Annotated in this window: 108 protein-coding genes, 3 tRNA genes and 1 pseudogene; 38 read left to right on the top strand and 74 right to left on the bottom strand. The window is 70.0% G+C overall.

All coding sequences use genetic code 11. The annotated features are described in order from the left end of the window. Positions 1–119 precede the first annotated feature (119 nt). Positions 120–593, top strand: coding sequence for a MarR family winged helix-turn-helix transcriptional regulator (locus DY023_RS11550; RefSeq protein WP_181905830.1), 474 nt, complete (start codon positions 120–122; stop codon positions 591–593). A 67-nt stretch (positions 594–660) separates the two neighbouring features. Here the strand turns inward: DY023_RS11550 and DY023_RS11555 are convergent. The 8 genes from DY023_RS11555 to DY023_RS11590 all read right to left on the bottom strand — a co-directional run bounded on the left by DY023_RS11555 (position 661) and on the right by DY023_RS11590 (position 8,523). After that, positions 661–734 (bottom strand) — tRNA-Met (locus DY023_RS11555). Positions 735–761: 27 nt separating this feature from the next. Further along, positions 762–833: transfer RNA gene (locus DY023_RS11560), tRNA-Thr, on the bottom strand. A gap of 51 nt (positions 834–884) precedes the next feature. Next, entirely contained in the window at positions 885–2,540 is a 1,656-nt protein-coding gene (locus DY023_RS11565) for a M23 family metallopeptidase (protein WP_147303302.1), read from the bottom strand. A gap of 294 nt (positions 2,541–2,834) precedes the next feature. After that, positions 2,835–3,623, bottom strand: a complete 789-nt coding sequence (locus DY023_RS11570; protein ID WP_116242497.1) for an inositol monophosphatase family protein — start codon at positions 3,621–3,623, stop codon at positions 2,835–2,837. Between the two features lie 133 nt (positions 3,624–3,756). Continuing rightward, on the bottom strand, positions 3,757–4,554 hold the full coding sequence (locus DY023_RS11575) for an enoyl-CoA hydratase/isomerase family protein (protein WP_116242498.1): 798 nt from the start codon (positions 4,552–4,554) through the stop codon (positions 3,757–3,759). 70 nt (positions 4,555–4,624) lie between these two features. Next, a complete protein-coding gene (locus tag DY023_RS11580) occupies positions 4,625–5,113 on the bottom strand; it encodes an FBP domain-containing protein (RefSeq protein ID WP_116242499.1) in 489 nt (162 codons plus the stop codon). Between the two features lie 39 nt (positions 5,114–5,152). Then, entirely contained in the window at positions 5,153–7,741 is a 2,589-nt protein-coding gene (locus DY023_RS11585; RefSeq protein WP_116242500.1) for a multicopper oxidase domain-containing protein, read from the bottom strand. A 122-nt stretch (positions 7,742–7,863) separates the two neighbouring features. Then, positions 7,864–8,523, bottom strand: a complete 660-nt coding sequence (locus DY023_RS11590; protein WP_116242501.1) for a helix-turn-helix transcriptional regulator — start codon at positions 8,521–8,523, stop codon at positions 7,864–7,866. 60 nt (positions 8,524–8,583) lie between these two features. On the opposite strand from DY023_RS11590, the gene DY023_RS11595 reads away from it, so the two are divergent. The 3 genes from DY023_RS11595 to DY023_RS11605 all read left to right on the top strand — a co-directional run bounded on the left by DY023_RS11595 (position 8,584) and on the right by DY023_RS11605 (position 9,486). Next, a complete protein-coding gene (locus DY023_RS11595) occupies positions 8,584–8,898 on the top strand; it encodes a DUF2249 domain-containing protein (protein ID WP_116242502.1) in 315 nt (104 codons plus the stop codon). Between the two features lie 123 nt (positions 8,899–9,021). Further along, the gene (locus DY023_RS11600; protein WP_116242503.1) at positions 9,022–9,309 is read left to right on the top strand and encodes a response regulator; all 288 of its coding nucleotides are present in this window, start codon (positions 9,022–9,024) and stop codon (positions 9,307–9,309) included. Positions 9,310–9,404: 95 nt separating this feature from the next. Beyond that, positions 9,405–9,486: transfer RNA gene (locus tag DY023_RS11605), tRNA-Tyr, on the top strand. Between the two features lie 49 nt (positions 9,487–9,535). Here DY023_RS11605 and DY023_RS11610 read toward each other — a convergent pair. After that, the gene (locus DY023_RS11610) at positions 9,536–10,465 is read right to left on the bottom strand and encodes a carbohydrate kinase family protein (RefSeq protein ID WP_116242504.1); all 930 of its coding nucleotides are present in this window, start codon (positions 10,463–10,465) and stop codon (positions 9,536–9,538) included. Between the two features lie 82 nt (positions 10,466–10,547). Here DY023_RS11610 and DY023_RS11615 point away from each other — a divergent pair, with 82 nt between their 5' ends. Further along, positions 10,548–11,144: a hypothetical protein gene (locus DY023_RS11615; RefSeq protein WP_116242505.1), complete on the top strand. Its 597-nt coding sequence runs from the start codon at positions 10,548–10,550 to the stop codon at positions 11,142–11,144. A gap of 143 nt (positions 11,145–11,287) precedes the next feature. Here the strand turns inward: DY023_RS11615 and rpoC are convergent, their stop codons facing one another. Together rpoC and rpoB are read right to left on the bottom strand one after the other, a co-directional pair. Beyond that, complete coding sequence (gene rpoC, locus DY023_RS11620; protein ID WP_116242506.1) at positions 11,288–15,163, bottom strand: DNA-directed RNA polymerase subunit beta'; 3,876 nt, start codon at positions 15,161–15,163, stop codon at positions 11,288–11,290. 55 nt (positions 15,164–15,218) lie between these two features. Beyond that, a complete protein-coding gene (gene rpoB, locus DY023_RS11625; protein WP_116242507.1) occupies positions 15,219–18,722 on the bottom strand; it encodes a DNA-directed RNA polymerase subunit beta in 3,504 nt (1,167 codons plus the stop codon). Positions 18,723–18,922: 200 nt separating this feature from the next. Here rpoB and DY023_RS11630 point away from each other — a divergent pair, with 200 nt between their 5' ends. Beyond that, positions 18,923–19,783: a spermidine synthase gene (locus tag DY023_RS11630; RefSeq protein ID WP_116242508.1), complete on the top strand. Its 861-nt coding sequence runs from the start codon at positions 18,923–18,925 to the stop codon at positions 19,781–19,783. A gap of 15 nt (positions 19,784–19,798) precedes the next feature. Here the strand turns inward: DY023_RS11630 and DY023_RS11635 are convergent, their stop codons facing one another. Continuing rightward, complete coding sequence (locus tag DY023_RS11635; protein WP_116242509.1) at positions 19,799–21,616, bottom strand: glycosyl hydrolase family 18 protein; 1,818 nt, start codon at positions 21,614–21,616, stop codon at positions 19,799–19,801. A gap of 203 nt (positions 21,617–21,819) precedes the next feature. Between DY023_RS11635 and DY023_RS11640 the strand changes: the two genes are divergently transcribed. Both DY023_RS11640 and DY023_RS11645 read left to right on the top strand, forming a co-directional pair. Then, positions 21,820–22,347 carry a hypothetical protein gene (locus DY023_RS11640; RefSeq protein WP_116242510.1) on the top strand — a complete coding sequence of 176 codons (528 nt, stop codon included), beginning with the start codon at positions 21,820–21,822 and terminating at the stop codon, positions 22,345–22,347. A gap of 46 nt (positions 22,348–22,393) precedes the next feature. After that, the gene (locus tag DY023_RS11645; RefSeq protein ID WP_116242511.1) at positions 22,394–22,882 is read left to right on the top strand and encodes a SprT-like domain-containing protein; all 489 of its coding nucleotides are present in this window, start codon (positions 22,394–22,396) and stop codon (positions 22,880–22,882) included. Positions 22,883–22,919: 37 nt separating this feature from the next. Here DY023_RS11645 and DY023_RS11650 read toward each other — a convergent pair whose 3' ends face one another. The 9 genes from DY023_RS11650 to DY023_RS11690 all read right to left on the bottom strand — a co-directional run bounded on the left by DY023_RS11650 (position 22,920) and on the right by DY023_RS11690 (position 31,311). After that, a complete protein-coding gene (locus DY023_RS11650) occupies positions 22,920–23,291 on the bottom strand; it encodes a DUF3054 domain-containing protein (protein WP_116242512.1) in 372 nt (123 codons plus the stop codon). Positions 23,292–23,381: 90 nt separating this feature from the next. After that, positions 23,382–24,044 (bottom strand): 2-phosphosulfolactate phosphatase, encoded by a 663-nt coding sequence (locus DY023_RS11655; RefSeq protein WP_116242513.1) that lies wholly within the window; start codon positions 24,042–24,044, stop codon positions 23,382–23,384. Positions 24,045–24,087: 43 nt separating this feature from the next. After that, positions 24,088–25,557: an ABC transporter permease gene (locus tag DY023_RS11660; RefSeq protein ID WP_116242514.1), complete on the bottom strand. Its 1,470-nt coding sequence runs from the start codon at positions 25,555–25,557 to the stop codon at positions 24,088–24,090. Continuing rightward, the gene (locus tag DY023_RS11665; RefSeq protein WP_116242515.1) at positions 25,554–26,327 is read right to left on the bottom strand and encodes an ABC transporter ATP-binding protein; all 774 of its coding nucleotides are present in this window, start codon (positions 26,325–26,327) and stop codon (positions 25,554–25,556) included. Before DY023_RS11665 ends, DY023_RS11660 begins: the two co-directional genes overlap by 4 nt. 191 nt (positions 26,328–26,518) lie before the next feature. Then, complete coding sequence (locus tag DY023_RS11670) at positions 26,519–27,154, bottom strand: response regulator (RefSeq protein ID WP_116242516.1); 636 nt, start codon at positions 27,152–27,154, stop codon at positions 26,519–26,521. Then, on the bottom strand, positions 27,151–28,362 hold the full coding sequence (locus DY023_RS11675) for a sensor histidine kinase (RefSeq protein WP_116242517.1): 1,212 nt from the start codon (positions 28,360–28,362) through the stop codon (positions 27,151–27,153). The genes DY023_RS11670 and DY023_RS11675 overlap by 4 nt, the downstream gene beginning before the upstream one ends. A 56-nt stretch (positions 28,363–28,418) precedes the next feature. Next, positions 28,419–29,210 carry a class I SAM-dependent methyltransferase gene (locus DY023_RS11680; protein ID WP_116242518.1) on the bottom strand — a complete coding sequence of 264 codons (792 nt, stop codon included), beginning with the start codon at positions 29,208–29,210 and terminating at the stop codon, positions 28,419–28,421. 41 nt (positions 29,211–29,251) lie between these two features. Then, on the bottom strand, positions 29,252–30,367 hold the full coding sequence (locus DY023_RS11685) for an AMP-binding protein (RefSeq protein ID WP_116242519.1): 1,116 nt from the start codon (positions 30,365–30,367) through the stop codon (positions 29,252–29,254). 20 nt (positions 30,368–30,387) lie between these two features. Then, complete coding sequence (locus DY023_RS11690; protein ID WP_116242520.1) at positions 30,388–31,311, bottom strand: 1,4-dihydroxy-2-naphthoyl-CoA synthase; 924 nt, start codon at positions 31,309–31,311, stop codon at positions 30,388–30,390. Between the two features lie 77 nt (positions 31,312–31,388). Here DY023_RS11690 and DY023_RS11695 point away from each other — a divergent pair, with 77 nt between their 5' ends. Next, on the top strand, positions 31,389–32,084 hold the full coding sequence (locus DY023_RS11695; protein ID WP_116242521.1) for a peptidylprolyl isomerase: 696 nt from the start codon (positions 31,389–31,391) through the stop codon (positions 32,082–32,084). Between the two features lie 72 nt (positions 32,085–32,156). Here DY023_RS11695 and DY023_RS11700 read toward each other — a convergent pair whose 3' ends face one another. From DY023_RS11700 to DY023_RS11710, 3 genes are read right to left on the bottom strand one after another with little or no spacing between them, the layout of a single operon-like run. Next, on the bottom strand, positions 32,157–32,819 hold the full coding sequence (locus DY023_RS11700; RefSeq protein ID WP_116242522.1) for a DNA alkylation repair protein: 663 nt from the start codon (positions 32,817–32,819) through the stop codon (positions 32,157–32,159). A gap of 33 nt (positions 32,820–32,852) precedes the next feature. Next, positions 32,853–33,803 (bottom strand): permease prefix domain 1-containing protein, encoded by a 951-nt coding sequence (locus DY023_RS11705; protein ID WP_116242523.1) that lies wholly within the window; start codon positions 33,801–33,803, stop codon positions 32,853–32,855. Position 33,804: 1 nt separating this feature from the next. Then, positions 33,805–34,140: a PadR family transcriptional regulator gene (locus tag DY023_RS11710; RefSeq protein ID WP_116242524.1), complete on the bottom strand. Its 336-nt coding sequence runs from the start codon at positions 34,138–34,140 to the stop codon at positions 33,805–33,807. A gap of 78 nt (positions 34,141–34,218) precedes the next feature. Here DY023_RS11710 and DY023_RS11715 point away from each other — a divergent pair, with 78 nt between their 5' ends. Both DY023_RS11715 and DY023_RS11720 read left to right on the top strand, forming a co-directional pair. Beyond that, entirely contained in the window at positions 34,219–35,229 is a 1,011-nt protein-coding gene (locus DY023_RS11715; protein WP_116242525.1) for a GNAT family N-acetyltransferase, read from the top strand. A 116-nt stretch (positions 35,230–35,345) separates the two neighbouring features. Beyond that, positions 35,346–36,329 (top strand): o-succinylbenzoate synthase, encoded by a 984-nt coding sequence (locus DY023_RS11720; RefSeq protein WP_116242526.1) that lies wholly within the window; start codon positions 35,346–35,348, stop codon positions 36,327–36,329. Between the two features lie 82 nt (positions 36,330–36,411). On the opposite strand, the gene DY023_RS11725 is transcribed toward DY023_RS11720, so the two are convergent. Next, entirely contained in the window at positions 36,412–37,053 is a 642-nt protein-coding gene (locus tag DY023_RS11725) for a TetR/AcrR family transcriptional regulator (protein WP_116242527.1), read from the bottom strand. 150 nt (positions 37,054–37,203) lie between these two features. Here DY023_RS11725 and DY023_RS11730 point away from each other — a divergent pair, with 150 nt between their 5' ends. From DY023_RS11730 to DY023_RS11740, 3 genes are all read left to right on the top strand, one after another. Then, complete coding sequence (locus DY023_RS11730) at positions 37,204–40,005, top strand: MMPL family transporter (RefSeq protein WP_116242528.1); 2,802 nt, start codon at positions 37,204–37,206, stop codon at positions 40,003–40,005. After that, the gene (locus DY023_RS11735) at positions 40,002–42,083 is read left to right on the top strand and encodes a YhgE/Pip domain-containing protein (RefSeq protein WP_116242529.1); all 2,082 of its coding nucleotides are present in this window, start codon (positions 40,002–40,004) and stop codon (positions 42,081–42,083) included. The genes DY023_RS11730 and DY023_RS11735 overlap by 4 nt, the downstream gene beginning before the upstream one ends. Positions 42,084–42,303: 220 nt before the next feature. After that, positions 42,304–42,936: a 2'-5' RNA ligase family protein gene (locus DY023_RS11740; protein WP_245958676.1), complete on the top strand. Its 633-nt coding sequence runs from the start codon at positions 42,304–42,306 to the stop codon at positions 42,934–42,936. Here the strand turns inward: DY023_RS11740 and DY023_RS11745 are convergent. From DY023_RS11745 to DY023_RS11775, 7 genes are all read right to left on the bottom strand, one after another. Further along, the gene (locus DY023_RS11745) at positions 42,920–44,434 is read right to left on the bottom strand and encodes a leucyl aminopeptidase family protein (protein WP_116242530.1); all 1,515 of its coding nucleotides are present in this window, start codon (positions 44,432–44,434) and stop codon (positions 42,920–42,922) included. The genes DY023_RS11740 and DY023_RS11745 overlap by 17 nt on opposite strands. Positions 44,435–44,513: 79 nt before the next feature. Next, a complete protein-coding gene (locus DY023_RS11750; protein ID WP_116242531.1) occupies positions 44,514–44,900 on the bottom strand; it encodes a phage holin family protein in 387 nt (128 codons plus the stop codon). Between the two features lie 40 nt (positions 44,901–44,940). After that, on the bottom strand, positions 44,941–45,936 hold the full coding sequence (gene ccsB / locus DY023_RS11755; protein WP_116242532.1) for a c-type cytochrome biogenesis protein CcsB: 996 nt from the start codon (positions 45,934–45,936) through the stop codon (positions 44,941–44,943). Between the two features lies 1 nt (position 45,937). Beyond that, complete coding sequence (resB, locus tag DY023_RS11760) at positions 45,938–47,689, bottom strand: cytochrome c biogenesis protein ResB (RefSeq protein ID WP_116242533.1); 1,752 nt, start codon at positions 47,687–47,689, stop codon at positions 45,938–45,940. Then, the gene (locus DY023_RS11765; protein WP_181905831.1) at positions 47,670–48,485 is read right to left on the bottom strand and encodes a cytochrome c biogenesis CcdA family protein; all 816 of its coding nucleotides are present in this window, start codon (positions 48,483–48,485) and stop codon (positions 47,670–47,672) included. Before DY023_RS11765 ends, resB begins: the two co-directional genes overlap by 20 nt. Beyond that, positions 48,482–49,084, bottom strand: a complete 603-nt coding sequence (locus tag DY023_RS11770; RefSeq protein WP_342770999.1) for a TlpA family protein disulfide reductase — start codon at positions 49,082–49,084, stop codon at positions 48,482–48,484. The genes DY023_RS11765 and DY023_RS11770 overlap by 4 nt, the downstream gene beginning before the upstream one ends. 23 nt (positions 49,085–49,107) lie before the next feature. Continuing rightward, entirely contained in the window at positions 49,108–49,539 is a 432-nt protein-coding gene (locus tag DY023_RS11775) for a MerR family transcriptional regulator (protein WP_116242534.1), read from the bottom strand. Positions 49,540–49,597: 58 nt separating this feature from the next. On the opposite strand from DY023_RS11775, the gene DY023_RS11780 reads away from it, so the two are divergent. After that, entirely contained in the window at positions 49,598–50,497 is a 900-nt protein-coding gene (locus tag DY023_RS11780; RefSeq protein ID WP_116242535.1) for an NAD(P)/FAD-dependent oxidoreductase, read from the top strand. 22 nt (positions 50,498–50,519) lie between these two features. Here the strand turns inward: DY023_RS11780 and DY023_RS11785 are convergent, their stop codons facing one another. Then, a complete protein-coding gene (locus tag DY023_RS11785; RefSeq protein WP_116242536.1) occupies positions 50,520–51,143 on the bottom strand; it encodes a histidine phosphatase family protein in 624 nt (207 codons plus the stop codon). Between the two features lie 91 nt (positions 51,144–51,234). On the opposite strand from DY023_RS11785, the gene aspS reads away from it, so the two are divergent. The 4 genes from aspS to DY023_RS11805 all read left to right on the top strand — a co-directional run bounded on the left by aspS (position 51,235) and on the right by DY023_RS11805 (position 54,791). Further along, positions 51,235–53,034: an aspartate--tRNA ligase gene (gene aspS, locus DY023_RS11790; protein WP_116242537.1), complete on the top strand. Its 1,800-nt coding sequence runs from the start codon at positions 51,235–51,237 to the stop codon at positions 53,032–53,034. Positions 53,035–53,125: 91 nt separating this feature from the next. Next, on the top strand, positions 53,126–53,638 hold the full coding sequence (locus tag DY023_RS11795) for a GNAT family N-acetyltransferase (protein WP_116242538.1): 513 nt from the start codon (positions 53,126–53,128) through the stop codon (positions 53,636–53,638). Between the two features lie 90 nt (positions 53,639–53,728). Then, complete coding sequence (locus DY023_RS11800; RefSeq protein WP_116242539.1) at positions 53,729–53,911, top strand: YegP family protein; 183 nt, start codon at positions 53,729–53,731, stop codon at positions 53,909–53,911. Positions 53,912–54,221: 310 nt separating this feature from the next. Further along, positions 54,222–54,791 carry a hypothetical protein gene (locus DY023_RS11805; RefSeq protein WP_116242540.1) on the top strand — a complete coding sequence of 190 codons (570 nt, stop codon included), beginning with the start codon at positions 54,222–54,224 and terminating at the stop codon, positions 54,789–54,791. Positions 54,792–54,800: 9 nt separating this feature from the next. Here DY023_RS11805 and DY023_RS11810 read toward each other — a convergent pair whose 3' ends face one another. The 11 genes from DY023_RS11810 to DY023_RS11860 all read right to left on the bottom strand — a co-directional run bounded on the left by DY023_RS11810 (position 54,801) and on the right by DY023_RS11860 (position 61,134). Then, the gene (locus DY023_RS11810) at positions 54,801–55,478 is read right to left on the bottom strand and encodes a response regulator transcription factor (protein ID WP_181905833.1); all 678 of its coding nucleotides are present in this window, start codon (positions 55,476–55,478) and stop codon (positions 54,801–54,803) included. A gap of 91 nt (positions 55,479–55,569) precedes the next feature. Next, positions 55,570–56,325, bottom strand: a complete 756-nt coding sequence (locus DY023_RS11815; RefSeq protein WP_116242542.1) for an amino acid ABC transporter ATP-binding protein — start codon at positions 56,323–56,325, stop codon at positions 55,570–55,572. Continuing rightward, entirely contained in the window at positions 56,322–57,113 is a 792-nt protein-coding gene (locus DY023_RS11820) for an amino acid ABC transporter permease (RefSeq protein WP_116242543.1), read from the bottom strand. Before DY023_RS11820 ends, DY023_RS11815 begins: the two co-directional genes overlap by 4 nt. 10 nt (positions 57,114–57,123) lie before the next feature. Next, on the bottom strand, positions 57,124–57,945 hold the full coding sequence (locus DY023_RS11825; protein ID WP_116242544.1) for a transporter substrate-binding domain-containing protein: 822 nt from the start codon (positions 57,943–57,945) through the stop codon (positions 57,124–57,126). A gap of 112 nt (positions 57,946–58,057) precedes the next feature. Beyond that, on the bottom strand, positions 58,058–58,357 hold the full coding sequence (locus tag DY023_RS11830) for a Dabb family protein (RefSeq protein ID WP_245958677.1): 300 nt from the start codon (positions 58,355–58,357) through the stop codon (positions 58,058–58,060). Between the two features lie 6 nt (positions 58,358–58,363). Next, positions 58,364–58,648 (bottom strand): glutaredoxin family protein, encoded by a 285-nt coding sequence (locus tag DY023_RS11835; protein ID WP_116242545.1) that lies wholly within the window; start codon positions 58,646–58,648, stop codon positions 58,364–58,366. After that, positions 58,645–58,941: a rhodanese-like domain-containing protein gene (locus tag DY023_RS11840; RefSeq protein WP_116242546.1), complete on the bottom strand. Its 297-nt coding sequence runs from the start codon at positions 58,939–58,941 to the stop codon at positions 58,645–58,647. The genes DY023_RS11835 and DY023_RS11840 overlap by 4 nt, the downstream gene beginning before the upstream one ends. Positions 58,942–59,013: 72 nt before the next feature. Continuing rightward, positions 59,014–59,112 carry a 30S ribosomal protein bS22 gene (locus tag DY023_RS11845; RefSeq protein WP_003792170.1) on the bottom strand — a complete coding sequence of 33 codons (99 nt, stop codon included), beginning with the start codon at positions 59,110–59,112 and terminating at the stop codon, positions 59,014–59,016. Between the two features lie 112 nt (positions 59,113–59,224). After that, on the bottom strand, positions 59,225–59,710 hold the full coding sequence (locus DY023_RS11850) for a hypothetical protein (RefSeq protein WP_116242547.1): 486 nt from the start codon (positions 59,708–59,710) through the stop codon (positions 59,225–59,227). A 14-nt stretch (positions 59,711–59,724) separates the two neighbouring features. Further along, positions 59,725–59,916 (bottom strand): helix-turn-helix domain-containing protein, encoded by a 192-nt coding sequence (locus DY023_RS11855; RefSeq protein WP_116242548.1) that lies wholly within the window; start codon positions 59,914–59,916, stop codon positions 59,725–59,727. A 288-nt stretch (positions 59,917–60,204) separates the two neighbouring features. After that, a complete protein-coding gene (locus DY023_RS11860) occupies positions 60,205–61,134 on the bottom strand; it encodes a TetR/AcrR family transcriptional regulator (RefSeq protein ID WP_116242549.1) in 930 nt (309 codons plus the stop codon). An 84-nt stretch (positions 61,135–61,218) separates the two neighbouring features. On the opposite strand from DY023_RS11860, the gene DY023_RS11865 reads away from it, so the two are divergent. Together DY023_RS11865 and DY023_RS11870 are read left to right on the top strand one after the other, a co-directional pair. Next, positions 61,219–62,115 (top strand): ATP-binding cassette domain-containing protein, encoded by an 897-nt coding sequence (locus DY023_RS11865; protein ID WP_116242550.1) that lies wholly within the window; start codon positions 61,219–61,221, stop codon positions 62,113–62,115. Continuing rightward, positions 62,112–62,912: an ABC transporter permease gene (locus tag DY023_RS11870; RefSeq protein ID WP_116242551.1), complete on the top strand. Its 801-nt coding sequence runs from the start codon at positions 62,112–62,114 to the stop codon at positions 62,910–62,912. Before DY023_RS11865 ends, DY023_RS11870 begins: the two co-directional genes overlap by 4 nt. 3 nt (positions 62,913–62,915) lie before the next feature. Here DY023_RS11870 and DY023_RS11875 read toward each other — a convergent pair whose 3' ends face one another. Next, a complete protein-coding gene (locus tag DY023_RS11875) occupies positions 62,916–63,326 on the bottom strand; it encodes an ArsR/SmtB family transcription factor (protein ID WP_116242552.1) in 411 nt (136 codons plus the stop codon). Positions 63,327–63,451: 125 nt separating this feature from the next. Between DY023_RS11875 and DY023_RS11880 the strand changes: the two genes are divergently transcribed. Beyond that, positions 63,452–64,882, top strand: coding sequence for a TrkH family potassium uptake protein (locus DY023_RS11880; RefSeq protein WP_116242553.1), 1,431 nt, complete (start codon positions 63,452–63,454; stop codon positions 64,880–64,882). Between the two features lies 1 nt (position 64,883). Next, positions 64,884–65,546 (top strand): potassium channel family protein, encoded by a 663-nt coding sequence (locus tag DY023_RS11885; RefSeq protein WP_425453462.1) that lies wholly within the window; start codon positions 64,884–64,886, stop codon positions 65,544–65,546. 3 nt (positions 65,547–65,549) lie between these two features. Here the strand turns inward: DY023_RS11885 and proC are convergent, their stop codons facing one another. Further along, positions 65,550–66,386 (bottom strand): pyrroline-5-carboxylate reductase, encoded by an 837-nt coding sequence (gene proC, locus DY023_RS11890; protein WP_116242643.1) that lies wholly within the window; start codon positions 66,384–66,386, stop codon positions 65,550–65,552. A gap of 40 nt (positions 66,387–66,426) precedes the next feature. On the opposite strand from proC, the gene DY023_RS11895 reads away from it, so the two are divergent. Beyond that, positions 66,427–67,398 carry a cation diffusion facilitator family transporter gene (locus DY023_RS11895; RefSeq protein ID WP_116242555.1) on the top strand — a complete coding sequence of 324 codons (972 nt, stop codon included), beginning with the start codon at positions 66,427–66,429 and terminating at the stop codon, positions 67,396–67,398. 14 nt (positions 67,399–67,412) lie between these two features. Here the strand turns inward: DY023_RS11895 and tadA are convergent, their stop codons facing one another. Then, complete coding sequence (gene tadA / locus DY023_RS11900) at positions 67,413–67,868, bottom strand: tRNA adenosine(34) deaminase TadA (RefSeq protein ID WP_116242644.1); 456 nt, start codon at positions 67,866–67,868, stop codon at positions 67,413–67,415. 55 nt (positions 67,869–67,923) lie between these two features. Between tadA and upp the strand changes: the two genes are divergently transcribed. Together upp and DY023_RS11910 are read left to right on the top strand one after the other, a co-directional pair. Further along, positions 67,924–68,556, top strand: a complete 633-nt coding sequence (upp, locus tag DY023_RS11905; RefSeq protein WP_116242556.1) for a uracil phosphoribosyltransferase — start codon at positions 67,924–67,926, stop codon at positions 68,554–68,556. 127 nt (positions 68,557–68,683) lie between these two features. After that, the gene (locus tag DY023_RS11910; protein ID WP_116242557.1) at positions 68,684–69,205 is read left to right on the top strand and encodes an NUDIX domain-containing protein; all 522 of its coding nucleotides are present in this window, start codon (positions 68,684–68,686) and stop codon (positions 69,203–69,205) included. 66 nt (positions 69,206–69,271) lie between these two features. Here DY023_RS11910 and DY023_RS11915 read toward each other — a convergent pair whose 3' ends face one another. From DY023_RS11915 to nadE, 3 genes are all read right to left on the bottom strand, one after another. Next, a complete protein-coding gene (locus tag DY023_RS11915; RefSeq protein WP_116242645.1) occupies positions 69,272–70,039 on the bottom strand; it encodes a GNAT family N-acetyltransferase in 768 nt (255 codons plus the stop codon). A 16-nt stretch (positions 70,040–70,055) separates the two neighbouring features. Next, positions 70,056–73,574, bottom strand: coding sequence for a TM0106 family RecB-like putative nuclease (locus DY023_RS11920; protein WP_116242558.1), 3,519 nt, complete (start codon positions 73,572–73,574; stop codon positions 70,056–70,058). An 86-nt stretch (positions 73,575–73,660) separates the two neighbouring features. After that, the gene (gene nadE / locus DY023_RS11925) at positions 73,661–74,473 is read right to left on the bottom strand and encodes an ammonia-dependent NAD(+) synthetase (RefSeq protein ID WP_425453463.1); all 813 of its coding nucleotides are present in this window, start codon (positions 74,471–74,473) and stop codon (positions 73,661–73,663) included. A 58-nt stretch (positions 74,474–74,531) separates the two neighbouring features. On the opposite strand from nadE, the gene DY023_RS11930 reads away from it, so the two are divergent. Further along, positions 74,532–75,089 (top strand): phosphorylase family protein, encoded by a 558-nt coding sequence (locus DY023_RS11930; protein WP_116242560.1) that lies wholly within the window; start codon positions 74,532–74,534, stop codon positions 75,087–75,089. Here DY023_RS11930 and DY023_RS11935 read toward each other — a convergent pair. The 3 genes from DY023_RS11935 to DY023_RS11945 all read right to left on the bottom strand — a co-directional run bounded on the left by DY023_RS11935 (position 75,086) and on the right by DY023_RS11945 (position 79,680). Continuing rightward, positions 75,086–78,226, bottom strand: coding sequence for an AAA family ATPase (locus DY023_RS11935; RefSeq protein ID WP_116242561.1), 3,141 nt, complete (start codon positions 78,224–78,226; stop codon positions 75,086–75,088). The two genes, DY023_RS11930 and DY023_RS11935, sit on opposite strands and share 4 nt — an antisense overlap. After that, positions 78,223–79,377, bottom strand: a complete 1,155-nt coding sequence (locus DY023_RS11940) for an exonuclease SbcCD subunit D (protein ID WP_116242562.1) — start codon at positions 79,375–79,377, stop codon at positions 78,223–78,225. The genes DY023_RS11935 and DY023_RS11940 overlap by 4 nt, the downstream gene beginning before the upstream one ends. 63 nt (positions 79,378–79,440) lie before the next feature. Then, a complete protein-coding gene (locus tag DY023_RS11945) occupies positions 79,441–79,680 on the bottom strand; it encodes a GNAT family N-acetyltransferase (RefSeq protein ID WP_116242646.1) in 240 nt (79 codons plus the stop codon). Positions 79,681–80,137: 457 nt separating this feature from the next. Between DY023_RS11945 and DY023_RS11950 the strand changes: the two genes are divergently transcribed. From DY023_RS11950 to DY023_RS11960, 3 genes are all read left to right on the top strand, one after another. Further along, on the top strand, positions 80,138–80,827 hold the full coding sequence (locus DY023_RS11950; RefSeq protein ID WP_116242563.1) for a winged helix-turn-helix domain-containing protein: 690 nt from the start codon (positions 80,138–80,140) through the stop codon (positions 80,825–80,827). 379 nt (positions 80,828–81,206) lie between these two features. Further along, positions 81,207–82,157 (top strand): DNA-3-methyladenine glycosylase family protein, encoded by a 951-nt coding sequence (locus DY023_RS11955; RefSeq protein WP_116242564.1) that lies wholly within the window; start codon positions 81,207–81,209, stop codon positions 82,155–82,157. Between the two features lie 10 nt (positions 82,158–82,167). Continuing rightward, positions 82,168–82,374, top strand: coding sequence for a hypothetical protein (locus DY023_RS11960; protein ID WP_116242565.1), 207 nt, complete (start codon positions 82,168–82,170; stop codon positions 82,372–82,374). On the opposite strand, the gene DY023_RS11965 is transcribed toward DY023_RS11960, so the two are convergent. The 4 genes from DY023_RS11965 to DY023_RS11980 are packed head-to-tail and all read right to left on the bottom strand — an operon-like array spanning position 82,371 to position 86,199. Continuing rightward, complete coding sequence (locus DY023_RS11965) at positions 82,371–83,132, bottom strand: iron ABC transporter ATP-binding protein (protein WP_116242566.1); 762 nt, start codon at positions 83,130–83,132, stop codon at positions 82,371–82,373. The two genes, DY023_RS11960 and DY023_RS11965, sit on opposite strands and share 4 nt — an antisense overlap. After that, positions 83,129–84,139 carry an iron chelate uptake ABC transporter family permease subunit gene (locus tag DY023_RS11970; RefSeq protein ID WP_116242567.1) on the bottom strand — a complete coding sequence of 337 codons (1,011 nt, stop codon included), beginning with the start codon at positions 84,137–84,139 and terminating at the stop codon, positions 83,129–83,131. The genes DY023_RS11965 and DY023_RS11970 overlap by 4 nt, the downstream gene beginning before the upstream one ends. Before the next feature lie 22 nt (positions 84,140–84,161). After that, positions 84,162–85,151 carry an ABC transporter permease gene (locus tag DY023_RS11975; RefSeq protein ID WP_116242568.1) on the bottom strand — a complete coding sequence of 330 codons (990 nt, stop codon included), beginning with the start codon at positions 85,149–85,151 and terminating at the stop codon, positions 84,162–84,164. 55 nt (positions 85,152–85,206) lie between these two features. After that, positions 85,207–86,199, bottom strand: a complete 993-nt coding sequence (locus DY023_RS11980; RefSeq protein WP_116242569.1) for a siderophore ABC transporter substrate-binding protein — start codon at positions 86,197–86,199, stop codon at positions 85,207–85,209. A gap of 110 nt (positions 86,200–86,309) precedes the next feature. Between DY023_RS11980 and DY023_RS11985 the strand changes: the two genes are divergently transcribed. The 4 genes from DY023_RS11985 to DY023_RS12000 all read left to right on the top strand — a co-directional run bounded on the left by DY023_RS11985 (position 86,310) and on the right by DY023_RS12000 (position 89,381). Continuing rightward, the gene (locus DY023_RS11985; RefSeq protein ID WP_116242570.1) at positions 86,310–87,086 is read left to right on the top strand and encodes a siderophore-interacting protein; all 777 of its coding nucleotides are present in this window, start codon (positions 86,310–86,312) and stop codon (positions 87,084–87,086) included. Between the two features lie 25 nt (positions 87,087–87,111). Next, complete coding sequence (locus DY023_RS11990) at positions 87,112–87,921, top strand: acyl-CoA thioester hydrolase/BAAT C-terminal domain-containing protein (protein ID WP_220347302.1); 810 nt, start codon at positions 87,112–87,114, stop codon at positions 87,919–87,921. A 214-nt stretch (positions 87,922–88,135) separates the two neighbouring features. Further along, positions 88,136–88,882 (top strand): 23S ribosomal RNA methyltransferase Erm, encoded by a 747-nt coding sequence (gene erm, locus DY023_RS11995; RefSeq protein ID WP_116242571.1) that lies wholly within the window; start codon positions 88,136–88,138, stop codon positions 88,880–88,882. 82 nt (positions 88,883–88,964) lie between these two features. After that, entirely contained in the window at positions 88,965–89,381 is a 417-nt protein-coding gene (locus tag DY023_RS12000; RefSeq protein ID WP_116242572.1) for a VOC family protein, read from the top strand. Here DY023_RS12000 and DY023_RS12005 read toward each other — a convergent pair whose 3' ends face one another. Next, positions 89,382–90,062: an HAD family hydrolase gene (locus DY023_RS12005; RefSeq protein ID WP_116242573.1), complete on the bottom strand. Its 681-nt coding sequence runs from the start codon at positions 90,060–90,062 to the stop codon at positions 89,382–89,384. 53 nt (positions 90,063–90,115) lie between these two features. Between DY023_RS12005 and DY023_RS12010 the strand changes: the two genes are divergently transcribed. From DY023_RS12010 to DY023_RS12020, 3 genes and pseudogenes are all read left to right on the top strand, one after another. Beyond that, positions 90,116–90,523, top strand: a complete 408-nt coding sequence (locus DY023_RS12010; protein ID WP_116242648.1) for a VOC family protein — start codon at positions 90,116–90,118, stop codon at positions 90,521–90,523. 36 nt (positions 90,524–90,559) lie between these two features. After that, a complete protein-coding gene (locus DY023_RS12015) occupies positions 90,560–90,967 on the top strand; it encodes a VOC family protein (RefSeq protein WP_116242574.1) in 408 nt (135 codons plus the stop codon). Positions 90,968–91,242: 275 nt separating this feature from the next. Next, a pseudogene (locus tag DY023_RS12020) lies at positions 91,243–92,411 on the top strand (RtcB family protein). Positions 92,412–92,427: 16 nt separating this feature from the next. On the opposite strand, the gene DY023_RS12025 reads toward DY023_RS12020, so the two are convergent. The 10 genes from DY023_RS12025 to folE all read right to left on the bottom strand — a co-directional run bounded on the left by DY023_RS12025 (position 92,428) and on the right by folE (position 102,794). Further along, on the bottom strand, positions 92,428–93,900 hold the full coding sequence (locus tag DY023_RS12025; RefSeq protein ID WP_116242575.1) for an MFS transporter: 1,473 nt from the start codon (positions 93,898–93,900) through the stop codon (positions 92,428–92,430). A gap of 42 nt (positions 93,901–93,942) precedes the next feature. Next, positions 93,943–95,283 carry a M20/M25/M40 family metallo-hydrolase gene (locus tag DY023_RS12030; protein WP_116242576.1) on the bottom strand — a complete coding sequence of 447 codons (1,341 nt, stop codon included), beginning with the start codon at positions 95,281–95,283 and terminating at the stop codon, positions 93,943–93,945. 32 nt (positions 95,284–95,315) lie between these two features. Beyond that, positions 95,316–95,594 carry a metal-sensitive transcriptional regulator gene (locus DY023_RS12035; protein WP_116242577.1) on the bottom strand — a complete coding sequence of 93 codons (279 nt, stop codon included), beginning with the start codon at positions 95,592–95,594 and terminating at the stop codon, positions 95,316–95,318. Then, entirely contained in the window at positions 95,591–97,264 is a 1,674-nt protein-coding gene (locus DY023_RS12040) for an FAD-dependent oxidoreductase (protein ID WP_116242578.1), read from the bottom strand. The genes DY023_RS12035 and DY023_RS12040 overlap by 4 nt, the downstream gene beginning before the upstream one ends. A 1-nt stretch (position 97,265) precedes the next feature. Beyond that, positions 97,266–97,433, bottom strand: coding sequence for a hypothetical protein (locus DY023_RS18065; protein ID WP_181905834.1), 168 nt, complete (start codon positions 97,431–97,433; stop codon positions 97,266–97,268). 204 nt (positions 97,434–97,637) lie between these two features. Then, a complete protein-coding gene (gene thrC / locus DY023_RS12050) occupies positions 97,638–99,041 on the bottom strand; it encodes a threonine synthase (protein ID WP_116242580.1) in 1,404 nt (467 codons plus the stop codon). A gap of 244 nt (positions 99,042–99,285) precedes the next feature. Beyond that, entirely contained in the window at positions 99,286–100,008 is a 723-nt protein-coding gene (locus DY023_RS12055) for a pyrimidine reductase family protein (RefSeq protein WP_116242581.1), read from the bottom strand. Between the two features lie 118 nt (positions 100,009–100,126). Continuing rightward, complete coding sequence (gene folP, locus DY023_RS12060; protein WP_116242649.1) at positions 100,127–100,951, bottom strand: dihydropteroate synthase; 825 nt, start codon at positions 100,949–100,951, stop codon at positions 100,127–100,129. A 71-nt stretch (positions 100,952–101,022) separates the two neighbouring features. After that, a complete protein-coding gene (locus DY023_RS12065; protein WP_116242582.1) occupies positions 101,023–102,144 on the bottom strand; it encodes an NAD(P)/FAD-dependent oxidoreductase in 1,122 nt (373 codons plus the stop codon). Continuing rightward, complete coding sequence (gene folE / locus DY023_RS12070; protein WP_116242583.1) at positions 102,141–102,794, bottom strand: GTP cyclohydrolase I FolE; 654 nt, start codon at positions 102,792–102,794, stop codon at positions 102,141–102,143. Before folE ends, DY023_RS12065 begins: the two co-directional genes overlap by 4 nt. A gap of 151 nt (positions 102,795–102,945) precedes the next feature. On the opposite strand from folE, the gene DY023_RS12075 reads away from it, so the two are divergent. Continuing rightward, positions 102,946–105,045, top strand: a complete 2,100-nt coding sequence (locus DY023_RS12075) for an MMPL family transporter (RefSeq protein ID WP_116242584.1) — start codon at positions 102,946–102,948, stop codon at positions 105,043–105,045. A 32-nt stretch (positions 105,046–105,077) separates the two neighbouring features. On the opposite strand, the gene DY023_RS12080 is transcribed toward DY023_RS12075, so the two are convergent. The 6 genes from DY023_RS12080 to DY023_RS12105 all read right to left on the bottom strand — a co-directional run bounded on the left by DY023_RS12080 (position 105,078) and on the right by DY023_RS12105 (position 113,516). Beyond that, positions 105,078–106,421 (bottom strand): hypothetical protein, encoded by a 1,344-nt coding sequence (locus tag DY023_RS12080; protein WP_116242585.1) that lies wholly within the window; start codon positions 106,419–106,421, stop codon positions 105,078–105,080. A 403-nt stretch (positions 106,422–106,824) separates the two neighbouring features. Then, positions 106,825–107,610, bottom strand: a complete 786-nt coding sequence (locus DY023_RS12085) for a TIGR03943 family putative permease subunit (RefSeq protein ID WP_245958679.1) — start codon at positions 107,608–107,610, stop codon at positions 106,825–106,827. Further along, positions 107,603–108,625: a permease gene (locus tag DY023_RS12090; protein WP_116242586.1), complete on the bottom strand. Its 1,023-nt coding sequence runs from the start codon at positions 108,623–108,625 to the stop codon at positions 107,603–107,605. The genes DY023_RS12085 and DY023_RS12090 overlap by 8 nt, the downstream gene beginning before the upstream one ends. A 58-nt stretch (positions 108,626–108,683) precedes the next feature. Next, positions 108,684–109,529, bottom strand: coding sequence for a helix-turn-helix transcriptional regulator (locus DY023_RS12095; protein ID WP_116242587.1), 846 nt, complete (start codon positions 109,527–109,529; stop codon positions 108,684–108,686). A 160-nt stretch (positions 109,530–109,689) separates the two neighbouring features. Further along, positions 109,690–112,269: a helix-turn-helix transcriptional regulator gene (locus DY023_RS18145; RefSeq protein WP_220347305.1), complete on the bottom strand. Its 2,580-nt coding sequence runs from the start codon at positions 112,267–112,269 to the stop codon at positions 109,690–109,692. A gap of 113 nt (positions 112,270–112,382) precedes the next feature. After that, positions 112,383–113,516 (bottom strand): glycine-rich domain-containing protein, encoded by a 1,134-nt coding sequence (locus DY023_RS12105; RefSeq protein ID WP_116242588.1) that lies wholly within the window; start codon positions 113,514–113,516, stop codon positions 112,383–112,385. Between the last annotated feature and the right edge of the window lie 44 nt (positions 113,517–113,560).

Raw genomic sequence — 113,560 nt, forward strand, 5'->3', positions numbered from 1 at the left:
CGGAACTCACGGGGATAGGGCTTGGGCATGATGACATCCTCCCAGCGGCACCAGTCGGCACCACAGATCAGGTGTCACCTATCCGTGCAGCAGACCCGACATGCTGGGAAGATGAGACCGTGCCCGATTCCGTGCCCGACATCAACAACGGCGACTCCGCGACCTGGCGCGTCCTCGACCGCTACCGCGAGCTGGAGCTGCAGCTGGCGATCCTCGGGCATCATCTCAGTGCCCAGGTCGGGCTACGACCGGTCGACCTGCAGTGCTTCAACCTGGTGCACCGTCACGGCCCAGTCACGATCGGCGACCTGTCACGAATGCTCGCCCTTCGGCCGGCGACCACGACCGGCATCGTCGATCGCCTGGCGGAGCAGGGCTGGGTGACACGGGAACGCTCCGACGCCGATCGGCGGACGGTGTACGTTCGCGCGCTTCCCGATCACCTTCCGCGGCTGTTCGGCCTGCTCTCTCCTCTCGGCGAGGACCTGAGCACGGCTTTCACCGGGCTTGACGAGGACGCGCTCCGCATCATCGCAGACTTCCTCGACCACGCCGCCACGGCTACGCGACGGGCGAACGAACGACCCGCCTGAGGCGCCACGCCGATAACACCGGTCGGCGAAAAAGAAAAAAGCCCCCGGGTGGAGCCGGGGGCTTTCGTAGCAGGAGCGGGGCTTGAACCCGCGACCTCACGATTATGAGTCGTGCGCTCTCACCAACTGAGCTACCCTGCCACGGGCACTCGGATTCCGAGTGCTGCGAGCCCCGAGTCAGGATTGAACTGACGACCCCTTCCTTACCATGGAAGTGCTCTGCCACTGAGCTATCGGGGCATGTTTCCCGTCTCCGGGCAACCAGGAAAGCCTAACATCCCGGAGGCCTGATCAGGAAATCGGACCGACCCCTTCGTGTCGTCCTGCGTTCGACTTCAGCCAGGGCAGCGGGTCGAAGGTCGATCCGTTGCGGAGAAGCTCGAAGTGAAGGTGTGCGCCGAAGGAGTGACCGGTGTTGCCGACCAGGCCGACGATGTCGCCGACCTTGACCTGCTGGCCGGTCTTCACGCGGATCGAGCCGTGCTGCATGTGCGAGTAGTGGCTCGTGATGACTTTGCCGTCGATCATGTGGTCGATGTAGACCGTGACGCCGTAGCCGCCGCCGTTCTCGGTCGCCTTGCGCACCACGCCGTCGGCGATCGACTGGATCGGTGCGCCGTTGCCGGGCACCAGGTCGACACCCTCGTGCATCTTGCCGCGGCGCATACCGTACGGCCAGGTCATCGCGACACCGACGGCGAACGGCCACTGGATCGCCGCTGTGGTGTCGTTCGTGTACAGGCTGTTCGAGTACTTGATGCCCTCTTGGGCAGCGAGGTCGACCATCGACATCGACGAGAACTCGCCGGAACGGGCGACGGGCTCGCTCTCGACGTCAGACGGCGCGACGAACGCCTGGATGTCTTCCTCGGCAGCCTTGCTCTGCGGCGTCTCCACAGCGGTGAGCGAGGTCACGGACTGTGCACCGTACCCCTGTGCCGCGGCGACCGCCTCGGAGGGCAGCGTCATCGAGACGAGCATCAGCCCGGCGAGGCTCATCACGCCGAGGGAGGCGCCGGCTGCGACGATCTTGCGACCGAAGCGGCGACCACGGCGCGGTGCGACATGCTCTGCACTCGGCTCGTCGTCGGATTCTTCAGCGACGGATGCCTCCGGAGCCGGCTCGGCGGCCTCTGCGAGGTCGTCCCCGCTGAATCCGAAGGCCTCTGCCGCCGCAGTGAACGCGTCGACGGAGGAGTCCGCGCGGAAGTCGCTCGCGTTCGGCCCGGTCGCGAAGGCGTATCCGGATGCCGGCGACGCGGAAACCTGCTCCCGGCGCGAGTCTGCGGAGGCTGCCTGCTCAGCTGCGGCGCGCTCGGCACGAGCCTGCTCAGCCGCGCGAGCCTGCTCAGCGCGAGCCTGCTCGGCGCGAGCCTGCTCGGAGGCGAGGCGCTGTGTGTGCGCCTCGGCGGCTGCCTGCTCAGCGGCGGCCAGCTCTGCAGCCACGCGCGCAGCCTCCGCTGCAGACCGCTCAGCGGCAGCACGCTCAGCAGCAATGCGCTCGACACGGGCCTGCTCGGCCGCCTGCGCCGCGCGAGCCTGCTCAGCGGCGATCTGCTCGGCACGAACCTGTGCGGCCCGAGCCTGCTCGGCAGCAGCCCGCTCGGCCGCGACTCGCTCGGCGTATGCCTGCTCCGCGGCAGCCTGCTCAGCCCGGGCCTGCTCGGCCGCGAGCTGCTCCGCCGCAGAGGGCTCCTCGATGACCAGCCGCTCGGTCTTCAGCTCGGCTGCGGCGACCGGCGCGATCGGCTCGGCCTCCACGATCGGCTCGGCCTCCACGCCCTGCTCGGCATCGACGACAGGCTCAGCGGGAACGGAAGATCCACGGCCACCGGCATCCGACATCGCCGCCCGCCAGGGCGCGGCATCCGATGCCGGGGTCGGCAGGGTTCCCGCGCGACGTGCCCGGCGGCCGAGGAACGGCTGCTCGGCAGTCGGCGACTGCACGACGGGAACCTCGCCGGTCTGGCGTTCGCGCGCAGCGCGACGGGAGATCGGAGTAGCCGGCGACGTCACCTCGGGCGCAGACTCTGCAGGCACCGCGCGGCGTCGGTCCGACCGACGCTCGGGGGCAGAGCCGGTCTCAGGGGCATCGAAGGGCAAAGGTAATCTCTCGGGTCGCGCGTCAGACGGGGGGGGACTCTCGCTCGGGTAAACGAAAGTAACGATCGGGTAAACGATACCCGGTTCCGGCTGGGAACACCATGAGCGCCGGCCAGAAATGTGGAGCTCCCTTACGAATCAGCCGTCGGCGAGCAGTGCTCCGAGCCTGGCGTGCACATCGCTGCCGCCGGCATACAACAGCGGCCGCCGGGCATCCAGGTCGATGCGCGTCACCGCTCCCCCGGCCTCGGCGACGAGGATCGCCCCGGCCGCGAAGTCCCACGCGTTGAGCCCGCGCTCGAAGAACCCGTCCAGACGCCCGGCCGCGACGTAGGAGAGGTCGATCGCCGCGGAACCCATCCTGCGCAGGTCGCGGGCCATGGTCATCACCCGCCGCACTGTCGCCAGATCGCCGTCGTGCGTGGACGGGTCGTAGCCGAACCCCGTCGCCAGCAGCGCCCCCGCAGGAGTCTCGGCGGTCACCGCCAGTCGCACGCCGTCGTGCCACGCACCTTCGCCGCGGACGGCCGTGAACAGCTCGCCCAGCCCGGGCGCGCAGACCGCGCCGGCGATACCCGTCCAGGCCTCGGGGTCGGGAGCACCCTCCACGACAGCGATGCTCACCGAGTACGCCGGAATCCCGTAGCTGTAGTTGACCGTACCGTCGATCGGATCCACGACCCAGGTGTAGCCGCTCGCCCCGCCGGCCGCGCCGGACTCCTCGCCGAGGAATCCGTCATCGGGGCGCTCCGCCGCGAGCCGCTCCCTGATCAGCGTCTCGACCTCGCGGTCGGCCTCGGTCACGATGTCGGCGAGCGTCGACTTCGTGGCGGCGAGGCGCACTCCCTCGCGACGCCGGCGTTCCGCGAGCTCCCCCGCTTCGCGGGCGATCTCCGCGGCGAGCGTACCGAGTTCGATGTCGGTCATGCGTTCCTCCTGGTCGGCCGGACCTCCAGTCTCCCGCACCCCTGTCACCGATGCAGGCACGAACCCGACCGGACCCGCCGACACCCGGGCATCCCGCCTGCATCCGTGACCAGCAACCAGCGGGCGGAGCGCCTCAGCGGGCGGAGCGCGCCGCGAAGGCCGCGACGCGCGCCTGCGCCTCCGGCGTCTCGAAGGATGCGCCGATCGAGAGCGCCTCCTCCTCGAGCTGTTCGTGGAACGTGCGCTCCGGCTGCGAGCGCACCAGGCGCTTCGCGTGCCCGTAGGCCCCGGCGGCGCCGGCCAGCCAGAACCGGGCGATCTCCTCGGCACGAGCCTGCACGGCGGCGGCCTCGGCTGCAGCATCCGTCCCCTCCGCGGCGGCGACCGCCTCGGCGACGAGGCCCCACTCGACGGCCTCGGCCGCGCTGAGCATGCGGTCCTGCAGCACGAGCTGCAGCGCACGGCGCTGACCGACCGCGCGGGCGAGCTGCGCCGACACCGACAGGTCGGGCGTGAGGCCGATGTTCGCGTAGAGGCTGCCGAGCTTCGAGTGCGCGCCGACCACGGCGTAGTCACTGCAGAGCAGGATGCCGAGGCCGCCGCCCGCGGTCGTGCCGTGCGCAGCGGCCACGACCGGCTTGGCCGAATCGGTGAGCGAGCGGATGCCCTCGTTGATCACGCGGGCGAACGCGGTGATGTCCTCGCCGGAACCCATCTCGGTCGCCATGTCGAGCACGTCGCCGCCGGCGCAGAACGCCGGACCTGCGGCATCGATGAGGATGGCGCGCACGTCGTCACGGGCGACGGCCTCGGCCGTGGCATCCCGCCAGGCGTAGGCGAGATCGCCGTTGAAGGCGTTCAGCCGGGCCGGGCGGTTCAGGGTGAGCCGTGCGAGGCCCTCGTCGACAGTGAACAGGATGGGCTCGCCCATTGGCGTCTCCTTCGATGCGTAGGTGAGCCTCCAGCGTATCCGCGGGACTGAGTCGCCGCATCCATGACACTCAGTCCGCAAGTACCCGGACGACGAGGTCGTGCATCCGGCGGCGGGTGCCGTCCAGCCGCATGTCGACCTGGCCGGGCGCGAGCACTTCGTTCGGAGCCAGCGGATGCGCGAGCCGCACGTTCTCGTGGCACGACAGGTCGGCGCATACGTAGGTGCCGACCGTGTCGCCGCGGCGCCCGCGATCCCCTGCCCGACGTGCGGCCCACAGCGCGACCTGGTTGCCGGGCTGCATGGTGTGGCAGATGTTGCACATGCCCGAGCGGGTGCGACCGGCGCCGCCGGACTGCAGCACGATCCCGACGGTCGCACCCTCGTGCTCGATCAGCACGTATCCGCGACGCGTGGACGACGGATCGCGCCAGGCGAAGAAGTCGAGGTAGTCCCAATCCGTGAGGAGGAAGTCGTGCGGCAGTTCGATCAGTCCCAGCTCGTCGCCTGTGGCGTTGACGAAGGATGCCCGGACGTCGGCCTCGGTCAGCGGATGCATCGACTCAGTCTATGCACGCCCTCCCGCGCCGTCGGTGAGTCACCCCGTCACGTCGAACACTCCGTGCGCGCCGCGCTCGGCATCGATCATGAAGTGCGACACGAACGGGTAGTGCCCGGCCTCGGGGAAGGTCAGCTCGACGAACCCGCCCTGCGCGGGCATCAGGCCGAGAGCCTGTGAACCCGTGTCGGCAGACCTGTTCAACAAGTACCGGCCCTCGGCCCAGACGGTGTCGAACTGCCCGCCGATCACATGGAAGCTCGATGACCTCTCTATCCCGGCATCCAGCACCCACACGCGCACCCGCTCGCCGACCGTCGCCGGCAGCGGCGCGTGGTCGTACTGGTTCGCGTAGCCGTTGAAGACGACGAGATCGGGGTTGCGCGTGGCGATCCTGTCCAGGTCGACCTCACCGCCGTCGTGGTCGCCGAGGTAGTACTCGCCCTGCACCAGCACATAGCTGCGGTCCACCGCCGGCCGATCGTCGGGCTCGATCACGACCGCGCCGTACATGCCGTTGGCGATGTGCGCCGTCATCGGCATGGTCGAGCAGTGATACATCCAGATGCCGGCGCGCGTCGCGGTGAACGTGTACGTCAGGCTCTCGCCCGGCACGATCGTGCGCATCGGCCGATCGGGCGCCAGCGAACCCGCGTGGAAGTCGATCGAATGCCCCATCGTGCCGTCGTTCACGAGCGTGATCTCGAACGTGTCGCCGACCCGGCCGTGCAGCACGGGCCCCGGCGCGGTGCCGTCGTAGGCCCACAGCGTCTGCGTCACACCGGGCGCGACCTCGGTCTCGACGTCCCGTGCGGTCAGCGTGAGTCGGCGATGCGCCGGTCCGGCGGATGCCGGCAGAGCCGGCAGTCCGGCATCGAAAGGCGTGAAGTCCTCACCCGGGTCCGCCATCAGGTCGATGGGCGCGGATGCCGCGTGCTCGCCATGCCCGCCGGCATCCGAGGTGCCAGCATCCGAAGACGAGCCGGACGCACCGGTCGCGACGATCGACATGGTCATGCCCATCTGCCTGTGCCCGATGATCGAGCACCAGCCGTCGAGATCCTTCGCGATCACGCCGACGTCGATGGTCTGCGACTCGCCGGGTGCGAGCCGACCCCCTGCGACGCCGTTCGCGAAGACCAGGTCGTGCACCTGCTCCTCGTCGGTGTTGGTCAACTCGATCACCAGCCGCGTGCCCGCCGGAACCTCTATGCGGCTGGGCGTGAAGCGCATGTCGGCCGCCTCGACCTGCACGGTCTTGACCGGGGCATCCGCATCGCCGGTCGGTGCCGCCGACCAGCCGAAGCCGGCCGGATCCGCCGCGGCGGGCACGGCGACGGCCAGCACCACGGCCAGCAGGCCGGTGACGGCCTGTCCGGCGCGACGGCCACGCGGACGCTCGCCCTCGGGCACGATCGGGCCGGTGTGCGTTCCGCTCAAGGTCATCCCTACGGCCTTAGCCCGGCGCTGCGCGCGCATCGCGAGGAACATGATCGGCAGGAACGACGCCATCGCGATCAGATAGAGCACGGATGCCACCACCCGCGACAGGCTCGACACGGGCAGCGCGCACACCGCGAGCGCGGCATTCGCGACCGTCACCCGCCACGCAGCTCCGCGGTCGAAGGCAGCCGTGCCGATCCGCACCGGGGTCGGTCCGCCGCCCAGCACCACGGGCACGAGATAACTGAGGGCGCCGAGCAGCACCTGCGCGGCGAAGCCGGCGGCGAGGTACGGCACGATGCCGTCGAGCAGTGCCGAGACCGCGGCGAACCCCGATCCGTCGGCGAAGGCGATGACCGTGCCGGCGATGAGCATCGCGACGGCGCCTGCCCACCAGATCAGCGCCATCCCGACCGACATCGCCGCGAAGCTGCGCGGCGGCTTGCTCCTGGCCACCCTCCACAGGGAGATGCCGATCACGACCAACCCGCCGAGGTAAGCCGCCAGGCCCAGCGCCAGCACCGGCAGCCAGGCCAGCGCCGCGCCGAGGGCGGCGACCGAGACTCCGGCGGCGAGCCACGGCAGCGCACGCGCCGCGCCGTCGGCGGCGTGCGCGTCGGCGCGGGTGCGCAGGACCGTCGGCCACAGGGTGACGACGGTGCCCGCGACGGTGAGCCCGATCCAGCCGAGCACGTTGATCAGGGCATGCGCGAGCACGAGGTTCGGCAGGTCGCCGCCGCGAGCCAGGACGGCGCCGATGGCCGCGCCGACCATGAGCAGCGCGGCCGAGACGATGTAGTACCGCACGGTGCGGCCGAACCGGCCCGGCATGCTGCGCCGTGCACGGCGGATCAGGCTCGCACCGTGCCAGCCGACGGCGACGATGAGGGATGTCGCGCCGACGAGGGTGATCGGCCAGATGCTGCTGAGCACCCCGGCGATCACGAGTGCCGCGCCCGCGTTGGACAGGATCAGCCGGATGGTCTGCGTGCGAGCATCCGTCGGTGTCGGGCGCCCGCGCAGCAGCGCCCACGAGAAGTACTGGCTCCAGGTGAGGATCGCGTGCGTGACCGCACCGACCAGCAGCAGGTGGATCATCAGCCAGCCCGGCGCAGGCAGTGCGCGGTGCGCGACGGCGGCGACGATCGTCAGCAGCAGCCACACGGCAGTCGGGATGTCGCGCATCGGCTGGAACCCGCGGTTCCTGCTCCCGGTCGAGCGCCCGTCGTCTCGCTTCGCGCGCTCAGGACCCGCGGGGCTGATGCCACCGGTCGTTGAGCGCCCGTCGCCCCCGCGCGGGCCGGGCATCACGACGCGACCTGCAGGTGCAGGATGCAGGCGCCGTCGGCGGCGAAGGGCAGAAGCTTCGCCGTCGCTACGGCCGCACGGCTGCGGGCGAGTCCCTCGATGAGCCCCTCGTGCACCGCGCACACCACGTCGGACCGCCGGGATGCCGCGGCGAGCAGCGGGCAGTTGCGCAGGAGAGTTCGCTCCTCGGCATCCGACTCCGCCGGATCCGGGGCGAACCCCTGCTCGCGCATGACGTCGAGCACGAGGGTGCGCGCATCGCCTTCGGCGCGGTCCTCGGCGAGCCGAGCACCCCAGGTGCGTCCCACGTCCTTGGCCTCACGCGCCGGATGCGCGCTGGTGTTCGCGAGCCCCTCGGCGAGGGCGACGGCGAGCCCCGCGTAGGGCGCGGCGGCATCGTCGCGAACCGCGCGCCAGCGCAGCGACGGACGCCCACGGCCGGACGGCGCCTCCTTCTCACGCGCGATGTGACCGTCGGCGAGCAGACGCTCGAGGTGACCGCGCACGGTGTTCTCGTGCAGGCCCGTCGCGGCGACGAGGTCAGCCGTGGATGCCGGGCGCGCCTCGATCTCGCGCAGGATGCGCTCACGGCTCGACGAATGCCGCCTGTCCCCTGAGGTCCTGCGGCGGTCTTCTCCGGCACTCAGCCTATTTTCCACGGGATCTATTGTAATAAACTCGGCCGCGAACCCGCATCCGGGTGAGGACGGAGAAAACCCATGGCGAACATCGAGATCCATCGCTCACGGTCCGAGGCCGTGGATCAGAGCCCGATGGCCGGCTGCACCTGCGGCGAGCATGACGAGGAGCTGCCCGAGCTCGACGTGCAGACCATCCCGCACGCGATCCGGCACGCGGCCGTCTTCGGAGCGATCGAATCGCTCCGGCCGGGAGCTGCGATGGTGATCTCGGCCACGCACGACCCGGTGCCGCTGCTGACTCAGCTCGATGCCAAGCACGGCGCGCAGTTCCACACGCGCTATCTCGACGAGGGTCCGGAGTGCTGGCGCGTCCTGGTGCGCAACGCGGGCTGAGTCCTCCCGCACCGGCGCGCGATCCCGCGGGTTCTCCACAATCGTGAGAGACCCGCCGTCCGCTGTCGGCCGTAGTCCGTACTGTCAATGGCGAACCGCACGACGCCGGAGCAGAATGGAGGCATGTTCGTGTCACCGGACGTGATCGGAATGATCATCTCGCTCTTCGCCTTCGCCGTGGCGATGCTCGGCGGAGTCGCCTGGCTGCTCGGCAACCAGACGAAGAGAATGGACGCGCGCTTCGATCAGGTCGATGCCCGCTTCGCGCAGGTCGATGCCCGATTCGACCGCGTGGACAACCGCATCGACGGCCTCGACACACGCCTCGGCCGCGTGGAGAACGAGCTCGTCGAGGTGAAGATCGCCATCGCCAGGATCGAGGGTCCGGAGCGCCGACTGCAGCGCCTCTGAAGCCCGCATCCGACTCGATTTCCTGCGCGGCGCAACGGCGGGTAATATGATTTCTCGCGCCCCCGGTTGGCTGTTCAAGTCGGACGGGTGTGCATGGCGAGTTGCCCGAGCGGCCAAAGGGAGCTGACTGTAAATCAGCCGCGGAATGCTTCGGGGGTTCGAATCCCTCACTCGCCACCCAAGAAATGAGACCTCCGCTGTGCGGGGGTCTCATTTCGTTGACCCGTCAGCTGCCCTGCACTCCGCGCTCCGACTCGGCCAGCGACTCGGGCGTGCGGAGCAGACCACCCTCGGAGCGGCAGGTCGCGGCCGCGATCAGCATCGCGCGCTCAAGCAGCGTCCGCCAGTCGGCCTGTCCCGAAGGGCGTCCGTCGACCAGCCCGGCGGCCACCGCGGCCAGCGTCGCATCACCGGCCCCGACCGTGTCGACGATCCGTCCCGGCAGCGTGGCGATCGGAGCCTCGACGATCCCGGAATCCGTGTCGAGCACCGCGCCGGCCGCGCCGGCGGTCGCGAGCACCGCGTGCGCTCCGGCGGAGCGCAGCCTGGTGCGCAGGGCATCGAGGTCGCCGTCGTAGAGCAGCGCGGCATCATCGGCACCGACCTTGACGAGCCCGGCCCGCGCCGCGAGGCGCTCGAAGCCGTGCACGAACTCGGACCGGTCCGTCAGCATTCCGGCGCGCGGGTTCGGATCGATCACGAGGGTCGCGTCACCGAGTGCCTCGACCAGGGCTTCCGTCTCGGCGGGGACGTCGAACGGGAAGCAGCTGACCACCGCGATCCCCGCATCCGCGATCGCCGCACGCGCCTCGTCGCCATAACGGATGCTGCGCCGCTGCGCGGCGTCGTTGAACACATACTCCGGCTCACCGTTCTGCGCACGCCGGACGACGGCGCGCGAGGATCCGAGCGGAGCGGGGCTCTCGATCAGGGCGACGCCGTGGTCGGCCAGATACTCGCGGATGTGATCCCCTGCCTCGTCCGCCCCGACCATCGCGATGAGCGTGACCGGGACACCGAGCCGGCGCAGCCCGACCGCGACGTTCAGTGCCGCGCCGCCGACGAGCTCCCGCACTCCGCCGGCATCGTGGATCTCGTCGATCAGCGCGTCTCCGATGACGACCGCGCCGCGTGCCGATCCCTGCTCCTGCATCATGCGGCGAGACTATCGCGCCCGCCGACGCGGACAGCGCGTTTCGCGCGCGGAGAGAGCACCGACCCGGCGCTAGCCTGTGGCCATGAGAGCCGCGCGCGTGTTCGCGATCGCCGCCGCCGTCGCGGCATCCGTCCTTCTCGCGGGCTGCGCGCCCGCGGCATCCGATCCCGGCGGAGCCGGCAAGACGACCTCCTCGACGACGAAGAGCACGGATGCCGGCGACAAGACGCCCTCGCCGTCGGCGACGCCGACGCCGACGGTGAAGCCTGCGGCGATCCCGAAGGACTGCCGCAAGGTCCTCAACGATGACGTGCTCGCCCAGCTGAAGGACGTACCGCTGAACGACAAGGCCTTCGGACCCTCCGGCACGCTCGACGACGGATCACTCAAGTGCATCTGGGGAGACCCGCAGGCCGACACGACGGGCCTGACGACCACGATCCAGCACAAGCGCAGCGGAGCCGCCCTCGATCAGCTCAACGCCCTCATGGCCGACGGGTTCACCTGCTACACGCCCGACGAGGGCACTCGCTGCGAGAAGATCTGGAAGAACGAGACCTACCCCGTCACCGACGGGCGCACGCTGTTCTACCGCCAGGGCGTGCTCATCGACACGCAGTACTCGAACCTCGCCCCCAAGGGGTACACCGACGCGATCATCGCGAGCATCTGGGGCTGAGTCCCGGGAACGACGAAGGCCCCGACCCCTCCGAAGAGGGGCCGGGGCCTCATCAGCTCAGCACTCAGTTATATCGCGACTTCGTCGCTCTACAACTTCAATCGGCTCGGCCGGACGAGCAAGCTCGCCGGCTCTCGCCTCAATCAGTTGTAAGTGCCGGGCGTGATGTCGTCGGTCGAGAACGCGTCGAAGTCGACGTAGCCGAAGTCGCCCTCGGCGTACGCGCCGTCGGATGCGAAGATCCGGTTCGGGTAGCGCTCGCTCTTGGCCTCCTCGGTCGCCTCGACCGTGATGTCACGGTACTTGGCGAGACCGGTGCCGGCCGGGATGAGCTTACCGATGATGACGTTCTCCTTGAGGCCGACCAGCGGGTCGCGCTTGCCCTCCATGGCGGCCTGCGTGAGCACGCGGGTCGTCTCCTGGAAGGAAGCCGCCGACAGCCAGGACTCGGTCGCCAGCGAAGCCTTGGTGATACCCATCAGCTCCGGACGGCCCGACGCCGGGCGCTTGCCCTCGGACACCGACTCGCGGTTGATCGACTGGTAGCGCTTGAGGTCCACCATCTCACCGGGCAGCAGGGTCGTGTCGCCGTGGTCGACGACGGTGACCTTGCGCAGCATCTGGCGCACGATGACCTCGATGTGCTTGTCGTGGATCGGCACACCCTGCGAGCGGTACACGCCCTGCACGCCGTTGACGAGGTAACGCTGCACCTCGCGGGCGCCCATGACGCGCATGACCTCCTTGGGGTCGAGCGTGCCGACCTGCAGGGGCTGACCGACGGTGACGTGCTGGCCGTCCTCGACGAGAAGCGTCGCACGCTTCAGCACCGGGTAGACCACCTCTTCGTCACCGCTGTCGGGCGTGAGGATGACCTTCTTGCCCTTGTCGTTCTCCTCGATCGTGATGCGGCCGTCGGCCTCGGCGATCGGGGAGGCACCCTTCGGCGTACGAGCCTCGAAGAGCTCCTGCACACGGGGCAGACCCTGGGTGATGTCATCGGCCGAGGCCGAACCACCGGTGTGGAAGGTACGCATCGTCAGCTGGGTACCGGGCTCACCGATCGACTGGGCCGCGATGATGCCGACGGCCTCGCCGATGTCGACGGTCTTGCCGGTCGCGAGCGAACGGCCGTAGCACTGCGCGCAGACACCGACAGCCGAGTCGCAGGTCAGCACGGAGCGGACCTTGATGGTCTCGACACCGGCCTCGACCAGCTTGTCGATCAGCACGTCGCCCACGTCGTCACCGGCCGAGGCGAGGACCTCGCCCGACTCGTTCACGACATCGGATGCCAGCGTGCGGGCGAACACCGAGTTCTCGACGTTCGCGTCGCGGACCAGCTCGCCCTGCGAGTTCGGAGCCGCGATCGGCAGCTCGAGACCCTTGGTCGTGCCGCAGTCCTGCTCACGGATGATGACATCCTGCGAGACGTCCACCAGACGACGGGTCAGGTAACCCGAGTCGGCGGTGCGCAGAGCGGTGTCGGCCAGACCCTTACGGGTACCGTGCGTCGCGATGAAGTACTCCGCCACCGACAGACCCTCGCGGTACGAGGAGATGATCGGACGCGGGATGATCTCACCCTTGGGGTTGTTCACCAGACCACGCATACCCGCGATGTTGCGGATCTGCAGCCAGTTACCACGAGCACCCGACGACACCATGCGGTTGATGGTGTTGTCGATCGGGAAGTTGGCCTTCATCGCGGCCTGGACCTCGTCGGTCGCCTCGGTCCAGATCTTGATGAGCTCCTGACGACGCTCGGCGTCGGTGGTGAGACCCTTCTCGTACTGCGACTGGACCTTCGCGGCCTGCTTCTCGTAGCCGGCCACGATCTCCGCCTTGTTCGGCGGGGTGAGGATGTCGCTCAGCGCCACCGTGACACCCGAACGGGTGGCCCAGTAGAAGCCGGCGTCCTTGATGCGGTCCAGCGTCGCCGCCGTCTCGACCTTGGGGTACTCCTCGGCCAGCTTGTTGACGATCTGCGACAGCTTGCCCTTGTCGGCGACCTCACGCACGAACGGGTAGCCCTTCGGCATCGCGTCGTTGAAGATCGCCTGGCCCAGCGAGGCGTCCACGAGGCCGTGGCGCTCGTAGCCCTCGGGAGCCTCGCCCTCGAGGAAGGTCAGACCCGGGATCCGGATGCGGACCTTCGCCTGCAGGTCGAGCGTGCCCTCGTCGCGGGCCAGCATGGCCTCGCCGACCGAACCGAACGCACGGCCCTCACCGGCGGCACCCGGGGTGACGGTGGTGAGGTGGTGCAGACCGATGATCATGTCCTGCGAGGGCAGGGTGACCGGACGGCCGTCGGACGGCTTGAGGATGTTGTTCGACGCGAGCATCAGCACGCGGGCCTCGGCCTGAGCCTCGACCGACAGCGGCAGGTGCACGGCCATCTGGTCACCGTCGAAGTCCGCGTTGAAGGCGGCGCAGACGAGCGGGTGCAGCTGGATGGCCTTGCCCTCGACGAGCTGCGGCTCGAAGGCCTGGATACCGAGGCGGTGCAGGGTGGGGGCGCGGTTCAGCAGCACCGGACGCTCGCGGATGATCTCCTCGAGCACGTCCCAGACCTCGGGACGGGTGCGCTCGACGGCGCGCTTGGCGGCCTTGATGTTCTGCGAGTGACCGAGGTCGATCAGGCGCTTGATCACGAACGGCTTGAACAGCTCCAGAGCCATCTGCTTGGGCAGACCGCACTGGTGCAGCTTCAGCTGCGGACCGACGACGATGACCGAACGGCCCGAGTAGTCGACGCGCTTGCCGAGCAGGTTCTGGCGGAAGCGACCCTGCTTACCCTTCAGCATGTCGCTGAGGGACTTCAGGGCGCGGTTGCCGGTGCCGGTGACGGGGCGACCGCGGCGGCCGTTGTCGAACAGGGCGTCGACGGCCTCCTGCAGCATCCGCTTCTCGTTGTTGACGATGATCTCGGGGGCGCCGAGGTCGATCAGACGACGAAGACGGTTGTTGCGGTTGATCACGCGGCGGTACAGGTCGTTCAGGTCGGAGGTCGCGAAGCGGCCACCGTCCAGCTGCACCATCGGGCGCAGCTCCGGCGGGATCACCGGAACGACGTCGAGCACCATCGCGGCCGGGCTCATGCCGGTCTCGAGGAACGAGTTGACGACCTTCAGGCGCTTGATCGCACGGATCTTGCGCTGGCCCTTGCCCTCGGCGATCTGCAGGCGCAGCGACTCGGCCTCGGCGGCCAGGTCGAACGCCGCCAGGCGACGCTGGATCGACTCGGCGCCCATGTAGGCCTCGAAGTACTGACCGAAGCGGTCCTGCAGCTCGTGGAAGACGTCGTCCTCGGGACGAAGCGAGCCCACCTCGAGCGTGCGGAAGTCCTCCCACACGCGCTCGAGCTTGGCGATGGCCTCGTCCGCACCCTTCCGGATGAGAGTCATCTCCTTCTCGGCGGCGTCCTTGACCTTCTTCTTCTGGTCGGCCTTGGCACCCTCCGCCTCGAGAGCGGCGAGCTCCTCCTCCAGCTTGGCCAGGCGCTCCGCGATCTTGGCGTCGCGGCGGTCGCCGAGCGTCTTCAGCTCGAGGCGGATGTTGTTCTCCTGCGTGGCGAGGTCGCGGTGACGAGCATCCTCGTCGACCGAGATCACCATGTAGGCGGCGAAGTAGATGACCTTCTCGAGGTCCTTCGGCGCCATGTCGAGCAGGTACCCGAGGCGCGAGGGCACGCCCTTGAAGTACCAGATGTGCGTCACGGGCGCGGCGAGCTCGATGTGGCCCATGCGCTCACGGCGGACGGAGCTCTTGGTGACCTCCACGCCGCAGCGCTCGCAGACGATGCCCTTGAAGCGGACGCGCTTGTACTTGCCGCAGGCGCACTCCCAGTCGCGGCTGGGTCCGAAGATCTGCTCGCCGAAGAGGCCGTCCTTCTCGGGCTTGAGCGTGCGGTAGTTGATCGTCTCGGGCTTCTTGACCTCGCCGTACGACCATCCGCGGATGTCGTCAGCGGTCGCCAGTCCGATCCGAAGCTCATCGAAAGTTGTTGCGTCGAGCACTAGTTCTCCTGTGTCGAAATTCTTCTGAAGAAAAGTTGGATGCCGGAAGCCGGTGTCAGATCTCGTCGATCGACGCGGCCTCGAAGCGGCTGGAGATGTTGATGCCGAGCTCTTCCGCAGCGCGGAAGGCCTCGTCATCCGTGTCGCGCAGGTTCACAGCCGTGCCGTCGGCCGAGAGCACCTCGACGTTCAGGCAGAGGGACTGCATCTCCTTCATGAGCACCTTGAAGGACTCCGGGATGCCGGGCTCCTGGATGTTCTCGCCCTTGACGATCGCCTCGTACACCTTGACGCGGCCGAGGATGTCGTCGGACTTGATCGTCAGCAGCTCCTGCAGCGCGTAGGCGGCGCCGTAGGCCTCGAGCGCCCACACCTCCATCTCACCGAAGCGCTGGCCACCGAACTGGGCCTTACCGCCGAGCGGCTGCTGGGTGATCATCGAGTAGGGGCCCGTCGAGCGTGCGTGGATCTTGTCGTCGACGAGGTGGTGCAGCTTCAGGATGTACATGTAGCCCACCGAGACCGGCGCCGGGAACGGCTCGCCGGAGCGGCCGTCGAACAGCTGGGTCTTGCCGGATGCGTCGATCAGGCGGTCGCCGTCGCGGGTGGGGAGCGTCGAGTCGAGCAGACCCGAGATCTCCTCCTCGCTGGCGCCGTCGAACACCGGGGTCGCGACCTTGGTGTTCGGGGCCACGTCGCGGGCGTCGTCGGCGAGCTTGGCCGCCCACTCCGGGTTGCCCTCGACCTTCCAGCCGGTCTTGGCGATCCACCCGAGGTGAGTCTCCAGCACCTGACCGAAGTTCATGCGGCCCGGGATGCCGAGCGGGTTCAGGACCACGTCGACCGGGGTGCCGTCGGCGAGGAACGGCATGTCCTCGACCGGCAGGATCTTCGCGATGACGCCCTTGTTGCCGTGGCGGCCGGCGAGCTTGTCGCCCTCGGTGATCTTGCGCTTCTGGGCGATGTAGACCACGACGCGGCGGTTGACGCCCGAGCCCAGCTCGTCGTCGCCCTCCTCGGCGTTGAACTCCTTGACGGCGATGATCGTGCCCTGCTCGCCGTGGGGCACCTTCAGGGAGGTGTCACGGACCTCGCGGCTCTTCTCGTTGAAGATCGCGCGGAGCAGGCGCTCCTCGGCCGAGAGCTCGGTCTCGCCCTTCGGCGTGACCTTTCCGACCAGGATGTCGCCGGGGCGGACCTCGGCGCCGATGCGGATGATGCCGCGCTCGTCGAGGTCCTTCAGCAGCTCGGGGCTGACGTTGGGGAGGTCACGGGTGATCTCCTCCTTGCCCAGCTTGGTGTCGCGGGCGTCGACCTCGTACTCCTCGATGTGGATCGACGAGAGGGTGTCGTCCTTCACCAGCTCCTGGCTCAGGATGATGGCGTCCTCGAAGTTGTGACCCTCCCACGGCATGAACGCCACGAGCAGGTTCTTTCCGAGCGCCAGCTCGCCGTTCTCGGTCGCGGGGCCGTCGGCGATGACCTCGCCGGCCTCGACGCGCTCACCGGCGGAGACGATCACGCGCTGGTTGTACGACGTGCCCTGGTTGGAGCGGTCGAACTTGCGCAGGTGGTACTCCTGGATGCCGCCCTCGTCGAGCTGCACGGTGACCTTGTCGGCGGAGACCTCGGAGACGACACCGGCCTTCGCCGCCGTGACCACGTCACCGGCGTCGATCGCGGTGTAGCCCTCCATACCGGTGCCGACCAGCGGCGAGTCGGAGCGGAGCAGCGGCACGGCCTGACGCTGCATGTTCGCGCCCATGAGCGCGCGCTGCGCGTCGTCGTGCTCGAGGAAGGGCACGAGCGAGGTCGCGACCGACACCATCTGGCGCGGCGAGACGTCGATGTAGCCGATCTCCTCGGGCAGGAAGAGGTCCACCTCGCCCGAGCCGCCCTTGGGGCGCGCGAGCACGTGGCTCTCGGTGAAGCGACCCTTCGCATCGAGCGGCGCGTTGGCCTGCGCGATGTTGAAGTCGGTCTCCTCGGCGGCGGTCAGGTAGTCGATGTGCTCGGTGACCGTGCCGTTCTCGACCTTGCGGTACGGCGTCTCGATGAAGCCGAACGAGTTGATGCGCGCGAAGGTCGCGAGCGCACCGATCAGACCGATGTTCGGGCCTTCAGGAGTCTCGATCGGGCACATGCGGCCGTAGTGCGAGGGGTGGACGTCACGGACCTCGACACCCGCGCGGTCGCGGCTCAGACCACCGGGGCCCAGAGCCGACAGGCGGCGCTTGTTGGTCAGACCCGCGAGCGGGTTGTTCTGGTCCATGAACTGCGACAGCTGCGAGGTGCCGAAGAACTCCTTGATCGCGGCCACGACGGGGCGCACGTTGATCAGGGTCTGCGGGGTGATCGCCTCGATGTCCTGCGTGGTCATGCGCTCGCGGACGACGCGCTCCATGCGGGACAGACCGGTGCGGACCTGGTTCTGGATCAGCTCGCCGACAGCGCGGATACGGCGGTTGCCGAAGTTGTCGATGTCGTCGGTGGCGAGGCGGATCTCGGTCTGCTTGCCGCCGCGGAGCCCAGAGAAGGTCTCGTCGCCGCGGTGCAGGCGCACCATGTACTTGATGGTCGCGACGATGTCGTCGCGGGTCAGCACCGAGTCGGTCAGCGGGTTCGCGAGGCCGAGCTTCTGGTTGATCTTGTAGCGACCGACCTTGGCCAGGTCGTAGCGCTTCGGATTGAAGTAGAAGTTGTCCAGCAGCGAACGCGCGGCCTCGGCGGCCACCTGCTCGCCCGGACGCAGCTTGCGGTAGATGTCGCGGAGCGCGTCCTCCTGCGTGAGGATGGTGTCCTTCGCGAGGGTCTCCTCGATCGAGGTGAAGCCTGCGAACTCGGCGAGGATCTCCTCGCTGGTCAGGCCCAGCGCCTTCAGGAAGACGGTGACGGACTGCTTGCGCTTGCGGTCGATGCGGACGCCGACCTGATCGCGCTTGTCGATCTCGAACTCGAGCCAGGCACCGCGCGAGGGGATGACGCGAGCGGAGACGATGTCCTTGTCGGACGTCTTGTCGGGAGTCTTGTCGAAGTAGACACCGGGCGAGCGCACCAGCTGCGAGACGACCACGCGCTCGGAGCCGTTGATGATGAACGTGCCCTTGTCGGTCTGCAGCGGGAAGTCGCCCATGAAGACCGTCTGGGTCTTGATCTCACCGGTCTGGTGGTTCATGAACTCGGCCTCGACGTACAGCGGGGCGGCGTAGGTCTTGCCGCGCTCCTTGCACTCGTCGATGGAGTACTTCTCCGGCTCCAGGTACGGGTTCGTGAAGCTCAGCTGCATCGTCTCGCCGAGGTCCTCGATGGGGGAGATCTCCTCGAAGATCTCACCGAGACCCGAGATCTCGGACACGTCGGTGCGGCCGGCCTTCTTCGCCTCGGCGACGCGCGCCTTCCAGGCGTCGTTGCCGACCAGCCAGCCGAAGGACTCGGTCTGGAGGGCGAGCAGGTCGGGGACCGTCAGCGTGTCGGAGATCTTGGCGAACGAGAGGCGGGATGCTCCGCGTCCGTTCTTGGGTGTGGTGGTGGAAGTGGATGCGTTGCGAGCAGCAGCCAAGGGAATAACCTCCGTGAGCCTGTGCGGGGCTCGTTGATTCCTCGTCGTCGGTGGAGTGCGCGCGCAGGTCTCAACATGCCGACCACCATATGAGGGCAGGGAGAAGCGAGCGCAACTACCTACTATAGGCGCGATTCCGCGACATGGCAAGCGCGGTTCTTGACGATTTGCTGGGAGTGGGGTATTAGTACGCTCGACCCATGGGCAGGTCGCGCGCGAAGGACGAGGAGAACCCCCGGGTACGCCTGGATCACGGCGGTGTCGCCGAGATCGCGGCATCCGAGTTCACCAGCGGACACGAGCTGATCGTGGACGGGACTCCGCAGTCGCACGTCGACCTGGACGACCCGACGCACCTGCACTTCGAGTACATCGTGCGCATGGGCGCGGTCATCGACCAGCTGCCCTCGGGGCCGCTCACGGCGGTGCACCTCGGCGCCGGGGCGCTCACGATTCCGCGGTACATCGACGCGACGCGCCCGGGCTCGCGGCAGCAGGTGATCGAGTTGGAGGCACCGCTGGTGCAGCTGGTGCGCGAACAGCTCCCGCTCCCGAAGGGCGCGTCGATCCGGGTGCGCATCGGCGACGCGCGCGAGGGCGTCTCGCGCCTGCCCGCCGCTCTGCACGGCGCCTGCGACCTCGTCGTCTCGGATGTGTTCTCCGGTGCGCAGACCCCCGCGCACCTCACCAGTGTGGAGTTCTACCGCGAGCTGTCGACACTGCTCGCCCCGACCGGTGTGCTGCTGGTGAACGTCGCCGACGGCCCGGGACTCGCGTTCGCGCGCCGGCAGGTCGCGACGGTGCAGACGGTGTTCGCGGATGTCGCGGTGCTGGCCGACACCCAGGTGCTCAAGGGGCGCCGCTTCGGAAACCTCGTCATCGCGGCATCCGCTGCTCCCCTGCCGACCGACTGGCTGCCGAGGATGCTGGCGGCGGGGCCGCATCCGGCGAAGATCGCGCAGGGCGCCGAGGTCTCGGCCTTCGCGCAGAAGGCCCGCGTCGTGACGGATGCGGATGCCGTGGCATCCCCCCGTCCCGACGCGAGCCTCTTCCTGCGCTGACGCCAGGCGGCGGCGTCAGCCGGCGGCCCAGGGCGAGTGCTTCCCGCCCGGCGCGTCGCCGCGGGTCCACCAGCGAGCCGTGTAGCGCACGCCGTCGTACACGACGACGTCTCCTGCTTCGTACACGTGGTCGGCGAACCAGGGCTGCCCGGCGGCAGGGTCCACCGCGCAGTCCACTTCCGTCTGCCAGGGACTGTTCTTCATCGCTCCCGGCATCGTGCCCTTCGCGTACCAGAGCGCCTCGAACACCTTGCCGTCCAGCGTGACCCGGTCGCCGGCGCCGTAGGTGGTGCGGGCGTTCCAGATCGGCGTCGCGGCGCAGACCGTCTTCTCGGCACCTGCCACCGGGCCGGGGGTCGCGGCGCGCAGCGCGTCGGCACCCGTCTGCGAGAGCTCGCCCTTGGCGTCGCCGGCGATCTGCCAGTAGTCCACGCCGCCCAGGCCCTGCGCGATCGCCCACTTCGTCTTCTCGGTGACGGCCGTGGGGTCGTCGAGCGAGAACCACTCCCGAGTCTCGGCGTTGTAGCCGTAGGTGGCGTTGAACGCGCCGTCGGCGGTGCGCTCGTGGGTGTAGCTCAGGCCCGCGCTCTGCAGCTGGTCCCACGTGCGCGTGCCGCCGGTGATGCCGCCGCCGGACTGCTGCCACGGCTGCGGGTCGGCGTCCCTCCACCCCTGGCCGTAGGCGGCCAGACCGAGATTCAGCTTCGCCGCGGGGATGCCGGCGTTCTTGTAGGTCGCGACGATGGTGTCCAGCCCGAGACCCCAGTTGTGCTCGGGGTCGCCGTAGACGTTGCCCTGGTGCCCGGTGCGCGGATCCCAGGTGCCCCACAGGTCGTAGCCCTGCAGGTTGCCGAAGTCGAGGTTCTCCCACAGCTCGGGGTCGTTCCAGCCGCCCGCGGTGATCACGCCGGGACTGGCGGGCAGGAACGCGGAGATCTCGTACTCCCGTCCGGTGTCGGCCTCACGGGCATCCAGCGCGGCACGCAGCTCCTGTACGAACGCGAGGAAGTTCGCGCGGTCGTTCACCGGGTCGACGGCGTTGCCGACCTCCTGCGCCCAGTCCGGGGCACCGGGCCATTCCCAGTCCAGATCGAAGCCGTCGAAGAGCCCCGCCGCGGCACCGGGACCGCCGCGGCCGTCGATCACCGGCAGATTGCCGTCCAGGTAGATGTCGATGCACGACTGCACCAGCGCCGTGCGGCTCTCGGGGGTCGCGACGGCCTTCGAGAACGACTTCGACCACGACCACCCGCCGAGGGACACCAGCACCCGCAGGTCGGGGTTGATCCGCTTCAGCTGCGCGACCTGGTTCATCGCGCCGGCGAGCTTCTGCTGCTTCGTGTCGGCGATGCCGAGCACCGACTCCTCCGCCGTGTAGGCCCGCACGAAGTCGGTCTTCGCCTCACCTGCTGTCTCGGTCTGCCCTGCGCCGGCGGCCACGCCGTCGGAGATGAAACAGGTGTACGGCTTCACGCCGTCGAGGCCCTGCACTCCGGCGGCGCGCGCCGTGTCGAGGGCCTCCTGGCTGCCCGCGACGTTGCCGAACGAGTAGTTCAGGTGCGTCAGCGTGCCGCTGTGCGCGCCCTCGGTGAAGAGTGTCTTCAGAGAGGTGGCGGCATCGTTCGCCATCCACTGCCCGTAGTACCCGACGTTGCGGTAGCCGTTGATGGTCGTCGTGCCCGGCACCGTGTCGCTCGTGACCGACACCTCGGGTGCGTCGTCGGCGGCGGCCGCCGTCACGGGCAGAGCCGTCGCCGCGAGAGCGAGCGAGCCGAGGATCACGGCCGGAGCCAGCCGCCTGCGGCGTACGGCGGCATCGGATGCGGGGGGCATGAGAACTCCTTCGTTCGGGCGCGTCGGGTGTGCGCGCTCCGGGTCAGGATGCCGCAGCCCGCGGCATCCCGCCAGCGGTTCACCCCAGGAATGTGGACAACACGTACATCCGGCGTCTTGTGGGGCGAGCAGGGCGCGCCTCAGAACGTTCCCGGCGGGAGGAGGCAGACTGTCAGGAGCCGTCGCGGAGGGAGAGTCGAGCAATGAGTCTGATCCAGGGATATGACCCGGACACCCTTCGCGAACGAGTGAACCCGCGCGAGTGCGAGATGCGCCTGGACGAGATCGAAGGGCAGCGCAGCCTGCCCGCGCTGATGGAGCGCGTCTGGCTGCTGAAGGTGCTCGATCGGCTGGACGACGCGCTGCCGCTCTCGGAGGAGGCCGTGCGTCAGGCCCGCATGGCGGGAACCCGCAAGGACCTCCTGCGCGCCCGCGTGCTGCACGCCACGATCATGCAGTGCCTGGGCAAGTACGCCGCCGCCGAGCAGGAGCTCGCCCACGTGGCATCCGAGGCCGAAGGCCAGGGCTGGGCGCAGGTCGCCGCCTTCGCCCACCAGCATCACGGCAAGAACGCCTACGACGCCGGCGACTACGAGCAGGCCCGCGAGAGCTTCAAGCGGTCGCTGTTCCTGCGCCGCGAGGCCGGCGCGGACGACCGCGGCCTCGAGACCGCGCTCCTCGCGATCGAGGCGGCCGAGCGGCGCGGCGCCGTCGAACCCGTCGCGATCTGAACACGTCCTCCCCGACGATGTCGGTCGGCTGATCTACTGTTGCGACATGGCAGATCTGAAGCGGGTGCGCGTCTGGGCTGAGGCGCTCATCCGGCTGCACCTCGATCCGTCGTGGTCCTTCGACTTCGATCACGCCAAGCGTCGGGCGGGTGCCTGCCATTACACGACCAGCCGCATCACGGTCTCGCGCTACCTGGCCGCCCGTTTCGACGACGACGAGATCCATCAGGTGCTGCTGCACGAGGTCGCGCACGCACTCGCGGGCCCCCACGCCGGGCACGGCAGCGACTGGAAGCGCATCGCCGAAGATCTGGGCTACGTCGGCGGCACGACGCACCACGGCGAGACCGCCACCGAGCTGGCGCCGTGGGTGGGCAGCTGCCCGTCCGGGCACCTCGTCTACCGGCACCGCCGTCCCGGCCGGCCGATCTCCTGCGCGAAGTGCTCGCGCACCTACGACCCGCGATACGCGTTCGCCTGGACGCATCGCGAGATCACGCCGGCGGCCCGGCTGGCCGCGCAGACGCCGCGCTGAAGCCCGCGACCCGCTCGGTCCGCAGCCGCGCTCGCCGTCATTGCGTGGATGCCGGCTTGCGGCGGCGAACCAGTGCCGCGATCCCTCGCCAGCCGAGCAGGAACACCCCGAGCGTGATCGTCGCGACGATGATGAACGGCACCGCCGCGGTGTCACCGGAGAGCACGCGCACGAGCATCCCGCCGGCGACCGTCACGATCCAGACAACGAGACCCCAGAGCAGGCCCCACGGTCTGCGCGGTCTCCCGGGCAGCAGGAACGCGAGCAGGTGACCGACGACGAGTGCGACCAGGAACGGCCAGGCCGTGATGAGGAATCCCGCCGGATCCTCGGAGTGCGAGGCGCGGCCGATCGCCGCGAAGACGAGCACGAGCAGGGCGTCGAGAACGAAGGCGGGGAGGAACCTCATGGGATGACCCTACGCGTCGGTCGCGCGTCTTCCCCGCGCGCCGCGCTCCTGGAACACACCAGACTCCGGCGAACGCACGAGACTCCGACGTCAGGCGAACGCCGTGATCACGCCCTCCCTCAGATGCGGCACGGCGCTGCTCGCATCGTGCTCGGCGGCTTCCTCCGGGGTCGCGGGGCGGATGCCGGCATCCGCCATCCGTGCGGTTGAAGCCACACCGATCGCGAGTTCACGCCCCGAGCCGCTCGCGGAGAGCAGGTGCCGCAGGCCGCGCCGCAGCGCGCGGAACGACTCCGCGGCGGCGACAGCCTCGGGCGAGGTGTGGTCGACGCCCAGGTCGATCAGGGCGCAGACCACCGCGCCGGCGCCGAGAAGGTCCTCGACCGCGAACCGCAGAGATCCGTCGCCCGCGCGCTCCCCCGCGGCGATGATCGTGACCGACGTGCGCTCGCCTCGTCGCTCCTGCAGCGTCATGACGGCGGATGCCACGGCCGAGGCGTTCCGGATGCCGCCGAGCAGCACCTCCGCCCCCGTCGTCGCCGCCGCCTCGGCGACATCCGCGCCGTTGCTGGACCAGGCGCGGGCACCCTGGAGATCCACCGAGGTCCCCGCCTCGACCAGCTCGGCCACCGTGGTGGAGAACCGCAGCACGTCGACCGCGATCACGACATCCGCCGGCGCGAGCCGGGCGAGGCCCTCCGCACCCCACTCGAGGCGCACCTGATACGAGGACTGGTCGAACGGTGAAGGCATCCCTCCAGCGTAGAGGGATGCCTTCACCGGCGTGGGGAGCCGCTCACTCCGCGGCGAGCGCCTCCACCGGCTGCACCCTCGTGGCCAGGCGGGTCGGGGCGACGGCGGCGATCAGCGTCAGCACCGCGGTCGACGCCGCGATGATCGCGATCGGCGCCCACGGCACCACCGGCCACACGAACCCGGCCGGTTCGAAGTCGGGCAGCACCGGCACCGAGCCGAGCAGCGACTGCGCGGCGATCCACCCGTACAGCACTCCGAGCACCAGGCCGAGCAGCGTCGCGGCGATCGTGATGTGCGCGGCCTCGAGCAGCACCATCCTGCGCACCTGGCGACCGGTCAGCCCGATCGCCCGCAGCAGCCCCAGCTCGCGCTTGCGCTGCACGACCCCGATGGTGAGCAGGTTCACCAGGCCCACTGCCGCGATCACCGCCGAGATGGCGACCAGCAGCATCATGATGTTCGCGAACGCGTCCATCGGGGCGAAGAACCCGTCGACGAACTCCCCCTCGCTCTGCCGCGTCATCAGCACCTTGGTCGACTCCAGCGCGACGGCGAACATCGTGACCAGCGTGACCCCCATCACGACGCCGATCGCCATGCGGCTGGACCGCTCCGGGTGCCGCAGCGCGTTCTCGGCCGCCAGCCGAGCCGTCGCGCTGCTGCCGAACATCCGCCCGACCATCCGCAGCACGGGCGGCATCACCAGCACCGCGCCGATCGCGAGGCCGGTGAACGACAGCACACCCCCGAAGAACGCGATGACGACCCCCAGCGGCGACATCAGCCCGAAGGCCACTCCGGCGGCGAGCAGCGCCGCCCCGATGATCAGCAGCACCAGGGCGCCGACGTGGCGGCCCGGCCGTGCGGCGACGGCGTCGTGTCCGCGCTCGACCGCTCCGCCGATCGCCTGGAGCGGGGTCACGTCCAGCACCCTCCTCGACCCCGCCCAGGCGGCGACCCACGTGGTCAGCGCCACGCCGACGGCGGGCAGCACGATCATCGGCTGCAGTGTGCTGAACGTCGCCGGCGGGTTCGGCAGCAGCTGCGCCCCGACGATCACGCCGATGTTCGCAAGAGTCAGGCCGGCGGCGAGGCCGAACAGCGCGCCCAGCACGCCGACGCCGAGCCCCTGCCGCGCGACCTCCTCGCGCTGCGAACGAGCGGATGCCCCGATCAGCCGCATCAGCGCGATGCGGCGCGTGCGCCCGGCGATGATCGTCGTGAAGGTGTTGGCGGTCACGATGGCGGCGACGTACATGGCGACGGCCGTCAGCAGCACGGACAGGATGGTCACGACGAGCGCGAGCGTCTCGCTGTCGCCGATGTACGGGTCGGCCTGCAGCACGGCGCCGATGTAGGCGGTCACCTCGACGAGGACCACGCCGAATCCCGCGGCGAGCGCCGACACCAGGATGCTGGCGCCCATGCCGCGTTCGCTCAGCCAGGCCAGTCGCGGCGCTCGTGCCGAGCGCTCCCCGCTCTCGCGGCCGAGTTCGGCGACGGCGGTCATGCCGCCACCCCGCTGCCCGACTCCGCCGCCAGCATGTGTGCCGCGATCTGCTCGGCGGACAGCTGCGGGTGGTCGGCGACGATGCGGCCGTCGCCGAGGAACAGCACCCGGTCGGCGTGGCTGGCGGCGATCGCGTCGTGCGTGACCATTGCGATCGACTGCCCGTGCTCGCGGCTCGCGGTGGCGAGCAGCTGCAGCACCTCGCGACCGGTGGCCGAGTCGAGATTGCCGGTCGGCTCGTCGGCGAAGACGAGGTCGGGCGCGGTGGCGAGCGCGCGGGCGATCGCCACGCGCTGCTGCTGCCCGCCGGAGAGTTCGTGAGGCCGGTGCTTCAGACGTGCACCGAGGCCGAGCGTCTCGACGAGACCGTCGATGCGGGCCCGCTCGATCGCTGACGGCCGGCGCCCGTCGAGCTCGAAGGGCAGCAGGATGTTGCCCATGGCGTCGAGCGTGGGGATCAGGTTGAACGCCTGGAAGATGAAGCCCACGCGGCGGCGCCGCAGAATCGTCATCTCGAGGTCGCCGAGCTCGGTGATCTCGGTGTCACCGATCCACACGCGCCCCTCGGTGGGGGCGTCCAGTCCGGCCATGATGTGCATCAGCGTGGACTTGCCCGAGCCGGAGGGGCCCATGATCGCGGTGAACTGGCCGCGGCGGATGCCGACGCTGACGTCGTCGAGGGCGCGGACGCCGGCGACTCCGGCGCCGTAGGTCTTGGTGAGGTGCTGGACGCGGGCGGCGAGGCCGAGGTCCGAAGTCGTGATCTCCATGCCTTCGACGCTATTTCTGCGGCGCATCCCTGGTCATCGCCCTGCGGATGCATCCGCGTACATCTGCAGGATGATCCGCGGGCTCGCACCTGGCGGAGCATCCGACGGGTGGCGGCGGACACGCCGCGGAATCGTCCGCCGCCTGCAGATCGGTCCGCCGCCTGCAAGCGATAAGACGAGCGCCGGACGCGTCAGGCCAGGCCGTGCTCGAACGCGAAGACCACCAGCTGCACGCGATCGCGCAGTGCGAGCTTGGTGAGGATGCGGCTGATGTGCGTCTTCACCGTGGCCTCGCTGAGGAACTCGCGCGCGGCGATCTCGGAGTTCGAGAGCCCTCGCGCTGCGAGCGCGAAGATCTCGCGCTCGCGTTCGGTGAGGTCGCTGTAGGACGCCGGCACCGGCTTGGTCTCGGGCGTGAAGTGCGCGAAGAGGTCGCGGGTCGCGGATGCCGCGATCACGCTCGACCCCGACTCCACCGTGCGGATCGCGGCGAGCAGGAACTCCGGATCCGCATCCTTGAGCAGGAAGCCGCTCGCGCCCTGACGGATGGCACGGGCCGCGGCCTCGTCGAGGTCGAAGGTGGTGAGCATGACGACGCGCGGGGCGTCGGGGTTCTTCAGGATCTCGGCGGTCGCGGTCAGGCCGTCCATCACCGGCATCCGGATGTCCATCAGCACGACGTCGGGTCGCGTCCGGGCGACGACGCCGAGCGCCTCCTGCCCGTCGCCGGCCTCGCCCACGACCGTCATGTCGGCCTGCGACGAGACGAGCATGCGGATGCCGGCGCGGAACAGCGCCTGGTCGTCGACGAGTACGACGTTGATCATGAGGAGAGTCCGGTTCCTGAGCTAGACGAAGGGCCGACAGGCAGTCGCGCGCTCACGGTGAACTGGTCGCCGTCGCGCCCGGCCTGAAGCGTACCGCCCACGAGCTGCGCGCGCTCACGCATGCCGATGACACCGTGCCCGCCGATCGACGGGCGGTCATCCCCGGACACCGCGTTCGAGACCGTCACGTCCACGGCATCCGCCCACCAGCTCAACCGCACGTCGACGCCTCCGGTCCCGTGCCGCAGCGCATTGGTCAGCGCCTCCTGCAGGATGCGGTAGACCGCCAGCTGGATGGCCGCGGGCGGCTCGCCCGGCGGGGTCGGATCGACGGTGACGCGCGGCTCGACCCCGGCCCGCCGCACCTGGGCGAACAGGGTCTCCAGATCGGCGAGCGTCGGCTGCGGGCCGTCGCCCTGCCGATGGCGCAGCTGCGTGAGCAGCATCCGCACGTCCGAAAGCGCGCCTCGCGCGGTCTGCGCGATCGTGCCCAGCGCTTCCTGAGCGACCTTCGGATCGGATGCTGCCGCGTAGCGCGCCCCGTCGGCCTGGGCGATCACCACGGCGAGCGAATGGGCGACGACGTCGTGCATGTCGCGGGCGATGCGCACCCGCTCGGCTTCCTCGGCCGCCGTGGCCTCGGCGCGCAGCTGGGCGTCGCGGATCTCGCGTCCGCGCACGACCTGACGCCAGAGCAGACCGGCACCCCACGACAGGGCGAGCGACAGCCCGGCCACCGAGCCCATCAGCGCCGCGACGAGCAGCACGCGGACGCCCTCGGAGAGCAGGCTCCCCGTCATCCCGAACTGCTGCACGCCGATGTACAGTCCGGCCACGACGCCGCCGGCGACTGCCGAGGCGCCACCTGTCCAGAGCAGCCGGCGCGAGCCCCAGGCGGCCGTGGCGAACAGCACCACGAACACCGCGACGTTGCTCGCCATCGGCGGCAGCCCGGTCAGCATCTGCAGCAGGCACGCGCCCCAAGAGATGGCGAGCGCGATCGCCGGCGTCAGGCGGCTGATCGCGGCGGCACCCCACAGCGCGGCGCTGACGACGACGGACACCGCGATCGCGAGCCAGTCCGGGGTCAGCCAGGCGCTCAGAGAACCGGCACCCATGATGAACGCGAGCGGCGCGGTGACCAGGAAGCCGAACACGGAGCCGACGATGTCGAGCACCAGCCATCGGCGCGGAACGGATCTGATCACGTCACCACGCTACGCGAGGGTCTGACGTCGGGCATCCGCCCGGAGATGTATCCGGGCTACGCCCGGCAGAGGATCTCGCCGTGCGGGATCAGGTACCAGCCGTCGTCGGATGCTGCCCACGCGCGCCACGCGTCGCTGATGCGCTGCAGCTCGTCCTGCGTCGCGAAGCCGTCTGTCAGCAGCTGGCGCGTCAGCGCGGACTCCAGGATGCGGTCGGCCCACATCCCGCCCCACCACGCGCGCTGCTCCGGTTCGGCGTAGCACCAGGTGGACGCGGTGGCCGTGACCTCGGTGAAACCCGCGGCGCGGGCCCAGGACAGCAGGCGGCGGCCGGCATCCGGCTCTCCCCCGTTGGCGCGGGCGGCGACCTGGTAGAGGCGCAGCCACTCGTCGAGCTCGGGCAGCAGGGGGAACCAGATGAAGCCGGCGTAGTCCGAGTCGCGCGCCGCGACGATGCCGCCGGGCTTCGCGACCCGGCGCATCTCGCGCAGTGCCTGCACCGGATCGGCGACGTGCTGCAGAACCTGATGGGCGTGCACGACGTCGAAGGAGTCGTCGGCGAAGGACAGCGTGTGCACGTCCTCCACCGAGAAGTCGATGTTGCGGATGCCGCGCTCCGCGGCGAGCTTCTGCGACAGCGCAAGCGCGCCCTCGTCGATCTCCGTCGCCGTCACCTGCGCGACGCGCTCGGCGAACTCCACGGTGATCGTCCCCGGCCCCGCGCCGACGTCGAGGAGCGTGGCGTCGGCAGTGAGGTGGTTCGCGAGGTACGCGGCCGAGTTCGCGATCGTTCGGCTGCTGTGCGAACGGAGGACGGATTCGTGATGCCCGTGGGTGTAGGTCGACATGGGGACAGTCTGGCAGTGCGAGTGCCCGCCGTTACGCGCCTTCAGTCCAGGATCATCCGGCGCAGCATCTCGCGGTCCGGTTTCCCGGATGGCAGCATCGGCAGTTCGGGCGATGTCTCCAACTGTGCCGGGCGGGCGTGCTTGCCGAGCTCGGCGGCGACCCTCGCCCTCGCCTCGTGGTAGGCCTGCTCCGCGTCGAAGGCGCCGGTTGCCGCGAAGATCACGGATGCCTCGCCCCAGCGCTCATCCGGGATCGCCATCACGACGGCCCCCTCCAGTCCGGGGACGGTGCGCACGATCCGCTCGACCTGGTCGAGGGAGATGTTGATGCCACCGCTCACGATCACGTTGTCGATCCGGCCTCGGACCGCCACGACGCCGTCCGTCACGTCTCCGGCATCCCCCGTGCGGTACCAGCGCACCCCGTCGGGGTCGGTGCGGAAGACGCGATCGGTGAGCTCGCCGTCGCCCAGGTATCCGCTCGCGAGGGTCGGGCCGGCGATCCGCAGCTCGCCGTCGACCGCCACCACGCTCACACCGTCGAGCGGCACCCCGTCGTACACGCAGCCGCCGCTGGTCTCACTGGAGCCGTACGTGCTCACGATGCGCGCGCCGAGTTCCTCGGCGCGATCGCGCTGATGGTGCTCGAGCCACTGCCCGCCGATGAGGATCGCGTCGTAGGCGGCGAGCGCCTCCTTCACCCGGCGATCTCCTGCGGCGTCCAGCAGGGTGCGCAGCTGCGCCGGGACGAGCGAGGTGTACTTCCGCTCGGCGGTCAGAGCGGAAGTCGCCTCGACGAACGCCTCCGCCGTGAACCGGCCGTCGAGCAGCACGGGCGTCTCCCCCGCCGACAGCGAGCGTGCCAGCACCTGCAGCCCCGCGACGTAGCCGGCCGGCAGCGCCAGCATCCACTGCCCTTCGCCGATGCGCGCGGCGGTCGCCTCGGCGCTCGCCCGCAGAGCATCCGCGCTCAGGATCACGCGCTTCGGGATGCCGGAGGAACCGGATGTCGCGATGACGACCGCCGTGCCGTCGGGCACCGTGTCACTGGCATCCGGGGCGAAGCCGAGGGCGAGCGGCCGCGAGCCGTCGAGCGCCGCCGGCAGCGCCGCCTGCACGGCGCGTGCGTCGGCACCGTCGATCGCCGTCAGCCTCATGCGCGCTCCCCCACAAGTACTCAGAAGTGGTACGGGAACGCCGACCAGTCGGGGTCGCGCTTCTCGAGGAACGAGTCTCGACCCTCGACCGCCTCGTCGGTGCCGTACGCCAGCCTCGTGGCCTCGCCGGCGAACACCTGCTGACCGACCATGCCGTCGTCGACCGCGTTGAACGCGAACTTCAGCATGCGGATCGCGGTGGGGCTCTTCGTCAGGATCGTCCGCGCCATCGCGATCGCCTCCCTCTCGAGGTCGGCGTGCGGCACCACCCGGTTCACCGCGCCCATCTCGTAGGCGCGGTCGGCGGAATACTCCTCGGCGAGGAAGAACACCTCGCGGGCGAACTTCTGCCCGACCTGCCGCGCCATGTACGCCGACCCGTAGCCGGCGTCGAAGCTGCCCACGTCGGCATCCGTCTGCTTGAAGCGCCCGTGCTCGCGCGACGCGATCGTCAGGTCGCAGACCACGTGCAGCGAGTGCCCGCCGCCAGCGGCCCAGCCCGGCACCACCGCGATGACGACCTTCGGCATGAAGCGGATCAGACGCTGCACCTCGAGGATGTGCAGCCGGCCGGTGGAAGCGTTCGCGCTGGTCGGAGACTGGGTTGCTGAGCCTGTCGAAGCATACTTGTATCCGTCACGTCCGCGGATGCGCTGATCGCCGCCCGAGCAGAACGACCAGCCGCCGTCCTTCGGGCTCGGGCCGTTGCCGGTGAGCAGCACCACGCCGATGCGGGGATCCTGCCGGGCGATGTCGAGCGCGCGATACAGCTCGTCCACGGTGTGGGGCCGGAAGGCGTTGCGAACCTCGGGCCGATCGAACGCGATCCGCGCGATGCGGCCGTCGCGCGACACGTGCGCGGTGATGTCGGTGTATCCCTCGGCGCCGGGGGCGAGCGCCCACTCGGCCGGGTCGAAGATGTCTGAGACGAAGTCGTCGGTCACGCCGTCCAGCCTATTCCGCTGCCGCGCCGGCGTTCCTGTTCCGCGGGCGCTCAAACACGTCACGTACGATCGTCGTCGTGCCTGTGACTTCCACTCTTCTCCGTCGTTCCCTTCTCGCCCTGACCGCGGCCGCAGCGCTGACGCTGGCCGGCTGCGCGTCGAACCCCGGCTCCGATCCGGCATCCGCGCCCTCGTCCTCGGCCTCCGAGCCGGCGGCCGACGGCACCTGCCAATACCCGTCCGACGGCCAGGCCGCCAAGCAGGCGGATGCTCCGGCCGCCGAGCCGACCGTCACCGGTGAGGTCTCGGCGACAATCAAGACCAGCGCGGGCGACCTCGCCGTCACCCTCGACGCCGACAAGACTCCGTGCACGGTGAACAGCTTCCTCTCGCTCGCCGGCCAGTCCTACTTCGACGAGACCCAGTGCCACCGCCTCACCACCGACGGCATCTTCGTGCTGCAGTGCGGCGACCCGACCGGCACAGGAACCGGTGGCCCCGGCTACTCGTTCGCCGACGAGCTGAGCGGCGACGAGACCTATGAGGCGGGCACCCTTGCGATGGCCAACGCCGGCCCGAACACCAACGGCTCGCAGTTCTTCATCGTCTACGCCGACAGCCAGCTGCCGCCGAACTACACCGTCTTCGGTCACCTCGACGAGGCGAGCACCGCGATCGTCGCGGGCATCGCGAAGGATGGCACCGTGACGGACGACCCCAACGGCAGCGCCCCGAAGACCCCGGTGACGCTGCTCGGAGTCACCCAGAACTGACATCCCCGTTCCGGTCGCTCGGATGGCCAGTGCCGCGTCACGCGCACTGGCCATCTGGGCGATAGGAGCCGTTCAGTCGGGCAGCTTGGCGCGCGCCTCGCGGCGGACGGATGCGGCCAGCCGGTCGCCCATCCGATCCAGGAACGCCCGCACCTCATCGGGCGCGACAGAGCCTGCGTGCTTGAGGGCGATGCCGACCGGCTTCGCGACCAGCGGGTCGCGGTCGTCGGCCAGCGTCTCGGCGATCCGCAGCAGATCGGCGATGCCGCCGGCATCCGGCGGGCGGGTGTAAGCCAGCGGCGCGGTCATCGCCGTGCGGCGACGCAGCGGATCGGATGCCGCGGCGAGATCGAACAGCGGCTGCCGTGATCTGCTCCGCAGGAAGACGCCGACGACGCGCGGCGCCGCCCGATCGACCATGTCCCAGGCGTCGATCCGGTCATGCCGGCGCAGGTAAAGCTCATAGCGCTCGGCGCGCCCGGCATCCGTGATCCGCGGACGGCGCACCTGGAAGTCGAGCACGCAGAACGCGGCCATCCGCGGCTCGTACTCGCTCTCGTCGAGCAGCGCGTCGACCTCGTCGAGCGGCATTCCGGCATGTCTCCTGGCGATGTCGAACAGCGTGCCCATCCGCACACCGAGGATGCCGCCGTCGCCGCGATAGTGCCGGTTCGGGTGCACCGCAGGATCCGCCGCGCCGCGCAGGTCGGCGATGAGGGCGGCAGCGGTGCTCATGGCCCCACGCTACCGCCCTCGCCTTCCCGGGCCTCAGCGCTTCTCTGCGCGACGAGCCTTGAGCCAGCCGTCGACCATGTCGCCGATGCAGACGCCCGCGATCCCGAGGCCGGTGAGCACAGCGAGCACGGTGGTCGCGTCGGAGTCGACTCCGTTCATCGTGAACACGTCGGTGACGAACTCGGGGTTGTAGAGCACCCCGCGCCCCAGTGCTGTGAGCCCGAGGCTCATCACGCTCACGGCGATCGCGAAGTTCACCCACGCGAGCGCCATCGTCCAGCGCCCCCGCACGTAGACGGCGATCGCGAGCGCGGCCTCGGCGAGCATCAGCAGGAACAGCAGGCCCATCCACCACGGCCACAGCTCGGGGTTGATGATCGAGAGCACGCGGTCTCCGGGTACGAACCCGCGGAAGTGGTCCCAGAGCAGCGCGCCGGCGAAGAAGGCGAGCATCACGAGCGACCCGATGAGGTCGGTGCGCGCGGCGCCCGACGGCCGCTCTTCCGGCAGCTGGTCGATGCTCCACTGCACGCCGGTGTCGGCACCGGTGCGCTCGAGCACGGCGAAGACCAGGGTGGTCCAGAACCCGATGTGCACCACGACCGAGAGCGCGACCGCGATGCCCTGCCCGATGATCTGCCCCACGCCCGCGCCGTCGAGCGCCTGCCCGATCGCGACGCCGCCGAACGCGACCGCCGGCACGATCGCCCAGAGCAGCTTCAGCAGCCGCCACCAGACGAGGTAGTACTTCGGGCCGATCAGCTGCAGGGGCCGGTCGGCGTAGCCGGCTGCGAGCACGGCCGGGTCACCGAGGTCGGTGAGCACGCGGCGCTCGGCGTCGTCGCGTGCCTCGCCCTGCTCGATCCGGTCGTCGACGGCGTCGGAGATGGACGTCTCCAGCTCTGCCCGCACGTCCTGCTGCAGCGGCTGCGGCAGATGGCGGATGGTTTCGGAGACGTAGCGGTCGGTGAGTGTGGCGGACATGTCAGTCCTCCCCTTCGATGAGTGCGGCCGTCGCCGCAGCGATGACGGCGACCTCCTGAGTGAGGGTGTCGGCGAGGCGGATGCCGTCTGCCGAGGTGCGGTAGAACTTGCGCGGGCGGGCCTCGTCCGTGTTCCACTCGCTGCCGAGGTACCCCTGCTTCTCGAGCCGGCGAAGCAGCGGGTAGAGCGTGTTCGCGTCCGTCGGGAAGCCGGCCGCGGCGAGCTGCTCGAGCAGGCCGTACCCGTACCCCGGCTGCCGCAGCAGCTGCAGGCTGGCGAGCACGATGGTGCCGCGCCGCAGCTCCTGCAGATGGGTGTCGAACTCGTTGTCTTCCATATCCATCACCATATTGTGTCTCACACACTATTGTCAACACCCCCATATCGTGCGGCGCGATAAAGGCAGGATGGAGGGATGCTCGAGATCGTGACCGTCGACCCCTTCGATGACGCGGCCGCGGACGGCTGGTGGAACGCCTACGCGGAAGCCCGCCGTGCCGACATGGGCGAGCACGCCCTGGTGTGGACGAGAGAGGAACGGCGGGCACAGCTGCAGCAGCCCTCGGCGACGACCGAAGAGCGCGCCTACGCGGCGCTGCAGGACGGGGCCGTGGTCGGCTCCGCCTCGCTCACCCTCTCCCTCAAGGACAACCTGCACTCCGCCGGCATCGGTGTGAACGTCCCGCCGCAGCATCGCCGCCAAGGCGTCGGCACCGCACTGCTCGCACACGTGGAGGCCGAGGCGATCGCTGCGGGACGCACCACGATGCGGGTGGACATCCTGTGGCCGGCATCCGCTCCCGCCGACGGCACCGGCCAGCCGAATCGAGAGTTCGCACGCCGGCACGGCTACGAGATCGCGATCGGCGACCTGCAGAACCGGCTGGAGCTGCCCGTCGCGGACGGCGTGATCGACTCGCTGCTCGCAAAGACCCCGGCATCCGACGGCTACGACCTGCATTCCTGGCGCGGCCCGGTGCCCGAGGCGTTCGTCGCCGAGTGGGCGGCGCTAGACGCGGTGCTCGACACCGAGGCGCCGACCGGTGACCTCGACATCGAGGCGGCATCCGCCGACGTCGGCGACCTCCGCGACGATGAGGCCCTGCTGGCCCGGCAGAATCGCACCTCGTTCGGAACCGTGGCGATCTCCCCCGACGGCGCCGTCGCGGCGTACACGCAGATCGTCGTCTCGGGAGACGACGGCAACGCCTACCAGTGGGGCACGCTGGTGCGCCGCGAGGACCGCGGGCACCGGCTGGGTATGCGGGTCAAGCTCGCGAATCTGAGGATGCTGCAGCGCGAGTCGCCGCGCACCCCGCGCATCTACACGTTCAACGCCGAGTCGAACGAGCACATGCTGGCCGTGAACACGCGCCTCGGGTTCATCCCGACCGCGCGCCTCGCCGAGCTTCAGAAGAAGCTCTGAAGCCCTGACCGCCCCCACGCTCCGGTCGCAATCATTGCGGGTGCTTCAGCCGCCCACCCGCATCCGTTGCGACCGGAACGGGAGGCGGATCGAGGATCGCGCGGCATGATGGACCCATGCAGCCGCCGCTCGCCGACATCCTCACCACCGCCCGCGTCGTCGCCCTGCCGATGCACACCCGGTTCCGCGGGGTCGACGTGCGCGAGGCCGTGCTCTTCGAAGGCCCGCAGGGGTGGGCGGAGTTCTCGCCGTTCCTCGAGTACGACGACGTCGAGGCCGCGACCTGGCTCGCCGCGGCGATCGACTTCGCCTGGCACGAGCAGCCTGCGCCGCTGCGCGAGCGAATCCCCGTGAACGCCACGGTTCCCGCGATCGACGCCGCGCGCGTGCCCGAGGTGCTCGCACGCTTCGACGGATGCCGCACCGCCAAGGTCAAGGTCGCAGAACGCGGCCAGACCCTCGCCGACGACGTCGCCCGCGTGCGGGCGGTGCGCGACACGATGGGCCCCGAGGGCCGCATCCGCATCGACGCGAACGCCGCCTGGAACATCGACGAGGCGGAGCATGCACTGCACGCCCTCGCCGAGCACGACCTCGAGTACGCCGAGCAGCCCTGCTCCACGGTCGACGAGCTCGCCGAGCTGCGACGACGCGTGAAGTACATGGGCATTCCGATCGCGGCCGATGAGAGCGTGCGCAAGGCGAACGACCCGCTCGCCGTCGCACAGGCGAAGGCGGCGGACCTGATCGTCATCAAGGCGCAGCCGCTCGGCGGCACCCGTCGCGCACTGCAGATCGTGGCGGATGCCGGATTGCCGGCGGTCGTCTCGAGCGCCCTCGACACCGCCGTCGGGCTGGCCCAGGGCGCGGCTCTGGCCGCGGCCCTCCCCTCGCTGGAGTACGACTGCGGACTCGGCACGGCATCGCTGTTCGCCGACGATGTCGCGGATGCCCGGCCCGTGGCGGGCTCGGTGAGCGCGTCCCGGGTCGTGCCGGATGCTGCGGCGCTGGACCGGCTGGCCGCCCCGGCGGATCGACGCGACTGGTGGCTCGCGCGGCTCGAGCGGTGCCACGAGGTTCTGGCGCACCCCGGGTCCTGAGCGCGCGAAGCGGGCGCCGTACTGAGCGAGCGAAGCGAGTCGTGACGAAGGGCGCCCTTCGTCTCGTCGCTGCGCTCCTCGCTCAGGACCCGGACGCCGGCTTGACCGGCTCGAGAAGCAGCGAGACCATCCGGCCGAGCTCGGCACTGCCGGTCTGACGGAGCTGATCATCGTCCGCGCCGGCCATCGCACCCCGCACGGTCATGCCCTCCCACACGATCATCAGCAGTCGCGCCGTCTCCTCGGCATCCGTGCGCAGCACGAGGCACTCCTTGTCGACGATGTCGGTGATGATCCGGGCGATCCCGGCGACCATCTCCCGCTCGCCGGCGAGGTAGGCCGCACCGAACTCCGTGTCACGCAGGGCGCGGATGCGGATCTCGCTCATCAGCATGACGCCGAGCCGATCGTCGGCGGCGGAGTCCATGACCTGCTGCACGAGCGCCACCGGATCGTCGAGCGCCAGCGCCCCCGACTCGGTCATCTGCTGCACACGCTCGCGCACCGCGTTCACGCGCGCCTCACCCACCGAGCCGGCCAGCGTGAGGAACAGCTCATCCATCGAGGCGAAGTTCGAGTAGAACGCTCCGCGGGTGAATCCGGCGCGCTCGCACACTGCCTCGACGGTCGCGCCTTCCAGGCCGACCTCTGCGAACACCTGCGCCGCCGCGTCCAGCAGGCGGGCCCGCGTGTTCTCGCGGCTCCGCGTAGCGATCGTCGTCACTGCATCCTCACCTCACTGGTTCCTGAGCCTGTCGAAGGATTCACACCCGGCACACAGACTCTCACGACCCGCTGGGAATACGATGCATTGACGTACTCAATACACGTCTGTATCGAGTACACGACTGCATCCAACGCCTGGGGAGGCCCCGTGTCCACTCTGCTGTCCTCGCTCGGACGCTGGTCGTTCCGCCATCCCTGGCGCGTGCTCGTCTCGTGGCTGCTCGTGCTCGGCATCGCCGGCGGCGGCGCACTCGTGCTCGGCGCAGGCACCGACAACACGTTCTCGATCCCCGGCACCGAGTCGCAGGCCGGCCTCGAGCAGCTCTCGCGCACCTTCCCCCAGGTGAGCGGCACGAACGCGCAGTTCATCGTGGTCGCAGCGGACGGCGACGAGGTCACCGACGATCCGTACCGGAGCGACATCGAGCAGACGGTCGCCGAACTCGAGAAGGTCGACGGCGTGCTCGCCGTCACCTCGCCGTACGACGAGAACATCGACGGCATGATCAGCGACGACGACACCGCCGCGATCGTCCGCCTGCAGTTCGAGGGCCAGGCGACGGATGTGACGCCCGAGGCCAAGGCCGAACTCGAAGGCATCGTGTCCGATCTCGGCGACGAACTGCCGACAGGCTCCGAGACCGCGCTCGGTGGCGACCTGTTCGCGATGTCGATCCCGACTGTGACCATCACCGAGGCGGTCGGCCTGATCATCGCGCTGCTCGTGCTCATCGTCACGTTCCGGTCGTTCGTGGTCGCCGGACTCCCGCTGATCACCGCGATCCTGGGCGTCGGCATCTCGATGGTCGGCATCTTCGCCGCGACCGCCTTCGCCACCGTCTCGTCCACCACCCCGCTGCTCGCGCTCATGCTCGGCCTCGCAGTCGGCATCGACTACTCGCTGTTCATCGTCGCGCGGCATCAGGATCAGGTCAGAGCCGGCATCGATCCCGAGGAATCGGCTGCCCGCTCGGTCGGCACCGCCGGCTCCGCCGTCGTCTTCGCCGGCGTCACCGTGCTGATCGCCCTGATCGGACTCGGCTTCGCCGGCATCCCGTTCCTGACGACCATGGGCATCGCGGCATCCGTCGCCGTCGCGATCTCGGTGGCGATCGCCGTCACGCTCACCCCCGCGTTCCTCGGCTTCCTCAAGGGGCGGGTCGCGGGGCGCCCGAAGCGCACCCCTTCGTCTCGTCGCTCCGCTCGCGCAGGGGCCGACACTCCGGCTCCTGAGCGAGCGAAGCGAGACGAAGGACGGCGCTCGTTCTCGCAGCGCTGGGTGGGCGGCGTGACCAAGCATCCGGTGGTCGTGTCGATCGCCGTCGTCCTCGGCCTGGGTATCGTCGCCGTTCCCGCACTGAGCCTGAACCTCGCGCTGCCGAACGCCGGCCAGCTGCCGCAGGGCTCCGAGGCGCGCGTGAACTACGACCTCACCGCCGAGCACTTCGGCCCCGGATTCAACGGCCCGCTGATCCTCACCGGCACCATCGTCACCTCGAAGGACCCGCTGAACCTCATGCAGGACCTCGGCGACGAGGTCGCCGGTCTGCCCGGTGTCGCGGAGGTGCCGCTGGCCACCCCGAACGCCACGGCCGACACCGGCATCGTGCAGGTCGTTCCGACCACCGCACCGGATGACCCGAAGACGGCCGATCTGGTGCGCGAGCTACGGTCACACCACGACGAGTGGCTCGATGAGTACGGCATCGACCTGAAGGTCACCGGCTTCACGGCGGTCGCGATCGACATCTCCGACCAGCTCGGCGCCGCGCTGCTGCCGTTCGGCATCTTCGTGATCGGCCTGTCGCTGATCCTGCTGGCGATCGTGTTCCGCTCGATCTGGGTGCCGATCACTGCCGCGCTCGGCTACCTGCTCTCGATCGTCGCCGCCTTCGGCGTGGTCGCCGCGGTGTTCGAATGGGGCTGGTTCGCCGACCTGCTGCACGTCGCCCGCACGGGACCGATCATCTCGTTCATGCCGATCGTGCTGATGGGTGTGCTGTTCGGCCTGGCGATGGACTACCAGGTGTTCCTCGTCTCGCGCATGCGGGAGGACTACGTGCACGACCCGGCGAGGAAGGATCCGGCCACGCGGCGCGACGCCGCGATCCGGGCCGTCCGCACCGGCTTCACCGGCTCGGCGAAGGTCGTCACCGCCGCCGCACTGATCATGTTCGCCGTCTTCGTCGCGTTCGTTCCCGAGGGCGATTCGTCGCTCAAGCCGATCGCCCTCGGCCTCGCCGCCGGCATCGCGATCGACGCCTTCCTGGTGCGCATGACCCTGATCCCCGCGCTGATGGCGATCCTCGGCGACCGCGCCTGGCGCATCCCGCCCTGGATGGAGCGCGTGCTGCCCCACGTCGACATCGAGGGCGAGGCCGTCGAGCGCGAGCGTGACCTGGCCGGCTGGCCCGGAGATGACAGCGTCGTCGCCGCGGACGGACTCGGCGTCGGGACCCCCGCTGTCGCGGACGTCACCCTGCGCCTCGCGCCCGGTGGCGCGCTCGTCGCGACCGGGGCGGATGCCCGGGAGCTGCGCGCGCTGGCGCTCGCCGTCGCCGGCCGCGTCAAGCCCGACACCGGACGCCTGCGGGTGACCGGACATCTGCTGCCCGGCCGCGCCGCGTGGGTGCGCCGCAACGTCGGCTGCGTGATCGTCGATGACGCGGCATCCGCCCCTCGAGAGCTGGCCACCGCCCTGCGCGGCAGACCGGACCTCGTCGTCATCGACGGCATCGACCGGCTCTCCGGCGCCGCCCGCGATCAGGTCGCCGCCGCCCTGCGCGACGCCGGCGCTGCCGTGTTCGCCACCGCCGCCGACACCTACGTGGCGAAGGCGCTGCTCGCCGACGCGGGCCGCGACGCGGCATCCGTCGTCGACCTGCGCGAACCGGCGCCGTACGTCGAGACCTCCGACTCCACCGCCACGAACACCGAGGTGACCGCATGACCCTCATCGAACGCGCCCGCTCCCGCCGCCCGATCACCTGGCTGACCGTCGTCGGCGTGCTGCTGCTGCCCGTCGTCATCGGGGGCCTTCTCGTCGCCGCGCTGCAGAACCCGACGCAGAACCTCGAACGCATGACGGCGGCGATCGTCAACCTCGACGAGCCGGTCACCATCAACGACCAGTACACCCCGCTCGGCCGCGAGCTGGCATCCGGACTGGTCGAGGGATCCGACGAGGTCGACTCCAACCTGACATGGGTGATCTCGAACGAGGGCGACGCCGCCGAGGGACTCAGCGGCGGCACCTATCAGGCGGTCGTGACCATCCCTGAGGACTTCTCGAAGAACGCCACCTCGGGCGGCCAGGCGATCGCCGACGGCGGCGGTGCTGCAGAGCAGGCGCAGATCCAGGTGACCACCCCGCAGGACGCCCGCGTCGCGGATGACCTCATCACCAGCCAGATCTCGTCGGTCGCGGCGTCGTCGATGAGCTCGATGCTCTCCGAGGCGACGCTGAGCAACGTGCTGATCAGCTTCGACACGCTCGGCTCGAAGATCGGCGAGGCGGCGGACGGCGCCGACAAGCTCGCCGACGGCGCGCAGGATGCCGCGGACGGCGCTGCCGCGCTGCCCGATGGAGCTGCGAAGCTCGCCGACGGCGCGAACCAGCTGAGCTCTGGGGCATCCCAGCTCGGCGACGGCGCGGGCGAGCTCGCCGCCGGCGCCAGCCAGCTCGGGAGCGGGCTGGACACGATCGCCGCCAGTACCCGCAAGGTCCAGGCCGGAACGAGTCAGCTCGGGGCCGGACTGACCAGCGGGGCGGCAGCTCTGTCGGACCCGAAGGGCGACATGAGCAACCTCGTGGGAGCGGCCAACACGGTTGTGCAGAAGGCCGGCGCGGCAGCGCAGTCGAGTGCAACGGCCGCCAAGGACATCGGCGGTGTGGCGCAGACGCTCGGCGGTCTCGTCGCGCAGTGTGATCCCGCGATCTCCGGAAAGGACTTCTGCGAGCAGCTCACCGCCGCGGCAACTGCCGCGGGAACTGCAGCGGGTTCGGCGAAGACCGCGGCCGTCGACGCCGGCACCGCCGCGGGCTACGCTACTGAGGTTGCGAAGGGACTGGCGAAGACGCAGTCCGCACTCGCCGAGCAGCTGCGCGAAGCCGGCTCCGGCGCGACCGCCCTCGCATCCGGTCTCACCCAGATCGCGGCGGGCATCGACCAGTCCGCCGACGGCGCGCGCGGGCTCTCCACCGGTGCGGTCAAGATCGCCACCGGCAACCAGGGCATCGCCACCGGCGCCACCGCGCTCGGCGACGGTGCGACGCAGCTCGCCGACGGCGCGACCCAGCTCGGCACCGGACTGGACCAGCTCGCCGGCGGCACGAGCGACCTCGCCGACGGCCTGCACACCGCGGCCTCCTCGCTGCCGTCGTTCAGCGAGAAGGAGTCGACCTCGCTCGCATCCGTCGTCGCGAACCCGGTGAAGGCGGATGTCGCGACCTCGAGCCTGTTCGGTGCGACCGCCATTCCGCTGCTCGTCGCGATCGTGCTGTGGTTCGGCTCGCTCGCCTCGTACGTCGTGATGCGGGCGATGCCCGAGCGCGTACTCACTTCGCGGCGCTCCTCGATCGCGCTGGCGCTGCGCGGGTTCTGGCCTGCGGCGCTCATCGGCGCGGCGCAGGGCCTGCTGGTCTCGCTCATCGTGCAGATCGTGGCCGACTACGACGCCGCCACCTGGTGGTCGTTCGCCGGCGTCGCCGTGCTCGCGGGCATCTCGTTCGCTGCGGTGAACCAGGCGCTGGTCGCGGTCTTCGGCGGGATCGGCCGCTGGGTCGGCGTGCTCGTCGGGGTGCTCGCCGTGGCGACCGGACTGGTCTCCACGGTGCCCGGCTGGCTGGCATCCGTCGGTGCGGCGATGCCGACCGCACCCGCGCTGAGCGGCTTGATCGACGCGAGCGGCGCCGCCGCCGCGGGTCTCATCGCCTGGGCCGTGCTGTCGCTGCTCGCGACGACGCTCGCGGTCACGCTGCGCCGCACGACCTCCGCGAAGGCCGTGCTCGCCACCGCCACGGCCTGACTGTCCCCCAGCTCCGGTCTCACTGGATGCGGGTGTTTCCCCCCGACACCCGCATCCGATGAGACCGGAGCTGGGGAACGTCACACCCCAAACAGCTCCGGTCTCAACCGTTGCGGGTGTCACCGGCCGCGCACCGGCTGAGGACCCGCATCCGTTGAGACCGGAGCAGACGGATGTCACGGACACCGGAGCAGCACCGCCGGGGCGGTAGCGTCGACGGATGGCGCGCGACTTCATGACCGACCCCGGGCAGCTCCGCGATCTGGACGGTCAGCAGTACATCGTGCTGCGGCCCCTCGGTGCGGTGATGCGCGAGTTCGACGCGGTGCAGGATGCCGCCCGGCAGCGCCTCGGCGACACCGTGCGCTATCCCGGCGCCGCACACGTCACCCTGCGCGGACTCTACGAGCCGGATCGTGTCGATGCCGTTCGCGACGTGGTGCGCGAGTGGGCCGCGCAGCAGCATCCGATCGACCTCGTCTTCGAGGCCGTGGACGCGTTCCCCGCACCGTGGCAGATCGTGATCGCCAGGCTCGGGCGCACGCCCGGCCTGCTGCACGCCTACGCGTCGCTCACCGAGGCGCTCGACCGCACCGACCTGCGTCGGATCGGCGAGCTGCCTCTCGACGACTGGACCTTCCACCTCTCGACGGTGTACGCCAAGACGCTCACCGACGAGGCATGGACCGCGCTCGCGGACGACACCCGCCACGACTACGGCGCCCCACCGGCTGAGACCGTCACCGAGGTCGAGTTCGTCACCTATTCCGATGCCGCCGAGCATCGCGAGGTCTTCTCGCTCGGCGTCAGCCGACCGGAGCAACGAGAAGGTCAGATCAGGCGGGCGCACTGAAGCCCTTCGCCAGGTCGAGCAGCAGTCGGCCGCCGAAGCCGGTGGCGCCCTGCGTGCGCCAGGAGTCGTCCTTCTCGACCTGCATGGTCCCTGCGATGTCGAGGTGCGCCCACGGAGTGCCGCCGGTGAAGTGATCGAGGAACAGCGCCGCCGTGATCGCGCCGCCGTACGGGCCGCCGAGATTCGAGATGTCGGCGATGTTGCTGTCGAGCTGCGCCCGGTACTTGCGCTCCAACGGCATCTGCCAGATCTTCTCATCGGTGGCCGCCGACGCCCCGCGCAGCAGATCGATCATCCGGTCGTCGTTGCCGAGCAGCGCCGCCACGTGCCCGCCGAGCGAGACCAGCGCCGCCCCGGTCAGCGTCGCGATGTCGACGATCGCGTCGACGCCCTGCTCGTTCGCGAGAGCGAAGGCGTCGCTCATCGCGATACGCCCCTCCGCATCGGTGTTCTTCACCTCGATGGTCGTCCCGCCGCGTGCGGTGAGCACGTCGCCGAGCTTGTACGCGGTTGCCGACGGCATGTTGTCGGTGCACATCAGCCATCCGAACACCTCCGCCGTCGTACCCGCATCACGCAGCGCGCTGAACGCGCCGAGCACCGCGGCGGCACCGCCCATGTCCATCTTCATCAGCAGATGCATCGGGTCGCTGGGCTTCAGGCTGATGCCGCCCGAGTCGTACATGATGCCCTTGCCGATCAGCCCGAGCTTCCCGGTGGCGGCGCCCGAGGGCTTGTAGTGCAGCACGATCATGCGCGGCTCCTCGACGGAGCCCTGGTTCACGCCGAGCAGCCCTCCGCAGCCGAGCTCGATGAGCGCGGCCTTGTCGTATGCGGTCACGTCGAACCCGAACCGCCCGCCCAGCGCCTCGGCGATGTCGGCCATGTCGGTCGCGGTCAGGTGCCCCGGAGGCGTGTTCGCCAGGTCGCGCGCCACGATCGCGGCGCGGGCGGTGACGGATGCCGCGGCGACCGCGGCGGCATCCGCCGCTGCGTCGCCTTCGCCGACGTCGAGCGTCAGAGCGGCCAGCGGCACGTGCTTCGACTCGGCGATCAGCACCGTGTACCGGTACCGCGCGAGCAGCGCGCCCTCGGCGAGCGCGGTCAGCGCGGATGCCCGGTCCGCGCCTCCCAGGTCGACCTTCAGCGCCAGCCGGCCGTGGCGTGCGGCCGCGCGCACGAACGCCGCCGCCGCGTCGCGCAGTGTCGCCGGAGAGCTGTCGGATGCCGCGCCGAGGCCGACCGCCACGAGATCGGGCCCCTCCGCCTGCGGCAGCACGAGCGTCGCGCCGACCTTCCCGTCGAACCCGGCCTCCTCGAGCGCGTCACGGCTGAACCCGAGGCCACCCGGGACGTCACCGTCGCTGTGCACTCCGAAGCCGATCGCTCCGGCACGGTCACCGACGGAACCGACCCGCACTTCAGCCCCGTCCAGGGCGTCCAGCCCCGGCACGGTCGCGAAGTCGGCCGGGATGAGCTTGTTCGGACTGCGAGTCATCATCTCTCCTTCGATCTGAGAATTCCGGTCAGCCGATCTGCGTGATCTCCCTCGATCTCGCTCGCGGTTCCGGCCCGGTTCAGCCGCGGCGCTCCTTCGTCTTCTTCTTGAAGATCAGGGCCGCCAGCAGCCAGCCGCCGAGCGCGGTGACCACCCAGATGATCAGCGTCGCGAGCACCCAGGTGACGATCCCGGACAGATGCACGCCACTGGGGAACAGCGAGGCGATCAGCAGCGCGACGAAGGTCGAGATCAGGCCGATGCCGCCCAGCAGCGCCTCGGCGTGCCGCGTGACGATCTTCAGGATCAGCGGCGCCAGGATCGCCTGCGCGATCGTGAACACGAGGACGGCGACGAGGAAACCCGCGAAGCCGATCGAGAAGCCCGGCAGCACCCACAGGCAGATGAGCAGGGCGACCGCGACGGTGACCAGGGAGATGGCGGCGCGGAGCAGCAGACGGATCATGGCGCCAGCATAGTGGCGCCATGATCCGGAGTGCGGCAGCTCAGCTCAGTCCGGAGTACGAGTGCAGGCCCTTGAAGAACACGTTCACGATCGTGAAGTTGAAGATCACCGCGGCGAAGCCGACGATCGACAGCCAGGCCGACCGCGAACCGCGCCAGCCGCGGGTCGCCCGCGCGTGGATGTACCCGGCGTAGAGAACCCAGATGATGAACGTCCAGGTCTCCTTGACGTCGAAGCCCCAGAACCGGCCCCAGGCGTCCTGCGCCCAGATCGCGCCGGCCATCAGCGTGAAGGTCCAGGCGATGAAGCCGACGACGGTGAACCGGTAGGCCAGGCTCTCCAGACGCGTCGAGTCGGGGATGGTGCGCAGGAAGCCGGGCCCCGTCTTCGCGGCGCCCTCGACGACCAGCCGCTCGCGGCGCATCTGCATCAGCTGCATCACCGAGAGCGCGAAGGCCAGGGCGAACAGTGCCGTCGACAGCGAGGCGACGAACACGTGGATGATCAGCCAGACGCTCTTCAACGGCTCGGCGAGCGGCGTGACGACGACGTAGAAGTTCGTCGACGCGAGGCCGAGCAGCACGACCACCAGCCCGACGATGAACGAGCCCAGGTACCTCACGTCCACGCGGGTGAGCACGATGAGGTACACGGCGATGATCAGCAGCGTGCCGATCATGGCGAACTCGTAGAGGTTCGACCAGGGCACGTGTCCGTCGGCGATGCCGCGGGTCACCGTCGCGCCGAGGTGGAACAGCCAGGCGAGCACCGTCAGCGATGTGCCGATCCGGGCCATGACGTAGCGCGGCTTCGCCCCGCCTTCGCCGGATGCCGCGGACGCGGCGTCTCCGGCATCCGCCGTCGCCCCGCCGGAACCCGCGGCGACGAGCTGCTTCGCCTTCGCGGTCTCGAGCTTCGCATCCGCCGTCTTCGCGGAGCGGCTGGCGAGGTCGAACGCGTAGGCGACGAACGCGAGCGCGTAGATCGCGATGGCCGTCCACATGAGGACGACGGAGAGGGATTCCAGGTCGGCCATGTCAGCTCTCCTTCGGAGCGGTGGGGGACTTCCGGGGTGCGGAGCCGTCGAGCAGCCGCTCGTGTCCGCGGGCGAGGTCGTCGACGGCGGCGGCCAGAGTGGGGTCCTCGCCTCGGGCGAGGCCAGCGTACTCCAGGGTCACGCCGGCGTCACCGGGGGTCGCCTTCACCCACATCCGCCGCCGCGGCACGAAGAGTGCCAGCGAGAGGCTGACCAGTGCGAGCACGGCGAACACCAGCACCCACACCGCGGACTCGTCGTGGTGGATCTGCAGCGAGACGTAGCGCTTCACGGATTGAGTGAAGTCCTTGGCGCCTTCCGGCGACTCGTCCTCGAACGTCACGGTGCCCATGCCGTTCGGCAGCTCCGCGGTCTTGCCCGGCTCGAGCTGGATCGAGGTCACGTCTGTGCCGCGGCCGGTGAGCTTGGTCATCGGGTTGGTGTCGAGCACGTACACCGACTGCGGGGTGCCGTCGTCGATGCCGAGGTCTCCGACGTAGACGTCGAGCGTGAGCATCGGACCGAAGAGGTCGGGATAGGCCGAGGTGAAGGCCCCGGTCGAGAGCTTTCCGGCCGTCGGGTAGAAGAAGCCGGTGAGCGCCATCTGCTCCGGCATCCCGTCCGGCACCTTCAGCACGCCGAGCGAGGTCATGTTGTTGTCCTGCGGCAGGAAGGCGACGGGGCCGCTGGTGACGACCTCGCCGTCGGCGTTGCGCACCGTGATGCTGGGAGCGTAGCCGTTGCCGAGCAGGTAGACCTTGTCGGCGCCGATGCTCAGCGGATGGTTCACCTTGACCACGCCCTCGTGCTGGGAGTCGTCGGCCTCGGTGACGGTGACGTTCGCGGCGAAGTCGCCGGCCTGCCCGGCGCCGGCGGCGCCCGGCGGCTGGTAGGTCACGTCGAAGGAGTCCAGCGTCATCCGGTACGGCTGCAGGGCGTCGTCGCCAACGAAGCGGCCGCGGTTGATCGAGTCGTAGTCGGTGAGGATGTTGACGAAGTTGCGCCCCTCGATCACGACCTTCTGCCCCGTGTAGGCGAGTCCGCCGCCCACGCCGACGGCGACCAGCACGCCGACCAGCGAGATGTGGAAGAGCAGGTTGCCGGTCTCGCGCAGGTAGCCGCGCTCCGCCGAGACCGAGCGCACCGACCCGCGGTCGTAGCGCGCCACCCGGTAGCCGAGTGCCTTCAACTGCTTCTGCGCGACGTCGATCGCGCGGCCGGCCTCGGCATCCGACCCTTCGACGGGCTCAGGGACCCAGATGCGCTCGACGTGGTCGTCCAACCGCGACAACCGAGCCGGCGTGCGCGGCGGCAGCGCGCGCAGCGCCTTCAGGTGGTGCTTGATACGCGGGATGATGCAGCCGATGAGCGACAGGAACAGCAGCAGGTAGATCGCCGAGAACCAGGGTGACGAGTACACGTCGAACAGGCTCAGCCTGTCGAGCACGGGGAACAGGTCGGGATTGTCGGTCTGCCACTTGATCACGCCGTTCGGGTCGGCGGAGCGCTGCGGGAAGATCGAGCCGGGGATCGCCGCGATGGCGAGCACGAGCAGCAGGATGATCGCCACGCGCATCGAGGTGACCTGGCGCCAGCCCCAGCGCAGCCAGCCGGTGAAGCCGAGCTTCGGCTGGTTGATGTCGCCGTCTTCGGCGGATGCCGCGGAGTCGATGTGGTCGGCGGGACGCAGCGGGTCGCTCGCGGCGGAGGTGCCCTCCTTCGGAGCCTTCACGTCAGAGCGGGAGGACGACATTGCCCATCACCGCCCCGACCCGAGACATGATCTGGGTCCAGACACCGGTCACCATGAGAACGCCGAGCACGATGAGGAGAACGCCTCCGATGATGTTGATGACGCGGATGTGACGGCGCAGGAAGCCCACCGTCCGAGTCGCCCAGCCGAAACCGAGCGCGATGAGCAGGAACGGGATGCCGAGGCCCAGCGAGTAGGCCACGCCGAGCAGGGCCGCCCGTCCGGGGGTGCCGACGTTGACCGCCAGAGCCGAGATCGCGGCGAGCGTCGGGCCGAGGCAGGGCGCCCAGCCGAGACCGAGGGCGACCCCCAGGAGCGGCGCGCCGATCAGGCCGGTGGCCGAGTTCACATGCAGGCGGCGCTCGCGCTGCGCGAAGCCGAAGAAGCCGAGGAAGACGAGTCCCATCGCGATGATCACCACACCGAGGATGCGGGTGATCAGCGGCATCCACTCGAGCAGGAACATGCCGGCGGTGCCGAACAGCACGGTCATGCAGACGAAGACGACGGTGAAGCCGGCGATGAACAGCAGCACGCCGAGCAGCAGGCGGCCCTTGCCGGTTCCGCTCCCCTTCGCGGGTCCTGAGCGAGCGGAGCGAGACGAAGGGCGCTCAGGGTCCGCGGAGCGAGACGAAACGCCGCCGGCATCCGCCCCCACAGCTCCCCCGATGAACCCGAGGTACCCCGGCACGAGAGGCAGCACGCACGGCGACAGGAACGACACGAGGCCCGCCAGCATCGCGAGCGGGACGGCGAGCCAGAGCGCGCCGGACCCGATGATGTCGACCGGACTCACGCCTTCTCCGCGAGGGTGTCCTGGATCAGCGTGGAGAGCACGGACGGTCCGTCGATGGGACCGATGATGCGCGCGGCGACCCGACCCTGCCGATCGAGGACGAGGGTCACCGGCGGCGCCTGGATCGGCGTGACCTTGGCGAAGGCCAGCTTGGCCTTGCCGCTCTCGGCGTCCATGATGCTCGGGTAGGTGACGCCGAACTTGTCGGCGAACGCCTTCGCGGTGTCGGCCGCGTCGTAGATGTTGATGCCCACGAATGCGACGCCGTCGTCCTGGTGCTTCTGCCAGACCTTCTCGAGGTCCTTCGCCTCGAGGCGGCACGGGCCGCAGGACGAGTACCAGAAGTTGACCACGGTGACGTCGCCGAGCGAGTCGGCGCTGTCGAACTCGGTGCCGTTCTCCGTGGTGCCCGCGAACTCGATCGGCGCACCCCGGTCGGCGGGCTTGATCTCGGAGACCCGCACGTCGTTGGAACTGTAGACGGTGTCGCCCTTGCCGAACTCGTCTGCGGCGGGGTCATTGGCCGTGCAGGCGCTCAATCCGATGGCGAACACCGCGGCGAGCGCGGCAGCGATCACGGGACGTACACGGCGGGACACGCTGGGAATCGTACGCGGGAACCCTATGCACGCTCTGTAAGGTGCGGGCCCTCGAATCGGGCCAGCACGTCCGCCACGCCTGCCCGGAACCGCGGACAGGTGGCGATGTCGTGCGAGCGACATCCCATCGCATGCTCGGTCATCTCGCGCGATCGCCGCATCTCGTCCATCCGACGATCGAGGTCGTCCAGATGCGCCTGAAGCACCTGATGACGCCCGGCGCTTCCGTCGTCGAGCAGCACACCGATCTGCTCGAGGCTCATCCCCGCGGCCTTGCTGCGCTGGATCACGGCGATGCGGACGACCTCGTCCTCGCCGTACTTCCGCCGCCCGGCGGGGTCCCGTACAGGCCGGAGCAGCCCCACGGTCTCCCAGTGCCGCAGCACGTTGGTGGGCAGATCGAAGCGGGCGGCGACATCGCCCACGGACCACGGATGCACGGCGCTTGACTTCATGTTGACATGAAGTCACAGACTGAGGCCGAACGCAACCCATTCGTCGGAAGGACCGGACATGTACGACGCGATCATCATCGGCGGAGGCCCCGCCGGACTGCAGGCAGCCCTCACCCTCGGACGCATGCACCGCACGGTGCTGCTCCTCGATTCCGGCGAATACCGCAACGGCACCGTGCTGCACATGCACAACGTGATCGCGAACGACGGCACGCCGCCGTCGGACTTCCGCGCCACGGCGCAGGCGCAGCTCGCCGCGTACCGCGACGTCGAACTCAGGAACGTCGCCGCCGAGGAGATCACCGGCACCGAGGACGCGTTCGACGTGCGTCTGGCCGACGGCGCCGTGGTCCGATCGCGCCGCATCATCCTCGCCACAGGGGTGGCCGACGAGCTCCCCGATGTGCCCGGCCTCGCCGGTCTGTGGGGCGTGCGCGCGTTCGGCTGTCCGTTCTGCGACGGCCACGAGCACGCCGGCCGCCCGATCGCCGTGCTGGGCGCCGCTGCGCGCGCCGAGCACCTGATCGGCCTGCTCGGCCGCATCGCCTCATCGGTGACCGCCTTCCCGATCGACGCGCGGTACACCGAGGAGGAACGGCGGATGCTCGAGGGCGCAGGCGCCGAGGTGAGCGCGCTGCCGGTCCGCTCGGTCGTGTCCGCCCCGGAAGGCGTGACGCTGACGACCGAAAGCGGCGAACCCCAGGTCGCCGGTGTCTTCGTGGCCTCCGGTTCCCTGCGCCAGCGCGCCCCGTTCGCCGAGGCCCTCGGCCTGCGGATGCTGGGCTCCGGCGCGATCGAGGTCGACGACTTCGGCCGCACCTCGGTCGCCGGGGTGTTCGCGGCGGGCGACCTGGCCCATCGCGCCGCGCTCCCCGGCCCCATGGCCTCGGTGATCGCCGCGGCTGCGGCCGGTCAGCTCGCCGCAGTCGGCATCGTGCAGTCCCTGCTGGCGGGGTGACGCACGCAGCCGCGTCGGGCCCTCAGACCGCGCCCAGGTCGATGCCCGCCGCCGCAGGCTCGGCGTAGTCCACTTCGCGCCACACGTCGCCGACGCGCTCGAATGACGTCACGCTGCTCAGCGCGCAGCGCCGCGTGCGCGGATCGTGTCTCAGCTTGAGACCGGCGACACGGCGGTGGGTGATCCAGATCGGCGCCTGGTGCGAGACGAAGACGACATCGCCCTCGTCCGTGGCATCCCAGGCGTCGTCCATCGCCGCGATCATGCGATCGGCGATCGACTCGTAAGGCTCTCCCCAGCTGGGCATGTTCGGGTTGCGCAGCTGCCACCAGTTCAAGGGATTCCGCAGCGCCTTGCGCATCCGCCTGCCTTCGAAGAAGTTCGTGGGCTCGATGATGCGCTCCTCGAGCATCGGCGTCAGATCGAAGGCCGCGGCGAACGGCTCGGCCGACTCCTGTGTGCGCTCCAGCGGCGAGCACCGCAACTCGGTCACGGATCGTCCGAGACCGGCGACGTGGTCGGCGGCGGCCTGCGCCATCCCTCGACCCGCCTCGCTGAGGTGGAAGTCCGGCAACCTGCCGTAGAGCACGTGGTATGGGTTGTGCACCTCGCCGTGACGGACGAGGTGCAGTCGGGATGCCGGCATGCCCGCGAGTCTACTGATCGGCCGCTCTGCGGCATCCGCCCCCTCCCGTAAACTGGACCGATATCCCATCCCCTATCAGGAGGAATTCTCCGTGCTTCGCACACACACGGCAGGCTCGCTGCGAGCCGAGCACATCGGTCAGACCGTCACCCTCACGGGCTGGGTCGATCGTCGTCGTGATCACGGAGGAGTCGCGTTCATCGATCTGCGAGACGCCTCGGGCATCGCGCAGGTCGTCATCCGCGACGAGGAGATCGCGCACCCGCTGCGCAGCGAGTTCGTGCTGAAGGTCACCGGCGAGGTGTCGCTGCGCCCCGAGGGCAACGCGAACCCCAACCTGCCGTCGGGCGAGATCGAGGTCGTGGCGACCGATGTCGTCGTGCTGAACGAGTCGGCCCCTCTGCCGTTCCAGGTCTCCACCGGTCTCGAGGGCGGCGACCCCGTCGGCGAGGAGGTGCGCCTGAAGCACCGTTACCTCGACCTGCGCCGCCCGGAGCCGGCGAACGCGATGCGCCTGCGTTCGCAGGTGTACAAGGCGATCCGCGACGTGCTGCACGAGCGCGAGTTCATCGAGGTCGAGACCCCGACGCTGACCCGCTCCACGCCGGAGGGCGCCCGCGACTTCCTGGTGCCCGCCCGCCTGCACCCGGGCAGCTGGTACGCGCTGCCGCAGTCGCCGCAGCTGTTCAAGCAGCTGCTCATGGTCGGCGGCATCGAGAAGTACTACCAGATCGCGCGCTGCTACCGCGATGAGGACTTCCGCGCCGATCGCCAGCCGGAGTTCACGCAGCTCGACATCGAGATGAGCTTCGTCGACCAGGAGGACGTCATCGAGATGATGGAGTCCGTCATCACGGCGATGTGGGCGACCATCGGCGTCGAGGTGCAGACCCCGCTGCCGCGGATGACCTACGCCGACGCTATGGCCCTGTACGGCTCGGACAAGCCCGACCTGCGCTTCGGTCTGCCGATCGTCGAGGCGACCTCGTACTTCGCCGAGACGCCGTTCCGCGTGTTCCAGTCGGAGTACGTCGGCGCGGTGCTCATGCCCGGCGGCGCCTCGCAGCCCCGCAAGCAGCTGGACGCCTGGCAGGACTGGGCGAAGCAGCGCGGCGCCCGCGGCCTCGCGTACGTCCTGTTCAACGAGGACGGCACGCTCGGCGGTCCGGTGGCCAAGAACCTGTCCGAGTCGGAGCAGGAGGGCCTCGCCCAGCTCGTGGGCGCGAAGCCCGGCGACTGCGCGTTCTTCGCCGCCGGCTCGACGAAGGACAGCCGCGCGCTGCTCGGCGCCGCCCGCGTCGAGATCGGCCGCCGCCTCGGTCTGCTCGACCCCGACGTGTTCGCCTTCACCTGGGTGATGGACGCCCCGATGTTCGAGCCCGCCGCCGATGCCGTGGCTTCCGGGGACGTGGCCGTGGGCGCCGGCGCCTGGACCGCCGTGCACCACGCGTTCACCGGCCCGAAGCCGGAGTTCGAGGACACCTTCGACACCGACCCGGGCTCCGCCCTGGCCTACGCGTACGACATCGTGTGCAACGGCTCGGAGCTCGGTGGCGGTTCGATCCGCATCCACCGCGAGGACATCCAGAAGCGCGTCTTCAAGGTGATGGGCATCAGCGAGGAGCAGGCGCAGGAGAAGTTCGGCTTCCTGCTCGACGCCTTCAAGTTCGGCGCCCCGCCGCACGGCGGCATCGCGCTGGGCATGGACCGCGTGCTGCAGCACCTGACCAAGACCGACTCGATCCGCGAGGTGATCGCGTTCCCGAAGTCGGGCAATGGCTTCGACCCGCTCACCGAGGCGCCGGGCACCATCACGCCCGAGCAGCGTGCCGAGGCCGGCGTCGACTTCGTCCCGGAGGACGAGTCGGAGGATGCTCCGGCCCAGGCCTGATCTGCTTCGCCGAGACCCCGCCTGATTCACGCGAACCAGGCGGGGTCTCGGCGTTCCGGCGGGGTCTCGGCGGGGCTGAGAGACTGGAGCCATGCTCGATGCCCTCCCTCTGCCGCATCCATTCCACTCCCGTGCCGGGGAGGCGGTGCTGCGCCGCGCGACGCCTGCCGACACGGATGCGGTGATCGCCCTGCTGGCGGATGACCCGATCAGTGCATCGCGCGGCGATCAGGCATCCGACGACGACCGGCCCGCCTACGCCGCGGCCCTCGTCGAGATCCTCGCCGACCCGTCGAACGACCTGCTCGTCGTGGAACTCGACGGTGCGGTGGCCGGCACGCTGCAGCTCACGCTGATCCCGGGGATGGCTCGGCAGGGCGCGAAGCGCCTGCTGGTCGAAGCGGTCCGCGTGAGCAGCGCGCTGCGCTCCTCCGGCATCGGCTCCGCGGTGATGCGCTGGGTGTCGGATGCCGCCGCGCCGGCACTCGGTGCCGCGCTGGTGCAGCTCACCTCGGATGCCGCGCGCACCGACGCGCACCGCTTCTACGAGCGCCTCGGCTACGTCGGCTCGCACGTCGGCTTCAAATACCGCGTACCGCGCTGAGCGGAACCCGGTGCTTCCCTCCTGACGGTTTCGGCGCTACGTTCATCCCAGAGGGGATCACCCTCGGACCCGAACGAGAGGGGTTGCCCTATGGCAGGAAAGTTCGAGCTCTACACAGACAAGGGCGGCGATTGGCGCTTCCGTCTGAAGGCCGGCAATGGCGAGGTCATCGCCACGAGTCAGGGTTACTCGTCCAAGGCGAGTGCCCTGAACGGCATCGACTCGGTCAGGCGCAACGCCGCTGACGCAGAGGTCGTCGAAGTCGACGACTGAGAGATCAGTACCAGGAGGGCGGGATGCTTCGGCATCCCGCCCTCCGCTGTGTCGGCGACGTTACGCCGCGGATCGGAATTGACCCCCGTCAGGGGTCTGAAATCCACTCTCCACTCGACCACCGGCCAGGCACAGCACGGCCAGCCGGTACGGTGAGAAGTGCCGAAATCCGTTCTGGGGACGGAATTCGGCCGTGGCTCTGTGCCCTCAGAGCCGTCGCAGGTCGCGGGCTGAGTCCGGCTCCGTAGGCCTGACCGTCCTGCGCGCCCGAACGCCACGGCGACGTGAGTCGAGAGAACTGGGGATCTTCATGACTGTCGTGCCCGAAACAGGGGTCAGCCGTCGCACACTCGTCAAGGGAGCCGCCTGGGCTGTTCCCGCACTCGCCGTCGCGACGGCGGCGCCGCTCGCCGCAGCCAGCGATCCGACGCCGCAGCCGCCGGTGTTCGATGTCAGTGACGGGTGCGCGACCACCGGTAACGGCACGGGCTGCGCCGGGGGCAACAAGACTCCGCAGGTCCCTTTCACCGTGACCAACACCACCACCGACACCCTCTACCTCCAGGTGCTCGGATCGCAGTCGTGGATCGCGGGCAAGCCCAGGCCCACGAGCTGGTCCTCCGCCCGTGTCTTCGAGGACAACGGCACGCAGAACGACTGTTCACCCGAATACACCGAGACGAGATGCGGTGGGTACATCAGCGTCGCAGTGGCTGCGGGGGAGACGGCGTCGCTCTGGCTGGTCGGCACCCAGCTGGGCAGTGCCGGTGCGTTCCACATGGCCATCGAGTACCGCTGGGTCGAGGCGGACTGCACCGTGGTCGTCCCGACCGCGCAGGTCACGTCCGGCCTGATCTCGTCCAGCAACAACTGCGCCTGAACCGCCTTCTCACGGGGCATCCGGATCCGCGATGCCGTGGCGCCAGGCGAGCCGGACGAGGTCGATCTTGGTGCGCACCGGATGCCCCAGCGCGATGTACTTCTGCTTGATGCGCTTGAGATATCGGCGTGCGGTATCCGGCTTGACGCCGATCGCCTCGGCCGCCGCGGTGATCGAATGCCCGTCCACGTACAGCTCGAGCACACGGGCCTCCTGCAGCGACAACTGCGGCAGTCGCGAGTCGTCCCGAGCCGCGGCCTGCGCCCGCTCCGTGATCACGGTCTCTCCGGCCAGTACCCGCGCGACCGCGTCGGTGAAGACCTCGAGGTCGTCCCGCTTCGACACCACGCCGTCGACGCCGGCCGCCCGGATCCGATGGAACTCGTGACGGATGTCGAGCGATGAGACGAGCAGCACCCGCACTCCGGCGCTGCGCAGCCTCGCGACCGCCTGCAGGTCGCGCCCGGTCGGATCGAGCGGCAGGAGCTCGGCGACCACGAGGTGCGGCCACCGCGTCTGATCGCGTTCTCCCATCCATCTGATCAGGTCGTCGATGTCGTCGCTCTCATGCACGACGTCGAGCCGCGCAGGCCCGCTCAGCAGACGCACCTCTCCCCTGCGCTGCAGCACGTGCGGCTCGACCACCGCCACACGTCGCCGCACGCGCTTCGACGCACGTCGCGCCATCCCCTCATCCGCAGATGTCCCCATACTCCAAGAGAGCGGATTCTGCGCAGAACATGACGCGACCGCGCCGAGATTCTGCCCGGAGCGCCGCTCAGAGCACGCGGGAGAGGAAGTCCTTCGTGCGCTGCTCCTGCGGGTTCGACAGCACCTCGCGCGGGTCGCCCTGCTCGACGATGTTGCCATCGGCCATGAAGATCAGGCGGGAGCCGACCTCGCGGGCGAAGCCCATCTCGTGCGTGACCACCAGCATGGTCATGCCCTCGTCGGCCAGCTGCCGCATCACCTGCAGCACCTCGCCGACCAGCTCGGGATCGAGCGCCGACGTCGGCTCGTCGAAGAGCATCATGTCGGGGTTCATGCACAGCGCCCGCGCGATGGCGACGCGCTGCTGCTGACCGCCGGAGAGGTGGCTCGGGTAGGCATCCGCCTTCTCGGACAGGCCGACGCGGTCGAGCATCTCGCGGGCGAGCTTCTCCGCATCGGCCTTCGACCGCTTCTTGACCCGCCTCTGGGCGAGCGTCAGGTTCCCGAGCACGCTCATGTGCGGGAACAGGTTGAAGCTCTGGAACACCATGCCGATGCGCTGGCGCACCCGGTCGATGTCGGTGTCCTCATCCGTGATGTCGATGCCCTCGATGAGGATCGTTCCGCTGGTGGGATCCTCCAGCACGTTCACCGAGCGCAGCAGGGTGGACTTGCCGGATCCGGACGGCCCGATGATGCACACCACCTCGCCGGCGGTGACGGTGAGGTCGATCCCCTTGAGCACCTCGTTGTCGCCGTAGGTCTTCACCAGTCCGCGCACCTCGATCGCGGGTGCGTGGGTGTCGATCGCTTCCGTGGTCATCGCTGCCTCGCCATCCGTCGTTCCAGCCACGCCACGTAACGTGTGAGCGGGATCGTCACCACCAGGTACAGCAGCGCCGCCATGACGAACGGCGTGGAGTTCGCGAACTGCGAGATGCCGTCGCGCGCGAAGGTGGTGAGTTCCTTGGTGTACAGGGTGGAGCCCGCGATGAACATCAGCGAGGTGTCCTTCAGCAGCAGCACGAACTCGTTGGTCATCGGCGGGATGATGATGCGGAAGCCCTGCGGCAGCACCACCCAGAACATCGTCTTCATCGGCGACATGCCCAGCGAGCGGGATGCCTCCGTCTGCCCCTTCGGCACCGCCTGGATGCCTGCGCGGATGGTCTCGGCCATGTACGCCGACGAGACGCAGATCAGGCCCAGCAGACCCGCGCCCACCGAGCCACCGGGGAACTGCACCTTCAGGGCGATGGGCAGCATGAAGGCGAACGCGAAGATCGTCATCAGCGCGGGGAGGCCGCGGAACAGCTCGATCCACACCGTGGCGATCCACCGGAACGGACCGACGCTGGACAGCTTCATCAGCGCCAGTACGATCCCCAGCAGCAGGCCCCCGAGGAACGAGACCACGGTGAACACGATGGTGTTCTTCAGCCCGATCGTGATGATGCCCGGGAGCATCTTCATCGCGATCTCGGGGTTCGCGAACTGCTTCTGCACCGCCGACCAGTCCGTGACGATCAGCATCCACAGCAGCAGACCGCCGAGCACGACGTACACCGTGCCCTGATAGAGCCTGCTCCGCGTCCTCTTGCGCAGCGCCATCGGGATCGCCTTACTCGGCGGAGAAGTACGAGTCGTAGATCTTGTCGTACTCGCCGCTGTCGCGCAGCTCGCCGAGCGCCTTGTTCACGGCCTCGCGCAGCTCGACCTTCTCGCCCTTGGCGAAGGCCCAGCCGTACTGCTCGTCAGTGTTGTACGTCTCGACCACCTTGTAGGTCTCGTCCGCCTTCTCGTGCTCGATGTTCACCGGCAGGTCCTGCAGGATCGCGTCGATCTGCCCGGCCTGGATCGCCGGCCACAGCTCGCCGTCGGAGGGGAACTGCACGAGCTCGGCGCCCTTCGCGTTCTCGGTGGCGTAGCTCTCGCCGGTGGTGCCCTGCTGCACGCCGACCTTCTTGCCGTCGAGGCCGTCGATGCCCTCGATGCCCGAGTCGGTGCGCACCAGCAGCGACTGCAGCGAGTCGTAGTACGGGTCAGCGAAGTCGATGTTCGCCTTGCGCTCGTCGGTGATCGTCATGGCCGAGGCGCCGATGTCGCAGGTGCCGGCCGCCAGCGTCGCGCCGGACTGCAGCGCGTCGAACCCGGTGTCCTGCACGGCGAGCTTCAGGTCGAGCTTCTTGGCGATCGCGTCGAGCAGATCGATATCGAAGCCGGTGTATCCGGTGCCGTTGTCGCCGCCCTCGAACTCGAAGGGGGCGTACGGGATGTCGGAGCACACCGTCAGTGTGCCCTCGGCCACGAGGTCGTACTCCGCGCCGGCCGCAGGCTTGTCGGAGTCGCCACCGGAACCGGGGTTGCCGGCGCAGCCGGTGAGAGCGAGCGCGGCGACTGCAGCGACTGCAGCGCCGAAGAGAAGGGGGCGGCGACGGTTCATTGTCACTCCAGGGATCGGTCGGGTTCCCAGGTCTGGGGTGCATACATCCTTACACGACGCACGGGCATCGGTGACACCCGCAGCTGACCGAGCGGTCACGATTGCGTTGCAGTCAGACCTCGAAGTCGACGGCGACGCGGGACTCGACGACCGACCGGATGTAGCCTGCGGCCTCCACGTGCGCCGGGTGCACCTGGTACGCGTCGAGGGCTTCGACGTCATCGACGTCGGCGACCAGCGCGACGTCCCAGTTCGAGTCGATCGGCACGGCGTTCGCGCCGGCGCGCACCGCGCGCAGCTGCGGGACGACGCCGTCCAGGGCGTTCAGACGGCGGGCAACCTCGGCGGCCTGCTCTGCGCGCTCCGCGGCATCCTCGCTCGCGAGCTTCCACATGACGACGTGACGGATCACTTCGACTCACTCCGTTCGCTCAGCACAAGCACTGATCTTCTCCTCCAGGGCGGTGCGCAGCCGGTCGGGCGATACCCGCCAGTGCGCGTGGAACTCGCCGTCGATCAGCACGACGGGGATCTTCTCCCACCACAGCTCGTACAGGGCGGGGTCGTCCGCGATCGAGGCCTCGACGATCTCGATGCTCTCGGCCGCAGCATCCGGCAGCTGCGCGACGACCTGGTCCACCACCTCGGACGCGACATCGCAGAGGTGGCAGTCCGGCTTGCCGATCAGCGTGAGCGTTGTCACGGCAGGTCGATCTCGCGGCCCTGGGCCCGCCACTCCGCGGTACCGCCGTCGACGTTCGTGGCATCGTAACCGCGTGCCTCGAGCGCCTCGACGACGCGGGCGGAGCGCCCGCCCACCTCGCAGATCACATGAAACGCCTCGGCGGGCAGCTCGTCGAGCCTGCCGCCCAGTTCCGACATCGGCAGGTTGATCGCGCCGGGAACATGACCGCGGGCGAACTCGTCGCGCTCACGCACGTCGATGAGCGGGATGTCGGCGGCTGCGGCGAGCTGTTCGACGGTGATCGACTTCATGACATCCTTCCGCGGCGCAGACACGAAGCGCCCCACCGACCAGAGGTCGAGGAGCGCTCGGTGTCGTGCCGCTTACTTCTTGTTGCGGCGCTGGTGGCGAGTCTTGCGAAGCAGCTTGCGGTGCTTCTTCTTCGCCATGCGCTTGCGGCGCTTCTTGATGACAGAACCCACGGGAACCTCTTTACGTCAGGGGCTGGGCGTCGACTGCACGGACACCCGGGAACGGGCATGGAAAAATGCCCCGCGTCAGTCTAGCAAATCGTGGCGGCAGCCTCGCACGCGCTCACTCCGCACCGCCGTCGGTCACCATGAAGCGCCAGACCAGGGCGTGCCCGAGTGCCACCAGCACGATCAGGAGAAGGGCCTCGACCTGGACACCGGAAAGACCGAGCGGAGCAGCCAGTTGCGGAGCGATGCCGATCACCGCGATCCCCGCATACACGATCACCGTGCCGACCTGGAGCCATCTCACGGTCGTCGGCGTGCGGTCCGCTCGTGCCTGAGAGACCAGCCGCAGCATCGAGATCCCGCCGACGACGGCGATCACCACGAAGGTGAGGCGCCAGATCAGCGGATTGTCCGTGCCACCGACCTGGGCGAACAGACCCATCAGCGCGGGCAGCAGGAAGGAGAGATAGATGCCGCCGATCGTGCGGCGCATCGAAGGATCGGCCGCCCACTCCCTGTGCGCGCGCACGACGTTCCACCACAGGCCCGTGAGCGTGAAGCAGGTCGTGGAGAAGAGGGCGTAGAACGTGCTGAGGTCCACGTGCCCTCCTCGGATCAGCCGGCGTCCGCGATGGGGCGCTGCAGCGCCTCGGCCACGGCCGACTCGGGCACGCGATAGCTGCGACCGAACCGGATCGCGGGCAGTTCGCCGGAGTGCACCAGCCGGTACACGGTCATCTTCGAGACCCTCATCAGCTCGGCCACCTCGGCCACCGTGAGGAATCGGACGTCAGGAACCTCGGGCATCCCACATACCCCTTTCTGCTGTTGCCCAACCTTAGAGCCGCGCTGCGACGGATGTAAACCTCTGTGACCCGTGTGATCGCTGTGACCGGCACGACAGGGCGCGCTCACATCGGTTGTCGAGGCTGCTCCCAGCGCGCTCGCATCCGCAGCGCATCACGCGCATAGGTCGGTGCGGCAGGCTGGTCGCACGGCCGCTTCCCCCAGGCGGCCGCTCCCCCAGAAGGCGGACCCGGGTCCGCCGGGCGCCTCCGCCAGCGGCCTTCTCCCCCCTGCGCTGCTGCGGAGGCGTCATCTCCCCGCGCGGGCCTCTTCCCTGGCCGCCGCATCACGCCTCGCCTGGCGCTCCTCCTTGCGAGCGGCGCGCAGCGCCTTCTCCGCCTCTCGGACGCTCTTGACCGCAGCACGGACCCGCTTGTCCCCTGCGACCGCAGCGCTGTCGTCCTGCAGCCAGGTGGCCGCATCAGCGTGGGCGTGACCCCGGTCGAGACCCGCGATGTACACCTCGACGCCTTCGAGATAGCGCTCGACCGAGAACCGGAACGGGTCGTCCTCGGCCAGGAACACGCCCGCTTCGATCGCGGCGCGGAGCGCGGGGAACTCGGCGGCGGTGATCACCCGGTCGAAGAGGGCGGCCTCGCGGACAGTGATCTCCTGCGGCGACAGACCGCTCGTGCGCGCCTGCTCCGTGTAGCCGGCGAGCACGGTGCCGTACCAGCGCGCCTGTCCCGTGACGGCGAGCGACACCGCCAGCCGCTCGGTCGCTGTCAGCGGCGTCTCACCGAGGGCGTCCAGCGCGCAGTCCAGCCAGGCGGAGCTGTTCGGGGTGATCGGCGACCCGGTGATGGGCAGCGAGAGGATCCACGGATGGCGCAGGTAGATCAGGACCTCCGCCTCGAACTGTGCGCGCAGTCGCGCGCGCCAGCCGTCGTACTCGCGGAGCTCCTGCGGCGGGAGTCCGATCGCCTGCTCCTCCATGAGCAGCAGCAGATCGTCCTTGGCACTGACGTAGCGGTACAAGGACATCGGCGTGAAGCCGAGCTTCGCCGCCACTGCGGCCATCGAGACCGCGCCGATCCCCTCGGCGTCGGCGAGCTCGACCGCCGCGTCCACGATCCGCTCGACGCTCATCTCGCGCTTGGGCCCGCGCTGCGGGTTCGCGGCGACACCCCAGGCGAGGGCGATCCCGCGGGGCAGCTCTTCGGGTTCGACGTCCGTCATACCCGCAATCCTATTCTTGTGTACGCCATAAACAGTGTGTTACCGTCATAAACAGTTTGAACCGTATACAGAAAGGATGCCGAGATGTCCCCTGCCATCGACGTGCGGGGCCTTCGGGTCTCGTTCGGCGCGCACACCGTGCTCGACGGCCTCGACCTCGAGGTCGCACCCGGCGAGGTGTTCGCCCTCCTCGGCCCCAACGGGGCCGGCAAGACCACCGCCATCTCCGTGCTCACCACGCTGCTGGCCGCGACGGCCGGCACCGTGCGCGTGGCCGGCCACGACGTGTCATCCGCGCCCGTGGAGGTGCGCCGGCGCATCGCCCTCACCGGGCAGAGCGCCGCCGTCGACGACATGCTGACGGCCACCGAGAACCTCGTCATGCTGGGACGCCTCTCCGGCCTGACTCCGCGCGCAGCGCGCGACCGCGCCGCGGAACTGCTCGCTCGCTTCTCGCTCTCGGATGCCGCGGACAAGCGCGTGAAGACCTTCTCGGGCGGCATGCGCCGTCGCCTCGACCTGGCCCTCAGCTTCGTCGTCGTGCCCGAGGTGCTCTTCCTCGACGAGCCCACCACCGGCGTCGATCCACGCAGCCGGCTCGACCTGTGGGAGGTGATCCGCACGCTCGCGGATGCCGGCACGACCGTCTTCCTCACCACGCAGTACCTCGAGGAGGCGGATCTGCTCGCCGACCGCGTCGCGATCCTGGACGGCGGACGGATCGTCGAGACCGGGACGCCGGCGCAGCTGAAGGCCCTGGTCGGCAGCGACACCGTCGTGCTGCACGGTCCCGACGACGTCGTGCTCCGCGAGATCCCCACCGACGGCAGCGTCGCAGGGCTGCGGCGCGTGCTCGACCAGATCGACGACACGGATGCCGCGGCATCCGTCACCCTGCGCCGGCCGACCCTGGACGACGTCTTCCTCAGCCTCACCGGCGCGCCGCGCGACGACGCCCGCATCCCCCAGGAGATCGCATGACCGCCACCGCCGCTCCCCTCGCCCTGCCCGCCCCGCGTCCCCGCATCCGCGGGTTCGCCGCCGAGCGCGTCTTCGTGCGACGCAGCCTCACGCAGTCGCTGCGCGACGGCGAGTCGCTGAGCATGTCGATCATGCTGCCGGTGACGCTCATGCTGCTGTTCACCTTCGTGTTCGGCGGTGCGCTGCAGTCGGACGGCAACTACGTCGACTACGTGGTGCCGGGCATCATCCTGCTCTGCGCGGGCTTCGGCGCCGCCACGACCGCGACGTACGTCTCGCGCGACATGACCAGCGGCATCATTGACCGGTTCCGCACGATGCCGCTGCGAGCGGGAGCCGTGCTGACCGGGCACGTCGTCGCCAGCCTGGTGCGCAACCTCGTCGCCACGGCCGTCGTCATCGGCGTGGCACTGCTGCTCGGATTCCAGCCGACGGCGAACATCGCCGGCTGGGTCGCGGCCGCAGCCGTGATCGCGCTCTACATCCTCGCGATCACCTATCTCTATGCCGCGATCGGACTCGCGGCCGGCAGCCCGGAGGCGGCCAGCGGGTACGGATTCATCCTGCTGTTCCTGCCGTACCTGTCCAGCGCCTTCGTGCCGATCGACACCATGCCGTCCTGGCTTCAGTGGATCGCCACATATCAGCCGGTCACGCCCATCATCGAGACCATCCGCGGACTGCTGATGGGCACCGAGCTCGGCACGCAGCCGGTGTGGGCGGTCGGCTGGTGCGTCGTGATCACCGCCGTCGCCGTGCTCTGGGGCGCCTGGCTGTTCGGCAGGCGCCGCGCCTGAGCGCTACGCGCCGAAGCGCTTGAGTGCGCTGGTCACCGCGTACTTGGCGGATGCCGCGGCGCGGCCGACGACCTCGGCCGCGTGCGCGGCCCCGTCGGGAAGCGGCATCAGGTCGATGTCGGGCGCCTGGTCGCCGAACGCGTCGACCAGGAACGGCACCAGCCAGTCGTCGACCTGCTCGAGCGGGGCCACTGAGATGCTGTAGAACCGGCGCTGCCCGTCTTCGCGGACCGTCACCAGGTCGGCGTCGCGCAGCACCTTCAGGTGCTTCGAGACGGTGGGCTGGCTGACCCCGAGTTCGCTGACGATCTCGGTGACGCTGGTGCCGCCGTCATCCTCGTTCTCACGGCGCAGCAGGAGCTGGAGGATGTCGCGCCTCGTGCCGTCCGCGATCACGTCGAAGATGTCCGTCATGTGTTCAGGGTAGCCCGCGGCGTGTGCGTCGCCTAGCCTGCCGGAGCCGCGCCGCCGCACGGAGTACCATGACGGAGGTCCGGCGGGCGCCGCCGCCCGGGTCGCAGACGGAGAGGAGGGGTCCGATGTCGAGCAGTGTGCCGGCATCCGCTTCTCGCATCTCCCTGCGCGCGCTCGGTTCCCAGCTGCGCCACTTCGTGACTTCGTCGCCGTCGCGCTTCGCGATCGTCGTCTTCGCCCTGCTGATCCTGCTCTGGACTGCCCTGCTGTCGTTGCCGATCGCAACCGCGGACGGGAAGATCCCGCCCCTCAGCGACGCGCTGTTCACCGCCGTCTCGACGATCTGCGTCACCGGCCTCACGACCGTCGACATGAGCGCGTACTGGTCACCCTTCGGGCACGTCGTGATCTTCGTCGGCGTGAACATCGGCGGTCTGGGCGTGCTGACCCTGGCCTCTCTCATGGGCATGGTGATCTCGAAGAAGTTGGGTCTGAGCGCCAAGCTGATGGCCGCCGGCGACACCAACCCGCTCCGCGCGCACGGCGGAGCGGTCAACGAGAGCCAGACCGTGCGCTTGGGCGAGGTCGGCCAGCTGCTCACGACGGTCGCGATCTCGGCCCTCATCATCGAGATCGGCATCGCCGTGCTGCTCTACCCGGCGCTGGTGATGGCCGGCGTCGATCCCGTCTCGGCCCTGTGGGAGGCGCCGTACTTCGCGGCCATGTCGTTCACGAACACCGGATTCGCGCCCAACGACGGCGGCGTGGCCATGTTCGCCGACGACTACCTGGTGCTGATCCTGCTGATGGCGGGCGTGTTCCTCGGCAGCATCGGCTTCCCTGTGATCTACTCGCTCGCCAAGCACCACTGGCACTTCAAGCGCTGGTCGCTGCACGCGAAGCTCACCATCGTCACCACGGTGCTGCTGTTCTTCGTCGGCGCCGCAGTCTTCCTCCTTCTCGAACACAGCAATCCCAAGACGTTCGGGTCGATGGATGCCGTCGACACGACGGTGCAGGCCTTCTTCCTGTCCGCCATGACCAGATCCGGCGGCTTCAACGTCATCGACATGAACGACCTGTACGGATCGTCGATGCTGGTCGGCTGCATGCTGATGTTCGTCGGCGGCGGCTCGGCGTCGACCGCGGGCGGCATCAAGGTGACCACTCTCGCCGTGCTCGCGATCGCGGTGTGGTCCGAGGCGAAGGGGCGTCAGTCGGTGCAGGTGTTCGGCCGCCGCATCCCCAGCGACGTGCAGCGCGTGGCGCTCAGCGTCGTCGCCTGGGGCGCGACGATCGTGGCGGTGTCCACCGTCGCGATCACGCAGATCACCGGCGACGACGTCATCGACGTGCTCTTCGACGTCATCTCGGCGTTCGGCACGGTGGGCCTGAGCTCGGGAGTCACGGCAACGCTGCCGGACGCCGGCTCCTACATCCTCGCGGCGACCATCTTCATGGGGCGCGTTGGTACAGTGACACTCGCCGCGGCGGTCGCCGCGACATCCCGATCGCAGCTGTACTCGCTGCCCGTCGAAAGGCCGATCGTTGGTTGAGATGGTGCGGGGCGACGCCCCGGTGCTCGTCATCGGACTCGGACGCTTCGGCGCGGCCTGCGCGGGCGAGCTGGACCGGCTCGACCGCGAGGTGCTGGCGATCGACGGCGACCTCGAGCTCGTGCAGAAGTGGTCGGAGCGGGTCACGCACACCGTGCAGGCGGATGCCCGCAACCTCGACGCACTCCGGCAGATCGGCGCGCAGGACTTCCAGGTGGCTGTCGTCGCCGTCGGCTCGCTGATCGAGGCATCCGTGCTGATCACGGCGAACCTCGTCGACCTGAAGATCCCGCAGATCTGGGCGAAGGCGGTGTCGCAGTCGCACGGCAAGATCCTCGCCCGCGTCGGCGCGAACCACGTGATCTACCCCGAGCGCGAGGCCGGCGAGCGGGTCGCGCACCTGGTCTCGGGACGCATGCTCGACTTCATCCGCTTCGACGACGATTTCGTGCTGGCCAAGATGTACCCGCCGAAGTTCATCCGCGGCGTGCGCCTGAACGAGTCCGGTGTGCGCACCAAGTACAGCGTCACCGTGGTGGGGGTGAAGAGCCCCGGCAAGCCGTTCCGTTATGCGGAGGCCGACACCGTCGTCACCAACCACGACCTCATCATCGTCTCGGGCACCAACAGCGACATCGAGCGCTTCGCCGGCCTCGATCGCTGACGCTCAGGCCCCGGCGGCGAGTTCGCGGGCCCGGGCCAGCGCGGCATCCGTCGCGCTCGCGAACACCTCGTCGAGGTGCGCGTCCTGCAGCACGGCGATCGCGCGCTCTGTGGTGCCCTTCGGGCTCGTGACCCGTCGGCGGAGCTCGGCAGGATCCTCACCGGACGCGTCCAGCAGAGCGGTCGCGCCGATGAAGGTCTGCTCGGCCATCAGGCGGGCGTCCGCCTCGGAGAAGCCCTTGCCGATCGCGGCCTTCGTGAGCTCCTCGACGAGCAGGAAGACGTAGGCGGGGCCGGAACCCGAGATCGTCGAGAGAGCGTCGATCTGCGACTCCGGCACCTCGATCACCGCGCCGACGGTCTCGAACAGGCGGCGCACGAGCGCCATGTCCTCGGCCGTCGCCGCGGAGCCCGCGGCGAGCCCGGTCACGGCCTTGCCGACGGTGGCGGGGGTGTTCGGCATCGAGCGGATCACGTGAGCCTCGGCGCCGAGCACACTCGCGAAGGTGTCGAGGGTCACGCCGGCGGCGAGGCTCACGACGATGGCGTCGGGCCGCAGTGAGGGCGCGATCTCGCGCAGCAGGTCCGGCACCATCGCCGGCTTCACGCCGACCAGCAGGATACGGGCGGATGCCGCGGCATCCGCGTTGCCCTCGGGACGATCCGCGAGCGCGATGCTCGTGACTCCCGGCAGCGCGGCGAGCGCGGCCGCCTTCTCGGCAGTGCGGTTGGTCGCGGTGATCCCCTCCGTGCGGATGCCGGAGGCGACGACCCCCTGCAGGATCGCACCGCCCATCGAGCCGGCGCCGAGGAATGCGAGGGAGGGGAGCGATTCAGCCATGCCTCCATCCTCCCGCATCTGCTCGCCGTAGACTCGTGCCATGAGTGCATCCGGTGGCAGCAAGGCGATCATCGCGGCGTTCCTGGCGAACATGGGCATCGCCGCCGCGAAGCTCATCGCCTGGGCGCTCTCGGGTTCGGCGTCGATGCTCGCCGAGGGCATCCACTCGATCGCCGACTCCGGCAACCAGCTGCTCCTCCTGCTCGGTGGCCGCAAGGCGAAGAAGTCGGCGGATCGCTCGCATCCGTTCGGCTACGGGCGCGAGCGCTACGTCTACGCCTTCGTCGTGTCGATCATCCTGTTCTCGCTCGGCGGCCTGTTCGCGATCTACGAGGGCGTCGAGAAGATCACGCACCCGCACGCGCTGGACCCGGTGTGGTGGTGGCTGCCGATCGTCGTGCTGGTGGTCTCGATCGGACTGGAGTCGTTCTCGCTTCGCACCGCGGTGCGCGAGAGCAACCAGGTGCGCGAGAAGGGCCAGTCCTGGTTCTCGTTCATCCGTCGTGCGAAGGCCCCTGAGCTGCCGGTCGTGCTGCTCGAGGACATCGGCGCGCTGACCGGTCTGACCTTCGCCCTGCTCGGCGTCGGCCTCACCGTGATCACCGGCAACTCGGTGTTCGACGCGATCGGCACGCTGATGATCGGCACGCTGCTCGTGCTGATCGCGCTGATCCTGGGTATCGAGACGAAGAGCCTGCTGGTCGGCGAGGGCGCCACCGACGCCGACCACGACCGCATCGTCGACGCGATCAACGACGGCCCCGAGGTGTACAAGCTCATCCACATGAAGACGCTGTACCTCGGGCCGGACGAGCTGATGGTGGCCGCCAAGATCGCCCTCCCCCAGGACAAGGCGGTGCGCGAGGCCGCCGCCGACATCGACGAGATCGAGAAGCGCATCCGTGCTGCCGTACCCGTCGCCCGCGTCATCTACATCGAGCCGGACATCTACCGCCCCGCCCTCGACCCCGAGCCCTCCACCGACGCCTTCGTGCTCAAGTCGGCGGACTGACGGGTCGCGCCGCTTCAGCGGCGGGCTTCGAAGAAGTCCCGCAGCAGCGCGGTGGCGGCATCCGCCTGCACACCGCCGATCACCTCGGCACGGTACGGCAGTCGTCGGTCGCGCAGCACGTCGTACATCGACCCGGATGCCCCCGCCTTGTCGTCCCAGGCTCCGAACACGACACGGCCGATGCGCGCCTGCAGGATCGCCCCGGCGCACATGATGCAGGGCTCGAGCGTGACGACGAGGGTGCAGTCCTCGAGGTTCCAGTCGCCGGTGGCGGATGCGGCGGCGCGCAGCGCCACGACCTCGGCGTGCGCCGTCGGGTCGTGGGTCTGCTCACGGAGGTTGCGGCCCTCTCCGATGACCGCGCCCGCGGCGTCGAGCACGACCGCGCCGACCGGCACGTCGCCCGCGGCGCCGGCATCGGCGGCGAGCACGAGAGCACGGCCCATCGCGGACTGGTCGGCTGCGGTCATGGTCTCGACCATAGTGCGGATTCTTCCTGTGGCATCCGCGAAGTAATCTGTATCCATGCGCGTACACGTGGCCGACCACCCCCTCATCACCCACAAGCTCACGGTGCTGCGCGACGAGCGCACGCCGTCACCGGTGTTCCGCCAGCTGACCGAGGAGCTCGTGACGCTGCTCGCCTACGAGGCGACCCGGAACGTGCACGTGAGCCCGGTCGAGATCCAGACCCCGGTGACGAAGACCATGGGCGTGAAGATCTCGGAACCGCGCCCGATCGTGGTGCCCATCCTGCGCGCGGGTCTCGGCATGCTCGAGGGCCTGGTCAAGCTGCTGCCGACGGCCGAGGTCGGTTTCCTGGGCATGGTGCGCGACGAGGAGACGTTCGAGCCGACCACCTACGCCGAGCGGCTGCCCGACGACCTCAGCGACCGGCAGTGCTTCGCGATCGACCCGATGCTCGCCACCGGAGGCTCGCTGGGCGCCGCGATCCAGTTCCTGTTCGACCGCGGGGCGAAGGATGTGACCGCGATCTGCCTGCTCGGCACTCCGGAGGGCGTCGCGGCGATCGAGGAGCTCGTCGGCGACCGGGATGTGACCCTGGTGCTGGGCGCCCTCGACGAGCGACTCAACGAGAAGGGCTACATCGTGCCCGGCCTCGGCGACGCGGGCGACCGCCTGTACGGCACGGTCTGACGCGACTCGGCGGCGGCTGGGCCCGGCGCTGCGGGAGATCCGCGCGAGACTCTGATTTCTGCATGAGACCCACGTCCGGCACGGGGGTCCCGTGCAGAAATCGAGGTCTCGCGAGCGAGGAGGATGCATGGCTGCGGCCGAGTGGTGGGATGTCACCGACGCGGACGGCGTGCCGACCGGCGCGACGTTCGAACGAGGTGCGCCCGGCTGGCCGCCGACTGGCGGATTCCATGTCGTCGCGACCGTCTGCGTGCGCCGCGACGACGGGATGCTGCTGCTGACGCAGCGCTCGGCGACGAAGGACTGCCCGCTGGATTGGGAGTTCCCCGGCGGCAGCGTGCTCGCCGGTGAGACGAGCATCGAGGGAGCGGCGCGTGAGCTACGCGAGGAGACCGGCATCGCGGTGTCCGCGGAGTCGATGGCGTTCGTCGGGCGCTTCGCCGAGGAGAACGCGCTGATCGACCTCTACGTCGCCCCGGCGGCGTCGGATGTCGAGGTCGAGGTGGATCCCGTCGAGGTCGCCAGTGCGGAGTGGCTGACGGTCGACGAGGTCGAGGCCCGATGGCGCGGCGGGCTGATGGCGCCGCCGTGGGAGGCCCGGCTCGACGCGCTGTGGGCGCCTCTGCGGACCGTGCTCGCCGGCCGCTGACCGCCGTTCCCGGCCTACACGCCTCCGACCTTTCCCGCCCGGATGTCCCCTGCTCGGTGCGGAGGATCAGACTGCCAGAACGTAGCTGCGCTCGTCGCCGTACTGCGTGAAGCCCGCACGGGCGAGGATCGGCGCCGAGGTCGACACGCGGCCCTTCACGAGGGCGGTCGTGGCACCGAGATCGGCGCCGACGCGCAGACGCTCGGCGAGCACTGCGCGGTAGGCGCCGCGACCTCGGTACTCGGGCAGAGTGGCGGCGCCCCAGAGGCGGACGAAGCCGCCTGCGACGGTGCATCCGCCAGTGCTCACCGGACGTCCGTCGAGGCGTGCGAGCACGCGGCCCCCGTCCCCCGCGTCGAGCGCCGCGACGACCTCGGCGAGTTCCTCCCGCAGCCCGGCCTCGTCGAGCGGATGCTGCTCCCACACGGGAACGTTCACCAGATCGACGTCGCGCACCTGGTCGAGCGTGCGCACGATCTCGGTCTGCGCGTCGGCCGGCACATCGATCGGGTCGCCGGGAATCGGCCGCGCGAACACCGTGACCGTGTCTTCATGGACGGCGCCGCGACGGATGAATTCGTCCTCGAGATCCGGCCCGTCGGAGGGGTTCGTCCAGAACGTCAGCCGGGTCGCGCCCCACTCGCGGCTGCGCTCGATCGCGTGGTCGACGACCGACGCCGCATCGGCGGAGGAGCGCACCTGCGAGGCGCGCACCCCACCGCCGAAGCGCTCCGGATACCTGACCAGCTGCAGGTGGGCATCATCCTGCTCACTCCCGCGTGGGAACCACGCCCACGCGGCCGATGCCCGGAGGATCTCGTCTTCGCTGTGCATTCCGGCCACCGACCCGTCAACCTCGATCGGCGCCGACCAGGCGGGCGAAGGCACTGAGCCGGGCGACGCCCTCGGGAGTCCAGGGCAGGTCGTCGAGCAGGGCCGGCGAATGCACCAGGTAGGCGACGCTCTTCGCACGCGAGATCGCGACGTTCAGCCGGTTCTGCAACAGCAGGAACTCGGGTCCACGCGGAGCATCCCGCCCACTCGAGGCGGCGAGGGAGGTGATCGAGACCACCGCCTCCTTCCCCTGGAAGTTGTCGACCGTTCCGACGGCCACCCGCTCGAACCCGGCGGCGACGAGCGACTCGTGGATGAGCTGCTTCTGCGCGTTGTACGGCGCGACGACGATGATGTCCTCCTGCTGGAGCGGCCGCGGCGCGGCATCCGCCATTCCGTCGGTGTATGTGCGGCCGAGCAGATCTCGCACGATGCGCACCACTTCGCGGGCCTCCTCGGACGACTGCGTGGCGTTGCCGCGATGCCTCACCGGCACGACGTGCAGGCCGGGCTCTACACCGTCGACCACACGGCCCTCGGTGCCGGGTGCCGAGGCGAGCTGACCGGCGTATGCCAGCCGGGAGACGGGCTCTGCGACAGCCGGATGCATCCGCCATGACGTCGCGAGGAAGTAGCCGTGCGCCGGGTCGATGACCTGCCTGCCCGCCATCACCCAGCCCAGTGCGGAGGTGTCGACCGGTTCGGGGTGGGTGCCCTGGCTGACCTGCGGCAGCTGCTGCGGGTCGCCGAGCAGCAGCAGACGCTGCGCGCCTGCTGCGACGGCGATGGTCGAGGCGAGCGAGAACTGGCCCGCCTCGTCGATGACGAGGAGGTCGAGAGCTCCCCGGTCGACGCGTCGGGTGTTGGCGAAGTCCCAGGCGGTGCCGCCGACGACGAAGCCCTCCGGGTGCTCGGCGATGAACGCCGCCATCCCGTCCTTGGGGATCACCGTGTACGAGGGATCCGATTCGCCGTCCTTCGGGCTCTTCGCCACCTGCTTCGCCGGGACTCCGTCGGCGACGACGCGCTCGAGCAGCGTCTCGACGATCGCGTGCGACTGCGCGACCACGCCGACCTTGAAGCCGTGATCGCGCACGAGGCGGGCGATGACCTGTGAACCGGTGAAGGTCTTGCCGGTACCGGGCGGGCCCTGCACGGCGATGTAGCTGCGGTCGAGGTCGAGGACGCCGCGGACGATCGCCTCGATCGTGCGGTCGTCGGCTTCGCCGGTCACCTCGGGCAGCGGGGCGCCGGAGCGCGTGCGCGGTACGGCCCTGCGCAGGATGTCGGTGGCCGCGTCGTGCGGGAACGCCGGGGCGGTCCGGTGCACCGACTCCGCCCACTCCTCGATCGCCCTCTGCTGGTTTCCGACGTTGGGGGGCGACGCCGGAGCGAGCGCGATCGGCAGCGCGGACCAGGTCTCGCCCTGCACGGCCCGCTCGCGGATCACGTAGCCGTCGTCGAGCACCTCCGCGACCTCGACCTCGTGCGGCACCTGGATCACGCGTGAAGGTGCTTCGAGGAAGAACGGCGCCGGCATCGGGTACAGCGCGAACGGCCGCCCGCCGACGCCGAGAGTGCTGCCCGGTGCGACCTCACCGCGCAGCTCGACGAGTCGGGTGAGTGAGCGCCCACTTTCGCCCATGCCCCAGTCCTCCCGCACCGTGCTCCGCGCAATGTCGATGCGCAGCACGTCGCGGGTGCTCTCCCACATGGACACCGGCTCGCGGAGGCGCTGGAAGTGCGACTGCCAGAAGCTCTTCGTCTCGCGCGGGTGGTAGTCGATGGCCGCGGCGGCGACCCGGTAGACCTCGGCGTCGGCCTCCTCCGCGGCATCCGCCGCGTCGCCCATCAGCGCGACCGAGAGCGGTGACGGCTCGTATGCGCGCGTCTCGGGCTCGTCGGGCGGCGCGGGCAGCACGCCTTCCTGCTTCGCGAGGCCGATCAGCCAGTCGCGCAGGCGGCGGGTCGACACGCAGTCGTAGCGGTTGTAGTCGGCCAGGTCGTCGAGGATGCCGCGCGCCTCGGCATCCTGCCCGGCGGCGAGCAGTTCGCGCGCCTGGACGTACTTGACGATCGAGTCGTCGCCCTTCTGCACGTCGCTGGTGCGCACCTCGGCGCCCATGTACAGCGGTTCGAGCTTCTTGATCGAGTAGGAGCGCGACCCGACGCGCACCGATCGCAGCACGAGCGGATAGAGGTCGACGAACACGCCCTCGCGCAGCAGCCGGTCGACGTCGGCCTCGCCGACGCCGTATCGGGCCGCCATCGCCGAGAGGTGCGAGGTCTCGTAGGGCGCGTAGTGGTAGATGTGCATGTCGGGGTGGGTCTGCCGGCGCAGCTTCACGAACTCGAGGAAGTCGAGCAGCGCCTGCTTCTCGTCGGCGAACGTGTGCGCCCACAGCGCGGAGTACTGCTCGGCGTTGTCGATCCAGCCGAACAGGTAGTCGATGCCCCAGTCGGGCTTCTCCCCCGCGTCGAGAACCGCCTCGGTGTACAGCGGGTCGCCCTCGAAGTCGAAGAAGATGTCGCCCCTGCTGGGGCGCGGCATGAGGCCGATCGCGTTCGAGGACACCAGCTCGAACGGTGGCGGACCGGTGGGGTCGTCCACGACGCCGAGCTGCAGGCGCGCCTGCGCGCGCAGCGACTGGAACGTGTCGGTGTTCATGCCGTCCGGGGCATCAGATGCGCCCGCGAGATCGTCGATCGTGCGGATGCCGGCGGCACGCAGCCGTTGGCGCTGCACGGGGCGCATCCGCGCGACCATCAGCAGGTCGCGATGTTCGAGCACCTGCTCTTCGCAGGTCGCGCAGCGTCCGCAGGCGGTGATCTGCAGGTCGCCGCGGTCGTCTCCCCAGGCGAGCGGTGCCCCGGCGGCGCCGTCGTCGATGCGCCGATCGGCGATGAGCGCGCGCAGCCGCGCGCGCCGCACATGGAACAGCGGCAGCAGGTCGTCGACGAGGTGGACGCTGGTCGTGCCGTCGCCGAGCAGGAGGTCGACCTCGTCGGCACGCGGGATGCCGAGGCGGTCGAGCTGATCGACGTATGCCGCGAGCTGCATGAGCGCGGTTACCCGTGCGGTGCGCGCGAGCTTGGTGTCCTGCACCCGCCAACGCCGGTCTGTGTCGCGACGCAGGAAGTCGGCGAAGCCGACGAACTCGTCCGTCGCGAACGCCGCCTGGAACACGACGGATGCGTCCGATCGCAGTGCCCGCTCGGTTTCGGCGACGACCGTGGCGAGCGCGTCGGCGTCGGTGGACGACACCTTCGGCAGCTCGACGACGCCTCGCCCGGCGTCCACAGAGGTACCGAGGTCGTCGATGTACCGTTCGAGCGTGCGGCGCTCGTGCACGTCTCCGAGCTGCGCGGCACGGGCCAGTGTCGCGTCTTCGAGCTCTTCGACAGCGGGAACCCGGCCGAGCTTGGCGTCGAGGGCGCGGGCCCAGGCGAACTCGCACTCGGCCGCCGCCTTCAGGTCGCTCGCGCTCCAGACGACCCTCGTCGCGACGTTCTGCTCCGACCTGATGACCCGCACGGATGCCCCTCTCTGCTGCCTGTTCCGAGGCTATCGGCAGGGTGGGACACTGCGACGAGCTCGGTGCACCGCATCCGGATCCGGGCTCAGCGCCACCAGGTGTCGTCGGGAGTCACCGGCAGGTGCCGCTTGTGCCGTGTCGCCAGGTACTTCCCCTCGATGCGGGTCGCGACGTCGTCCGAGACCGGGCGCTGCTCGAGGTAGTCGTCGATCTGCTCGTACGTCAGGCCGAGCTCGTCCTCATCGGCGCGGCCGGGCTGCCCGTCCAGCAGGTCCGCTGTGGGGACCTTCAGGTACAGCCGCTCAGGTGCGCCGAGCTCGCGCAGCAGTGCGCGGCCCTGTCTCTTGCTCAGGCCGGACAAGGGCAGCAGGTCGGCCGCTCCGTCGCCGAACTTCGTGTAGAAGCCGGTCACGGCCTCCGCGGCGTGATCGGTGCCGATCACCAGCATCCGGTCGTGCCCGGCGAGGGCGAACTGGGTCACCATGCGGATGCGGGCCTTGATGTTGCCCCGGTTGAAGTCGGTGATATCCGCGCCGAGCGCGTTCTCGATGTCCTTCTCGACGCCGTCGACGCCGTTCTGGATGTTCACCTCCACGACGCGGTCGGCCGCGATGAACTCGAGCGCCGCCACGGCGTCGTCGGCATCGTGCTGCACCCGATACGGCAGCCGCACGGCGAGGAACGACGCATCGCCGCCCTCGGCGCGTACCCGTTCGACGGCGAGCTGCGCGAGCCGGCCTGCCAGGGTCGAGTCCTGTCCACCCGAGATGCCGAGCACGAACCCCTTGGCCCCGGTGGCGGCCAGGTAGTCGGCGAGGAAGCCGATCCTCGCGTCGATCTCGGCGCGCGGGTCGATCTCGGTCTTGACTCCGAGCGCCTCGGCGATCTGCTGCTGCATGGTCACTGGCATCCTCCTTCGACGATGTACCCCAGTCTGTACCTGAGAGGATGGATGCGTGAAACTCCTCGTCGCCGCCCTCGCCTCAGAGCTGCAGGCATTCCCCGCCGAACTCCCCGGTTTCGACCGACTCGTCACCGGCCCGGGCAAGCTCAAGGCGGCCTACGGCCTGACCCGCGCGCTCGACGCCGCGAAGTACGACGAGATCGTCGTGGTCGGCACCGCCGGCGCCGTCGACGACGACCTGGACTCGGGCGTCTACGAGGTCAGCGCCGCGATCCAGCACGACGTGCAGGACCTGGACGGCGTCGTCGGGCAGCACGTCTCGCTGCCTTCGCACGTGGAGACCGGCCGCAACGGACACACGATCGCAACCGGTGACATCTTCGTCGACGACGCCGACGCCGTGGCCCGCATCCGCTCCCTCGGCGGGGTGCTCGTCGACATGGAGACGTTCTCGTTCATCTGGGTCGCGCAGCAGTTCGACGTGCCGATCCGCGTGCTGAGGGCGGTCTCCGACCGTGCACAGGACGGCGCGACGCAGCTCTGGGACGAGGTCGTGGCCTCGTGCAGCGCGCAGCTCTGGGCGCGCATGAAGGACGAGTACGCGCTCTAGACAGGCACGTCGATCACGCTCGGCCCGTCGGGCAGCGTCCGCACGGTGAGCTGAGCGGGTATCTGCTCCTGCATCGCCTCGACGTGACTGATCACGCCGACGGTCCGGCCGCCCTGACGCAACTCGTCGAGGGTGCGCATCGCGATCTCGAGGGAGTCGGCGTCGAGTGACCCGAACCCCTCGTCGATGAAAAGCGTGTCGAGGCGGATGCCGCCGGCCCTGGATGTGACGACCTCGGCGAGTCCGAGCGCGAGGGCGAGCGAAGACAGGAACGTCTCGCCACCCGACAGTGAGCGCGCAGGTCTGGTCTGTCCGGTGAAGGCGTCGAAGACGACGATGCCCAGACCGGATGCCGCGCCGCGAGCCGCCAGGGCGTCGGAATGCCGCAGGTGGTAGCGCCCGGCGGACATGTCGTGCAGTCGAAGGTTGGCGGCGTCGACGATCTCCTCGAGCTCGGCGGCGAGCACGAACGTCTCGAGGTTCATCTTGTGCGTGTTCGCGCCGCGTCCGGCGAGGGTGTCGGCGAGGCCGCGCAGCACGTCGTACTCGGCCTGCTGCTCGGCGCCCGCGGCGTGCTCGGATGCCGCCGTGTCGGCCAGCCCGCGCAGCTGCGTCACCGTACCCCGCGTGCGGTTGGCGGCGTCGACCGCGGTCAGCCAGGCGCCACGGGCGTCGGCGGCCGCCCGCTCGGCTGGGGCGAGGTCGATCTGCTCCTCCGGCAGCGTACGCAGCTCGAGGTCGAGCAGGATCGCACGCTCCTTGCCGAGCGCGACGGCGTGCGCGGTGATCCGGTCGTCGAGGGCGGTGAGCTCGGCGGGCGCGAGCAGGGCCGACTCGGCGGCGGTGTACTCGTCGAACGGCGAGTGCTGCAGGGCGGAGCTGCGATCCGCCAGCGCCTCGGATGCCGCGGTCGCGCGCGCCGCGCGCACGTCGATCGCCTCGGCGAGAGCACCCGCGTCGGAGGTCTGTTCGGTCACCAGCGCGATGCGCGCCGCCACCGACGCATGCTCCGACCTCGCCTCCGCGATGATCGCGTCCGCCTGGTACGCGGACTGCTCGGCGAGGGCCAGTTGCTCACGCGCCCCGGAGAGCCGCTGTTCGGCCTCGGCACGGCGCTGCTCGTTCTGATCTCGGCGGACTGTGACCGCCTGCAGCTCGGCATCGAGTCGCACGACCTGCTCGGCCGCCGCGCGGGCGGCTGCCAGCTCTTTCGTCGCGGTCTCGAGCTCGGCCGCGGCCTGCTCGGGCGTGCGGCCGTCGGCACGTTCGCGCACCGCGGCGAGAGCGGCCCGCACAGCCGATTCGTGCTCGGACGCCGTACGCTCCGCACCGGCCGCGGCGTCGCGCGATGCCTCGGCTTCGTCGATGTCGTCAGCCGAGACCGGGTCGGCGTGCTCAGCGGGGCGGGGATGCTCGGTCGCTCCGCAGACCGCACAGGCCTCGCCGGGGACCAGCGCCGTCGCCAGCTCGCCCGCGATGCCGTCCAGTCGTCGCCGCCGGAGCGCCGCGAGCGCGCTCTGCGCCTCGGCGTGCGCGGCGCTGGCCTTGACGACGGCGCGCTCGGCCTCGGCCTGCGCTGCGGTCTGTCGATCGACGTCGGCAGCCGCGGTCCGGCGCCGTTCGGCGTCGGCCTTCGCCCGGGTGAGATCGTCGACGCGATCCGCCTGCCGGCGGGCGGTGTCACGGCGTGCGGTGAGCTCCGCGAGCTGAGCGGGGAGCTCGTCCCGTTCCCGCTCCACAGCGGCCAGGGCCTCCGCGGCGTCGTCGACGGCCTGACGGGCGGATGCCACGGCGGCGGTGCGCTCGGCGGCCTGCCGCTCCAGCTCGGCGGCGTGCTTCCATGCTCCGATCTCGCCGGTGCGGGCTGCTGCCCAGGCGCGGAGTGCCGCGGCTTCGGGGTCGCGGTCGGCCTCGGCGAGTTCCGTCGCACCGCGCTCGCTCGACGCGCCTGGCGCCCGGCCGACCTCAGGCGCCCCGGTCCCGTCGGTCTCGCCGCGCTCACTCGACGCGCCCTGGGCGACGGCGCGCTTCATGAGCTCGTGGCCCTCGGGCGAAGGCGCGACGGCGATGCCGTGGGCCTCCCAGGTCGCACGGGCGCCGGCCTCGGCCTCCGCGGCGACCCCGTGCGCCTTCTCGGCGCGGGTCGCGGCCTGGATGACGCTGCGCAGGCCTTCGGCGGCCCGCGCCCGATCGCGATGCTCCTTCGCCTCGGCGATCTCCGCCGCCTGCGCCTCCAGGGCGTCGAGCGCTGCGCGTGCCCGATCGCGCTCCGTCTGCGCCTGGCGGAGCTCCTTGAGTTCGGCGAGACCGGCATCAGCCGCCACGAGGCGCCCCTCGGCCTGGTCGCGCTCGGCATCCATCCGCTCGGAGCGGTATTCCCCGCGGGCGAGCGCGCGACGCAGCGCCTCGATCCGCTCGTCGAAGCCCGCACCAGCCGCAGGTTGCTCGTCGTCCCCGCCGAGCTCTGCGTCGGCGACGAGGCCCTCGGCCTGCTCCAGGCGCGCGCCCACCGTCGCGCGACGCGCGACGAGAGCCTGCTCGGCGGCCCGGCGACGCTCATCGAACCGTGACTGATAGTCCTCGAAGCGCTCCGTCCCGAACAGCCGGCGCAGCAGCTTCTGCCGGTCGCGACTGTCGGAGAGCAGGAAGTCGGCGAACCGGTTCTGCGCGAGCAGGATCACCTGCAGGAACTGCTCCTGGGTGAGCTGCAGGATGTCGGAGAGTTCGTTCGCCACGTCGACCGCGCGCGCGGCGCGGCCCACCCACCCGGCATCCGTACGCTCCTCGAGCGCGACCGCGGCGGTCTGCTTGGTGAGCCCACCGCCGCGCTTCGCCGGGCGGAGATACTCGGGCGAGCGAGTGACCCGGAACCGGCCGGCGACCGTGCTGAACTCGACGACGACCTCGGTGGGCTCGTCGGGCTCGCTGTGGTCGCTGCGCAGCCGCTTCTCGCCGCCGTCGTACCGCGGCACGCCGCCGTACAGGCCGAAGCACACCGCGTCGAGGATCGACGACTTGCCGGCACCCGTGCGCCCGCCGATGAGGAAGATGCCGTCGTCTGCGAACGCGTCGAAGTCGACGACCTGTCGTGCCCGGAACGGGCCGAAACCCTCGACCTCCAGGCGATGCAGCCTCAAACGAGGGCCTCCGCGCGCACGCGGTCATCGAGCACCTCGCGGATCAGGTCCGCCTCGCGTTCGCTCGCTCCCTCACCGGCGCGGACGTGCTCGAGGAAGGCCTCGATGCGCTCGGTGTCGGTGACCGCCCCGTGCAGGCGCTGCGCATACGATCGCTCCTCGGCGGCCTCGGCACCGACCGGTGCGTGCTGCACCAGTGCGCAGAACGGGAATCGCTCGCGCAGCCGCCGCATCGGCTCGTGCTGCGGCACCGGATCGGTGTAGACCGCGCACACCCAGTCGTCGGCGTGCGCGGCGACGTTCTCGTCGGAGAGGATCTCGTCGAGCGGCCCGGTCAGCGTGACCAGCGCCCGCGGCACCGGCAGCGCCAGCCACTCGATGGACGCCAGCCCCTCAGCATCCAGCTCGATCAGCCAGGAGCCGCGCTCCTTGTGCTGCTCGCCGAAGCTGTAGTGCAGCGGCGCGCCCGAGTACCGCACCCGGTCGCTGAGCCGCTGACGCCCGTGGATATGACCGAGGGCTACGTAGTCGGGGCCGTCGAACACTGCCAGCGGAACGACGTCGAGGCCGCCCTGGCGCACCTCGCGCTCGAGCCCTGCGGTCGCGTCGACGCCGGCGGCGAAGCAGTGCGCGATCGCGACCGATCGACCGGGATTCTGCGCGATGCCCTCCCGCACGAGGTCCATCGCGTGCGCCATCGTCTGAGCCTGGGTCTTCAACGAAGCATCCGGCCAGTGCTGCCGCACGATCGCCGGCTCGAGGTACGGGATGCCGAAGAACCGCACCGGGCCGTGCTCGTCGGCGACCGTCACGGGTGACGCGATCGCTGTGGGGGCGGTCAGCACGTGGATGCCGTCGCGCAGCAGCCGGGAGTGGAATCCGAGCCGGGCCGCGGAGTCGTGGTTGCCGCTCGTGACGATGACGGTCGCACCTGTCTCGTGCAGCGCCACCAGCGCGTCATCCAGCAGTGTGTACGCGGGCGCCGCCGGTGTGGCCGAATCGAACACGTCGCCCGCGACGATCACGACGTCGACGTCGTTCTCGCGCACCTGGGCGACCAGCGCCTCGAGCACGGCACCGAGCGCGTCGAGCGTGGCATGTCCGTGGAAGGTGCGCCCGATGTGCCAGTCGGAGGTGTGCAGGATTCGCATACTCCCAAGGTACGGACGGCCTCCGACATCGCGCTCGAGGCGTGCCGCCCACGCCCGGAACGCCTAGCGCCGGCGCAACAGACCCTGCTTCTCGGGGTGCGCGTCGAACCAGTCCGCGACGTACCAGCAGACCGGATCGATCACGCGATCACCGCGGGACTCGATGTCCGCGACAGCACCCTCCGTCACAACGGCGGCATAGCCATGACCGCGGAACGTCGGGATCGTGTACGCCCTGGTCAGCGCCACGGTGCGACCGTCGTCGCGATAGTCCAGCACGCTCACGAGCGCGCCGTCATGCATCAGCGTGTAGCGCGAGACGTCCTTCTCATCCGTCAGCTGGAATCCCTGGGTCTGCGCGTCGATCGTCACGGTTCCACGCTACGTCGGAAATCAGGTGCCGGGGCCGTCAGCACGGCCCACGACGACCCTGCGCCTGAGTTTCAACGCTCGAGGGCCTCGATGTCACGTTTTGACACGGCGGGTCACTATCAGACATAATCCCCCCATGACCACCAACGCAAGCCCTTTGTCCGCCCAGGAGGCGAACAGGACTGCCGGGATGATGATGCCCGGTCGCGTTGGCATGTGTTGCCGAATGTGTTGCTAAGGCGCAACCACCCCCTTTCGCTCACCTCTTCCGCGATCTGCGGAGCGTGAGCCCGGGCACCCACCCGTGTGCCTGTCTTTCCGGCTCCGCCCGGTCTTTCTGCAACGCATCAGAGCCATCGGCTCGTATCCCCTCCGAGGATCCATCATCATGTCGAACACCGCCCTTCTTGAGCGTCCCGTCACCGCCCCCGTCCGCATCGTCTCCCCCGCGGATGCCGCTGCCGATCTGCCCTCCGTCCGTTCACCACGCGGCTTCGCCCTCTACGTCGGCCTCGACGAGATCAAGGCCGCTGAGGCAGGCGTGAGCCTTCCGGTGCTCGTCGACGCCCTGCGCCGCACGCTCGCCGAGCTCGCTCCCGGCGCAGAGACCCACGCCACCGTCGCCCTCGCCCCGCACGGTTCCGGCGGCCGCGACCTCGACGTGGTCCGCCTCGCGCTCCAGGAGCCCGGTGCGATCGCCCGCTCCAAGGCCGCGGTCGAGGAGGAGAAGGACGAGGAGCTCGGCGTCATCGTCGACATCTCGCGCAAGCGCGTGCTGATCGACGGCGAGTCCGCCGCGTTCACCTACAAGGAGTTCGAGCTGCTGCAGTACCTGGTGCTGCGCGAGGGCCGCACCATCGAGCGCTCCGAGCTGGTCGGCGCGCTCTGGCAGGCCAGCGACGAGGAGGCCGCCCCCGGCGAGCGCACCATCGACGTGCACGTGCGCCGGCTGCGCGCCAAGCTCGGCCGCTACGAGGACATCGTGCGCACGGTGCGCGGAGTCGGCTACCGGTTCGACCGCCACGCCGACGTCGTGATCCGCTACGGCCACGGCACCCCCTCGCCCGACCGCTTCTGAGCCGCGCTCGGAGCGCACTGCAGTTCTCTGCGCACCCGCGTCCTCGCGCTGCAGTTCCCTGCTCATGCGGCGCACATACGCGCAGCACGAGCAGAACAGTGCCGCGCGAACCGGATTGACGAGCGGACGCCGCCCCACCGGCATCCGACCACCGGAACCAACAGCCCATCCGCCACTCGAGCTGCAGTACTTCGCTCGCGCCGCAGTTCTCTGCGCACCCGGACGCTCACGCCGCAGTTGCCCGCTCACGCGGCGCAGATACGCGCAGCGCGGGCAGAACAGCGCCGCGCGAACGAACCGGATGCCGGACTCGCGGCCACCTCCCGGATGCCGGATGCCCGGCCCAGGGACTGTCAGGGACCGGACGTAGAGTGAGCGCATGACCCTGATGGCGGATGCCGATGCTGCACGCGACGCCGCACCGTCGCAGACCGTGTATTCGCCGGGGCATCCGCTCGACCTGATGCGCACGGTCGGCGTGCTGCGGCGGGGCGGAAAGGATCCGACGATCGCCGTCGACGGTCCCGTCATCTGGCTAACGCTGCGGACGGATTCCGGGCTCGCCACCCTCGCGCTGCGCGCGACGCATGGAGAGGTGCACGCCTCCGCCTGGGGGTCGGGTGCCGCGGAGGCTCTGGATGCTGTGCCCCGACTCTGCGGGGCGGATGACGACTCCACCGGATTCGACGCATCGCAGCATCCGCTCATCGAAGCGACCGCCAGACGTCATCCCGGGCTACGGCTCACGCGCACCGACCGCGTGTTCGAGGCGCTCGCGGGCTCGATCCTCGAGCAGAAGGTCACCGGACTGCAGGCCTACGGAGCCTGGCGGCTTCTCGTCTCCCGCTTCGGCGAGCGCGCCCCCGGACCCACGCCGCGACCGCTGTTCGTCCCGCCGACTGCGGCCGGATGGCGGCGCATTCCGTCCTGGGCCTGGCACCGCGCCGGTGTGCAGCCGCCGCTCTCGCGCACGCTGGTCCGCGCGGCGGAGCGCGGTGACAGCATCGAGCGCGCCGCGCTCCGGGCATCCGACGGTCCTGCCCGCGACCGGGTGCTGACCAGCCTGCCCGGCGTCGGCCCGTGGACCTCGGCCGAGACCCGCCAGCGGGCGCTCGGCGATCCGGATGCGGTGAGCGTCGGCGACTACCACCTCGCCCATCACGTCGGCTTCGCGCTCACCGGTTCGCGCACCGACGACGACGGGATGCTCGAACTGCTCGCCCCGTGGGCGGGCCAGCGACAGCGTGTCGTGCGGCTCATCCTCGCAAGCGGCGTCATCGAGGCCCGCCGCGGCCCTCGACTCGCTCCCGAGGACAACCGCAGGCGCTAGGGTTGCGCGCATGGACAACAAGCGCTCCCGCTTCACCTGGCTCGGAGGCACCGTCGTGCTGCTCGTGCTCGGCGTGATCTTCGGGCTCATCCTGCAGAACGTCTGGCTGGGCATCTCGATCGCCATATTCGTGTCGCTGATCTGGCTGATCGCCGTCCAGTCCCGGCGCGGCGGCAACCAGGGCGTCAACGACGAGTCGCACGGCCAGGAGGTCTAGTAGTAGACCGCGAGGGGTCCGTGCGGACCTTCGATCACCTGCACCGGGGTGTCGAAGACCCTGGTGAGCACCTCGTCGGTCATGATCTCGGCGGGTGTGCCGAACTCGACGACGTTCCCGTCGCGCATCGCGCAGATGCGATCGGCGTAGTGCCCGGCGAAGTTGATGTCGTGCAGCACGATGACGATGGTGCGTCCGAGCTCGTCGGCGGCGCGACGCAGCTGCGCCATCATCCGCACGGCGTGCCGCATGTCGAGGTTGTTCAGCGGCTCGTCCAGCAGCACGACGTCGGTGTCCTGTGCGAGCACCATCGCGACGTACGCGCGCTGCCGCTGCCCGCCGGAGAGCTCGTCGAGGTAGCGGGTCTCGAGCTCGGTGAGCTCGAGGAACTCGATCGCCCGGCTGATCGCCTCCTCGTCGGCGACGGTCAGGCGTCCGCGGGAGTGCGGGAACCGCCCGAACCCGACCAGCTGCCGCACGGTGAGGCGAGTGATGAAATGGTTCTCCTGCCGCAGCACCGAGACCACCTTGGCGAGGTCCTTCGACCTGCTGCGGGCCACGTCGAGCCCTGCGACCTCGATCGTGCCGGCATCCATCCCGAGCAGTCGGCCGGCCATCGTCAGCAGCGTCGATTTGCCGGCGCCGTTGGGACCGATCAGCGCGGTGATCCCGCCGGTCGGGATGCGCAGGTCGATCGGGCCGATGCCGACCGAGTCGGAGTAGTCCTTGCGGACCCCGGCAATCGCGAGAGCGGTCACAGACGCCCCTTTCTGAGGACGACGATCAGGAAGATGGTGCCGCCGACAAGCTCGATGATGATCGACACGACGCCCTGCGCGGAGAACACGTTGCGCATCACGAAGTACGCACCAGTGAGGATGGCGAACGCGGTGAGCACCGCGACCGGGAACACGAACCGGTGGTCGTAGGTGTCGGCGAACTGGTACGCGAGGGTCGCCACGAGGAAGCCGAGGAACACCATCGGCCCGATCAGCGCGGTCGACGTCGCGATCAGCACTGCGACCAGTGCGAGCACCGTCATCAGCATCCGCCGGTGATTCAGCCCGAGCGCGGTCGCGGCATCCGCGCCGAGCGCCATGACGTTGAGCCGGCGCGACGAGGCCCACAGCCCTGCGGCGGCGACGGCCACGAGGGGGATCGCGATCGGCAGGGTATCCGGGTCGGCGTTCGCGACACTGCCGAACAGGCGCGCGCTCAACACGTCGAACTCGCTCGGCGTGAGCAGCCTCTGCATGAAGGTCGACACGGCGCCGAGTCCTCCCCCGATCACGATGCCGATGAGCAGCATGATCTGGAGGTTCGCGTAGCGTCCGGTGAGCAGCCAGCCGTACAGCGCGACGGCGAGACCGACCATGATCGACACCTGCAGCACGAACTGCCACGAGCCGCGCAGGGCGGTGACACCGGCGACGCCGAGCACGTAGACGGCCGTGGTCTGCACCGCGACGTAGAGCGCGTCGAAGCCCATGATCGACGGCGTGATGATGCGGTTCGCGGTCACGGTCTGGAAGGCGACGGTCGCGGTGGCCTGGGCGACGGCGACGATCGCCAGCACGACCACGGTCATCACGCGCAGGCGCGCGATGCGCCAGAAGCCCTCGGTTCCGACCGGCATCGGGTTGCCGTATGCGAGCAGCCCGAAGGAGAACAGCAGGGACAGGATGCCGAGCACGGCGAGCACGATGACCATTCGTCGCCGAGCGCCGGGGGCCGACAGCGGGCCGGATGCCCGGGTGCCGGGCATCCGTCGCTCGGAGAGGACCGGCCTAAGCACGGCGACGCTGCCTCAGGAGCAGAACCACGAAGACCGCCGCGCCGACCACGCCGAGGATCAGCGAGACCGGCACCTCGAACGGACGGATGACGGTGCGGCCGACGAGGTCGCAGAGGGTGACGATGCCGATGCCCAGCACGCACACCCACGGCAGATTGCTGCGGAGGTCGTCGCCGCGGATCATCGAGACGATGTTCGGCACGATGAGCCCGAGGAACGGCAGGTTGCCGACGACCACGGTGACCACGCCGGTCGCGATCGCGATGAGCACGGTGCCGAGCAGCACGATGCGACCGTGGTTCAGACCGACGGACGTCGCGACCTCCTGCCCGAGCCCGGCGACCGTGAAGCGGTCGGCCGCGACGAACACCGCGGCGCCGACGAGAGCGACGATCCAGAGCAGTTCGTACTGCCCGCGCAGCACCGAGGTGAAGCTCCCCGCGAACCACACTCCGAGGTTCTGCAGGGTGTTGGTCTGCAGTGCGATGTACGTCGACAGCGCGCCGACCACGGCTCCGAGCATGATGCCGACGATCGGCACGATCAGTGAGGATCGCAGCGACACCCGCCGCAGGAACAGGAAGAACACCATGGTCCCGATGAAGGCGGCGAGCACGGCTCCGGCCATCCGCAGCGCGATCGGCGCGCCGGGCATGAGGATCATCACCGCGAGCAGGCCGAGGCCCGCCCACTCCGTCGTGCCGGTGGTGGTCGGTTCGACGAAGCGGTTCTGGGTGAGCAGCTGCATCACCAGACCGCACATCGCCATCGCGGCGCCGGCCAGCACGAGGGCGATCGTGCGCGGGATGCGCGTGATCGCGAACATCTCTGCGCCGTCCTCGGCGCCTGCGACGTCGTAGACGCCGGTGAACAGTGAGAGCGCCAGCAGCACGGCGACGACGAGGATGCCGATCAGCAGGGCGGGGTCGAAGAGCCGCCCGCGGGTGGTGCGGGTGGGCGGTGGTGCGGTGAGGGTCGTCATGGTGCGGGAGGAGCGGTGCCACGGCATCCGAAGAGCCGCGGCACCGGTCGGTGAATCAGGCCTTCGCCTTCTCCAGCGCCTTCGCGAAGTCGTTGAAGAAGGTCGTGTAGGTCTGGATGCCCTCGTTCAGGTACGTGTCGACGGGCATGTAGACGATCTGCGCGTCCTTCACGGCGGTGACGCCCTTCAGCGCCTCGGAGTTCTCGATGATCTGGGCTGCCTGCACGTACTCCGGCTCCTCGGCGGCGAAGACGGCGTCGCGGTCCATCACGAGGATCCAGTCGGGGTTCGCCTTCGCGATCGCCTCGACCGAGATGTCGTCGCCCTGGTGGTCGTCGGTGGCGCCCTCGACCTTGAGCGCGGGGGTCAGGTCCAGGATGTCGAACACCGGGCCCAGGGTGCGGCCGACCTTCGGCGCCACGTACCCGATCTGCCCGCCCGAGGTGGTGACGGCCATGACGGTGTCACCCTCTTCGTAGGCGTCCTTGGCCTTCTCGATGGACGCGTCGAGCTTGTCGCCCAGCTTCTTCGCCTCGGCCTGCTTCGCGAAGATCTCACCGAGGGCCGTGGTCTGACGCTTGAGCTCGTCGTCGAAGGCCTCACCCTCGCGCGGCTCGAGGTCGATGATCGTGGCGTCCGGCACGAGCGCGGCCATCGCCTCGCCGTGCTGGGTGAAGCGCTGGCCGTTGATGATCAGGTCGGGCTCGGCCGCGACGACGAGTTCGAGGTTCGGCTCGCGATGCGTGCCGAGGTCGACGAGGCCCTCCTGGGTCTTGTACGAGACGGTCTCGGGCATCAGCGACACTGCGGCGGCGGAGAGCTCGATGCCCCACTCGTCGAGGGTCTGGAAGGTGCGGTTGTCGGTCGCGACGACGGAGGCCGGCGGCGTGGCGATCTCGTGGCTGCCGGTGTTGTCCTCGATCGTGACGGATGCCGGTGCGGCGGGAGTCTCCTGTTCGGCGGCGGGCTTCTCGGAGGCGCAGCCGGTGACCGCGAGCAGGGCGGCAGCGGTCAGTCCGGTGACGGCGAGAATTCGGGGCACGGGCATGGAGGTACTCCTGTTCTGGTGCGATGAGTGCGGACCGTCGTAGGGTCACGCGAGGGCCGGGCGGCAAATCAAGATAGGTAAGCCTTACCTGACTCGGCTAAGGTAGCAGCATGACCTCCCCGATCGTCAAATCGCCCGGATTCCGTCTCGAGCGCCGCGGACTCGACCTGCGTTTCCGCTCCGTCGCCCTCACCGCACGCGAGCGGATCGCTCCCGACTACGTGCGGGTGCGCCTCTCCGGCAGCGACCTCGAAGGGTTCGACTCCCCCGGTTGCGACGACCACATGCGGCTGTTCTTCCCCTCCGGCCCGGTCTCCGACGCCTCGGAGATGCGCGCCGCTCCGAGCCGCGAATACACGCCGCTGAACTGGGGCGACGACTGGCTCGAGGTCGAGTTCGCCGTGCACGGTGACGAGGGCGTCGCGGCCCCCTGGGCCGTGACCGCACCACTCGGAGCGACGATCGGCGTCGGCGGCCCGCGCGGCTCGCAGCTGATCGAGGGCACCCCGGATGCCTGGATGCTGGTCGGCGACGAGACCGCGATTCCGGCGATCCGCCGGTTCGCGAGAACGCTGCCCTCGGATGCTCCCGCACGCATCGTGATCGAGGTGAAGTCGGCGGCCGACGAGATCTGGATCGATGCACCCGTCGCGGTCGAGTGGCTGCACCGCGAAGACGCGCCCGCAGGTTCCGCGCTGATCGCCTTCCTCGACGCGCTGAGCGCCGCGGATCGGCCCGGTGCTGACGCGTTCGTGTTCATCGCCGCCGAGCAGGCGATCGTCAAGCCGGGCCGTGCCCTGCTGGAGCGCTGGGACATCCCGGTCGCGCAGGCGATCGTGAAGGGGTACTGGAAGCGCGGCGAGGCCGAGTACCACGCTCCGCACTGAGCCGTCGCCTGCCTAGGCTGGACCCGTGCCGCATCCGATCGCCCCGCAGGACAGACATGATGCGATCCCGGCGGACCCGACCGGGACCGCGGTGCTGCTGGTCGCGGGCTCGAGCGGACGCGTCGAGGTCGAGCGCGCCGAACTGCTCGCCGCGCACGGCGCACGGGTGAGGGCGATCCGCTGGTTCGGCGGCGAAGGTCAGCGACCGGCTCCGCATGAAGTGCCGATCGAGCTCTTTGCCGAGCAGCTCGACCTGCTGAGGGACGAGGCGGGTCGTGTCGTCATCTTCGGAACGTCGTTCGGCGCGGAGGCGGCGCTGACGACAGCGAGCCTGGTTCCCGTCAGCGGTGTGATCGCCGTCGCGCCGTCGTCGGTGGTCTGGGCCGGCGCTGCCGACGGCACATGGTCGTCGCACTGGACGCATGACGCGCGGCCGCTGCCCGCGGTCGGCTTCGACCCGGACTGGACGCCGGACTCGGATCCCCCCTCGTACCGCTCGCTGTACGCCTCGAGCATGCGGCGGTTCCCCGAGGATGCTGCTGCCGCCCGCATCCGCGTCGAGGACGTCGCAGGCGATGTGCTGTTGATCGCCGGCGGAGACGACCAGGTGTGGCCTGCCGTCGACTTCACCCGCAGCATCGAACGGGATCGAGCGGATGCCGGATTGCGCACGACCGTCGTGACGCACCCGGATGCCGGGCACCGGCTGCTGCTGCCGGGTGAGGAGCCCGCCGCCGGTGGCGTCCGTATGGCGCGTGGAGGAACGCCCGAGGCCGATGCCGCTCTCGGCACCGCGGCCTGGCCCGAGGTACTTCGTCTGCTGGAGATCCCCTAGACTCGTCCGCATGGGAGCTTTGATCGTGAGCGCGCAGTTCGGCGCGCCCCAGCAGATGATTCGCGAGCGCCGCGCCTGACGGCGCGCTGACGCTCACACATCGCGCGCCGTCTCCGGATGCCTTCCCGCACCCGGAAGCGCGGTCTCTCGCATCCCGCGGGCCGGTCACCGATCGGCGTCCCTTCCGGGTGCTCCGATCCTTCAGGAGCAACCCATGCGTTCCGTTCACGGCGGCCGGCACGAACTCGGCCAGAACTTCCTCGTCCACACGCCCACCATCCACAGCATCCGCGACCTCGTCGCCACGACCCACGGCCCGATCCTCGAACTCGGACCGGGTGACGGCGCCCTCACCGCCGAGCTGATCCCGCTCGGCCGCGACCTGCGCGCGATCGAGATCGACGAGCATCGGGTGCGCAGGCTGCGTCAGAGGCACCCTGGTCTCGACGTTCGGCACGGGGATGCACTGTACGCGCGCTACGACCGTCCGGTCGTGGTGGGCAACATCCCGTTCCACATCACGACGCCGCTGCTGCGCCGCCTGCTCGGTCAGCGCGACTGGCAGCACGCGATCTTGCTCACGCAGTGGGAGGTCGCGCGCAAGCGCGCCGGAGTCGGCGGGGCGACCATTATGACGGCGCAGTCGGCGCCGTGGTTCTCGTTCGAACTGCACGGCAGAGTGGCGGCTCACCGATTCCGTCCGGTGCCCTCGGTGGACGGCGGCATCCTCTCGATCACCCGCCGCGGGTCGCCGCTGCTGCCGCTGTCGGAGCGGAGCGGATACGAGCGATTCGTTCGAGACGTGTTCACCGGCCGCGGGCGCGGCATCGACCGGATCGTGCGGGCCAGGGGCGGTCGCCGCGGCGCCGTTCGCCGCGCCGGGATCGCCCCCGACGCGCTGCCGCGCGACCTCACACCGGAGCAGTGGGCGGCGCTGTGGCGCGCGCTCGATGAACAGTGAGCGATGCCTCTTGCGGATGCTCCGGCGGCGGCGAATACTGGTCGGCGCCGGGCATCCGGCATCCAACCCGGAAGGCGAACCCATGGCCGTTCTCAATCCGTATCTGTCGTTCCGCGACAACGCTCGCGAGGCGATGACGTTCTACCAGTCGGTGCTCGGCGGCAAGCTCGATCTCGTCGAGTTCTCGTCGTTCCCGGAGATGCCGCAGGACTCCGCTGACGCGAACAAGATCATGCACGCCTGGCTCGAGACCGAAGACGGCATGGTGCTCGCCGGCTCCGACACCCCGGCCGGCATGGCGTACCAGGAGCCGCAGGGCATCTCGGTCTCGATGAGCACTGACGACGGCACCCGCGCCCAGGCGATCTGGGACGGACTCGCCGACGGCGGCGCCGTCGACATCCCCTTCGAGGGCGCGCCGTGGGGCGGAAGGTTCGGGATGATCACCGACCGCTACGGGGTCTCCTGGATGATCACGGAGAACGCCGCCGGAGAGTGATCAGCCCGCGAACACCAGTTCGTCGAGCGAGCGGATGCCGGTGACGTCGGGCATCCGCTCACCCGTGCGCACGAGGTGCACGGCGTGCAGCCCCGCGGCGAGCGCGCCGTGCACGTCGGCCTCGAGCGAGTCGCCGATCATGACCGCTTCGGAGGCTGCGACGCCGACCCGTTCCAGTGCTGCGGCGTAGGCGCGGGGATCGGGCTTGCCTGCCGGAAGCTCGGAGGAGCAGACGATCACGTCGAGGTGAGGGGCCAGCCCCAGACGGTCGATCTTGCCGTGCTGCTGCGCGCGGTCGCCGTTCGTGAGCAGCGCCACGATCAGTCCGGCGTCCCGCGCCCGCTGCAGTGCGGGCACGGCGTCGTCGAAGCGGCGCAGCAGCTCCGCGTACCGACGGCCGTACCCGGTGCGGAAGATCTCGGATGCCTCGTCGTCGGACAGCTCACGGCCGAGGAACTCCCGCACACGGACCTGGCGCTGCTCCTCGAAGCCGAGCTCCCTGGCCTGGTACCGGCGGTAGTGCCTCTCCGCGATCTCGTCCCATCGGTCGACGACGCCGTCGTCTGTGATGCCGAGTTCGGCCGCGAACTCCACGGCCGCGGCATCCTGCGCGCCGCGCTGATCGGTGAGCGTGCCGTCGAGGTCGAAGATCGCGGCGCGCAGCGCGAGGTGGGCGAGCATGCTCCCAGTCTGCCGTGTTCGCCGATGTCGGCGGCATCCGCAAGACTGTCGGCATGGCGACCTTCGATCACCTCGGCCTGTCCGTCGCGGACGTGCCGCGAGCATCCGACCAGCTCGATCCGGTGCTGACCGCGCTCGGCTACACGCGCGCGTACAACGCACCCGATCACGCGTACTGGCGGCAGAGCGATGAGCCCGAGATCCTGCTCTACCCCGCCCGGGAAGAGGGTCAGCACGTGCACGGCCGTGTCGGCTGGCAGCACATGGCGTTCGCGGTCGGCTCCCGTGAAGAGGTCGACCGGCTGCACCGGGTCGCAATGGATGCCGGGTGGACGGCGGTGCGCGAGCCGAAGGAGTACCCGCGGTTCACCGAGCGGTATTACGCGTCGTTCGTCGAGGACGACAACGGCATCCGCTTCGAGTTCATGCACAACCCGCCGCGCCACACGACGAACGGCTGATCGGACGGGTCGCCGGCGTAGGGCAGACTGTCCCGCGTGCCTGTTCTCGATCACCTCGGCGTGACCGTCGTCGACCTCCCCCGCGGCATCGCCCAGTTCGACGCCGTACTCACCGCACTCGGCTTCGAATACGAGGGCCAGAAGGACGACTCGGCCGCCTGGTACAAGGACGACGAGACCGAGATCATCGTGTTCGCCCCGCGGAACGCCGACGACGCCGACCCGCACCTGCACGGCCGCGTCGGATGGCAGCACCTCGCCTTCGCCATGGACTCCCGCGAAGAGGTCGACCGGCTGCACCGGGTCGCCGTCGACGCCGGCTGGAGCGTCGTGCGCGAGCCGAAGATCTACACCCGTTTCAACGACCGCTACTACGCGTCGTTCATCGAGGACGACAGCGGCATCCGCATCGAATTCATGCACAACCCGCCGCGGGAGTCTTGACTCCGGGGCCTCCGGCCCCTACTGTGGCAAAGCTGTGCCGACCGGCGCAGCATCCAGCCGAGGAGACGACGGAATGACCGCACTGCGCGCCCTTCCCACGGTCCTTGCCTTTGCTCAGAACGAGCAGAAGCGCAATGACCGCGACGAGTCGTACCCTCCGGCGCGCGCCGTGTGACAGCATCCGCTGATCGCCCGCCCCGCACCGTCAGGTCCGGGGCTTTTTTCATGACCTTCCCCTGACCTGTGGCTGAACACCTCACAGAAGGAAAGGAATCATGGAGAGGCTCTCCGCACGGCTGCTGTCATGGGCTTCGCTGATCGACGAGAAGACGCTCGAGCAGGCGAAGACCACGGCGCGCATGCCGTTCATCCACCCGCACCTGGCGCTGATGCCGGATGCGCACCTCGGCAAGGGGGCGACCGTCGGATCGGTGATCCCGACCCTGGGCGCGATCATCCCCGCCGCCGTCGGCGTCGACATCGGCTGCGGCATGATCGCCGTCCGCACGCAGTTCACCGTGGACGAGTTCGCCCAGCGCGACCTCGCCCCGCTGCGGGAGGCGATCGAGCGGGCCGTCCCGCTCTCGGCCGGCCGGTACAACCGCAAGGTGGTCGCCACCGCCGAGCCGCGGATCGCGGAGCTGGAGAGCCTCGCCGAGAAGAACGGGTTCGACCCCGAGTCGTACGCGGGAAACTGGCGGCTGCAGCTGGGCACGCTCGGCTCCGGCAACCACTTCATCGAGGTGTCTACCGACGAGCTCGGCCGGATCTGGCTGTTCCTGCATTCCGGTTCGCGGGGTGTGGGAAACAGGATCGCCACGCACCACATCGCGGTCGCGCAGCGGCTCGCGAAGCAGTGGTGGATCGACCTGCCCGACCCCGACCTGGCCTACCTGGTCGAGGGCACCCCGGAGTTCACCCGGTACATCCGGGAACTGCGGTGGGCGCAGCGGTTCGCACTGCTGAACCGGGAGGAGATGATGGACCGGGTGGTGCGGCAGGTGTCGGAGTTCGTCGGCACCCCGGTGGACGAGCAGGAGCGGATCAACTGCCACCACAACTTCACCGAGTCGGAGAAGCACTACGGCAAGCAGGTCTGGGTGTCGCGGAAGGGCGCGATCCAGGCCGACGCCGGCGTCCTGGGCTCATCCCCGGCTCCATGGGCACCGCCTCGTACGTGGTGGAGGGACTCGGCGACCCGCAGTCGCTGAACTCCTCGCCGCACGGTGCGGGCCGGGAGTACTCCCGGTCTGCGGCGCGGCGCACGTTCACGCACGAGCAGCTGCGGGAGGCGATGACCGGCATCGAGTTCCGTGACACGGACGCCTTCATCGACGAGATCCCGCAGGCCTACAAGCCGATCGACACGGTGATGGCCGACGCGTCCGACCTGGTGCGCATCAGGCACACCCTGCGGCAGCTCGTCAACGTGAAGGGCGACTGAGCGGCATCCGGGTCCGTCAGTTCAGGACGGGCTCGGATGCCTCGGCCTCGGCGCGGTCGGTGAACGCCTGCTTCGGCACGAAGCAGAGGATCACGGCCGCGGCGAGCGCCGTCGCACCGCACACCACCCACACCGTCACGTAGCCGGCGAAGGATCCGGCAGTGCCCTCGGCGCCGCCGGCCACCACACTGGTTTCGACGGCACCGTGCAGCAGCGCGATGCCGAACACGCAGGAGGCCATCGCACCGCCGACGGTCTTCACCGAGTTGGTCAGGCCGGTGGCGACGCCGGTCTGGCTCGCCGGCGCGGCCGAAGCCGCAGCGGCGGGCAGCGCCGCGACGAGGGCGCCGGAGCCGAGGCCCACCACGACCATGTTCGTCACGACCTGGACGTAGGTCGCATGCAGCGGCAGAAACAGCAGGAAGCCGACGCCGACCAGCACGGATGCCCCGATCAGGGTGACGCGCGGCGTGAGGCGACGGGCGATCATCGGGAACAGCAGCGCACCGACGATCATCGCGATCAGGTAGACCCCGATCAGCAGCGAGGTCGCGAAGCCGGTCGTGCCGAGGCCGTAGCCGTACACCGTCGGGTCGGTGCGGGCGAAGGTCGACAGGGGCGCCTGCGCGCCGAGCACGCTGACACCGAACAGCCCGGCGGTGAGGAAGACCGGACCGAGGGCCGGCGAACGGAACATCCGCACGTCGATGATCGGGTCCTCGTGCCGCAGCTCCCAGAGCACGAACGGCACGACCAGCACGAGCCCCAGCAGCACGACGGCCCACGACCACGGGTTCACCAGCCCACCGTCGAGGCGCAGCAGGCCGAGGCCGCCGGTGAACGCCACCAGTGCAAGGGAGATCAGCACCAGGCCGACGGTGTCGAAGATGCCGCCGGTCGGCTCGGGCGACTCCTTGACCCCGAACAGGATCACGAAGAAGCACAGCACCACCATCAGTGCAGGAACGAGCAGCACCACCGTCAGAGGGAGGGCGTCGACGAGCGCGCCGCCGACGAGGGCGCCGATGATCGCGCCGGTCTCCAGCGCCGCGACGAGCAGGCCTGCGGCACGCGCGGTGATCGCAGAGCGGGCATCCATCCGGCGCGAGCGCGACCAGATCAGGGCGATCTCGAGCGGCAGCCACACCGTGTAGAAGCCCATCAGCGCCCAGGCCGCCAGGAACACGGGGAACGAGTCGGTGAAGGGCAGCACCAGCGCCGCAGCGGCCGTCAGCGCGGTCGAGATCAGCAGCATCCGCTTGTGGCCGACCATGTCGCCGAGCTTCGCGAACGCTGGAACGACGAGCGCCGAAAGCATCAACTGCGCGCCCTCGAGCCAGTTCACGTCGGCGTCGTGGATGCCCAGATTCCGGGCGATGTCCGACAGCATCGGCGTGTAGTACCCCTGGATGACGCCGCTGGTGAACTCGACGAAAGCCAGGAAGCCGACCACGGTCGCGAGCGCGCCGAGAGTCTTGGTGCGCGACATCGCGCCTCCTCGGGAAAGAAAGTGGCCCTCGGGTAGGGCGCTCTACTGTAACCCCTCGATGAGCGCGCGGTGGAATCGCTCCCCGCACTCGAGGGCCTCGATCTCGACGCTCTCGTCGACGCCGTGGATCGCCGCGCGCTGCGCGCTCGACATCTCCAGGGGCGCGAATCGGAACACCGAGGGCGAGAACCGGTGGAAGTGCCGCGAGTCGGTCGCCGCCATCATCACGTACGGCACGGCCGGGATGCCGGGGTGCGAGACCGCGAGTGCCTGCTCGAGCAGACCGAACGCGGGGGTGTCGGTGCGGGACTCCGGTGAGGGCTCGCTCGCGTCGACGAGACGCACGGTCACCTGCTTGTCGGCGACCCGACGGCGCACCCGGTCGGCGGCCTGCGCGGTCGTCTCGCCCAGCGCGATGCGCAAGTTGAGCGTCGCGGATGCCTGCGAGGGGATGACGTTCGCGGCGGTGCCGCCGGACTGCATGGTCGCGGCGACCGTGGTGCGTACGAGGGCGGCGGGCTCGCCGCCGAGAGCGGCGAAGACACGAGCGGTGAGCCACGGGGTGGCGGCGAGGGCGCGCAGCAGCAGCCGGGCGGGGCCCTTGGCCGATCCGGCCAGCTGACCCAGCATCCGGCTCACCGCCTTCGGCGTGCGCGCGCGGAACGTCGACGGGCCCAGCCTGTCGACCGCACGCGCGACCCGGCGCACGGCGGTGACCGGCGGCGGGGTGGAGGCGTGTCCGCCGTCGCCGCGGGCGGACAGTTCGATCGTGGCGATGCCCTTCTCCCCGACGCCGATCATCGCAGCGCTGCCCGGCACGAACGGCAGCGGGGCGTCGACGACGGCGCCGCCCTCGTCGACCACCAGCCACGGCACGATCCCGCGCTGCTGGAAGGCCGCGGCGATCGCCTGCGCCGCCGTGCCGTAGGTCTCCTCATTGCCGCCGAACGACAGGTACACATCCCGGGCGGGCGTGAAGCCCGCGGCGAGCAGGTTCTCGACGGCCTCGATCACCACGATCAGCGGCCCCTTGTCGTCGAGGGCACCCCGGCCGTAGACCGAACCGCCGGCGATCCGCCCTTCGAAGGGCGGATAGGTCCACGGGTCGGTCTCGTCGACCGGCACGACGTCGTAGTGCGCCATGAGCACGAGCGGTCCATCGGACGCCTCGGCACGGCCTTTCCAGTGGAAGAGCAGCCCGAACTCGGTGTGGCGCTCGAGCGTGAGGTGCTCGTGCGTGAGCGGGTACAACTCGGCGAGCAGGGCGACGAAGGCCTCGAAGGGCTCGACGCCGCGGCGGTCGAGTTCGGCCGACACGGTCGGCAGCTGGATCATCCGGGAGAGGCGGTCCTCGATGCCGGGGCGGGGCAGGACTTCGGGCATCTGGCCATCGTACGTCCCGCCCCACTCGTGCTTCACGCGAGGGTGAGGAAGAGCTTCTCCAGCTCGGCGAGGTCCGGGGCATCCTCGCCGGCGTCGGCAGCATCCGTCACGCAGGTGCGCAGCGCGGTGCTGATGACGGCGAAGCCGGCGCGGTCGATCGCCTTGCCGACCGCCGCGAGCTGGATGACGACGTCGCGGCACTCGGCACCGGACTCCATCGCGTCGATCACGCCGGTCAGCTGGCCGCGCGCACGCTTCAACCGGTTCAGCGCGGCCTTCAGGTCGGCGTCGGCCGGATCCGTCACAGTCATGCGAACTCCTTCGTCGTCATCCGTACTCCGGCGCTCCAGGTGAGGTAGCCGCCGTCGAGATTGCGCACCCGGCGGCCGCGCTGCGCGAGCAGTCGAGCCGCGGTGTGACCGCGCTGACCGACCTGGCAGTGCACGATCAGGTCGCCCTCCGGCAGGTCCGCGGTGCGCAGGTCGTCGACCGGGATGTGCACGCTGCCGGGGATCGACCCCGCGTCATACTCCGCCGCCGAGCGCACGTCGATCAGGATCGCGCCCGCCGCCTGCGCCTCGTACAGCTCGTGCCACTGGATCGAGTGGGTCAGTCCGGTGGCGTTGTTGTCGGCGATGTAGCCGAGCATGTTCACCGGGTCCTTCGCCGAACCGTACTGCGGGGCGTAGGCGAGCTCGAGGCGGCTGAGCTGCGACGCCGTGAGCCCCGCCTGCATGGCGGTCGCGATCACGTCGATCCGGCGGTCGGCGCCTCGGCGCCCGATCACCTGCGCGCCGAGGATGCGGTCGGTGGACGGATCCACCAGCAGCTTCATCGTCAGGCGCTCCGCACCCGGGTAGTACCCGGCGTGGTCGGTCGGGTGCGCGTGGATGACGCGGTGCGGGCGTCCCGCAGCGATCAGGCGGCGCTCGCTCCAGCCCACCATTGCCACGGCGAGGTCGAAGACGCCGATGATGGCGACACCCGCGGCGGGCTCGCTCTCGTCCGGCATCCGATCGAAGAGTCCCTCCTCCGCGGCGATCACGTCGGCCGCGATGCGGCCGTGCCTGTTGGCGAGGCCGGCCATCGTGACCAGCGTGGGCTCGCCGGAGACGGCGTCGATCTTCTCGGCGGCGTCGCCGACGGCGAGGATCCGCGGGTCGGCGGTGCGCTGGTGCCCGTCGACGGGGATCCCCCCGGTCGCGCCCGGCTCGAGTCCGGCAGCCGTGAGCAGGGACGCCGCGGGGCGGACGCCCCTGGCGTCGATGACGATGTCGGCGGCGATCGTGCCTCCGTCGTCGAGATGGACGCCGTCGGCGTCGATGGATTCCACCGCGGTGCGGGTGCGCAGGTCGACGCCGTGCGCGCGCAGCTCGTCGACGACGACCGCGGCCATCTCAGGGTCGAGCGGGCTGAGCGGATGCGCGCCGTGCTGCACGAGCGTGACCTCGAGTCCGCGGCGCACGAGGTTGTCGACGGCCTCGAGCCCGATGAAGCCGCCGCCGGCGACGACCGCCGAGCCGGTGGTTCCGCCGGGCAGCCCGTCGAGCACGGCAGCGATGCGGTCGATGTCGTCGATCGTGCGCAGCGTCGCGACCGCGGGTCCGCAGGCGGCGGCCTCGAAGGCGCCCGCCGGTGCGGCGCCGGTGGCGATGATCAGGTGGTCGTAGGCCTCGCTCGAGACCGCGCCGGTGCGCACGTCGCGCACTTCGACCGTCTGGGCGTCGCGGTCGATCGACACGACCTCGGTCCCGGTGCGCACGTCCAGGTCGAAGCGCGCGCGCAGCGACTCCGGCGTCTGCAGCAGCAGCGACTGCCGGTCGGCGATGACGCCGCCCACGTAGTACGGCAGCCCGCAGTTCGCGAAGCTGACGTAGTCGCCCTGCTCGATCACGACGATCTCGGCGCTCTCGTCGAGCCGGCGCAGCCGAGTCGCGGCCGACATCCCGCCCGCGACGCCGCCGACGATGATCACCCGCATGTCAGCCCCACCCGAAGAGCTTGCCGAAGAATCCGGGCGCGGCCGGCTCGTCGTCGTGCCCCGGGCACCACTGGCCCGCGGGCACGGTCTTCTTCACGCTGTCGACGTGCTGGCCGCATCCGGCCCACGTCGTCTTCCCGCATGTCTTGCACGTCACTGCTCTACACATACCCCCGAGGGTATCAGTCATACCCCTGGGGGTATGCTGAACGCCCTTCGTCTCGTCGCTGGCGCACCGCGTTCAGGAGCCGGGACTCGCCCCCCTGGTGAAGGGCATCCGGACCCTGAGCGAGCGACGAAGGAGCGAGACGAAGGGCGTCCTTCGTCTCGTCGCCGGCGCTCCTCGCTCAGGAGCCCGAGGGGCGGATGCCGGTCAGCGCAGCGCGTTGGCCTCGATGAACGCGCGCAGCGCCTGCTCGTCGTCGGGGAGCTCGGTGACGTGCTGCGGGGCGCGCAGCATCTCCTGCAGCTCGGGCGAGTAGTCCAGCTCGACCCCGATCGCCTCGGCGATGGTCTCAGCGAACTTCTGCGGCTTCGCGGTCTCGAGCACGAGCATCGGCACGCCGTCCTCGACGTGCTCGCGAGCGATGCGCACGCCGTCGGCGGTGTGCGGATCGATGATCTCGCCGGTCGCGTCGTGGACGGCCTTGATGGTCTCCAACCGGTCGGCGTGGGTGGAGGTTCCGCTGACGATGCCGAACTCGCTCTCGAAACGCGGCTGCTCGGCGGAGAGATCGAAGAAGCCCTGGCGGTCGAGGTCGGCCCAGAGATCGACCACACGTGAGGCGTCGCGGCCGACGACGGCGTAGATGAACCGCTCCAGGTTCGACGCCTTCGAGATGTCCATCGACGGGCTCGACGTGGCGAGCGTGTCGGCGGCCGACCGCGGCCGGTACACACCGGTGCGGAAGAACTCGTCGAGCACGTTGTTCTCGTTGGCGGCGAGCACGAGTCGGCGCACCGGCAGGCCCATCCGCTTCGCCCAGAAGCCGGACAGGATGTTGCCGAAGTTGCCAGAGGGCACCGTGAACGAGACCTCGGTCGGGCCCATCGCGTCGGTCGCGCGCAGCCAGGCCCAGAAGTAGTAGACGACCTGCGCAGTGATGCGCGCGAGGTTGATCGAGTTGACCGCGCCGAGGCTCCAGGTGCGCTTGAACGGCACATCGCCGGCGAGCGCCTTCACCAGGTTCTGGCAGTCGTCGAACACGCCCTCGATGGCGATGTTGTGCACGTTCTCGTCGGCGAGCGAGTACATCTGCGCGCGCTGAAAGGCACTCATCCGGCCCTGCGGCGAGAGCATGAACACGGCGACGCGCTCCTTGCCGCGCAACGCGTGCTCGGCTGCGGAGCCGGTGTCGCCGGAGGTCGCGCCCACGATGTTCAGCACGCCGTCCTTGCGCTCCAGCACGTACTCCATGACCTGGCCGAGGAACTGCATCGCCATGTCCTTGAACGCCAGGGTCGGGCCTTCGCTGAGACCGACGAGCGTGAGACCGCCGTCGATCGGGCGCAGCGGCACGACGTCGGCGGGGAAGTCCGCATAGGCGGCAGCGGTCATGCGCGCCAGGTCCTCCCGCGGGATGTCGGTGGCGAACAGGCCGAGCACCTCGGTGGCGAGTTCGGGGTACGAGAGCCGGCGCCAGGAGGCCAGCGTGCCGGCATCCACGTGCGGCAGCTCCTCGGGGACGGCGAGTCCGCCGTCGGTGGCCAGGCCCTCGAGCAGCGTCTCGGAGTACGGCAGCGGCGTCATGCCGCCGCGGGTGGAGATGAACTGCACGGGGACTCCTCGGGGTCGCGGAACCCCCATTCTCTCAGGATCCCGGGCGCGCCGAGGCCGCGTGACGTTCTGCTCCGGTCTCAACCGATGCGGGTCGACCGGCCTGAACACCCGCAACGAGTGAGACCGGAGCAGAAGGCGGGGCGGCCCCCACGGCTCCGGTCCCAACGGATGCGGGTCGCGGGGCCGAGACACCCGCAACGGATGAGACCGGAGCAGAAGAAAGGGGCAGACACCGGGGCCCTCAGCCGCGGACGTAGTGCAGGAACAGCTCGTCGGCGGCGCGGAGGACGGAGGCCAGACGCATTCCGGTCGGGGATGCCGGAGCGCCCGCCGTGATCCGGCCGGCGGCGCCGGCCTCGAGCGACGGCGCGAGAGTCAGGTGGAGGGCGTCCACCGCGCCCGCGGAGAGGAACGAGCCGAACACGTGCGGACCGCCCTCACCGTGCACACGACGCAGTCCACGAGCGGCGAGCTCGGCGCGCACCCGGAGCGGGTCGACATCGCCCTCCCCGCACACGATCACGTCGGCGACATCCGCCAGTTCCCCGGGCTGCGCCCCCGCGACCGTGCAGACGATCGGCCGCACCGGAGCATCCGCGAAGATCGGCGACGCCGGGTCGAGCCGCAGGCTGCGCGAGATCAGCACGAAGACCGGATGCGGGGGCATCCCCCGTTCCTCACGCCAGGCGACGGATGCCGCGTCGAGCCGCATCGCACCGTAGCCCTCGTCCCGCGCGGTGCCCGCGCCGAGCAGCACGGCGTCCGCCGGCCGCCGGAGCAGATCGAACAGCCGTCGGTCCGCAGCATCCCCCAGTCCGCCGGACCGACCCTCACGGGTCGCGGCGCCGTCGATCGATGAGATGAAGTTCATCCGCAGCCAGGGCCGGCCCTCGGGCATCCGGGTCAGCGCGAGCAGCGCCTCGTCGTCGAGATCGACAGCCGCATCCGGCCAGAGCAGGTCCACATCATCCCCTTCCCCGCGATTCCGATCCGTTCACGCGGCACCTTCACTCTGCTCCGGTCTCCTTGTGCGTCGGAGTGAAGTTGTGCTCCGATCGGCCGGACGATCCGAAGTCGCGGTGTCAGACATTGTGCGTCGGATGCGTGTTGTGCTCCAGCCGCACCGGCGGTCGCCAGCCCAGGATCGCCTCGGTCATCCGCACCGCGTCGACCGTCTCAGCGATGTCGTGCATCCGCACGATCCGCGCCCCGCCCAGGATGCAGGCGGTCATCGCCGCGAGCGAGCCCGCCTGCCGCTCGCCCTGAGGCCGATCGATCGACTCGCCGATGAAGTCCTTGTTCGACACCGCGACCAGGAGCGGATACTCGAGCGAAGCCAGCTCCGGCAGCCGCCGCGTGAGCTCCAGCGAGTGCAGCGTGTTCTTGTCGAGGTCGTGACCGGGATCGATGATGATCCGCTCGCGGGGCACTCCGGCCTCCTCCGCCCTGGCGATGCGCTCGAGCAGGAACGCACGCACCTCCCCGACCACGTCGTCGAAGTGCGCCGCCGGCTTCTCCACGCGCGGCGGGCCGACGCTGTGCGTGATCACGACGTGCGCGTCGCTTCCGGCGACCACGCCGGCCATCAGAGGGTCGCCGAGCCCACTGGTGTCGTTGATCACCGCGGCACCGGCGGCGATCGCCGCCTCGGCGACGGCGGCGGAGTTCGTGTCGACCGAGATCACCACACCGGCATCCGATCCCGCGATCGCAGCGACCACCGGCACGACCCGGTCGATCTCCTCCGCCACGGACACCGCAGGGCCGCGCCCGAACGGCACGCCGCCGACGTCGACCCAGTCCGCCCCCAGCTCGGCGGCGCGCAGCGCACTGGCGACCGCGTCGTCGAGGGCGAAGTTCGCGCCGTGATCCGAGAACGAGTCGGGTGTGCGGTTCACCACCGCCATCACGGCGACCTGACGGTCGAAGTCGAAGGTGCGCCCGCCGATGCGGCGGACGGCACTCTGCACGCCGGCCGTCACCGCGCCGTCCCCACGCTGTCGCGCACGGCATCCGAGGCGTCCCAGTCATTGGCCTGCATGGCGGCGACGACCGTCCCTCCGGATACCCAGTAGGCGCGGAATGCGCCGCCGTTCGCGACATCCGTGTCGCCCTCGATGTCGACACGGTCGTACCCCTCCGGGCCGACGCTGCCGAAGTACTCCATGCCGAGGTCGTACTGGTCGGTGAAGAAGTACGGCAGGTGCGTGTACGGCTCCTCGGCGCCGAGCAGATTGCGCGCGGCGACCTTGCCCTGTTCGATCGCCGTGTCCCAGTGCTCGACGCGGATGCGACGGCCCAGCACCGGATGGTCGTGGTTTGCGACGTCACCGATCGCATAGATGTCGGGATCGTCGGTGCGCAGGGTCTCGTCGACGAGAATCCCGTTGTCGGTGGCGAGGCCCGCGGCCTCGGCCAGGGAGGTGTCGGGCGCAGCACCGACCCCGACCACGAGCACGTCCGCGGCGGCCATCTCGGCCTCGGTCACCACTGTGCCCAGCCGCAGGTCGACGCCGTGGGCGCGGTGCAGGTCGGCGAACACCTGCGCGACCTCGGGGCCGAGCACGCGCACCAGCGGCAGTTCGGCGACCTCGTAGACGGTGACGTCGGCCCCGGCGAGGCGCGCAGCGGCGGCGACCTCGAGTCCGATCCAGCCGGCGCCGACGATCACGACCTTCGCGCCGGGCGTCAGGCGCTCCTTGAGCCCGGCGCTGTCCTCCATGGTGCGCAGGTACACCGGCGCGGCGACGCGGTCGGCCACGTCGAAGTGCCGCGGCTGCGCGCCGGTGGCGATGAGCAGCCTGTCGTAGTGCACGACCTCGCCGCCCGCGGTGACGGAGTGCGCGGCGGGATCGATCGCCGTCACGCGGGTGCCGCTGCGCAGTTGCACATCGTGCTCGGCATACCAGGCGGCGTCGTGCACCAGCGCAGCATCCACGCCCTTCTTGCCGAGCAGCACGTCCTTCGACAGCGGCGGTCGCTCGTAGGGCGAATGCTGCTCGGCGGCGAACACCACCAGCTCGCCGTCGTACCCGTGCTCACGCAGTTCGGTGACCGCGGTGCCGGCGGCGAGCCCGCCGCCGATGATCACGATGGTCATCGTGCTCCCCTCTCAGTGACGAGCGCCAGGAACTCCGCGCGAGAACGCGCGTCTTCGCGCAGCACGCCCCGCAGCGCCGACGTCTTGGTCACGGCTCCTCCGGCGCGCGCACCCCTCAGGGTCATGCAGCTGTGCGACGCTTCGACCACGACGCCGACGCCGCGCGGCTGCAGGTGCAGAGTCAGCGCGTCGGCGACCTGCACGGTGAGTCGCTCCTGGGTCTGCGGACGGCGGGAGAAGTGGTCGACCATCCGCGGGATCTTCGACAGCCCGACCACCCGATCGGACGGGAGGTACGCGACGTGCGCCACGCCGCTGAACGGCAGCAGGTGGTGCTCGCAGATCGAGTGCACCGGTATGTCGCGTACAAGCACCAGCTCGTCGTAGCCGTCCGCGTTCGCGAAGGTGGTGAAGTCGAAAGGCTGCGGGCTGAGCAGTTCGGCGTACGCGGCCGCGAAGCGCGCCGGGGTGCGTGCCAGGTCGGGAGCATCCGGATCGTCCGGGTCGATGCCGAGCGCGCGCAGCAGCGCATGGGCCGCTGCCTCGGCCCCGTCCAGATCTATCACCCGGGGCAGCGCGTGGATGCGCACCCGCTCCTCGTCCGCAACGCCATCGTCCTCTTCTTCGGCGTATGCCAGCGACAACGTCATACCGACCTCCTCGTTCCTCCTCTCATTGAAGACCCGCCATCGCTCTAAAGTCAATAGTTCTGTTTTTTAGACTCTCCTCCATCTTTCGATCGAGAACGATCTCCATCGGATTCCCGATCCGCCCGCAGCTGCCCTCCGGTGTGCTGGAACGGTGCCGAGATTCCTCCGTTCCCTCCCCTCCGTCCTCACCTCGCGCCGCGGCGCGTGGATCTCCCTCATCACCGGCGTGCTGGTGCTGGTCGCCCTGATCGGCGCGTTCGGCCACGTCACGCTGGACGCCCGCAGCGGCATCGCACCGGCCGACTCGGAGTCGGCCCAGGTCACCGCGCTCGAGCAGCGATTTCCGGATGCCGATCAGCAGGCGCTCCTGGTGGTCGCGAGCCGCGACGACGGCGACGAGCTGACCGAGGCAGACCTTCAGGCGCTCGCCGCACTCGCCGATCCGATCTCGGCCGAGACCGGCGAGGACGTCGTCGGGCCGATCCCCAGTGACGACGGCGCGGCCGCCGCGCTGCAGGCGACCGTCGAGATCGGCGACGACGAGAAGGCTGTCGACGGCGTGCGCGCGGTCGTCGCGGAGCATCCGATCGACAGGGTGACGATGCAGGTCACCGGCGGTCCCGCCTTCGGTGTGGATGTCGCCGCCGCTTTCGACGGCGCCGACTTCACGCTGCTGCTCGTGACGATCCTCATCGTCGCACTGCTGCTGATCATCACATACCGGTCCCCCGTGCTGTGGCTGGTCCCGCTCGCGGTCGTTGCCTTCGCCGACCAGCTGGCGGGAAAGGTCACCGCGGCGATCGGCAACGCGATGGAACTGCAGTTCGACGCCGGCATCGTCAGCGTCCTGGTGTTCGGCGCCGGCACCAACTACGCCCTGCTGCTGGTCTCCCGCTACCGGGAGGAGCTGCAGCGCGATGACGACCACCGATCCGCGCTCGCCACCGCCTACCGGGCGACCGCGCCTGCCATCCTCGCGTCGAATGCGACCGTCGTGCTGTCGCTGCTCACGCTGGTGCTGGCCGTGATCCCCGGCACCCGCGGGCTGGGCGTCGCCTCAGCGGTCGGCCTGCTGATCGCCCTCGCGGCCGTGCTGCTGATCCTGCCGCCTGCGCTGGCGGTGTGCGGGCGCGGGCTGTTCTGGCCCTTCGTGCCCCGCCCCGGCCGGGCCACCGACCAGGGCCGTGGCTGGCGTGCCCTCGCCCGATCCGTCGTGCGCCGGCCATGGCTGCCGCTCGTCGGCGGAGTGACGCTGCTCGCGGTGATGACATCGGGGCTGCTGGGGGTCTCGGTCGGACTCAGCCAGGTGGAGAAGTTCCGGGTGCCGTCCGAGTCCGCTGCCGGACTGGAGGTGCTCGGCGAGCACTTCCCGCCGGGGTTGGCGCAGCCCATGATCGTGATCGCCGACTCCGCGGCATCCGATGCGGTGACCGCGGCGATCGGCGACGTCGACGGCGTCGCACGCGTGACCCCCGCGGGCGAGAGCACCGACGGCGAGCTCGTGAGGCTCGTCGTCACCGGCGACGCCGCACCGGGAACCGCCGAGAACCGGGCACTGATCGAGGACGTGCGGGATGCCGCCCACGGCGTGCCCGGCGCCGATGCCCTCGTCGGCGGGCAGGGTGCGGCCGAGCTGGACGCCCGCGCAGGGAACCTGCGGGACTTCCTCGTGATCGCTCCGCTGGTCCTGCTGGTCTCGCTGGTCGTCCTCGTGCTGCTGCTGCGTGCCCTGGTCGCCCCGCTCGTGCTGCTGCTGGTGAATGCGGCGACAGCGGTCGCGGCGATCGGCGCCGGCACATGGTTCAGCCGGGTGCTGTTCGGCTGGGATGCCCTCGATCTGCAGGTTCCGCTGCTGGCGTTCCTGTTCCTGGTGGCGCTCGGGGTCGACTACACGATCTTCCTGGTGCACCGCGCGCGCACGGAGGCGGCCGTCACGGGCACCCGCGAGGGGATGGTGGCTGCGCTCGCCGCGACCGGCGGCGTGATCACCAGCGCCGGTGTGGTGCTCGCCGGGGTGTTCGCCGCCCTCGGGATGCTGCCGCTCGTCACCCTCGGGCAGATCGGCCTGATCGTGGGCATCGGCGTGCTCGTGGACACCCTCGTGGTCAGGACGCTCGTCGTGCCGGCGCTGTTCTCGGTCATCGGGGACCGGATGTGGTGGCCGGGGCGGGTGCGCCGCGAGTCTCCCGCCGCCGATGACGCCGATGACGACCCGGCGGTCGCGGAGGAGGACCTCGTGCCGGTGGGCTGACCGCGCACCTCAGGCCTGGGCGCGCGTCGTGCTCAGGCCTGAGGGCCGCTGTGGCACCAGGAGACGTCAAACCCGTTCAGGGTGTTGAGCGTCTCACCCGACCGCAGATCGATCAGGTTCGTGTGGATCTTCTTCGGCAGCGGCATGAGCAGCTCGTCGTAGGGGTTGTCGGTGAGGTCGGGTGTCACCGTCACTGCGGCGTACTGACCGCTCGGCGAGGCGCAGACCTGAAGGATCGCATCGTCGTCGCCGACCTCGAAGACGGGCTTCGCCGCGCCGTCCGGGTCGACCGTGATGACCGACTGCCCGATCGGCATCCCGAGCTCATCGCGCTGGACAACATGCTGCAGAGCCCCGCCGGGGAAGGGGACGACCTCTGTGGGGAGGCCGTAGTCGGGATCGGTCGCCGGCATGGGCTGCTCCGATCCGTCGGTGAGGTTCAGCTCGACGATGTCGCCCGTCGCCCGTTCCACGATCGCGGTGAACGTGCCTCGGGTGACGCCGAGGATCTGCGCGGCGGTGCCCATCGGCTGGACTCCCGCGTCTCCGGTCGGGTCCTCGACGGAGAGTGCTCCTTCGAAATCGAGGAACAGCAGGGAGGAGGTGTCGGGCACGAACTGCCAGTCCCCGATGCTGGCGTCCTTGCCGCCGACCTGCACGATTCGAGGCTCGCCGTGACCGCTCAGCGGCTCGGTGACCAGCACGCTCTCCCTCCCCGACGTCTCGGTGAGTTCGGCGTCGGAGTAGCTGTAGCCGACGAGGTCGCCGCGATCCGAGACCTGCAGGGTCGAGACGAACCCGGTCCCCGGCAGCGTGAGTTCGCGCTGCCCCGTGCCGTCCCTGTTCATCACGAGTAGCCGGGATCCGCCGTCCTCCTCGACGGCGACGACGAGCCGCGACGAGGTGGCGCGGAAGTCGAGGATGTGCGGAGCACGGAACACCTCGACGCCGTTCTCGCCGGTGAGGTCGGTGGTGAAGATCTTGTCGTCCCCGTCACTGCGCTGCAGCAGCAGGATCTGCGAATCGGGGGTCGTGAACGCGGTCTCGAGATCGGACGAGGGTCCGCCGCCGGCCCGTTCGGCGCCGGCCACCTTCACGGAGTACTCGGTGGAGTCGTCGAGCGGGACGGTGAAGCGGATGCCGACGCTGCGACCGGCCGCGTCGATCGTGAACGGCGCTGCCGGCTCGACGGTGACCTGCGACTCGTCGATCTCGGCGAGCGGCTGGTTGGCCGTGAGGATCACCCGGCTGCCGGAGGTCTCGATGGCCTGCTGCGGATCGACCTGGACCGCGGCGACGCGCGGCCCCTGCAGCAGACTCGCCGCGGTGAGGCCTGCCCCGACGAGGAGCAGGACGCCGACAACGGCGGCGAGCACGACCCCGAACCGCCGCGTCCGGGTCGGCGCTTCCCCGGTCCCGGATCTCCCCCCGGTTCCGGTCTCACTCGTTGCGGGTTGCGGACCGGCCGCACCCGCATCCGTTGAGACCGGAGCCGAAAGGCGGTCGGCAATCGAGGAAGCCGGCACGCCGCCGACGTGCACGTCGCGCGCGACCCCAGGAGCAGCGGCACCAGAACCCGGTCCGCTCGCCGGGGTCGGCGCCTCCCCTGTTCCGGTCTCACCCGTTGCGGGTTGCGGACCACCGGCACCCGCATCCGTTGAGACCGGAGCAGGAAGACGGTCGGCAGCCGACGAGGAAACACCCGCCTCGCGGGCGGCCGCCTCGCGCATCGCGCGCAGCTGCGCACGGGTGAGCGGCTGATCACCGGCCCCGGATCCGTCAGTACTCATACGGGTCCTTCGGCTCGTCGACGCGCTTGACCGAGGTGGGCTCGATGCGCAGGGCGCCGTCGGCATCCGCCTTGACCGTGCCGGTGACCTCGATCCAGTCGCCGGTCTCGTACGAGCCGTCCTCGGCCTGGACGGGCACGGATGCCGGGCGCGCGTCGATCACGCAGTGCGTGATCACCATCCGCGTCAGTCCGAGTTCGCCCTTCTGCCCTTCGACGGGCGTCGCGAAGCCGGTCAGCGTGACCGTGGCGCCGTCGTAGTTCTCCGGCCGGGTGGCGTTGGCGAACACGTTCGCCCAGTCGCCGACCCCGAACGTCGTGGTGTCCGCGACGCCGAGATCGACGTCGTCCGCGCCGGCGAAGAGCACGGTGCTCTCCCCCGCGCGCTGCATCGCGATCTCCGCGGACAGCGACGCCGGTGGCAGGAACAGCCCGGCCAGGACGACGACGGATGCGAGGACGCCCGCGATCCAGGTGCCGGCGCCGGCCAGCAGTCGTCGCGCCGATCCGGCATCCGGATGCTCGTGGTCATGACCATGGTCATGACCGTGGTCGCTCTCCGCTCCCAGCGGGAGGAAGCAGGTCCAGACCGCACCGATCAGCAGCAGTACCGCGGCAGCCGCGGCGAACCACACCGTGTCGGGGCTGATGTACAGCGTGAGGCGCCCGGTGAGCGCGAGGCCCAGCGTGACGACGGCGATCACCGCGGCGAGGCCGACGCCGAGCCAGCGCGAGCCCAGCGCCCGCCGACGAGCGGAGCGATCGAGATCAGACAAGGACGTTCACCGCCATCCCGATGGTGAAGGCCGACAGCAGCACTACGGCGACGATGACGCCGAGCACCCGCCAGCGGAATGTCGTGCGCAACAGGGCCAGCATCTTCACGTCGACCAGCGGACCGACCAGCAGGAACGCCACGATCGCACCCGGTGAGAAGGTGGATGCGAACGACAGCGCGAAGAACGCGTCGACGTTCGAGCAGATCGCGACCGTCATCGCCAGCGCCATCATCGCCACGATCGACAGCGCAGGGTTGGAGCCGACGGCCACAAGCACCTCACGCGGGACGAGCACCTGCACGGCGCCGGCGATCGCCGAACCGATGACCAGCGCCGGCATGACCGCACGCAGCTCGACCAGGAACTGCGCGAGGCTGCGGCGCACGGGGCTGCCCGGCTCGTGCTCGATGAGGTCGCAGGTGGCGATGAACCGCTCGGTGAGCAGGCCGTCCTGATCGGCGTGCAGGCTGTAGATCCAGCCGATGAGGTTGGCGATGAGGAAGCCGCCGACCAGACGGGCGACGAGGATGCCGGCGTCCCAGCCGAACGCCGCGTGCGTGGTCAGGATGACGATCGGGTTGACGATCGGCGCGGCGATGAGGAAGGTCAGCGCCTCGGCGGGCGCCAGGCCGCGCATCATCAGGCCGCGCGCGAACGGCACGTTGCCGCACTCGCACACCGGCACCACCATTCCCAGCAGCGATAGCACGGCGCGGCGGGCCCAGGCGTTGCGCGGCAGCCAGCGCTGCAGTGCGTCCGACGGCAGCCACACCTGCACGACGATCGACAGCACGACGCCGATGAACACCCACGGCAGCGCCTCGATCAGCACGCTGAGCGTGAGGGTCAGCCCGTCCTGGATCCGAGTCGGCAGAGCGTCGGCGAACAGCGCCGGCGCGAAACGGTCGATCAGCAGCAGGATCGCGAGGATGCCCACGCCGACGCCGACGCCGATCCACGGGGAGGGGCGCCGGGTGTCGTGCTTGTGCGCGAGGGCGACGCTTCCTGGCATGAGAATCATTCTCGCGCGTCCGACCTTCCGGATTGCTGAATCGGGAAGGATCGCCGGGTCAGGCGGCGCGGGCCCGGTTCAGCGCTGTGCGCATCGCGCGCGGGCTGGAGAACCCGGTGCGCTCGGCGACGTCGCGATCGGCGAGCACCCCCTCCTCCAGGAGCAGTGCCGCCTTGCGCGCCCGCACTTCGGCGAGCTGGCGCATCGGAGTCGTGCCCGCCGCCTCGAAGATGCGGAACAGCTGCGCACGCGAGACCCGTAGCAGCTCCGCCATCCTCTCCACGTTCAGGGTCGGGTCGTCGACATGCTCCGCCAGCACGTTCTGCGCGGAGTCGATGTCGCGCACCGCCGGGCGGTGTCCGAACCGCTGCGAAGCCGCGAGCTGGTGCACGTTCTCCAGCAGGTTGTGTGCCGCTTCGACGACGAAGGCGGCACGTCCGAGCTCCAGCTGCCGCGATGCGTTCAGCAGCGCCGTCATGAACGACATCGTGAGCTGACGCAGGTCGTCCGGTGCCTGGACGACGACCGGCGCCCCGGCGGTGACGGTCTCGCGGAACCCGCTCGGGATCGTCGCGTGCATCAGCGAGTACGGCGCATCCGCCCGCAGCCGGCACGCGACCCCGGCATCCACGATCAGCGCCTGCCCCGGCGCGAGCAGCGAGCCGAGCGGATCGACCCGCACGCCGCCCGAGATCATGAACACGATGGTCACCGCATCCTCGTCCTGCGGAACCAGGGCGAGGTGCCGTGCGGTCGTGCGAAAGCGTCCGACCGTCAGCCGCGACGTCGTCAGCCGATCACCCGCGACGCGCGCGGCCACGTCGTCGGTTCGCCACCCCCAGCCGTCCAGGCGTCGGATCGCCGGAACGCCGTGCAGCGTCGTCTCCTTCTCCAGAGTCAGCATGATGCCCCCAACTGCTGATCCGGCCCCACGACGAGGTGAGGCCTGTGCCGATGGCCGGGGCCCTCGGGTGACGGGGACTGTGTCCTCGCCGAGCTCCGACCGTCATCTCCGGGTGCCGAGAGCGGCGCGCCGCAGACATACGTACGTATACGTACACGTCTCAGGGACCAGCGGTCTCGACACCGTGCTGCTCGGCGAGCTCCGCGGTCAGTTCGCGCCGGCTCACGAGACCGAGCTTGCGCAGGATGCGGCCGACATGCGTGGTCACGGTGCGCCGGGAGCGGCCCAGCCGCTCCGCGATCTCGCGATCGCTGAGCCCGGCCACGATCTGCGCGGCGACCTCGCGCTCACGAGGGGTGAGGATCGAATCGGATGCCGCATCCCTTCGCTCCCGGTCGAAGCGGTGCTTCGCCAGCCGCAGGATGCCGCGGCGCGCCGCGGCAGGGATGTCGGCTGCGGCGTGACCGGCCAGGCGTATCGCCAGCACTTTCGCGTCCTGAAGGAGTTCCTCCTGGAACATCCGGCGCACCAGAGCCAGGAGCGCTCCGACGTCGCGTGCAGCGACGGCCCTCGCCAGCGCCGCGAACAGCTCGGGAACACCCTCGAGCGGGTCCGGCCCGGCGAGCTGATCGGCGATCCACACCCACAGTTCCGACTGGGGGCTCGCGTTGATCTCGTCAGCCAGCCGGTAGGTGCCGAGCAGCTCCAGCAGCCGGAAGTCCAGTGTTCGACCGCCTTCCCTCGCCGCCGAGTAGCCCGCGATGCCCTCGTCGTGGAGCGGCTCCGGCCGCAACTGTGTCGCCGCGATACCGCGCAGGTGCGCGTTCGCCGCGCTGATGATCTCCGAAGACGACTCGAGATCGTAGGCGGCCTCGAGCATCTCGCGCGCCCGCTCGCGGTCACCCAGCATGGAGCTCGCGATCGACACGATGGATGCCGCCATGGGCGCGAGCACCGGGTCGTCGATCTCGCCGTGCTCGTCGAGCAGGGGCTCGGCGATCAGCCGGGCGGCGGCCACGTCGCCGCGGTACACGGCCTGGGCGGCCCAGAGCAGACCACCCAGCCGCGACGGGGATCCCAGAACGGCGCTGGCCGCCAGCGCCCGGCCGGCGGCGGCGAAGTCCGGAGTGAGGATGCCGCCCGCCGCGCGCAGGAACAGGGCCATCGCGGCGTCGATCGCACAGCCCTCGTGCAGTTGCGCCGCCTGCTCGACGAGCGCCGTCGCGCTGATCGGCCTGCCGTCCTTCCACGCCCGCATGGCGAGCACCCGCGCCGCCCTGGCCCGGGTGAGTGCCGCGCCCCCGGGGGCATCCACCATCGTCACGAGCTCCGCCCACGGAGCATCCGCTGACGGCCGCACCAGCGCGAGGCATCCGCGCAGCATCCGCGCGCTGTCCGGGGCATGTTCAGCCGCCCACGCGATCACCGCGGCGAGCGCGTCGTCGTAGACGTCGCTGCTGCTGTCGCGGAAGAGCCCGAGCACGAGAGCCAGCCCCACTGTCTCCACTGTCGCGGCCGCCGGGTAGCCGCCGAGCACGTCGTGGGCGATGGCCGCCGCCGCGTCGTCCTCGTCGAGCACGGCGTGCGCATATGCGAGATCCGCGTGCACGGACGGATGCAGTGGATGCTCGGTCCGCCCTGCGAGGTTCACCGCCCGCCGATGCCGGCCGCTGCGGATGAGGAACCCGATCACCTTCTCCTCGAGGTGTACGGGCAGCGGCAGCTGCACCGACCAAGCCCACATCATGAGCTCCGCCGCATCGGAGCCGGGCATCGACTCCAGCACCGAGCCCTCGCCCAGCGCCTCGACGATCCTGGCGACCAGCAGCCGCCTCGACGATGCGCCGAGCCTTCCCGCGACATCCCAGCGGAGCGCCGGCGACGTGAGACGCACCCAGCCGTCGACCGTGACGGCGAGGCCGGCCGTCTCGAGCGCCGCGGTCTCGGAGAGCAGCCCGAGTCGCTCGACGGCGAGCAGGGGCAGCGAACCGGTGACGGCGAGCGCCTCTGCGGCGGGATCACCCGAGAGCCGTTCGATCGACCACGGCGGAAGCACACCAGCGGCGGGGTTGTCGAAGCGCAGGCGCACCGCGCCGCGATCGATCACCAGTCCGTCGTTCGCGGCGGCCAGGTCGAGCAGCCAGCACAGCGCCCGGAAGGAGCCGCCCGACGCGTCCTCGAGCGCGAGGACGTCCTCCTCCACAGGAGCGGCACCGATCAGCCGCTCCACCTGCGCCCGCAGCATCGCTCCGCTCATCCGCGGCAGTGCGACGCGCACCGCGCCGCGGAATTCCGCGAGGACGGCGTCGGCGATCGCGGCATCCGCCTCGATCAGGATGAGCCGGATGCCGCGCTCCCTGCCGGCCAGAGCGTTCAGGATCCGCAGGCTGCGCGCATCGGCCTGTCCGGCACCGCGCACGACGATCGTCGCCGCTGTCAGGGCACCGGCGATGTCGCGCGCGAGGGATGCCGTGGTCCTCTCGGTCGCGGAATCGGCGTCGGACAGACCGAGCTCCTCGACCAGCCAGCCGCTCGGCGCCCTGCCTCGGTGCGGAACCTCGGCGTCGAGCACGGCGACGCCTTCGCTGCGCTGCTCGATGAGAGCGCGGGCGAGTTCGTCCTCACCGGCGCCACGTTCGCCGGTGAGGATGACGACTCCGGCGCGCGCCCAGCGCCTGGTCAGACTCTCCACCTCGGGCGGTTCGAGGGGCGGAACCCGCTCCAACGATGGCGATGGCATCTCTGCTGTCTCTCCCGACCGATCCGATCGGACGACGACACAGTCATCCGATCTTGACGATTGAGGGGCATACAGCAGAATAGCCGCACTGCGGCGCAGGACGACCCCGGCGCTCAGCAGACGACGGTGTACGAGATGATCACGTGGCCGGGATGGCGCACTCCATCCGTCGAGCCATTGGCGCCCAGGGCGATGACGCCGCCGGAGACTGCGGATGAGATGTAGCTGGAGCCGCCGCCACCCCCGCCGGAGAACGCGTACTGGTACTGCGGCGAGAAATCGTAGACGCGCGCGACGGATGTTCCGCTCGCGCCCCCGGCGTATCCTCCGCCGCCACCCCCGGATCCGGTCTGCAGCGGGCCCGCACCGGTCAGGGTGAACTTCGCGCTCTTCACTCCGTTCCCGCCCTTACCACCGCTGTCCGGCCCGGTTCCGCTGGGAGCCGTACCCGCGATGCCGATGTCGCGCTTCCAGCCGTTGTCCCCGTTGCCCGCGCTTCCGTTGCTCCCGCGCGGCTGCCCCGGGGTTGCGCCGCTCGCGCCGCCGCCGCCTTGCGCGATCTCCGGGGTCGGTATCTGCTGCCGGCTGATCCGGCCATCGACACCGTTCTGGCCGGCCGCGCCTCCGGTGCCGCCCGTGATCGTCCAGCCCGTCGCGGGACGGGCCTGCACACAGCCGACTCCACCTCCGCCGCCCGCGACGACCGCGGGAACTCCGTTCACAAGGATCGCCGACCCGCCACCGCCGCTGCCGCCAGTCAGGCCCGTGGCCTCGGTGATCGGGGTCCAGCCACCGTAGCCGTAGCCTTCGCCACCTGCCATCGATCCCTGGTCGAGCGCCGAAGGCCCGATGCCGCCGTTGCCGGCGATGAGCGTGAGGGTGGCGCCCGGGGTCACGGCGAGTTCTCCCGTGACCAGACCGCCAGCGCCGCCACCGGCGCCGGCGCTGGCCTTGGCGTAGGAACCGCATCCCCCGCCCCCGCCGAGCACCTCGAAGGTGATCGAGGTGACGCCGTCGGGCACTGTGAGGAGCTCGACCGTTCGCGGACCGGACGTGAAGCTCGTCGTGTTCACGGCGGGCACCAGGACCTTCTTCTCGACGACCCCCGGGACGCACGACGCCGCCACCCTCGGCACCGCCGTGGCCACCGCGATGACCGGCACCGACCATGCCGCTGCGCGCACCAGGCTGCGTCTTGTGGTCGCGCCCGCCAGCGCGCCCTTCTCGTTCTCGTTCTCGTTCAGCATCGCGAGATCCCCTTGTCCACCGTCCCAGGTCCCCCGCAACTGCG

It is taken from the genome of Microbacterium bovistercoris (assembly GCF_003387575.1).
Lineage (GTDB): Bacteria > Actinomycetota > Actinomycetes > Actinomycetales > Microbacteriaceae > Microbacterium > Microbacterium bovistercoris.

Coding starts and splice junctions, on each gene's coding strand:
- DY023_RS11570 (WP_116242497.1), bottom strand. CDS start 3,623: ATGACCGACATCGAACTCGGTACGCTCGCCGCGGAGATCGCCCGCGAA.
- DY023_RS11575 (WP_116242498.1), bottom strand. CDS start 4,554: ATGGGCGAGCCCATCCTGTTCACTGTCGACGAGGGCCTCGCACGGCTC.
- DY023_RS11580 (WP_116242499.1), bottom strand. CDS start 5,113: ATGCATCCGCTGACCGAGGCCGACGTCCGGGCATCCTTCGTCAACGCC.
- DY023_RS11585 (WP_116242500.1), bottom strand. CDS start 7,741: ATGCGCGACATCCCGACTGCCGTGTGGCTGCTGCTGACGATCGTCGCC.
- DY023_RS11595 (WP_116242502.1), top strand. CDS start 8,584: ATGGCGAACATCGAGATCCATCGCTCACGGTCCGAGGCCGTGGATCAG.
- DY023_RS11600 (WP_116242503.1), top strand. CDS start 9,022: ATGTTCGTGTCACCGGACGTGATCGGAATGATCATCTCGCTCTTCGCC.
- DY023_RS11610 (WP_116242504.1), bottom strand. CDS start 10,465: ATGATGCAGGAGCAGGGATCGGCACGCGGCGCGGTCGTCATCGGAGAC.
- DY023_RS11615 (WP_116242505.1), top strand. CDS start 10,548: ATGAGAGCCGCGCGCGTGTTCGCGATCGCCGCCGCCGTCGCGGCATCC.
- DY023_RS11630 (WP_116242508.1), top strand. CDS start 18,923: ATGGGCAGGTCGCGCGCGAAGGACGAGGAGAACCCCCGGGTACGCCTG.
- DY023_RS11635 (WP_116242509.1), bottom strand. CDS start 21,616: ATGCCCCCCGCATCCGATGCCGCCGTACGCCGCAGGCGGCTGGCTCCG.
- DY023_RS11640 (WP_116242510.1), top strand. CDS start 21,820: ATGAGTCTGATCCAGGGATATGACCCGGACACCCTTCGCGAACGAGTG.
- DY023_RS11645 (WP_116242511.1), top strand. CDS start 22,394: ATGGCAGATCTGAAGCGGGTGCGCGTCTGGGCTGAGGCGCTCATCCGG.
- DY023_RS11650 (WP_116242512.1), bottom strand. CDS start 23,291: ATGAGGTTCCTCCCCGCCTTCGTTCTCGACGCCCTGCTCGTGCTCGTC.
- DY023_RS11655 (WP_116242513.1), bottom strand. CDS start 24,044: ATGCCTTCACCGTTCGACCAGTCCTCGTATCAGGTGCGCCTCGAGTGG.
- DY023_RS11660 (WP_116242514.1), bottom strand. CDS start 25,557: ATGACCGCCGTCGCCGAACTCGGCCGCGAGAGCGGGGAGCGCTCGGCA.
- DY023_RS11665 (WP_116242515.1), bottom strand. CDS start 26,327: ATGGAGATCACGACTTCGGACCTCGGCCTCGCCGCCCGCGTCCAGCAC.
- DY023_RS11670 (WP_116242516.1), bottom strand. CDS start 27,154: ATGATCAACGTCGTACTCGTCGACGACCAGGCGCTGTTCCGCGCCGGC.
- DY023_RS11680 (WP_116242518.1), bottom strand. CDS start 29,210: ATGTCGACCTACACCCACGGGCATCACGAATCCGTCCTCCGTTCGCAC.
- DY023_RS11685 (WP_116242519.1), bottom strand. CDS start 30,367: ATGAGGCTGACGGCGATCGACGGTGCCGACGCACGCGCCGTGCAGGCG.
- DY023_RS11700 (WP_116242522.1), bottom strand. CDS start 32,819: ATGAGCACCGCTGCCGCCCTCATCGCCGACCTGCGCGGCGCGGCGGAT.
- DY023_RS11705 (WP_116242523.1), bottom strand. CDS start 33,803: ATGTCCGCCACACTCACCGACCGCTACGTCTCCGAAACCATCCGCCAT.
- DY023_RS11710 (WP_116242524.1), bottom strand. CDS start 34,140: ATGGAAGACAACGAGTTCGACACCCATCTGCAGGAGCTGCGGCGCGGC.
- DY023_RS11715 (WP_116242525.1), top strand. CDS start 34,219: ATGCTCGAGATCGTGACCGTCGACCCCTTCGATGACGCGGCCGCGGAC.
- DY023_RS11720 (WP_116242526.1), top strand. CDS start 35,346: ATGCAGCCGCCGCTCGCCGACATCCTCACCACCGCCCGCGTCGTCGCC.
- DY023_RS11735 (WP_116242529.1), top strand. CDS start 40,002: ATGACCCTCATCGAACGCGCCCGCTCCCGCCGCCCGATCACCTGGCTG.
- DY023_RS11740 (WP_245958676.1), top strand. CDS start 42,304: ATGGCGCGCGACTTCATGACCGACCCCGGGCAGCTCCGCGATCTGGAC.
- DY023_RS11745 (WP_116242530.1), bottom strand. CDS start 44,434: ATGACTCGCAGTCCGAACAAGCTCATCCCGGCCGACTTCGCGACCGTG.
- DY023_RS11750 (WP_116242531.1), bottom strand. CDS start 44,900: ATGATCCGTCTGCTGCTCCGCGCCGCCATCTCCCTGGTCACCGTCGCG.
- ccsB (WP_116242532.1), bottom strand. CDS start 45,936: ATGGCCGACCTGGAATCCCTCTCCGTCGTCCTCATGTGGACGGCCATC.
- resB (WP_116242533.1), bottom strand. CDS start 47,689: ATGTCGTCCTCCCGCTCTGACGTGAAGGCTCCGAAGGAGGGCACCTCC.
- DY023_RS11775 (WP_116242534.1), bottom strand. CDS start 49,539: ATGAAGTCAAGCGCCGTGCATCCGTGGTCCGTGGGCGATGTCGCCGCC.
- DY023_RS11780 (WP_116242535.1), top strand. CDS start 49,598: ATGTACGACGCGATCATCATCGGCGGAGGCCCCGCCGGACTGCAGGCA.
- DY023_RS11785 (WP_116242536.1), bottom strand. CDS start 51,143: ATGCCGGCATCCCGACTGCACCTCGTCCGTCACGGCGAGGTGCACAAC.
- DY023_RS11795 (WP_116242538.1), top strand. CDS start 53,126: ATGCTCGATGCCCTCCCTCTGCCGCATCCATTCCACTCCCGTGCCGGG.
- DY023_RS11800 (WP_116242539.1), top strand. CDS start 53,729: ATGGCAGGAAAGTTCGAGCTCTACACAGACAAGGGCGGCGATTGGCGC.
- DY023_RS11805 (WP_116242540.1), top strand. CDS start 54,222: ATGACTGTCGTGCCCGAAACAGGGGTCAGCCGTCGCACACTCGTCAAG.
- DY023_RS11810 (WP_181905833.1), bottom strand. CDS start 55,478: ATGGCGCGACGTGCGTCGAAGCGCGTGCGGCGACGTGTGGCGGTGGTC.
- DY023_RS11815 (WP_116242542.1), bottom strand. CDS start 56,325: ATGACCACGGAAGCGATCGACACCCACGCACCCGCGATCGAGGTGCGC.
- DY023_RS11820 (WP_116242543.1), bottom strand. CDS start 57,113: ATGGCGCTGCGCAAGAGGACGCGGAGCAGGCTCTATCAGGGCACGGTG.
- DY023_RS11825 (WP_116242544.1), bottom strand. CDS start 57,945: ATGAACCGTCGCCGCCCCCTTCTCTTCGGCGCTGCAGTCGCTGCAGTC.
- DY023_RS11840 (WP_116242546.1), bottom strand. CDS start 58,941: ATGAAGTCGATCACCGTCGAACAGCTCGCCGCAGCCGCCGACATCCCG.
- DY023_RS11855 (WP_116242548.1), bottom strand. CDS start 59,916: ATGCCCGAGGTTCCTGACGTCCGATTCCTCACGGTGGCCGAGGTGGCC.
- DY023_RS11860 (WP_116242549.1), bottom strand. CDS start 61,134: ATGACGGACGTCGAACCCGAAGAGCTGCCCCGCGGGATCGCCCTCGCC.
- DY023_RS11865 (WP_116242550.1), top strand. CDS start 61,219: ATGTCCCCTGCCATCGACGTGCGGGGCCTTCGGGTCTCGTTCGGCGCG.
- DY023_RS11870 (WP_116242551.1), top strand. CDS start 62,112: ATGACCGCCACCGCCGCTCCCCTCGCCCTGCCCGCCCCGCGTCCCCGC.
- DY023_RS11875 (WP_116242552.1), bottom strand. CDS start 63,326: ATGACGGACATCTTCGACGTGATCGCGGACGGCACGAGGCGCGACATC.
- DY023_RS11880 (WP_116242553.1), top strand. CDS start 63,452: ATGTCGAGCAGTGTGCCGGCATCCGCTTCTCGCATCTCCCTGCGCGCG.
- DY023_RS11885 (WP_425453462.1), top strand. CDS start 64,884: ATGGTGCGGGGCGACGCCCCGGTGCTCGTCATCGGACTCGGACGCTTC.
- proC (WP_116242643.1), bottom strand. CDS start 66,386: ATGGCTGAATCGCTCCCCTCCCTCGCATTCCTCGGCGCCGGCTCGATG.
- DY023_RS11895 (WP_116242555.1), top strand. CDS start 66,427: ATGAGTGCATCCGGTGGCAGCAAGGCGATCATCGCGGCGTTCCTGGCG.
- tadA (WP_116242644.1), bottom strand. CDS start 67,868: ATGACCGCAGCCGACCAGTCCGCGATGGGCCGTGCTCTCGTGCTCGCC.
- upp (WP_116242556.1), top strand. CDS start 67,924: ATGCGCGTACACGTGGCCGACCACCCCCTCATCACCCACAAGCTCACG.
- DY023_RS11910 (WP_116242557.1), top strand. CDS start 68,684: ATGGCTGCGGCCGAGTGGTGGGATGTCACCGACGCGGACGGCGTGCCG.
- DY023_RS11915 (WP_116242645.1), bottom strand. CDS start 70,039: ATGCACAGCGAAGACGAGATCCTCCGGGCATCGGCCGCGTGGGCGTGG.
- nadE (WP_425453463.1), bottom strand. CDS start 74,473: ATGCAGCAGCAGATCGCCGAGGCGCTCGGAGTCAAGACCGAGATCGAC.
- DY023_RS11940 (WP_116242562.1), bottom strand. CDS start 79,377: ATGCGAATCCTGCACACCTCCGACTGGCACATCGGGCGCACCTTCCAC.
- DY023_RS11945 (WP_116242646.1), bottom strand. CDS start 79,680: ATGCATGACGGCGCGCTCGTGAGCGTGCTGGACTATCGCGACGACGGT.
- DY023_RS11950 (WP_116242563.1), top strand. CDS start 80,138: ATGTCGAACACCGCCCTTCTTGAGCGTCCCGTCACCGCCCCCGTCCGC.
- DY023_RS11955 (WP_116242564.1), top strand. CDS start 81,207: ATGACCCTGATGGCGGATGCCGATGCTGCACGCGACGCCGCACCGTCG.
- DY023_RS11960 (WP_116242565.1), top strand. CDS start 82,168: ATGGACAACAAGCGCTCCCGCTTCACCTGGCTCGGAGGCACCGTCGTG.
- DY023_RS11970 (WP_116242567.1), bottom strand. CDS start 84,139: ATGCCCGGCACCCGGGCATCCGGCCCGCTGTCGGCCCCCGGCGCTCGG.
- DY023_RS11975 (WP_116242568.1), bottom strand. CDS start 85,151: ATGACGACCCTCACCGCACCACCGCCCACCCGCACCACCCGCGGGCGG.
- DY023_RS11980 (WP_116242569.1), bottom strand. CDS start 86,199: ATGCCCGTGCCCCGAATTCTCGCCGTCACCGGACTGACCGCTGCCGCC.
- DY023_RS11985 (WP_116242570.1), top strand. CDS start 86,310: ATGACCTCCCCGATCGTCAAATCGCCCGGATTCCGTCTCGAGCGCCGC.
- erm (WP_116242571.1), top strand. CDS start 88,136: ATGCGTTCCGTTCACGGCGGCCGGCACGAACTCGGCCAGAACTTCCTC.
- DY023_RS12000 (WP_116242572.1), top strand. CDS start 88,965: ATGGCCGTTCTCAATCCGTATCTGTCGTTCCGCGACAACGCTCGCGAG.
- DY023_RS12005 (WP_116242573.1), bottom strand. CDS start 90,062: ATGCTCGCCCACCTCGCGCTGCGCGCCGCGATCTTCGACCTCGACGGC.
- DY023_RS12010 (WP_116242648.1), top strand. CDS start 90,116: ATGGCGACCTTCGATCACCTCGGCCTGTCCGTCGCGGACGTGCCGCGA.
- DY023_RS12025 (WP_116242575.1), bottom strand. CDS start 93,900: ATGTCGCGCACCAAGACTCTCGGCGCGCTCGCGACCGTGGTCGGCTTC.
- DY023_RS12030 (WP_116242576.1), bottom strand. CDS start 95,283: ATGCCCGAAGTCCTGCCCCGCCCCGGCATCGAGGACCGCCTCTCCCGG.
- DY023_RS12035 (WP_116242577.1), bottom strand. CDS start 95,594: ATGACTGTGACGGATCCGGCCGACGCCGACCTGAAGGCCGCGCTGAAC.
- DY023_RS12040 (WP_116242578.1), bottom strand. CDS start 97,264: ATGCGGGTGATCATCGTCGGCGGCGTCGCGGGCGGGATGTCGGCCGCG.
- DY023_RS18065 (WP_181905834.1), bottom strand. CDS start 97,433: ATGTGTAGAGCAGTGACGTGCAAGACATGCGGGAAGACGACGTGGGCC.
- folP (WP_116242649.1), bottom strand. CDS start 100,951: ATGGCGGTGGTGAACCGCACACCCGACTCGTTCTCGGATCACGGCGCG.
- DY023_RS12065 (WP_116242582.1), bottom strand. CDS start 102,144: ATGACCATCGTGATCATCGGCGGCGGGCTCGCCGCCGGCACCGCGGTC.
- folE (WP_116242583.1), bottom strand. CDS start 102,794: ATGACGTTGTCGCTGGCATACGCCGAAGAAGAGGACGATGGCGTTGCG.
- DY023_RS12090 (WP_116242586.1), bottom strand. CDS start 108,625: ATGCCAGGAAGCGTCGCCCTCGCGCACAAGCACGACACCCGGCGCCCC.
- DY023_RS12095 (WP_116242587.1), bottom strand. CDS start 109,529: ATGCTGACTCTGGAGAAGGAGACGACGCTGCACGGCGTTCCGGCGATC.
- DY023_RS18145 (WP_220347305.1), bottom strand. CDS start 112,269: ATGCCATCGCCATCGTTGGAGCGGGTTCCGCCCCTCGAACCGCCCGAG.
- DY023_RS12105 (WP_116242588.1), bottom strand. CDS start 113,516: ATGCTGAACGAGAACGAGAACGAGAAGGGCGCGCTGGCGGGCGCGACC.